The organism is uncultured Hymenobacter sp. (genome assembly GCF_964243305.1).
GTDB lineage: Bacteria > Bacteroidota > Bacteroidia > Cytophagales > Hymenobacteraceae > Hymenobacter.
This window is the reverse complement of sequence record NZ_CAXTEF010000002.1, coordinates 1-115343: the sequence shown is the minus strand read 5'-3', so window position 1 is coordinate 115343 and position 115343 is coordinate 1. Positions and strand designations below refer to the sequence as shown.

Sequence of the window (115343 nt, the reverse complement as noted above, 5' to 3'; positions counted from 1 at the left end):
GCCGGGGGCGCCCTTGGCGCCGGCGCGGGTGTTGGGGTCGCCGCCCTGCACGACGAAGTTGGGGATGACGCGGTGAAACTTGAGCCCGTCGTAGAAGCCCTTCTGGGCCAAATCAGTGAAGTTCTTGACCGTGTTGGGGGCGTCCTGCTCGTAGAACTCAACTCTCATCAGGCCCCGGTTGGTGTGGATTTCGGCAGTTTTCATTGGTTGTTAATTGGTTGTTAGAAAAGAAGGAGAAATAACAAAAAATAAAGAATCAGCGCCGGCCACGCGCCGCCCGCGGCGCGCGGCCGGCACGAAGGTAGCTGCCAGCTTCCCTACCCCCCCGCCGGTGGCCCAACCTGAACAAGCCGCCCCGCGCGGCAGTTGAACACCCCGGCGGGCAGCCGGTGCCCCGCCGCCGCCGCCCCTGCCGCGTCGGCGGGCGTAAGTTGCTGGTTGTTTCGCGGCGGGCGGCCTGGCGGCCGGTCCCGGCGCAGCTGGCGGAGGCCGGCGGCTGATTGGGCCAGGTCGGGACTCTGGTTTCCTACCCCCCCCGGTGGCTGACTTCGCGCCTTATCACCTTCCCTTCAAAAACTCTTTATTTTTCGTCACCTTTTTCCCTTCCGACCCTTTTTTCATGGCTCATTTCTTCCGTACCGCCGCCGCTGCCCTAGCCACTACCTTGCTGCTGAGTGCCTGCGGCGACAACAAAACCGCCGCAACCAGCGCCGCCAGCGCGCCCGGCGCCCTGAGCGTGGCCGATTCGGCCGCGCTGCCCACCGACTCGGCCCGCATGGCCAAGCCCGGCGGCGTGCTGGTCGATGGCGTGGCCATGACGGCCGACAAAACCATCGTCGAGAATGCCGCCGCCGCCCCGAGTGTGCGCACGCTGGTGCAGGCCGTGCAGGCCGCCGGCCTGGCCGAGGCGCTCAGCGGCACGGGGCCCTTCACGGTGCTGGCCCCCACCAACGCGGCCTTCGACAAGCTGCCCAAGGGCGCGCTGGCCGGCCTGCTCAAGCCCGAAAGCAAGGCCAAGCTGCAAGGCGCTCTTAAGTACCACGTTATTGCCAGCCGCCTGCTGGCGGCCGATTTCCGCGACGGCCAGCAGCTCACCACCCTCAACGGGGCCAAGCTAAACGTTTCGGTGAAGGACGGCCAGGTACAAATCAGCAACGGCACCGACGCGCCGGTCAGCGTCCAAACGCCCGACATCATCTCCAAAAACGGCGTCACCCACCTCATCGACGGTGTGCTGCTGCCCCCGGCGCCCGCCCGGTAAGCCAGGGGCGCCGCGTCTTGCGTGGCCCGCCCGGCGGGGGATAGGGGCGGGGCGGCGGCGGAATAAGCGCCCGTCAAGCCCAGCGCTACCGCCGGAGCGGCCGGCCAGGGCTATTTTGCGGCCGGCGGCGGCGGGTATGGCTCAGTAGCCCGCCGCCGCCCTGTTTCATCTCTGAGCTTCTTCATCTCTGAGCTTCGCGCCCGTGGCCGTTTCTTCCTCCTCCGCTTCCGACCTCTCCCCCACGGGTGCTGCGTCCTCGCCTGATGCGCCCGGCGGCGCGAGCCGGTCCGCGCCGGGCAGCCTGCACCTGGTCACGACCCCGGCGCACGCCCGCGAGTTTCTCGCCTTTGCCGTGCGCCTCTACCAGGGCGACGCCAACTACGTCCGCCCGCTCGACCAGGACGTGGCGGCCGTCTTCGACCCGGCCCGGAACAAGTTTTTCCAGCACGGCGCGCTGGCCCGTTGGCTGCTGGTGGATGGGCAGGGGCAGACGCTGGGGCGCATCGCCGCGTTCGTCAACGAGCGCACGGCCCGCACGTTTGCCCAGCCCACGGGGGGGGTAGGGTTTTTCGAGTGCCTTGACTCGGAGGCCGCCGCCACGCAGCTCTTCGACGCGGCCCGTCTGTGGCTGCAAGGCCGGGGGATGGCGGCGATGGACGGGCCCATCAACTTCGGCGACCGCGACCAGTGGTGGGGCTTGCTGATTGATAACTTCGGCCCCCCGCTCTACGGCCAGACCTACAACCCGCCCTACTACCAGCGCCTGTTTGAAAGCTACGGCTTCCAGCTCTACTTTCACCAATACACGTATTTCCGCGCCATGCGCGAGCCCTTCAAGCCCGCGCTGGCCGCCATCGCCGGCCGGCTGCTTACTAACCCCAGCTACCGCGTCGAGCACTTGCAGCTCGCGGAGCTGCCCCGCTACACCGAGGATTTCCGGCTGGTCTATAATCAGGCCTGGGCTCGCCACGACGGGGTGGAGGAGATGAGCCCCGAGCAGGCCCAGGCCCTGCTGCGCAAGCTGCGGGCGGTGCTCGACGCGCGCCTGATTTGGTTTGCCTACCACGAGGGGCAGCCCATCGGTTTTTTCGTGGCCCTGCCTGAGCTGAACGAGCTGTTCAAGTACGTCGATGGCCGGCTCGACTGGCTGGGCAAGCTCCGGTTCGCCTGGTACCGTTGGCGGGGGGTAGGGCGCACGGCTACTGGCATTGCCTTCGGGGTGGTGCCCGCCTTCCAGCGGCGCGGCGTGGAGGCGGCTCTGATTGTGGCCTCGGCCCGCCTGATTCAGCGGGCGGGCCGGCAGCTAACCTACGAGCAGTTCGTGCTGAACTGGATTGGCGACTTCAACCCGAAGATGATGGCCGTGGCCAGCCAGATTGGGTGCCACATCTGGCGCACCCATGCCACCTACCGCTACCTGTTTGACCGCGAGCGGCCCTTTGAGCGGGCCCCGGTTATTTAGCCTTCTGCTTAGCCTTCTGCCGCCGGCCCGGCATTAACTTCGCGGCCACAAGGCCGAGAGCCCGACCTGTCGGCTAATCGAGCGTATTACTCATTTGGATAAGTTATTCATTTGAGAAAACCTATTGTCAATGAGTCTTTTACCTCTTCCGATTGCTGCGGCGGCTGACCCGGCGCCGGCGCTCATTACCCAGACTGCGGCCTTTATTGCCGACAAGTTTGCCCACGAGGGCAGCGGCCACGACTGGGCCCACATCCGGCGGGTGTGGCAGGTAAGCCGGGCGCTGGCCGCTCAGACGCCCGGCACCGATGCGCTGGTCGTGGAACTGGGCGCGCTCCTGCACGACGTGGCCGACTGGAAGTTTCACCAGGGCGACGAGGAAGCCGGCCCGCGCGCCGCCCGGCAGTGGCTGGCCGGCCAGTCCGCGCCGGAAGACCTGATTCAGCACGTCGAGCGCATTATCCGCGAAATCAGCTTCAAAGGTCTGGGGGTTCCTACCCCCATGAGCAGCCTCGAAGGCCAGCTCGTACAGGATGCCGACCGGCTCGACGCCATCGGGGCCATTGGCGTGGCGCGGGCCTTTGCCTACGGCGGCCACAAGGGCCGCCTGCTGCATGACCCCACGGTGGCGCCCATTGCCCACGCCACGTTCGCGGCCTATAAGCAGAACACCGCCCCGACCCTGAACCACTTCTACGAGAAGCTGCTCCACCTCCGGGAGCGCCTGCACACGTCCGCCGCCCGCCGCGTGGCCGAGGAGCGCCACGCCTTTATGGAAGCATTCGTGGCCCAGTTTCTGCGCGAGTGGGAGGGCGAAGACCTGCTGCAAGCAGGAATGAAGAATTTTGAATAATGAGGAAGCTTGCCGCCTGCGGCGCTATCAGCCTTCGATGCGCGTTCTTTGTCCAGTTAATTCTTCATTCCCGGTTAATTCTCCATTCCTGACTTCTCCCTAAAGAATGCGCTCTGGTTTGCTCTTCGCCGTTTGGGCCCTGCTGCTGTTGAGCCTGCTGGCGGGCTGCTGCTCCTGCCCGCTCGAAGCCTGCCACGTGCGCAAGGTGCACTTGCACGAGGGCACCAAGTACCGCGGGCAGCCGCTGTGGAAAAAGCAGAACCCGGCCGTGGGCGAGAAAATCAAGACCCTCAACACCAAAACCAAGCGCCGCGGCAACGACCGCAGCAAGGCGCTCTAGGCGGGGGCTGGCCGGCCGCCGCGCCGCCCGGCCGGGCTTGAAACAACCTAGGGGGGTAGGGGAGGGCCGGGGGCCGAAAAGCGGCCGGCAGCTAGGTTTTACGGGCTTTTTGGCGTAACTTGCGGGCTTAACAAACCCCATTTTCCACCGGGGGCCGGGTAGGGCAAAACCTGCTTCAGCTCCCCCCGAAAACCCCTTTATGGCGGAAGGCGAAAAAATCATTTCGATTAACATCGAAGACGAGATGCGCGGTGCCTACATCGACTACTCGATGTCGGTTATTATTTCCCGCGCTTTACCCGATGTGCGCGACGGCCTCAAGCCCGTGCACCGGCGCGTGCTCTACGGCATGTCGGAGCTGGGCGTGAGCTACAACAAAAGCTACAAGAAGTCGGCCCGCATCGTGGGCGAGGTGCTGGGCAAGTACCACCCCCACGGCGACTCCTCGGTCTATGACACGATGGTGCGCATGGCCCAGGACTGGAGCCTGCGCTACCCGCTGGTGGACGGGCAGGGCAACTTCGGCTCCATCGACGGCGACTCGCCGGCCGCCATGCGCTACACCGAGGCCCGCTTAAAACGCCTTTCGGACGAGCTGCTGGGCGATTTGGACAAGGATACGGTGGATTTCCAGCCCAACTTTGACGACTCGCTCGAAGAGCCGAGCGTGATGCCGGCCCGGTTTCCCAATCTGCTGGTCAACGGCACGACGGGCATCGCCGTGGGCATGGCCACCAACATGGCCCCGCACAACCTCACGGAGGTCATCAACGGCATCGCCGCCTACCTCGACAACGACCAGATTACCATCGCCGAGCTGATGGAGCACATCACCGGCCCGGACTTCCCCACCGGGGGCATCATCTACGGCTACGAGGGCGTGCGGCAGGCGTTCGAGACGGGTCGGGGCCGGGTTATCATGCGGGCCAAAGCCCACTTTGAGACCAGCAAAACCGGTAAGGAGCAGATTGTGGTGACCGAGATTCCCTTCATGGTGAACAAGGCCAACATGATTGAGCGCACGGCGGCCCTGATCAACGACAAGGTCATTGAGGGCATCTCCGACATGCGCGACGAGTCGGACCGCGACGGGATGCGCGTAGTGTACGATTTGAAGAAGGACGCGCTTAACACCGTGGTTCTTAATAACCTCTACAAGCGCACCCAGCTGCAAAGCTCGTTCGGCGTCAACAACGTCTGCCTGGTCAAGGGCCGGCCGATGACGCTCAATCTCAAGCAGCTGATTGAGTATTTCGTCGAGCACCGCGCCGATGTGATTGTGCGCCGCACGCGCTACGAGCTGGCCGAGGCCCAGAAGCGGGCCCACATCCTGGAAGGTCTGCTCATCGCGCTCGACCACCTCGATGAGGTGATTGCCCTGATTCGGGGCTCGCGCGACGGCGAAGTGGCCCGCGCCCAGCTGATTGAGCGCTACGCCCTGAGCGAGGTGCAGGCCCGCGCCATCCTGGACATGCGCCTGCAGCGCCTCACGGGCCTGGAGCGCGACAAAATCGTGCAGGAGTACGACGAGTTGATGCGGCTCATCGACCACCTGAACGCGGTGCTGGCCTCGCCGGCCCTGCAAAAGCAGATTATCCGCGACGAGCTGCAGGAAATCAAGGAGCGTTACGGCGACGCCCGGCGCACGGAAATCAACCACGCCGGCGGCGACTTTGATGATGAGGACATGATTGCCGATGAGGCGATGGTCATCACGATTTCGCGCGAGGGCTACATCAAGCGCACCGGCCTCGATGAGTACCGCACCCAGGGCCGGGGGGGGGTAGGGGCCCGCGGGGCGGTTTCCAAGCTCGACGATTTCACCGAGCACCTGTTCGTGGCCACGACCCACGAGTACCTGCTCATCTTCACCGAGCAGGGCCGCTTGTTCTGGCTCAAGGTGCACAAGATACCCGAGAGCGGCAAGGCTACCAAGGGCACGCCGCTGCAAAACCTGATTGACAAGCCCCGCGAAGACGCGGTGCGGGCCGTGCTCAACGTGCGCGGGCTGCGCAACCCGGACTACTTGCAGAACACGTACCTGATGTTCTGCACCGAGCAGGGCACGGTGAAGAAAACCCCGCTCGAAGCCTACTCGCGGCCCCGCGCGGCGGGCATCAACGCCATCAGCATCAACGAGGGCGACCGGCTGCTCGACGTGCAGCTCATGGCCGGCGGCGCCGAGGTCGTGCTGGCCTCGCGGGCGGGCCGCGCCGTGCGCTTCAACGAGGCGAAAGTGCGCTCGATGGGCCGCAACGCCGCTGGCGTCCGGGGCATCAGCCTGGCCGGGCCCGACGACCGGGTGGTGGGCATGGTGTGCGTGGCGGACCCGACGCAGGAGTTGCTGGTGGTGTCGGAAAACGGCTTCGGCAAGCGCAGTGAGCTAGAGGAGTACCGCGTCACGAACCGCGGGGGCAAGGGCGTGCGGGCCATGAAGCTGACCGACAAAACCGGGCAGCTCGTGAGCATCAAGGATGTCAACGACGCCGATGAGCTGATGATTATCAACAAGTCGGGCATCACCATCCGCCTGCGCATGAGCGACTTGCGCACGTTGGGCCGGGCTACGCAGGGCGTGCGGCTGCTGAAAATCAGCGAGAAAGACGAAATCTCGTCGGTGGCCAAAGTGGCGGCCGAGGAGAAAATAGCCGACGGCGCGGCCCTCGATGGTCTCGACGGCACCGGGGGGGTAGGGGTTGCTGGCCTGAGTGCGTCGGCGCTGCTCAGCGCCGATGGCGAGGGCCTGCGCAACCCGGCCACGGCGCCTGCCCCGCTGACTTTGGCCGACGACGAGGAAACCTATCCGGATGAGGCCGACCCGGCCGGCGACGATGATGATGCCGACGATGACGAAGCGGCCGATGAGCAGGAGTAATCCGGCGGCGGCGCCCGCTTTTCTAAGTTACTGAGCAGGAGCGGGACGGTTGCTTAACCGTCCCGCTTTTGTTTTCGCCCGGCGCTCTCCGGCATTGCCCGGCCTGGTTTGCCGGGCGGGGGGGGGGGGGTAGGGCAGCCCGGCTTAGGGTAGGGCAGCCCGGCTTAGGGAACCTGGACTACTGCTTTGCGTTTAGTTGGCCACGGTGCAGTTTCTTTGCCGTTCGTTTCATCATTCACCCCTGTTTTCTGACTCCCATGAAAAAGACTCTGCTACTGGTTGCCGCCGTTGCGGCCCTGGCATTGCCCGCCGCCGCGCAGCAGTCGGCCGTGACCAACGCCATTCTGAACCAGCGCAACGGCCTGCTTGATAAGGCCCGCACTGATATTGACAAGGCCATTGTCAACGAAAAAACCAGCGGCAAGGCCAAAACCTGGTTTACCCGCGGCGATATCTACGACCAGCTGGTGGCCAGCCCGATTTATGGCAAGGCCCTGCAGCCCGGCGAGGGCACCCGCACTGCGTTCGAAAGCTACCAGAAGGCCATTGCCCTCGAGGGCAAGGATGGCGAGTATGGCAAGCAGGCGGCGGCCAAGCTCGATAACCTGTATGGTCAGGCTTTTAACGCCGGCGTGGAAGGCTACAACGCCAAGGACTACGATAAAGCCCTGGCTAACTACAAGATGGCTGCGCAAATCCGGCCCGCCGACACGACGGCCGTGCTGTACTCGGCTTACGCGCAGGAAGCCAAGCAAGACTTCGCCGGGGCCAAGGCCAGCTACAACCAGCTGCTGGGCATGAACTACAAGTCGGTGAACCTGTACGCGCGGCTGCTCCAGCTGGCCCGGCAGCAGAACGATGAGGCTGAAGCCGCCAAAGTGCTCCAGCAGGCGCTGGCCGCTTATCCCAACAATAAGAGCTTTATGCTCGAGGACCTGAACGTGTCGCTTGCTTCGGGCAAGGGCGAGGATGCGCTGGCGAAAATCAACAAAACCATCGCCGCGGACCCGAGCAACTCCAATCTGTATGCCGTGCGCGGCTCAATGTACGACAGGCAGAAGAAGACGGACCTGGCGCTGGCCGACTACCGCAAGGCTACTGAGTTGGACCCTAATAACTTCGATGCGCAGTTCAACCTCGGCGTTTATAACTACAACCGCGCCGCGGATGCCTACACCAAGGCCAGCAAGATGGACCTGAAAACGTATCAGAAGTCGGGCAAGGTGCTGGAGGCGCAGGGCAAGAAGTACTTTCAGGACTCGGTGCCTTACTTTGAGAAGGCCCTGCAATTGCAGCCCGACGACCGCAATACGCTCACGTCGCTGCAAAAAGTATACTTTCGCCTTGGCCGCACAGTTGATTCCGAACGTTTGAACGCTAAGCTGCAAACCTTAAAGAAATAAGGCCGAGGCCGAAAGGCTTAGGAAGTGAAAAAGGCCCCGTTGCGAATGCAACGGGGCCTTTTTCGTGCAAATTAGAGTTTAGTAGAATTTAACTTAACATAATATAAATTATAAGACAACACAGAAAACGAAAAATAAGGAGACCGCAAGGGCTGAATGCCTCAGGTGTCTCAACCTCAAATAGTCACTAGTCACTATTGAATTAAGGCACTGAATTACTGAATTAAGGTGCTCCCAGTTTAACCTCGCTACGCGAACTGGGCAGCCACTCCTTTGTAACTGTAACAGGTCGGTGTGAGCTTCGTGTTCGGCAACGGCCCGTAGAATCGGTGGCAATGCTGCCAAGCGAAACCCTTTTGATGCCGATGATAAGCGCGTCATGAGCGCGTTATAAAGTACAAATGAAGGGGTGGTACAAGCTGATAACTGTAAAGCATAAAATAGTTAAAAAATTACTGCTTTTATCAAATTTTTAACTATTTTATGCTTAAAAAATAATCTGGCACCAAGTGGTTCTCCTCTTTATACTTTTTAATTTATACTTGCACTTCCAACCGTTCCAAACGGCGCCATCCCCTACTTTGTACTATCTAAATTTTTATGCCTAAGCTGATTGATTACCCCCGCACCAGCTATGCCGGCGCCTGGGAAGTAGCCGACGTAGTGGATGACACGGGCGGTAAGTGCGCCCTGGATACCTGCGCCCGTAAACTAAATCGTAAGGTGAGTGGATCTTTCAAGGCCATTGTGGGCTCCGCTGTAAAGTTTGGCCTACTCACCAGTAAGCGGGAGCTGCTGACCACAACGACCCTTTTCCGGCGTATCAAGCACGCCTATGACAAGCAGGAGGAATTACTGTTTCATCGCGAAGCATTCCTGACACCACCGCTTTTTACGCAGCTGTGCCGCAAGTTTCGCTCACGTGAGTTGCCGGTGCAGATGCTGGACATTATGCTCATCCGGGAGTTCGACGTCGAAGAAATCAATGCGCAGAGCGTCGCTAAGGCTTTTATCGACGGCGCCCGCATGGTTGGCGTGCTTGATGAGCGCAATATGATTGCTGACATCGACCAACTAGCAGCCCAGCAGCCCCCCCGGCGCGAACTAGCCAGCCCCGAACTCGGCGCCAACTCCTTTCGGGCCGAGCTGGCCCGGACCAACAGTACAAGTACAAATACTAACAGCAGTGCTGGTAGCGATGGCGCTCCCAAGCCAACCCCAGTGGCGGTGGCAGAGCCGCTGTTTAGCCCGTCTTCAGCTTCACCAGCACCCGTCGCCGATAAGAGCAGTTCTCCACTTCCCTTCGCTGAGGACAACCCAGAGCCCGTTTCCGCAATCCAGCCTGGCCCGTTGCGTGGTGCGGACGCCGTGTCCAGCTTATTTGGCCTAACCGGCGCTACCCCCGCAACGGCTGCCGTCCCGCCGGCAGACGCTACCCGCACCCCAGGCGCCCAGCGGCCAGGCTTACTTCATGCGGCGGCACAGAGAACTTTCGAATCGAGCCCTACCCCTACTACTCGAACCCGCACCTCACAGCAGGAAGCTGCCGCGCCACCACCACCTACTACCCCCCGAACCGTCGCGATTAGTGAGACCAACCGAAACAAGCCAGAGGACTCGCCAGCCAGTTCCCCTGCTCCTACCGTCGCTAAGACAGCAACTACCACTGGCTTCCGAATCGAGCTTAGTGGTCCCGGGCTTAATACAGTGCTGGACGTGCAGGATGAGGACGACCTGGCACTGGCGCGCGTGCTGCTCGAAAAAATTGGTCGCCAACTTCGAAAAACGGATAGCTAAGATAGCGAGCCTGAAAAACTCACTATTAGAGTATCTTGGGTCCATCCAGGGTGATTTGTGCTTGTATATTAATTATGTTAATCTGATATTTATAAAAACTGCTGCCCGCCACTGACTTTAAAGGAGGTCAATAGCGGGCAGCAGGCATTTTGTGGGGAAGCTATTCCGAATCAGGTCGGCGGGTGCCAGCGGCAATGGTTTGGTGGCGGGCTTGCAGCACACCGAGCACCTGCGCCAGCGAGGAGCCCGACGCGCATAGCAGGACCAGCAGATGAAACAGGAGGTCAGCCGCTTCGCCGGGTAGGCCGGCCTGGTTGCCAGCCACCGCGTCGATAATTGTCTCGACGGCCTCCTCCCCTACTTTCTGGGCAATCTTGGGCCGGCCCTGGGCAAATAAGCGGGCGGTGTAGGAGTTGGGCTCCTCGGCCGGAAACTGCTGGCGCCGCTGAATGAGCTGCTCCAACTCGGCCAGGAAGCCAACCGGCGCGGTGGGCGCCACCGTCTGGTCGGCCTGCTCAAAGCAGCTGACGGTGCCGCGGTGGCAGGTCGGGCCCAGGGGCCGGGCCCGGATGAGCACAGCATCCTGGTCGCAGTCGGGGTGCAGGCTCACGACTTCCAGGTAGTGGCCGCTGGTTTCGCCCTTGGTCCAGAGACGATTTTTGGAGCGGGAGAAAAACGTGACCCGGCCTTCCTGCTGGGTCTTTACCCAGGCTTCCTCGGTGAGGTAGCCGAGCATGAGCACCCGCCCGGTGGCCGCATCCTGGACGATGGCCGGCACCTGGCCGTCGGGCATTTTTTGAAAGTCGAGTTGCATAAGCACAAAAGTTAATACCAGCAACAGTCGCCTGGCTCCTGACTGCCGTACTGTTTAGTTGTTTGTTAAGTATTAAGTGAAGAGCAGCGGCCAGGTATTTAATTTATACCAAACAAACCGCACTAGTTGCGACCAGACCTAAAGGCGAGAGGTCAGCCGTTGAGCAGCCAGCGGGCCACAGGCCCTTGGTGAGCCAGGCAGAATCCCTACCCCCTACCCTATCTCACAAGCGACGTATGACTAAGAGTACGAATAGAGCAGGGGGAAGCAGGGGTGCCGCAGCCAGATAGGTTACGGGTATAGTTGGCTACAAGCGAACCAGAATACCATCCTGCCGCAAGTGCTCCTTCAGCTCGCGGATGCCGATTTCGCCAAAGTGGAAGATGCTGGCCGCCAGCGCCGCGTCGGCGTCGGCCTGAAGGAAGACATCCGTAAAATCCTGCCGGGTGCCCGCCCCACCCGAGGCCACGACCGGCACGGGCACGGCCCGGCTCACGGCCCCGGTCAGCGCGAGCGCGAAGCCGCCCTTGGTGCCATCGTTACTCATCGAAGTGAGCAGGATTTCGCCGGCGCCGCGCCCGGCGGCTTCGCGGCACCAGGCCACGGCGGCGCGGCCCGTGTTGTGGGTGCCGGCGCGGGTGTATATCTGCCAGCCGGCGCCCGGCTCCTCCCCTACCCCCCCCTCCGGCGGCGGCGGCTCGTGGTAGCGGGCATCGGCAGCCACCACCACGCACTGCGAGCCGAAGCGCCGGGCCAGCTCATCGATTACCTCGGGGCGGGCCAGGGCGGCGGAGTTGATGCTCACCTTGTCGGCGCCGTTGAGCAGAAGCAGCTCCACATCAGCCACCGTGTTGATGCCGCCGCCCACGGTGAAGGGGATGTTGACCTGCCGGGCCACCTCGCGCACGAGCGGCAAGAGCGTGGCGCGCTTCTCGTTGGTGGCCGTGATGTCGAGGAAGACCAGCTCGTCGGCCCCCTCCTCGGCGTAGCGGGCGGCCAGGGCCACCGGGTCGCCGGCATCGCGCAGGCCCTCGAAGCGCACGCCCTTCACGGTGCGGCCATTCTTGATGTCAAGGCAGGGAATCAGGCGTTTGGTGAGCATGGCGAGTAAATCAAAAAGTGAAAGCGCGAAAAAGCAAAAGCCGCCCGCTAACCCCGGCCCTGGATTTTCGCCAGCACCTGAGCCAGCGGCTCCAAACCCGTGATTTCGGCCACGTGAGTTCCCCGCGCCGGCCCGCCCGCGGCCGCGAAGCGGTTGAGCCACACCGGGCGAATCCCCGCCGCCAGGGCGCCGACTACGTCGTTCTCCCAGCTGTCGCCCACCATGACGGCCTGCTCGGGGCGGCACCCCAGGCGCTCAAGCGCTACGTGGTAGATGCGCGGGTCGGGCTTGGCGACCCCGGCCGCTTCGGACGTTACTAACTCCTCGACCCAGCGGTCCAGGTCCAGGGCGGCGAGCGTGTCCTGCTGCACCGCCGTGCGGTTGTTGGTGACAATGCCCACGCGGCAGCCGCTAGAGTTCAGGGCCGCCAGCAAAGCCGGCGCGCCCGCCACCGGCCGGCGCAGGCGCTGGTAGTGGCCGTACTGCGCGAGCGCGAACCCGGCCACGGCCTCGTCGGACCAGCCCGCCGCCCCGTGCGGTGCCAGCAGCCGCCGGAAGCGCAGCTGGCGGGCGGCGTCGGGAGTATAGCGGCCGGCCAGCACCTGCGGGTGCAGCTCTTCGAGCAAAGCACTATGGCGCCGGTAGAGGGTCTCGAAATCCCCCGTTTCCAATTCGGGCCGCTCGGCCAGGGCCGCGGCCAGCGCCGCCCGCGCCGTGGCCCAGTGATCAAACAAGGTGTCGTCTAAGTCGAAGAGGATGGTGGTTGGGGCAGTGGGGGCGGACATAACCAATCAGGCAAGGGTAAAAAGGGAACTAACCAACAAAGCAAAACCTCCACGCCGGCCTAACGCCGCAACTCGGCCGCTAACTCTTCGTCGGTGATGGTGCCTTCGTAGAGGGCTTTGCCGATGATGGCCCCGGCCATGCCTACCCCCCGCAGCGCGGCCAGGTCGGCCAGGGTGGTGACGCCGCCGCTGGCAATGAGGCGGGCGGCGGGCAGCGCGGCCCGCAGCTGCTGGTAGGCGGCCAGCGAGGGGCCTTGCAGCAGGCCATCCTTGCGCACATCGGTGCAGACGAAGGTGGTGGCGCCGGCGGCCAGGTAGTCGGCGATGAACGCCTGCACCGGCCGGGCCGACTGCTCGGTCCAGGCGCCGACGGCCACGTAGCCGTCCTTGAAGTCCGCCCCGATGATAATTTTGTCGGCCCCAAACCGCGCCAGCCACTCCCCCACCAGCGCCGGCTCGCGCACGGCAATGCTGCCGGCAGTGAGTTGCGCGGCCCCGGCGCCAAACACCTGCTCGGCCGCCGCCGTGCTCTGCACGCCGCCGCCAAAGTCAATGTGCAGGCTGGTGTGGCGGGCCAGGCGCTCGAGCACGGCCAACTGCCGCGGCTCGCGGGCGCGGGCGCCGTCCAAATCAACGAGGTGCAGGCGCCGGGCGCCGAGCTGCTCGAAGCGCTGGGCCACGGCCAGCGGGTCGGCGGCGTAGGTGGTTTGCCGGGCAAAGTCGCCCGCGCTGAGCCGCACGCACTGGCCGGCAACTAAATCAATGGCGGGAATGAGGAACAAGGGGGGGGTAGGGAATTATAAGCTCTAACTGGTCAATGCCGCCTCAGAAAGTGGGGGAAAGTGGGGCCTACTCACAACGTAGCACTTACCCGCAGCACCTACCCGCAGCGCAACAAGAAGTTGGCCAGAATCTGCTCGCCCAACTGCCCGCTTTTTTCGGTGTGAAACTGCACGCCGTAGAAGTTACCGGCTTGGACGGCGGCACTGAAGGGCGCCTGCTCCGGGTAGCGGGCTTCGGCCAGCGTGTAGGGCCCGACCGGGGCGCGGTAGCTGTGCACGAAGTAGACGTAGGCTTCTTCGGGCAGGCCCGCCAGCAGCGGCGAGCGCCGCGCGTGCAGCGTGTTCCAGCCCATGTGGGGCACCTTGGGCGTGCTGGCGGCCGGAAACCGGGTCACGTCGAAGGACAGGATACCCAGCAGCGGCGTATCATTTTCCTCGGAGTAGCGGCCCAGCAGCTGCATCCCGAGGCAAATGCCCAGAAACGGCTGCGTCAGGGTCGGCAATAGTTTATCCAAACCCTGGGCGCGCAGCTCCTGCATGGCCGAGCTGGCCTCGCCCTCGCCCGGAAACAACACCCGGTCGGCGCGCCGGATGTGCTCGGCGTCGGCCGTGAGCGTGGCCCGCACGCCCAGCCGCTCCAGGGCAAAAAGCAGCGACTGCACGTTACCGCCCTTGTAATCAATCACGACGACCTCCATGTTATGAGTTATGACTTGTTATGAGTTATCGTGGCTGATTCTGTCCTGCCAATTCATAACTCATAACTTATAATTATTAAAGAATGCCTTTGGTGCTGGGGATTTCCATGCGGCCGGCGTCGCGGGCCAGGGCCATTTTCATTGCCTTAGCCACGGCTTTGAAGATGGCCTCAATTTTATGGTGCTCGTTCTGGCCTTCGGCTTTGATATTGAGGTTGCAGCGGGCGGCGTCGCAGAAGCTTTTGAAAAAGTGAAAGAACATCTCCGTGGGCATGTCGCCGATTTTCTCGCGCTTAAACTCGGCCTCCCAGACCAGCCAGGGGCGGCCCGAAAAGTCCAGCGCCGCCTGGGCCAGCGCCTCGTCCATCGGCAGCAGGAAGCCGTAGCGGGCCAGCCCGCGCTTGTCGCCCAGGGCTTGATTAAAAGCCTCGCCCAGCGCCAGGGCCGTGTCCTCGATGGTGTGGTGCTCGTCGATGTGCAAGTCGCCCTGCACTGTGATTTCCATATCGACGCCGGAGTGCTTGCTGAGCTGGTCGAGCATGTGGTCGAAGAAGCCCAGCCCGGTGTGCATCTGCGGGCGGCCCTGCCCGTCGAGGTTGAGGACGACGCGGATTTTGGTTTCGTTGGTGTCGCGCTGAACCATAGCTGTGCGGGGGGGTAGGCGCAGGCGCTGAAAAATGTCGGTCCAGCTTGTGGTGATGAGGGCCGCCCGCGGGTCGGCCTCGGCTGCGGGGCGCAGCAAAATGGCTTGGCAGCCCAGGTTTTGCGCCAGCTCCACGTCGGTGAGCCGGTCGCCGATGACGTAGGAGTTGGGCAGGTCGTAGCCGCTCTCCGGGCCCAGGTACTGCTGGAGCATTCCCAGGCCGGGCTTGCGGGTGGGTAGGTTTTCGTGCGGGAAGCTGCGGTCGATGTGCTCGCGGGCAAACCCTACCCCCTCGGCGGCCAGCACATCCAGCATGAGCTGATGCGCGGGCCAGAACGTGTCCTCGGGAAAAGAGGCCGTGCCCAGCCCGTCCTGGTTGCTGACCAGCACCAGCTCGTAGTCCAGCTCGCGGGCGATGCGCGCCAGCCCCGTGATGGCGCCGGGCACAAACTGAAACTTGGCCGGGCTCAACGAATCGACCTGGAAATCCACGGGCGGCTCTACCAGGATGGTGCCGTCGCGGTCGATAAATAAGACTTTTTTCATCTGATTACGCCGGCCTTGCGGCGGGCGAGGGGGGGTAGGAAATTAAACACAGCGCCGGCCCGGCCCGCTACGCAAACTCGCGCAACGCCCGCAGCAGCAACTCGTTCTCGGCCGGCGAGCCCACCGTCAGGCGCAGGCAGCCGGCGCAGCCGGGCTGGGTGGTGCGGTTGCGCACCACGATGCCCCGGCCGAGCAGGTAGTCGTAGATGGCCGTCGCGTCGGGGCGGAAGCGCACGAGCAGAAAGTTGGCATCGGAGGGGAAAACGTGCTCGACAATGGGCAGGGCCGGCAACTCCGCGGCCAGCCCGGCGCGACCGGCCAGCAGCGCCGCCCGCAACTGCCCGAAGTGAGGGGCCGCACCCAGGGCGCTGAGCGCGTGCTGCTGGGTGGCCTCGGAGATGTTATAGGGCGGCTTGATTTTGTTGAGGTACTGGATGATGTCCTCCGAAGCGAAAGCCATACCCAGGCGCAGGCCGGCCAGGCCCCAGGCCTTGGAGAAGGTCTGGAGCACGACCAGATTCGGAAATTCATCCAGGCGCGTGGTCCAGCTCGGCGCGGCGGCAAAGTCGGCGTAGGCCTCATCCACGACGACCAGGCCACCAAAACCGCGCAGCACGGCCTCGATGGCTTCGGGCGCGAGCAGGTTGCCGGTGGGGTTGTTGGGCGAGCAGAGGAACACCAGCCGGGCATCGGAAGCCACGATGGCCGCCCCGGTTTCGGCAGCCAGCTGAAAGTCAGCCGTGAGCGGCAGCCGCTCGATAGCCACGTCGTTGAGGTTGGCGGCCACCTCGTACATGCCGTAGGTCGGGGGCAGCAGCAGGATGCTGTCCTGACCCGGCCGGCAGGTCAGGCGCACGAGCAAATCGATGGCCTCATCCGAGCCGTTGCCGAGAAAAATCTGGCCGGGGCGAACCCCCTTGAGCCCCGCCAGCCGCTGCTTGACGGCCCGCTGCTGCGGGTCGGGGTAGCGGTTGAACTGCGCCGGGCCGGCACTGCCCAGGCTGTTCTCGTTGGCGTCAAGCATGACCTGCGCCGCGCCCGAAAACTCGTCGCGGGCCGACGAATACGCCTTCATCGCCCGGATGTTGGGCCGCACCAGCTCGTCAATATTCATCGGTTTCACTTGCTCAGTCTTCATTTCCCGGTCATTGCCTGATTATTCGCGGCCCTTTCTCTACTCCTTCCCTACCCCCCTGCTCCCGGCCAAAGCCGGCTCGTCACTGCCCCCGGCCAGCGAGAGCCGCCGCAGGGCCACGGCCTGGGCGTGGGCGCGCAGGCCTTCGGCTTCGGCCATCAGCTCCACGGTGGCGGCCAGGCCTTGCACGCCTTGCTCGCTCAGGCGCTGGAAGGTGATTTTCTTCACGAACGAGTCCAGCGACACGCCGCTGTAGGCCCTGGCGTGGCCACCCGTCGGCAGCGTGTGGTTGGTGCCGGAGGCGTAGTCGCCCACGGCTTCGGGCGTAAGATGACCCAGGAACACCGAGCCCGCGTTGGTGACCCCGGCGGCCAGCGCATCCGGGTCGGCCACGGCCAGAATCAAATGCTCGGGAGCGTACTGGTTTGAGAAGCGCAGCATCGCCGCCGCGTCGGGCAGCAGCACGGCCCGGCTCGCGGCCAGCGCCCGCCGGGCCACGTCCTGGCGCGGCAAATCGGCGAGCTGCCGCTCGACTTCGGCCAGCACCGCCGGCAGCAGCTCCGGCGCATCAGTTAACAGAATAACCTGCGAGTCCGGGCCGTGCTCGGCCTGCGAGAGCAGGTCGGCGGCCACGAACGCCGGGTTGGCCGTGTGGTCGGCGATGACAAGCACCTCGGAAGGACCGGCGGGCATGTCGATGGCCACCCCACGCTGGGCCGCGAGCTGCTTGGCGGCCGTCACGTAGCGGTTGCCGGGACCGAAAATCTTGTCCACCGCCGGCACGCTCGCCGTGCCATAGGTGAGGGCGGCCACGGCCTGCGCGCCGCCGGCCTTCACGATTTTGGTCAGGCCCAACTCCTGGGCCACAAACAAAATGGCTGGGTGAATCAGGCCCGTGCCGCGGCCGGGCGGCGTGCAGAGCACAATCTCGGGGCAGCCGGCCAGCCGGGCCGGCACGCCCAGCATGAGCAGGGTGCTAAAGAGCGGGGCCGTGCCGCCCGGCACGTACAATCCCACCCGCGGCACCGGCACGGCGCGGCGCCAGCAGCGCACGCCGGGCATGGTTTCCACGGGCAGCTCCCTACCCCCCTGCGCGTGGTGAAAGGCCTCGATATTGCGCCGCGCCTGGCCGATGGCGGCGCGCAAGTCGGCCGGCACCTGCGCCGCGCCGGCGGCCAGCTCAGTTTCACTGACCAGCAGCTCCGTCAGGCCGGGCGCGCCGTCCAGCTCGGCGGCGTAGCGGCGCAGGGCGTCGTCGCCGTGCTGGCGCACCTGCGTAAAAATGCCCTGCACGCGGGCTTCCACGTCGGGGGCGGCGGCCTGCTCCGGGCGCTGCTGCAAGGCCGCCCAGTCGCGGGGGTCGGGGTAGGAAAAAGTCTGCAAAATTCAGTGAACAGTTAGCAGTGAACAGTGAACAGTTAGCAAGCGCAGATGACAGTAGGAAAGCAGCCGGGAAAACGCTCCTTGGCAACTGCTCACTGCTCACTGTTCACTGCTCACTGTTCACTGAATTTTACTCTATCATTTTCTCGATTGGCAGCACCAGGATGCCCTCGGCGCCGACGGCGCGGAGCTGGTCGGTGATGTGCCAGAAGGCGTCTTCCTGCACCACCGACTGCACCGACACCCAGCCCGCGTCGGCCAGCGGCGTGACGGTGGGCGCCTTGATGCCCGGCAGCAGCGCCCGCACCGCGTCGAGCGAGGCGGCCGGCGCGTTGAGCACGATGTACTTGTGGCGGCGGGCCCGGCGCACGGCCTGCATCCGAAACCGGAGCTGCTCGAGTAGGACCTGCTTTTCGGGGGGTAGGGCCGCGTAGGCAATGAGCACGGCCTCGGAGCGAAACACGGTTTCGACTTCGCGCAGGCCGTTGCCAAGCAAAGTCGAGCCCGACGAAACGATATCGCATACGGCGTCTGCCAGCCCGATGCTGGGCGCGATTTCTACTGAGCCGCTAATCACGTGCAGCTCGGCCTGCACGCCGTGGCCGGCCAGGTAGCGGCCCAGCAGCTGGGGGTAGGACGTGGCAATGCTGCGCCCGCGCAGGTCCTGCACCGACTCATACGCCTCGCCCCGCGGCACGGCCAGCGCCAGGCGGCACTTGCTGAAGCCCAGCGCCTCCACTTGCAACCCGGTGCAGCCGGCTTCTTCGAGCACGTTCTGGCCCACGATGCCCAGGTCCGCCACGCCGTCGCGCACGTAGCCCGGAATGTCGTCGTCGCGCAGAAACAGGATTTCCAGCGGGAAATTCGTGGCCTCGGTCTTGAGCTTGTAGGTGCTGGACTGGAAGCTGATGCCGCACTCGCGGATAAGAGTCAGCGAATCCTCGCTCAGGCGGCCGGACTTCTGAATGGCTAATCGAAGCATTTAAGTAGAATGGGCAATGAACAAGCGGCAAGCAGCGGGGAGCCATTCCGGCTACTTGCTTTGGGGAAGGCCAGGCGCGGTCGGCCCTCACGTGGCGCCGGCTCAGCTTCCCTTTTTAGAAATGAAAAAGCCCGGCGGGCCGCTGCAAGGGCGGCCGACGGGCACGGCGGTGGAGGCGCGGGCGGCCGGGGTTGCGCTCAGCACCCCCCGGCACACAGCCCGGCCCCCGGCAGATGGTGGTGCTGGCGCGCGGCCCGGTATGGCGCGACGAGCCCGCTGAGCGGGGCGGGGGCAAACCAGCACAAGGACGTCAGGGGGCGCAGCATCGGGGCAAAGGTAAGGGCAGAATGCGCAAGCGGCCAAACCGGCGCCGTTTCGCAGTTGTCCTTTCCTACCCCCAAGCCGGCCAAAGGTTTGCGGCGGAACTGAAAATTATTTCGCCCCCTACCCCGTACTTGCCACCCAACCCGCCCCTGATGACCAGCTTTATCGACTTTCTAAGCCGCCTGCAACCGCTAAGCCCGGCCCTGCAATCGGCGCTGCTGCTGGCCCCACGGCGCGAGGCGCTGCCCGCCCGCCACGTGCTGCTGACGCCCGGGCAGGTGGCGCGGCGGGTGTATTTCCTCGAAACGGGCCTCGTGCGGGGCTACACCCTGCTGCACGGCCGCGAAATCTCGTCCTGGTTTATGCGCGAGGGCGACTTCGTGATTTCCATCCTCAGCTTCTTCACCCAGCTGCCCGGCGACGAGACCGTGGAGCTGCTCGAGCCGGCCGTGGTCTCCTCCATCAGCTACGCGCAGCTGCAGGGCCTCTACCGCGACTTTCCCGAGTTTAATCTTATCGGCCGCCGGCTGGTCGAGCACTACTACGTGCTGAGTGAGCGGCGCGCCCGCCACCTGCGCGCCCGCTCGGCCGCCGAGCGCCTGGCCCTGCTGCTGGCCGACTTCCCCGACGTGTTTCAGCGCGTGGCCGTGCAGCACATTGCCTCCCACCTGGGCCTGGCCCCCGAAACGCTGAGCCGCCTGCGCGGCCGGCCGGGCCAAGGCGGTTGAGGCGCGGCAAGGGGGATAGGGAAAATGACAAATGTCAGGAAAACGGGGCACTGGCACCGGGACCTTTGGGGCGTTCATTCACTCTTAAATCTTTTGCCTTATGCTCCCCCTCATTTTCGCCGTGTTCGCCGGCTGCTTTCTGCTCGAACGCTTATTTCCCGGCTGGAAGCTGCCGGCCGTGCCCACCTGGACCAGCCGGGTGCTGGTCGTCAATTTCCTGCAACTGGCCGTCGTACTGCTGGCCGGCCTGAGCTGGGAAAAGTGGCTCTCCGCTTATTCGCTCTTTCACCTCTCCCGGCACGTGCCGGCCTGGGCGGGCGGGCTGCTGGCTTACTTCGCCGCCACGTTTGTCTTCTACTGGTGGCACCGCTGGCGGCACCGCGTCGATTTTTTGTGGCGTCATTTTCACCAGATTCACCACAGCCCCCAGCGCCTCGAAGTCAGCACGTCCTTCTACAAGCACCCGCTGGAAATGACGGTCAACTCCCTTATCGGCGGGCTGCTGATTTATACGCTGCTGGGCCTGAGCGCCGAGGCCGGCGCCATCTACACACTCTGCACGGCGCTGGGCGAGTTTTTCTACCACACCAACGTGCGCACCCCGCGCTGGGTCGGCTACGTTTTTCAGCGGCCCGAGATGCACCGCCTGCACCACGAATATGAAAAGCACGCCAACAACTACGGCGACATCGTGTGGTGGGACATGCTCTTCGGCACCTATCACAACCCCGAAAAATTCACGGCCACCTGCGGCTTCGACACGCCCAAGGAGCTGCGCCTGCTCGATATGCTGCGCTTCAAGGACGTGCACAAAGAAAGTTGATTATATTTAAATTCATTAAACCCTAGCTGTGGATACCAAATGAAAATTTTCAGATACGCTCTAATTTGGTGCTTGCTCTTAAGCAGCCGGGGGATGGCACAGACCCAGAGCAGCCCCCAAACCTATTCCCACGTTGTTGAGCAATATTACTTAAAGCCAGACACCAGCGTAGTCACCCTTCTCGTCAGGCATTTAAATGAGGCCAGCAGCGATACGTTGCGCCGAGCAGTTATTCTTCATCATGCACCAAGTTATCAGGGGTTCTATTGTGCTCTAGCTACCAAAGAACCAACGGTGAAAAGTCAGCTGACTGCGCGCCTAACTCAAATTTCTGATTTGCAACTCAGACGCCTCATAGCCCGGAGCTATCGGGCGGCGCTGGATTCGCTCTTCCAGAAAACGCCGGTTTCACCTGGCTTCAACGATATGAGTTGGGGCGCCTACTTTGCTACGGGCAACGCGCACTACCTGGACTTATTGATTCGCAACTGCCGCTACGCCAATGAGCGAAAAAATCAAAACCTGTTCTTTACCGGAACCAGCGCCTGGTGGTCGCTAGCCTCAGTAGCTCAGCAGGACGAAGTTGTTCGCGCTTACCTTATTTCTCAACGAGGTCACCAAAAAGGGATTGACTTAATCTTAAATACCGACCCCGCCACCTTACGCCAACAGATTACTGCTACCTATGTAGAATATCAGCGGAAAGGACGTTGGAAATAAAGTGGCTGGCAACTCGCCACCGGCCGGCGACTGGGCTTACCCAGGTGCGACGCTCAGAACCGGGCGATGACGCGCAGATTCACCAGGCGCTGGCTCAGGTAGTTGGGCACCGAGTAGGTGCGGCCGTTGACGTCTTGCAAGTAGCTGTAGCCGGCCACGTTGTTGGCGCCGAGCACGTTGAGGATTTCCAGGCCCAGCCACAGGCTCTCGGGCGAATACAGGTGGGGCTTGGCGCCGCTGGCGTGCAGGCTGATGATTTTGTTGAAGCCCAAATCGACGCGGAAGTAGTTGCGCGCCAGCTGGCTCGTGCCGCGGTAGTCGCTCAGGCCGGGCGGCGAGAAGGGCAGGCCGGTGCCGAAGACGGCGTTGACGTAGCCGCGCACCGACGGATTGTCGGGCAAATGGTCCTGGAAGAAGACGCCCAGGCTCAGGCGCTGGTCCTGCGGGCGGCGCAGGTAGCCTTTGGGCCGGCGGCTGATTGGGCGGCCAGCCTCATCAAACGTGCTGATGGAGTCGCCCGCTAAATCCTCTTTCGTGGAAAGCAAACCCAGGCTGAACCACGACTCGGCGCCGCGCACGAACTCGCCGCTCAGGCGGGCGTCGAAGCCGGCGGCGTAGGCGCGGGCGTTGTTTTTGGCCAGGTAGCGCAGGCGCACGTTGTCCACGTCGTAGGGCACTACGTCGGTCAGGTGCTTGTAATAGGCCTCCATCGAGAAGCGGAATGGCCGCCCGAACTGGCTGAAGTTGATGTCCTCGCCCACGATGAAGTGGACCGACTTCTGGGCCCGCAGCTCCGGGTTGAGAGCGGCGGTTTGCTGGCCGGGAGCCAGCAGGCGCTGGTCGCGCAACTCGCGGTAAAACGGCGGCTGGTAGTAAATCCCTACCCCCCCCTTGAACGAGCGACCCGGATGGCGGCGCCCGCGCTGCGAAAACTGCACCCGCGGGCTGACGACGAGCTGCCGGTTCACGTCCCAGTAGTGGGCCCGCACGCCGTAGGTGAGTGTGCGCAACGAGTCCAGCGCCCACGAGTCCTGCACGTAGCCCTGGTGGCGCTGGCTGGTGAGGCTTAAATCGGTGCGCAGGCGGGTGCGCCGGGCCTCGGGCACGTAGTCGGCCGAATCGGCGAAGCCGTACTCATCCAGGGTGTCGTCGAGGTGCTCGCGGCCGGTTTTCAGGCCCCAGCGCAGGACGTGGCGGGCGGTTTCGGGACTAGCGCCGGGCAGGTAGCGCCCGCGCAATTCGAGGGTGAAAATTCGGGCCGTGAGCTGGTTGCGGGCGTGGCGAAACTCCGAGCCGATGTCGCGAATCTGGGTGGGCTTGTTAAAATTGGGTGACTGGGGGTCGCGGTTCACTTCACCCAGGCGGTAGTTGGCCTCCACGTCGCGAAACTCAAACTCGCGGCTCACCACGGCCGAGGCCAGCAGCTCGGCCTGGAGGTTGTCGCGGAAGTTGTGGCGCAGATTCAGCCCGCCCTGGTAGGTGTCGTACTGCATCCGCTCCCGCCCGTCGTAGGCAATGAAGAGGCGCGTAAACTGGGCCGTGGCCGTCGAGAACGTGGCCACGCCGCTCTCGGGCGTGAAGCGGTAGTCGTTGTGGCTCAGTGCCCCCAGCAGTCCCAGGCTGGTGCGCTGCATATTGTCCTGGGGCCCCAGCCCGACCGTCACGTAGGCCTGCGCGTCGTAGAAAGTGGGATTGTAGCCGCCCTGCGCCTGCTTGAGCGAGCGCAGCACGTACTGCGCGTTCTTGTAGCGCACGCCGGCCAGGTAGCTCACGCGCCCGCCCGGTGAGCGCGCCTCGGCGTGGGCCGCGCCGCCCACCAGGCTGGCTGTGAGCGAGGCGGCAAACTTCTCGGGCTGCTTGTAGTCAATACTAAGCACCGAGCTGAGCTTGTCGCCAAACTTAGGCTGCCAGCCGCCGGCGCTGAACTCGACGCGGCTCACCAAATCCGGGTTGATAAAGCTCAGCCCTTCCTGCTGGGCCTGCGACACCAGAAAGGGCCGGTAAATCTCGAAGCCATTGACGTACACCAGGTTCTCGTCGTAGTTGCCGCCGCGCACGTTATAGGTGCTGCTCAGCTCGCTGTTGCTCGTCACCCCCGGCAGCGTCTTGAGAATGGCGTTAAAGTCGCCGAAGGCCGAGGGAATCTCCTTGGCCGCCCGCGGGTCGATGCGGCTGACGCTGATTTGCTCGCGCAAATCGGCCTCGTCCGAGCGCCCGCGCACCGTCACGCCGCCCAGCGCGCGCTGGTCCAGGCGCAGGGTCAGGCGCAGGGGCTGGGCGGCGTCTTCGGGCAGGCGCAGCGGTTGGCGCAGCGGCAGGTAGCCCAGGCGGCGCACCACCAGCACGACGCTCGCCGCCGGCAGCTCCTTCCCTACCCCCCCCGCCGCCGGCAAGGCCAGCCGGAACGTGCCCTCGGCCGTGGTCGTGGCCCCGCCCGGCCGGCCCTCCAGCCCGACCACCACCAGCTCCAGCGGCTGGCCCTGCGCGTCGCGCACCGTGCCGGTGAGCACGGGCGCGGCCGGCAGCACTGGCGCGGCCGTCGGCGCCTCAATCTGGGCCCGGCCGGCCAGGGGCAGCAGGCCCAGGCTCAGCCGCAGCGGCCAGCGCCGCACCCCACGCAGCAAGTAGTTAGCACTCAAGCGGACAATTGGTAAGGCTGTTCTTATTGGTCTTATTACAGTAACCCGGCTTAGAGTGGCCCGGCTGACGAGCGGCGCGTGCGCCCGTCCCTACTCCCCTGCTCCACTTCCAGGCCCGCCAGGTGCTCGCGCAGCGCGGCCAGCGTCGCCACCGGCCCTTCGGGTGCGCTAAACACGAAGTTGCCCGCTACCAGCACGTCGGCGCCGGCCGCCACGAGCGGGCCGGCGTTGGCCAGGCTCACGCCGCCGTCAATCTCAATCAGGGCCCCGGAGCCCGTATCGAGCAGCAGCTCTTTGAGGGCCGCCACTTTGCGCAGGGTGTTGGGAATGAACTGCTGCCCACCGAAGCCGGGATTGACGGACATAATCAAGACCACGTCCAGGTCGGCGGCCAGGTCTTCGAGCACGCTCACTGGCGTGTGGGGGTTGAGGGCCACGCCGGCGCGGCAGCCCAGGCTCTTGATTTGCTCGACCACGCGGTGCAGGTGCACGCAGGCCTCGTAGTGCACCGTCAGGTTGGCGGCGCCCGCGTCGTGGAAGGCGGCCAGGTAGGGTTGCGGGTCCGCCAGCATCAGGTGCACGTCGATGGGCTGCCGGGCGTGGCGGCGCAGGGCGGCCAGAATGGGCAGCCCGAACGAGATATTGGGCACGAAGCGGCCGTCCATCACGTCGAAGTGCAGCCAGTCGGCGGCGCTGCCGGCCAGGCGCTCGGCTTCGCCTTGCAGGTTGGCTAAATCGGCGGCCAGCAGCGAGGGCGCCAGCAGCGGGCGGCGCGGGCGGGAGTTGCTCATGTGGGCAAAGGTAAGCTACGCCGTAGCGCTTTGCTTGCCGAAAAATAAGATGCCGATAAGCGCCGTCCGAGCCCCGCAAAACCCGGCGTTTTAACCCGGCGAAACCCGGCGTGAGATGGCCACCGCGCCGCCAACAAGTCAGCCAGGCCACAAAAAAGCCCGCCGAGCGCAAGCTCAGCGGGCCTTAATCTGAAAGCTAACCACTAATACTTATTTCTCGCCCTTGGCATCGGTGCGGTCGGGCGAGAAGGCTTTCCAGTCCAGCTCGCCGCCCTCGCGGCGGCGCAGGAAATAGGTCTGGTCGTCATCCTCGCGCTTGCCGAAGGTGATGTCGGCGCGGCAGTCGCGGCACTTGATGCTGGTGTACTTGAACTTGCCCTGGGCCACGCGCGAGGCCAAATCCAGGTTGTCGGAGCCGCAGATGCCGCAGGCCGCCACGTCGGCAAAGCTCAGGCGGTCGTACTCGGCCACGGTTTCGTGCAGGTTATTTCCCGACACGGTGAAGTGAAACTGGCGGCGCCCGATGCGCTTGGTAACCATTAACTGTAACATGCGTCCAACAAGTAAAAAAGGGTGATTTTGACGCCCGAAAGATACAGGATTTGCTTTAAATTACCTACTACTTTAGCCAAAAACAGCCCGTTTTACTACTTGAATTAGTCAGGCAGCTACTCAGGGCTGCACGAAGCGCAGGCTGCGCGCGGGCTGATTTCCTACCCCCTCCACCCGGCAGATATAGCTGCCACCGGCCAGCGCGCCCACGGCCAGCACCCGTACATCATCGGGGCGGGCCCGCCCGTCATCCGTCGGGGCGGGCAGCGCCAAGTCTCGTACCAGCGCCCCGCGGGCATCGGTAATGCGCACGCGCAGGGCCAACCCCGCGTAGGCCGGCGGCAGGCGCAGGCGCAGCGTACCGCTGCCGTCAGTGGGGGGGTTAGGGTACAGCTCCAGCTCCTGGGCGGGAAGCGCGGCGGGCGGCACCAAAGCCTGGGCCGCGCTGAAGTTGGGAATGCCGTAGCCGAGCAGGTTGTCGGGCGCGGCGGCCTGCGAGGCCGAACGGAGGAGGTAGCCGCGCACCTGCTGGGCCGTGAGCTGCGGGTGGGCCTGCCAGAAGCCCGCCGCCAGCCCGGCCAGCGTGGGGGCGGCAAACGAGGTGCCGTTGCCGCGCACGGCCGCCCCGGCGGGCGTGAGCACGGCCGTCTGCACGCCCTGCGCCACCAGCTCGGGCTTGAGGCGGCCATCGGCGGTGGGCCCGACCGACGAGAACGCCGCCCGCCGCCCCAGCGAATCGACCGCGCCGACGCTGATAATCGAGTCGGCATCGGCCGGCGCCGTGACGTAGCGCCAGGCCTTGTTGCCCTCGTTGCCGGCGCTGCTGACCACCAGCATCCCGACGCGGGCGGCTTCCAGGGCGGCGCGCGAGCTGAGGGCGGTGCGGCCGTTGAGGTCGGCGTAGGTGTAGGAGCGGGCCGGCGCGTCGAACAAGGTGTAGCCCAGCGAGGAGCTGATAACGTCCACGCCGGCCGAGTCGGCGTACTCGGCGGCGGCCAGCCAGTTGGCTTCCTCCACCGGGCGCTCCGAGCCGGCGTCTTCGGTGATGCACAAATAGTAGGTGGCCTGCGGGGCACTGCCCACGAAAAAGCCGGGCTGATTGGCGGCCAGCGTGCTCAGGCAGCTGGTGCCGTGGCTGTCGCGCAGAAAGACGCCCGTGCCGCCATCCACGAAGTTGCGGGTGCCGGCCAGGCGGCCCTCGCGCTGCAAGGGCTGGAAGGGCCCTACGGTGTTGACGCCCGGAAAGCCCGCGTCGAAGACCGCAATCTGCATTCCCTCGCCCCGGAAGCCGGCCTCGTGCAGGGCCACGGCCCCGAGTAGCTCGTTCTGGGGGAAGGCCGGGCCGTAGGTGGCGCGGCGGCCTTGCAAGCCGGCCGCCAGGACCGGCTGGTTCCCTACCCCCCCTTTCGCAGCGCTTGCCGCCGCAACCCGGCCCTGCCCTACCCCCCCCGTCCGGCGCGGACCCACGCTCAGCGTCTGGGTGCCGCTCACTTCGGGCAGCGCCCGCACCCGGCCCAGCGTGGCCGAGTCGCAGGCCACCACGGCGGCATTAAGCCAGCGCGAGCTATAGCGCAGCTGCGGCGCGCCGGCCACGGCCCGCACCCGGGCCAGATAAGTTGGGTTGACCGGCAAATCGCGGGGCCGCACGGCGATGCGCTGCCGGGCGCGGCGGGCCAGGCTGCGGGCCGACAGAAACGCCTCGGGCCGGGCCAGGCTGAAGGGCGAGCCGGCCTTGTCGCGGAAAAATACCAGGTGGCGGCGCACGGTGCCCGGCGCGGGCACGGGCGCCTGGGCCGCGGCGGCACCGGGCGCTAACAGCCCTACCCCCCCCAGCAGCAGCAAGGCCCACAGTTTATAGCTCATCCGGGAAGCGGTTACTCAGTGAAAAATAAAGGCGCGTAGGTGGAGGCCAGAAGTTTAGCCGCGCCGGCCGGTGTGATTATTTCTTATTAATTACGCATTATCCCTGGCTAAAGCCGGCCCATTTCCAGCAGCACCTCGCGGTGGGTGCTGCCTTCGATGAAGTAGTTGGGGTTGGGAATCTGGCGGCCGTCGGGCTCCAGGGTGAAGGTGCTCAGGTTGCGGCGGCGGCGCTGCACGGGGCCCACGCCGGGCGCGTAAATCTGCTCGTAGCCGCGCTGAAAAAACAAGTCGCCCTGGTCGGCGTCGGTGGTGCGCACGGTGCGCTCGTAGGTTTGGGGCGGGCCGGCGGGCAGGGCCAAGGTCACGGCTTCGCCCAGGCGGCGGTACTCACGGCTGAGCGAGTCCGGCGCATCAAAGGCCAGGCGGTTCCAAACCCGGCCGGCGCGCACCGGAAACAGCAGCTCCAGCGTGCGGCGGTTGCCCTGGCTCAGGAGCAAAGCCTGCGGCAAGGGCGTGAGCACCAGCACGCTGTCCTCGACCCAGGCCTGGGCGGCCGTGGCGCGCCGGGCGCGCACCACCCGGTAGCTCAGGCTGGGCTGCCCCAGGCTGTTGGCCGGGCCGGGAAACGAGTCGGCCACCACTTCGCGCTGCTCGTAGGCGCGGATGGTGGGCCGGTTTTCGCGCCACACGGTATCGACCACCGCGAAAATGCGGTAGGTGCCCACGCGCAACGGGTATAGCTCGGTGCTGCCAAAGGTGGGCTCGGCTGCCGTGTCGGGGCCGCAGCTGGCCAGCTGAAGGCTTAGCGCCGCCAGCAAAGTCAGGCCAGCGAACAGCGGCCGGCGCGTAAAAAGAGTAGCTATCGGCATAGTATAACAGAGATAGGGAGGTGATAAAGCAAGCCAATCAATGCACCGCGGCCTAAGCCTAGCCGGTGCGAAGACAAAGAAACGGCATTCCGGGGAAGTCCCGGAATGCCGTTTCTTTTAGTTATCCATTTCGAATTATAAGTTATAATCCGGCAAGTAGCTCGTTTGAGAAGTCACTACCCGTTGAGCGCCGCCGCCTGGCGCAGCACTGGAATTTCGCCGATGACGTGGCGCTCAATCCAGCCGCCGCCCAGCACATCGTCGCCGTCATAAAAGACGGCCGCCTGGCCAGGCGTGACGGCGTGCACCGGCTCCTCAAAATAGATGCGGACTTTGCCGTCCACTTCTTCCAAAAACGCCGCCGCGCCGCCCGCGTGGTTGTAGCGCACTTTTACCACGGCCGGCACCAGCCCTTTTCCGGCTAGCGTGGCCGCTTTGCCCATGTTGAGCTTGCCGACCACCGTGGCCGAGCTGGCCAGCTCGTCGTAGTTGCCGAGCACGACTTCGTTCGTATCGGGCCGGATTTCGAGCACGAAGGCCGGATAGCCCAGCACCACGCCCAGGCCCTTGCGCTGCCCGATAGTGTAGAACGGGTAGCCCGCGTGCTGCCCCAGCACCCGGCCCGTGCGGGTGACGAAGTTGCCGCCGGCCACGCGCGCTTCCAGGCCCGGCACCCGCCGCCGCAGAAAGCCGCGGTAGTCGTTATCCGGGATAAAGCAGATTTCGTAGCTCTCGGGCTTGTTGACCAGCTCGGTGAAGCCGCGGCGGCGCGCCTGCTCGTAAATCTCGGTTTTGCGCATGTTGCCCAGCGGGAACAGCGTGCGGCTCAAGCTCTGCTGCGTCACACCCCAGAGCGCGTAGCTCTGGTCTTTGTGCTCATCGAGGCCCTTGCTGACCACGTAGCGGCCGGTTTCGGCATCCTGGCGCACGTTGGCGTAGTGGCCGGTGGCGATAAACTGGCAGCCGAGCTGGTCGGCGCGGCGCAAGAGCGCGTCCCACTTGATGTGGGTGTTGCAGAGCACGCAGGGGTTGGGCGTGCGCCCGGCCAGGTACTCATCGGTGAAGTTGTCAATCACAAAATCGCCGAACTCGTCCCGGATGTCGATGATGTAGTGCGGGAAGCCCAGCTGCACGGCAATGTCGCGGGCGTCGTTAATCGAGTCCAGCGAGCAGCAGCCGGTTTCCTTCTTCGAGCCGCCGGCCGAGGCGTAGTCCCAGGTTTTCATGGTCATGCCCACCACCTCGTAGCCTTGCTCGTGGAGCAGCACGGCCGCCACGCTGCTGTCAATGCCGCCGCTCATGGCCACGAGCACCCGGCCTTTGCCGGTCATTGTCGTATCTACTGTCATAAAAAAGCAAGGCACCCAGGGAAGTGAAAGTTCCGGCTGCCGGCTGCCGCAAAGGTACGACGTCAGTGAACAGTGAACAGTTAGCAATGAACAGTTGCCGACCTTTGCCCTGCTGGCGTAAGTCTGCCGGGCCGCTCACTGTTCACTGCTAACTGTTCACTTAAATTGTCACTCTTGCTTCCCGTGCTCGTGCGCGGCATCAACAACCTCTCCGACGCCCGCTACTGCGCCGGCATGGGCGCCGACGGCCTCATCTTCACCCTCGACCCAAGCTTGCCGGGGGCCGTCACGCCGGAGCTGATTCGGGAGCTGGCCGGCTGGGTGTCGGGCGTGGAATTGATTGGCGAGTTTACGCCGGCTACTCCCTACCCCGCCATCAACGAGCTGGTGCAAACCTGCGGGCTCAGCCGCGTGCTGCTGCTTTATGATGAGCCTTACGCTGTCGAGTTTTTCAAGCCGGCTCTGCTTGCGGTGCCTGTGATAGTTGAGGTGTCGCCTGAAATCATCTTCGACGCCTACGAACGCGACGCTATGACTAGCGGCCTGGCAAGCCATTTTCCCGCTGGATTTGGGCTAGCGATTGAGGCCGATAGTTTTCTACCCAACCAAGGTTCGTATCAGGAGGCGGCACGGCCGACCTCTCGCCCTTCCTTGTGGCTGAGCGGTCAGCTTACTCCTAACACCGCTTTGCAATCAATCGGCCTTGGTCTGGCCGGCCTCATCCTGCCAGGCGGCGACGAAATCAAGCCCGGCCTGCGCGACTTCACGGAGCTGGAAGCCATTTTTGAGGCGCTGGAAGCCGATTGAGCGGGCGCCCCAGCAGGGCTCGCTGATTTCCTACCCCCTCCTATTCAACCAACCGGCCAACGCGCCATTCCCTACCCCCCTGCCGGCCGGCAACGCTCACGAGAGCCGGAACCGCAGATAGGTAATCGGCACGCCTAGCGCCCGGTACTTGCCCTCGAAGTGCGTCTGGATGGCCTGCGCGGCTTCGAAATCGGCGCTGGTTTCGGCGTATAAATCCTGGGTGGCGGCCAGCACTTCGGCGCCGGACCGGCCGGCCAGGGTTTCGAGGGTGTAGGCGTGCAGGGCGGCGCTGTCGGTTTTGAGGTGCACCAGGCCGCCGGGCGCCAGCAGCTGCGCATACAAGTTCAGGAAGCGCGGCGACGTCAGGCGGCGTTTGATATCCCGGTCGCGGGGCCGCGGGTCGGGGAAGGTTAGCCAGATTTCGCTCAGCTCCCGCCCGGCAAAGTGCAGGTCCAACGCGTGGGCCATCATCCGCACGAAGCCCACGTTGCCCAGGCCCAGGGCCTCGGCGCGGGTGCTGCCCCGCCAGATACGCTCGCCCTTGATGTCGAGGCCCAGGAAGTTCTGCGCCGGGTGCCGCTGGGCCAGGCCCACGGTGTACTCGCCCTTGCCGCAGCCCACTTCGAGCACCAGCGGGTGGTCGTTATGAAAAAAATCAGCCCGCCAGCGGCCGGCCAGCTGCTGGTAGGTGGGCTTGCCCGGCTCCACGATGTCGGGGCGGGCGGCGTTGAGGGCGAAGCGCTGGAGCTTGATGCGGGGCAAGGCAGTAAGGCGGGGGGTAGGGAATGATTGGGGAGGGAGGAACAGCGGCGGCAAAGGTCGCGCTCGCCCGCTGCCCCGGCCGCACCGCGTTGGGCCGGCCGCCGCCAACAACCGCGTAATGAGTTACCGCCCGGTCCCTACCCCCCTCTCGCTGGCCGAAGCCCCTACCCTGCTCAGTAGAGCTACTCGTAGAGCGCCGCCACCTCGGCTACCACAAAGGTGCTGCCGCCAATAAAAATTACGTCCTCGGCCGTCGCGGCGGCCCGCGCTGCCGCCACGGCTGCCGCCACGGCCCCGTAGCTGCGCCCGCGCAGGCCCTGGGCCGCCGCCTGCGCGGCCAGCTCATCGGCGGGCAGCGCGCGCGGAATGCTGGCCTGGCAGAAATAATACGTCGCCGCCGGGGGCAGCAGGACCAGCACCCGGCTCACGTCCTTGTCGTTGACGGTGCCTAGCACCAGGTGCAGGCGCTCGTAGCGCAGGCGCGCGAGCTGGGCCAGCACCAGTTGCAGCCCGGCCTCGTTGTGGGCCGTGTCGCAGACGACCAGCGGGCGCTGGCCGATGACGCTCCAGCGCCCGCGCAAGCCGGTGAGCTGCTGCACCTCGCGCAGGCCGCGGCGCACGGCTGCTTCGGGCAGCGCAAAGCCCTGGGCGCGCAGCTCGTCGAGCACGGCCAGCACACCGGGCAGGTTCAGGCGCTGGTAGTCGCCCACCAGGCCCAGCTCAACATCTTCTAAGTATAATTGGCCGCCGCGCTGGACCTGCACCACCTGGCGGGTTGCGGCCGGGTCGGGGGGTAGGGAATTCGTGCTGGTGTAGCGCGCGTCGGCCCAGGTGAGCGGCGCGTTTTCGGCCTGCGCTTTGGCCTCAAAAACCGCCGCTACTTCCGCCTGCCGCTGGCTGACGATGACGGGCACACCGGGCTTGATGATGCCGGCCTTTTCGCCCGCGATTTCGGGCAGCGTGTCGCCGAGCAGCGCCTGGTGGTCGTAGCTGATGTTGGTGATGAGCGCGACGAGCGGCGTGATGATATTGGTCGAGTCCAGCCGCCCGCCCAGGCCCACTTCTACCACGGCGATGTCTACTTGCTCGTGCGCAAAATAGTCGTAAGCCAAAGCCACGCACATTTCAAAAAAGGAGGGCTTGACTTCCTCAAACAACTGGCGCCAGCGCCCTACCCAGGCCACAAGGTAGTCGGGCACCAGCTCCTGCCCATTGAGGCGGATGCGCTCGGTAAACTCGCGCAGGTGCGGCGAGGTGTAGAGGCCGACCTTATAGCCCGCCGCTTGCAGCACCGCCGCCAGCAGGTGCGAGGAGCTGCCCTTGCCGTTGGTGCCGGCCACGTGCACGCTGCGAAACCGCCGCTCCGGCCGCCCCATCGCCGCCGACAGCGCCCAGGCATTGTCGAGTCCTTTCTTAAACCCCGCCGCCCCCACCCGCTGATACATCGGCAGCTGCGCGTAGAGGTAAGCCAGGGTTTGCTCGTAGGTCATCTTTTTAAAGAAGCTGTTTAGGAAATCGTCCAAAACTCCATTGAAACGTCATGCTGAGCTTGCCGAAGCATCTCTACCGCATAGTAATCAACGGCTAGCAACGATTGAATTAGTCGGCGGTAGAGATGCTTCGACAAGCTCAGCATGACGTTTCGACGACTTTCTAAGCAGCTCCACTGGCTGGTCAGTCACTTATCCTCAACTTTTAACTTCTAACTCTTACCCGCTAGCGCACCGTGAAGCGGAACGTGTAGAAGCCCGTGGCGCCGCCGGCCCCGGAGTTGGTGCGCCGGAAGCTGGCGTTGGTCAGCGCGTCGCGGCAGAGCTTTTCCTGCGCCGCCGACACGTTGCCCGACACCTTCGTAACGGCTTCCACTTCGCCTTCCTCGGTGATTTTTATTTTAAAGCGAACCACGCCCGAGTTATCATCGACGGCCTCCACTTTGGGGGTCGAGTCGATGGCCCAGCCGCTCATTTCCAGCCCGCCGCCGCTGCCGCCCCGGCCGGGGCCCCCAGTGCCGGGGTTGCCGTAGAGGGCGTCGCCGTTGAGGGTGCCGCGCGCATCGCCCTGGTCGCCGACCGTGCCGGGCCGGTCGCCGTTGTTGTTGCCGGTCGGGGCGTTGCTCGTGCCGCTCTGGCCGTTGCCGCCGCCGTCGGCCTGGCCCTTGGGCGTGAAGGTGACGGCCACTTTGCGCGGCGGCCGGGGCGTTTCTTTCACTTCCTCTTTGGGCGGGGCGGGCGCCTCCACGGGCGGGGCCGACACCGGGCTTTCCTCGGCGTCGGAGGTGATGACCCGCTCCTCGGCGGGGGGGGTAGGGACCGGCGCGGCGGCCACGGGCTGGGGCTGCGGGGCGGGGTTCTGGGCCGGCGGCCGGGAGTCCTCGCGGTTGGGCGAGTCGTTGGCCGGGGCAGTGCTCTGAACGTCGCCGGAGCCGGCCTCGTCCAGGCCATAGTTCAGCTCCACGCCCGTGCCGCCGAGGTCGGTCAGGGGCGGGTCGGGGCCGCGGAAGACCACGAAAAAGAAAAGCAGCGCCAGCAGCGCATGAATGCCAACCGTAATGGCCAGGGCCTCGCGCTGGTGTTCTTCCGGATAGTCGAGGGCCATGATAGCAGGCAGGGGTAATGCGATGTAGTAAAGTTAAAGAAGGCGGTCATGCAGAGCGCAGCGAAGCATCTCGCTCGGGGAAGTAACTCAATCGTTGTTAGCCGCTGATTACTTCCCCCAGCGAGATGCTTCGCAGGCTCAGCATGACCGCCTATTTTGCTCTTCTTTCCTTCATTCTTCTACTTCCCTGCCGCTACCTGCGCCTGCGTGGCCATGACCATCTTAATCTTGAGGCGGTTGCCGATTTCGAGGATGTCGACCAGCTTCTGCACGTTCTGCGAGGCATCGACGCGCAAAACCACGGTGGGCAAATCCAGCTGCTGGCCCGAAATCAGGGCCCGCAGCTCGGTTTCGAGGGTAGCGGGCACGACGGGTTTTTTATTGACGAAATACGCCCCGGCCGCATCCACCGACACGGTGATGGGCTGCTTCATCACCTGCTTGCTGCTCTTGGCGTTGGGCAGCAAAAGCTTGATGACGTTGGGGTTAACCATCGTCGAGACAATCAGAAAGAACAGCATCAGGAAAAACATGATGTCGTTCATCGAGCTGCTCTCGACGTGGGACGAAAGGCGGTGGCGGCGGGAGAGGTTCATTTTTACAACGTCGGTCATGCTGACGAAGGAAGCATCTTATCACGTTTCAACGACGCAGTAACTCATGATTAGTGCGCGTTCTGACCTGATAAGATGCTTCCTTCGTCAGCATGACAGCTATAGGTTAGTTGTCTTGTAGGATATCCATGAACTCGATGGCCGAGTTTTCCATGCGGAACACCATGCGCTCGACCAGGATGCTGAGCCAGTGGTAGCCAGCGTGGGCAATGATGCCGACGATGAGGCCGGCGGCGGAGGTGACCATTTTGGTGTAGAGGCCGCCCGAAATCTGGGCGATGCCGAAGTCGCCGGTGGTGCTGATGGCGTAGAAAATCTTGATGACCCCGATAATGGTGCCCACGAAGCCCAGCATGGGCGCGATGCCGGCGATGATGCCCAGGATGCTGATGTTCTTTTCGAGGCGGGCAATCTCGATTTTGCCCACGTTCTCGACGCTGGTTTCGATTTCCTTAAGGGGCAGGCCGATGCGGCGCAACCCCTTCTCGACCATGCGGGCCAGTGGCGAGGCGGCATTTTGGGCGCAAAGGGCCTTGGCGCCGTTGAGGTCGCCCTTTACCATCAGGGCCCGGATGCCGGCCATGAAGCCCTCGGGGTTGCCGCCGGCTTGGCGGATGGTGAGGTAGCGCTGGGCGATGATGTAGATGGAAACAAAGAGGAGCAGAAACAGCGGAACCATAATCACGCCGCCCTGCAGGACCAAGTCAATCAGGGAGAGGCCGGGGGCGGGGGCGTTGGCGGCGGCATTGGCCGTGGCGGCGGCCGTGTCAGCCGCGGCCGTCAGGGCCGGACCAGTTTGCAGCAAAAAACCGGGCATAGAAAACAGTTAGGGAAGCTGGGCAGAAAATGAGGTGGGTGGGCGTAAGTAAACTAGTAGGAATACACGTCGAAGAAGGTCTTGCGCTGAAAGCGCAGCCGAGCGGCGGCGCGGCGGGCGCTGGGCAGGTCGGCGTAGTCGGCGACGGTAGCCCGAAAGCGCCGGGTCGTGCGATTGGGCGTCAGCACTTTAGCCCCCGCGAAGCCCGCGCGTACGAGGTTACGGCGGCAGGCCTCGGCCCCGGCCTGCGAGTCGAAGGCACCCGCCACAACATAAGAACGGCCCGAAGGACGCTTGACGGTCGTAGCGGCAGCCACAGCCGGGGCAGCGGCCGGGACCGTGGGCGCCGTGGCGGCCGGCGTCAGGAGAGCTTTGCGAATCACAGGGGGGGTAGGGCGCCTGACTAGCAGCGCCTTGGCCCTACGGCCGGCCGCACTCCATCTCGCGCTGGCGGCGGGCTTGGCCACCCTCACGGCGCCCGAACTAGGCTTGGCGGAAAGTGCCGGGGCCTTGTCCGCCACGGCCGCGGCCGGCACCTCCGGGCGGGTCAGGGCGGCCACCTTGGCGGGGTCAAAGTCGGCGGCATCGGGCTCGGTGGCGGCTTCAGCCGGCGCGGGGGGGGTAGGGATGGCAGCGGCGGTGCTGCTCCAGCCGTTATGCGCGAGCGTGGCCTGCTGCGGCTCCGGCGCCGACGCGGCAACGGCGGCTACGGTCAGGCGCTCAGCTGGTTGAGGCGATGCAGTTGAACCAGGAAAATAGCTGATGCCGGCCAGCACCAGCAGGCCCGTGGCAACCCCGGCGCCGACGCCGGTCAGCAGCCGGGCGAGCCGGCCGCGCCGGGCGGCGGGGCGGCGCGTGGCCGCTTGCAGCAGCAGGGCCGGCCGCTTTTCGCGGGCCAGGCGGGCGTCGGTGGCCAGCACGGGGTGCACGCTCAGGGCCGGCAGGCCGAAGGCGGCGGGCAGCAGGTTGGCGGTGCCGGTGTAGTCGAAGCGCAGGCCGCGGCCCGGCGCCTGCCGGAACACGCCGATGCCGGGCAGCTCGGTGCGCTGGCCCTCGCGCAGCTCCTGGTGCATATCCTCGACGGCGTGGCGCAAGACTTCGCGGGCCTGGGTGGCCGGAATGCGCAGGTACTGGCTCAGCGCATCGACGAGCAGGCCGTCGTTGCGGGTCAGGGCCTGATTAAACGCCACCTGCTTGGCCGGCGGCCCTAAGTGCAGGCGGGCGGCCGAAAGCCGGGCCGGCACGGGCTCGGCCACCAGGCCGCCAAAATCCGGAATAATCACGCAGTCGTGGTCCTGGAGCAGGGGGCGGATGTGGTCGGCGAGGTGCATGGCGGGAGGGTGGGTTGGTAGCTGAGCCAGGGGGCTGCGTGCTGGTAAAGTAGTGGCAGAGGATGTGCTGAGGGCGAAGCAGTTCGGGCTACTAATCAGCTTCCCCCTTAATCATCTCAGCAACCCATTCAACATCAGCTTATTAAAACGTGTAAGTGGCGCCGGCAATGACTTGCAGGCCCTTGACGGGGTAGTTCAGATACCGCTCGTAGCGGCGGCCAAGCAGGTTGTTTGCCTGAGCAAAGATGCTGAAATTTGAAATAAGGCGGTAGTCGCCCCGCAGGTTGAGGTCGGCGATGGCATCGGCCTTGCGCGGAATCTCGGCCAGGCCATTGGTGACCAGCCGGTAGCCGGCGCCGTAGGTGGCGGAGGCGAAGTAGAACTCACTGCCCAGCAGCAGCTTCTCGGTGGCATTATAGGTACCAAAGAGCGAGCCCTGCACCGCCGGCCGGCCGTAGGCCTCGCGCAGGGAGTTGACTTCGTACTTGTTGAAGTCGGCCTTCAGCCCCAGCCGGAACTGGTCGGTCTGGTTGTAGAGCAGCTCGGCGTGCAGGTTGAGCAGGTTGGTCGGCGCCGTGTCGTAGACGAGGTCGAAGCGCGTGGTATCGGTGGCTGCTCCCCCAGTGGGAAAAGCACGGGGCGAACTGTTGCGGAAAAAATACAGGTTCTTGTCGCGGCTGTAGGTCACGCGGGCCGTCACTTGCAGCGCCCGCACGGGCGTGGCGGCGAATCCGGCGTAGATAGTCGGCCCGCGGTGGGCATCGGCCACAAACTGCCCCTGGCCCAGCCAGGGATTTTCGGTACTCAGGTCGTAGCGCGTCACGCGCTGAATGCCACCGCCGAGGCCGGCATAGACTTGCAGCTTCTCGGGCGTTACGGTGTAGCCGGCGCGCACGGCCGGGTTGAGGCTGAGGCGGCTCACGCCGTTCAGCTCATCGCCGGAGTAGCCCACGGTGGCGCCCAGCGTGAGGGCCACGCGCTTACCGTTGATTTCGTAGGCTGGCGTGGCCTGCCCGAAGGTGCGGCTGCGTTTTACCACAGTCAAGCTACTAAGATTCTGAGGTAAGTCCTGGTCGCTGATAAACGACGTTTCCAGGCGCAAGGTCAGGCGGCCCGCGTCGCCGAGGGCGTAGCCGGCTTTGCCGTCGAAGAGCAGGTTACTTTCGCGGGCCGCGTAGTCGTCGCGAAAGTAGCGAAACCCTACCCCCGCCTCGTACTGCAACACGGCCTCGGGGTCGCGGTTGCGGGCCGAGAGGCGGGTAGCAATGCGCGTGAAGCGCTGCTTGTCGGGCTCGAACTCCGGGTTGGCGCGGGCCGGGTCGTAGCCGTAGAAGCGGTAGCGCTCCTGCCCCACGTCGAGGCTGGCTCCGAAAGCCGCCCGGCCCTGGTACAGCTCGCCGTTGAGGCCGATGCCGGTCTGGCGGGTGCCAGAGTTTTTGCCCTCCACGGGGCCAGTGCGTGAGCTTTCGTGGCGCACGTCGAGGCCGTAGCTGTAGCGGTCGTTGCGGGTTTCGTGGGCGTGCACCCGGCCCAGCAGCGTGCCGTAGTTGCCCAGGCCCAGCTTGAGGTAGTTGCCGGTGAGCGGCGCCGGCTCCTCGGTCCGGATGCTGAGCACCTGCACCGAAGGGTTGAGCCGGTCGGCGGCGCGCTGAAACTCGGGAAAAGTGTAGGTCGTCCGGCCTTCGGCTTTGGGCGGCGGGGCCAGCTTAATCTTGTCGAAGTTGCGCGTGGCCTCGGGCAGCTCATTCACCCGCTCCTTCACGATTTCGATTTCGGCATCCTGGATTTTGCCCCGCGTGGGCGCCCCGGTGGAGCCTGGGCGGCCGGTTTGGGCGGCGGCGGGCGCGGCGGTCAGCAGGCCCGTCAGCAGCAGGCCGGTCATAATCCCTACCCCCCCCTTCCACGGCTGCCGGCTTAAAGCCCTGCTAGCGTGATGCCGGTTTAGTTTCCTCATGTTCAGTAATTTCATCTAATTAAAATCAGCCCTCTCCCACCCCTACTGGCGCGGCGCGGGCTTTACTACCGGCGGGGTGCGCGGCCGAGGGGGGGTAGGCGCCTGGTTGTCGCTGACCGGCGCGACGGTTGAATCACTCGGCGCCGCCACGGGCGTTGCGGGAGCCAGCTCACTGCCCGGCGCGGGCGTAGGGGCAGCGGGACTCGCGGTGCCGGCCGGAGCCAGCCTGGCCGCGCCGGCGGCCGGGGTTTTCGCTGGCGCCTTAGCTGGGTTTTTGGCCGGGGCTTTGGCTGGCGTTTTAGCCGGTGCGGGGCGGGTGGGCGCCGCCGGCGCCCGTCGGTCGCTCACGGGGTTGGCGGTGTCGGCCTCATCGGCGGGCAGCGTTTGCAGGCGCTGGCGGGCGGCCTCCACGATTTCGGCGACCGGAAACTTGTTGTCGATGATGGAGTTGAGCGTGCCGCGGGCCTGAAAAATCTCGCCCTGCGCGGCGTAAATCTCGGCCACGAGCAGAAACGCCCGGCCCTGCCACAGCTCGTAATTGGAATAGTTGCTGTTCACCTTCAGCGCCTCGGCCAGGGCTTCGGGGTATTTCTTCTGCTCGAACAAGGCCTGGCCCAGCAGGTACTGCGCCTCGGCGCCGTTGAGGTCGGCCGGGGCGGCGGCCACGGCGGCGCTCAGCTCCGTGATGGCCTGGTCAAGGTTGTTCTGGCGCAGGCTGGCTTTGCCCAGGTAGAGCAGAGCGGCGTTCGTGGCGTTGGCCGTGGCGCCAGCCTGCCCGCGCAGCTCCTCGGCCACTTGGCGCGTGGCGGCGTAGTCGCCGCTTTCGTAGGTGGCGCGCAGCAGGCCGAGCGTAGCCGTGGCCACCTCGCGGCGGTTGGGGCTGCTGGTTTTCAGGCGCTGGTAGTACTTGATGGCTTCGGGGTAGTTCTTGGCCTCGAACTCTAAATCAGCCACCCGGCCGGCGGCGCGGTTCACGAACTCGCTCCTGCCTTCCTCGACCACGGCGCGCAGCCGCGGCAGCGCCTCCTGCTTGTTGCCGGTTTTCAGGTACGAATCGGCCAGGAAAAAGCGGGCATCCGGCCCTAATGCGCTGGCCGGATACTGCGTCAGGAAATTTTGCAGGCGGGTTTGGGCGAGCGGATATTTCTCGGCCAGGTACAGGCTTTTGGCCGCCTCAAACTCGACGCTCTCCGTGGCCTTGCTGGTCGGGTTTTGCTGCTTGAAGCTGCCCAGCGCCTGGTCAAACTCCTCGGTGCGGCCCAGCGCGGCCAGGCTTTCCTGCAAGGAGTAGATGGCCTGCGCCGCGGCTTCGGAGCGGGGGTAGGCGGTCAGGATTTTCTGAAAATCGGCCACGGCCTTCTCGTGCTGCTGCAAGTTGGCGTAGGCCACGCCGCGCTTTTGCAGCGCCGCCGGCACCAGCGGACTGTTGGGCCGGTTGTCGAGCAGCCGGGTGAAGCCCGTAGCGGCCGGCGCGTAGTCGCCGGCCTCAAAGTCGAGCTGCGCCTGCTGAAACACCGCCTGCTCGGCGTAGCGCGAGTTGGGCGCGGTTTTGAGCAGCGAAGCCAGGGTCTGGCCGGCCTCAGCGCGCCGGCCGAGCGCGCCGAGCGTCACGCCCTTCTGGTAGTAGGCGTAGTCCTTGTCGGCGGCATTGGCCTGAATGACCTTGTCGTACAGCTCGAGCGCGGCGGGGTAGCTTTTGGCCACGTAGTAGGTGTCGGCCAGGCGCAGCGTGGCGTCGTAGTAGTTGGGGTCGCCGGGCTTGGCGTCGGTGTCACTCAGAAAGGCCTGAAACTGCGGGCGGGCGCGCTCATACTGCTTGGTGTTGTAGTAGGCGTAGCCCAGGCCGTAGCGCGCTTTCTGCTCAAAATCCGCTTCTTCCGGGCTCACGCCGCCGCGCCGGGCGTCGCGGGCCGCCGCCACGTAGGCCGCAATAGCCTCCGGGTAGCGCTGGCCCACGGAGTAGATTTCGCCGCGCAAGACCTGCGCCGCCGCCCGCAGCGCATCATCCTGCGGGTACTTCAGGCTCTTGTCCAGCAAGGGCAAGGCCTCGCCGTATCGCCCGTTATTATACAGGGTTGCGGCCTGGGAGTAGGCCACGCGCTGGTAGGTCGCGTTGAGCCTGGCGCTGCGCTCATCCAGGCCGTCGAGGTAAGTCAACGCCTGCTGATAATCCGAAGAAGACAAGAAGCTTTGGCTGAGCAGGTCATCGACGAGCGGCTGGCTTTTCGAGCGCGGAAACTTCTTCTGAAAGTCGCGGAGCGCGGCAATGACTTCGGGCTGATTGCCCAGCTCGTAGTTCACCTGTCCCAGCTTGAGCGTGGCCTGCTCGGCGATGTTACGGTCGTAGGTGCCCTGCCGGGCGGCCTCGAAGGCGGCCAGCGCGAAGGGCTTCTGATTGGTTTGCAAGTAGCTCAGCCCCAGGTGATACGCCGCGTTCTGGCCCAGCGAGTCGCGGCGGGCGGCCACGGGCTTGAAGCTGGCAATGGCGCCGGGGTAGTCGCCGGTTTTGTAGTTGGCAAACCCGATTTTGTACTGCAAGGCCGGCTCAATCTTTTTCCTACCCCCCGCGTAGCGGTCGAAGTAGCCGGCGGCCTGCTGGTAGTCCTTTTTCTGATAATAGGCATCGCCCACGAGCAGCTGAATCTCGTCGGCGTTCTGGGGCGGCGGGGTATTCTGGAGGGCCTGGCTGGCATAGGCAATCAGGCCGTCGTAGTTGCCCTCCTTGTAGTAAATCTGGGCCATCACGGCCGGCACCACGGGCCGGTAGGCGTCGTTCTGCTCGGCCACGCTCAGGTCCTGGCGGGCGGCGGCGTAGTCGCCGGCGCGGTAGGCGAGGTAGCCGGCGTAATACGAGCTGGCGTAGCGGTACTGGCCCGGCGCCTGCTTGCTGCGGTCGAACAGCAGGCGGGCCTGGTCGTAGTCTTTCTGCTCGAAGTAGCTGTAGGCCAGTTTGAAATCCGACTCGGCCCGCTGGGCGGCGCTCAGGTTATCGGGCGCCACTTTCTGGAAGTAGGCAACCGCCTGCGGGTAGTCCTTGCGGTCGAAGTAGAACCTGGCCAGCTCGAAATACGCCACGGCCGCGCGCGGGTGCACCGGGTTGCGCTGGGCAAAGTCCAGAATCAGGCCCTCGGCGTCGGGGTGCTGCAAGTAGAGGCCCGCCACGGCGTAGTAGTACTCGGCATCGGCCGAGCGCGGGCGGTCGTCGTCGCCGGCCGCGGGCGGGGTGCTGGTGCGGCGCCCGGCTTGCTCCATATAGCGCCGGAAGCTTTGCTGGGCGGCGCCGTACTGCCCGCGGTCAAACAGGTCGAGCCCTTCCTGAAAAAACCGCTCGTCGTTTTGAAAGGCCTGGGTTTGCTGGGCCTGGGCCGGCGGCGGGGCCGCCGCAGTCAGGGCCGCCGTGATGGTCGTTGCCAGGGCCAGCCGGGGAAATAGCTTCATCGAAAGCAGTTAGGTCAGGGAAAGCAGCTCGGCGCTAGGCGCGGCTGGTTGCGGCCAAAAGTAGCGAAAAACGGGTTGGCCGGGATTAGCAAGCCAGACCAGGACCGTGCTAACGCGGGTTTTGGCTTGGCTGGTATAGGGGGGGTAGGGTTCAGCCGGGCTACCTTGCTCCATGCAAAACCGCAGGCTCACCCACGACGGCCGCCGCTACGAGATTTTCCGGACCAGCCAGTTTGCCGAGCACATTGCCTGCTATGCAAACATTACTGCTGCACAGTTTACTGCTGCACTGCTTGTTGAATTGCTAACACCCCGACTATACCGGTTGGCAGGTCAATTTCAACGCCAAGATTCCTCTCGATGATTCTCGTTGATTGTTTACTCTGGCGCTCAATTAAATCAGTCACATACGGCGGAGGCGAATCCAAAATGTACTTCGTGCCTACTTCAAGAATATCCTGCGCACGTTCAGCAATTGAACCGTTGGTGATGAACGGCGAACACACCAAACCTGCCAGCGGAATCGAGTAATTCAAGGTGTCCTTCAAACTACACCTATTAGCTTTCTTCATTGCAGTAGGCTTCCGAAAGCGTTGTACAGCAACAGCCGTCACAGTGGAACAGCCAAAATTATGTGAGTCAAAGTGCGACACCCAGATAGGAAGCAGTTTATTATAGGTTGGGTCCAGCCAATGTGAATACAGGCAATAGATGGGCACACATGGATAAGGGCCAGTTTGAGCACTTAAAATCAAATCGTCACATTGGTAAACCCTTGGTCCGGCTTCTTTACCATGATAGCGGTGTAATTCTTTAAATTTATCCTCATGCTGGTGAATGACTTTTGCTTGGACCCTCATACCAATCCATTTGCCAGAACTCCCCTGAAACCACCATTCCCAATCCGCACCATTTTCTCTTTCCTCTTTTTTATGGAAAGCCTGGATATTGAATCCTAACACTTGGAGCCTCAGTAAGTCGCGGATTAACAGGTCGGTCAATGTTTCTTCTCCCAGCCAATAAAGGTTACGCCCCTCTTCTACGCGGTTCCATGTAGCAATGGAAACACTACTGAAAGCTGCACAAAGGGCATTTGGCATTGAAAGTCTAGCTAAAAGATGAGAAGGCAGTCGGCCAAGTTACAGAAGAAACGAACAGGGCATCTGTCGCTACGTTTAGCATAAGCCGGCTTTTCTTTCCACCTTGTACGCCATGCCTGAAGAACTTCCAATTCCAGTCTCTGCAAACGAAACGCAGTCTACCAACCTACCTGCCATAATCCCCTCGGCGGCGCTGGTGCTGTACCGGACGCAGACGACGCTGGGGCTGCTGCGAGATGTGGTGCAGGAGAGTTCAGGGAATTATTGGTATCAGCGTGGAAAAAAAGCTAGTGAAGCACAGAATTGGGAACAAGCAAAATATGCGTTTGAGCAATGTATAATACTGGATTCTACGCACTGGAGGGGAGCGCTACAACTAGCTGCTACACTTGTGCGGAAACAATCTAAGTCAGTAGTAGCAACAGCGATTCTATTAAGTTATCATAATGGCTATCTAAGTTGGATGAAATTTGTAAAAGAATTATCTGAAAGTCAATGGACAGAGTTGCATATTTTATTTATTGAGCGTATGGAGGCTGAGCAAGACACGTTCGAAATCCTACTGGCATTCGCGTTAGTATTGCGTACTCGAAATGAGAATATTCAAGCTCGTCAAATTTTGGAAAACTCGCAGAGGAAATTTGAAGAGCAAGTAAATAAGTCCGACTTGTGGCATTTATTATCGGGGGCACTATGGTTTCAACAGAAGAATTTCTCTAATACAGTTGAGGCTTACGACCACGCCATCAAATTAAATCCATTTAACAGTTATACCTATTTTAATAGAGGAATGGTGAGATTTCACTTTAATAAATACTTGGATGCGTTATCCGATTATAATAAGGCCATTAGCCTAAGCTCTGAGGTAACAGCTTTTTATTTTCACCGGTCTTTGGTTAAGAAAAAACTACAAGATTATAGCGGGGCACTAGTTGACAGTAACACATTAATATCTCTAACACATTTTTCAGCTGTGGGTCTTTACAATAGAGCCATAATCAAAGCTATTTTAGAAGATTATCTTGGGTCCATTGAAGATTTTAACTCGGTTATTGAATGGGATGTTGAATGGGACACTTTATCAAATATTAAATGTGCAGATGTATATTTTGCAAGAGGTGTAATAAAGGACGTGCTTGAAGACACCATCGGAGCTTTATCAGACTACAGTAGTGCTATCAAATTAGATTATAAAATGCGAAAATCATATGATAAGAGGGCTTTGGCGAAAGATAAACTAGGTAATATGGCAGGAGCAACTGCTGACCGACAAGCCGCGAAGAATTGTTAAAAAAGTGAAACAATAAATGCAAACAGAAGCTCACTTCACCGGCATCCGCGCCGTGCTGCTCCGCGAAATCGGTCTGGCCCAGCACTCGGTACACGTGGCCGTGGCCTGGTTCACCGACCGGACGCTGTTCGCGGCGCTGCTGGCGCGGCAGCGGGCGGGCGTGGCCGTGGCGCTGTGTTTGACGCGAGATGAGCAGAACATCAACTTCCGGCCCGGCGGCCTGCCCTTCGCGGCGCTCGAAGCGGCCGGCGGGCGTGTGGTCGTGGTCGAGGGCCGGCTCATGCACCACAAGTTTTGCATTCTCGACGGGCGCGACGTGCTCACCGGCTCCTACAACTGGACCAACCGGGCCGCACAGTCGAACGAGGAAAACCTGGTGCTGACCACCGGCGACCCGGAGCTGGCCCGGCATTTCCTGCGCGAGTTCGGGCGCCTGAGCGGGCAACTCGCGCCGGCCGCTGGCGCCGACGCGGCCGTGCAGCGCGTGCTCAAGCGCCTGGCCGTCATTCAGTCGCTGCTGAGCCTGCACGAAACCGAGGACCTCCCCAAGCACGTGGAGCGCCTCGAAGCTGAAAACCTGCCCAACCCACGCTTAGCCGCCGTGCTCGCCGCCCTGCGTGCCCGCCGCTACGCCGAAGCTACCGGCCTGCTGCAAGACTTCGTGGCCGCCTACGCCCAGGTGCAGGTCTGGGAAGACCCGCTGCTGCCCGCGCTGCAACTAGAAATTCGGTTGCTGGAAACCGAGCTGCTGGCCCTGGAAGCCGAGCGCGCCGAGGCCACCCGCCTGCTGACGGCCTTCGAGCTGTGGCACCAGCGCGAGCTGGGCGAGCTGCTGCAAACGGTACTGGGCTTGCGCCGCGACGTGGCCCGCTTCTTCCGGCAGGAGTCCACGTACTCGGAAAGAGAGTACCAGCAGGCCAAGCGGCGCTACCAGCAGCAAACCCACGACCGTGAGCAGGCCCAGGCCGTGGCCGTCCACACTTTCGACCTCGACGCGCCCGGCCGCGCCACGCTTAAAAAGCTCTACCGCGAAGCCGCCCAGCTCTGCCACCCCGACCGGGTAGCACCCGCCTACCAAAGCGCCGCCACCGACGTGTTTCAGCAGGTGCTCAACGCCTACCAGCGCCAGGACCTGGCCGAATTGCAAGCGCAGCTGCTCCAGTTGCGGCAGGGCATTTTCACGGCCGCCACTACAGCCCTGACCTCCGTGGAAATCCTGCGGGCCCGCCGCGACGCGATGGCCGCCAAGCACGCCGCGCTGCTGCGGGAGCTAACCGAACTGCGCGCCGCCGAGGCCTACTCGCTGGCGCAAGCCGAGGAAAGCGTGAAAGCGGACTACCTGACGACTAACCGCGCGGCCCTGCAAGCTGAGCGCGACCGGCTGCGGGCGCAGTTTGAGCGGTTAGGCAGGCCAATGGCTGCTTAATCGAATTAAACTTAATTGGTTAGGTTCGACTACTAATCCTTAGCGTCTTTGGCTGACGCTGGTAGCCGGCACCGAATACTAGGGCGGGGCTGCCGGCCCGGAAGTCAGTAAGTTTACTTCTTACCTGCCAGCGCGCGCCGGCCTGGAGTTGACCTGCCGGTGCGCCCCGGCACTATTCCCTACCCCCCTTCCCATGATGAAGCGCTTCGTACAGAAACTCGTTTTAGTCAGCCTCGCCGGGCTGCTCACCGGGGCCGCGCAGGCCCAGCAGCTGGGCATTTTCGCGGGCCACCAGGATGTCGGCACCGAAGGGCAGGCCGGCACGGCCACCTATGCGCCCGCGACGCGCCTCTACCGCCTCCGCGGCGCCGGGCGCAATGTGTGGGAGCGCCGCGACGAGTTTCAATATGCCTATAAGAAAATGACGGGTGATTTTATCCTCTACGCCCGCGCCGGATTTGAAAAGCCCACCGGCGCCGAGCCGCACCGCAAGCTGGGCTGGATGGTGCGCCAGAGCCTGGCCCCGGAGGCCGCCCACGTGAGCGCCCTGACCCACGGCGACGGCCTGACGGCCCTGCAATTCCGGAAAGCAGCGGGCGCCCTCACCGAGGAAGTGCAGGCCAAAGTCACGCAGGCCGACGTTATTCAGCTCGAACGCCAGGGCTCGACCTACACCATGCGCGTGGCCCGGTTCGGGCAGCCCTTCGTGACGGCGCAGGTAGCGGACATCGAGCTGGGCGCGGAGGTCTACGTAGGACTGGTGGTGTGCTCCCATACTGCCAGCGTGGCGGAAACGGCCGTCTTCCGCGACGTGCAAATCTCGGAGCCGGCGCCCGCGAGCAACGTGCCCTACCAGGGCTACCTGGGCAGCCGCGTCGAGCTGCTGGACGTGGCCAGCGGCGCGCGCGAAGTGGTCTATACCTCGCCCAAGTCCTTGCAGGCGCCCAACTGGCGCCCCAACGGCAAAAGCCTGCTCTACAACAGCGACGGCCTGATGTACGAGCTGAATCTGGCCGCCCGGCAAGCCCGGGTGCTGCCCACCGGCGAGGTCAAAAACAACAACAACGACCACGTGCTCTCTTTCGACGGCAAGCAGCTCGGGCTGAGCAGCGGCGTCGATAAGCTCGGCGGCTCCATTGTCTATACCGTGCCTTCGGGCGGCGGCACGCCCCGGCAGGTGACACCCAAGGGACCCTCCTACCTGCACGGCTGGTCGCCGGATGGGCGGTTTCTGGTCTTCACTGGGGAGCGCAATAAAGAATTCGACATCTACCGGGTGCCGGCCGGCGGCGGGCCGGAAGTGCGCCTCACCACCGCCCCCGGCCTCGACGACGGGCCCGAGTACACCCCCGACGGCCGCTATATCTACTTCAACTCCAACCGCACTGGCACCATGCAAATCTGGCGCATGAAGGCCGACGGCAGCCAGCAGCAGCCCGTCACCGAGGGCGAGTTTCACGACTGGTTTCCGCACGTCTCGCCCGATGGCAAGAGCCTGGTGTTCGTCTCCTTTCTCAAGGAGGAAGTGGCGGCCGGCGACCACCCCTTCTACAAGCACGTGTACCTGCGGATGATGCCGATTAGCGGCGGCGAGCCCAAGGTGATTGCCTACCTCTACGGCGGGCAGGGCAGCATCAACACGCCCTCGTGGTCGCCCGACGGCAAGCGGGTGGCCTTCGTGAGCAACAGTGTCACCGTCGAGCCGGCCGCGGCGCCCGCGCCACCGAGCCAGAAGCCCTAATCCCTACCCCCCTCTCCGGCCGGGAAGGGGGGTAGGGAATGGCCGCGCAACTGGGAAGCAGTTCTTACCACTGGGCGTTACCATCGGGCGGCCCCTGCTTGCTTTTTACTTGAAATACCGGGCGTACTGCGCGGGCATGGCCGCCAGGGGCTTGATCATAATGCCCTTGTAAAACACCTCGGCGGCTTCGCTCTGGAGCTGGATTTTGCCGCTCGTCAGCGGCTGGCGCTGGCCATTAACTACGTAGCTGGAGTTGTTCAGGGCCATCACGACGTGACCGTTCACAATGTGTACGCTCTGGCCGTTGACATTAATTAATTCCAGCTCATTCCACTGGCCTACGGGCCGCTCGTAGTTGGCGGCGGCCTGGCAGAAATTGCGGCCCTCGCTTCCCATCCGTACCGGCGCCGCGGCCGGGTCGTACTTAAGGGCGTCTTTCGTGGGGGTGGCCCGGATGTCGACCGCCGAGTTGGCGATGCACCAGAAGTCGCCCATCGCGTTGCCGTCCTTGTACTCCGACACCTGAAACTCCTGGCTCAGCATCCAGCTGCGCCAGTAGTCCACGCCGCACTCGCCCTGGCTGTTGTAGAGCAGGCCGCTGTCGAGGGGCTCATCGAGGCGGGGCACCCACTTCTTGGTGCCCCATTTCACTTTCAGCTTGAGGTGGTAGTTGCTGTAATCCTGCCGCGTGAAGACGCAGCCGTAGATTTCGCCGCTGATGCGCAGCACCGGCTCGCGGCCCTGCATGGTTACGGAAAAGACGTTGGCCTCATTCTTATCGTAGCCGATGGGCGCCACTGGCTGGCCCTGCGCATCGACCACTGGCTGGCCCTTGTAGCCGAGCTGGTGGCGGTAGCTCTCGTAGTTGCGCCACTGGCTCAGGTTTTTATCCAGCAGCGGCTCCCAGTCGGGGCGCCGGTTGACGGCGGCGCCGGAGCCCAGCAGCAGCGTGGTGCTGAGGGCCAGCAGGGTCATTCTTTTCATGGGGCGAGGCTGTTTGTGGGGCGATGAGTGAGCGGCTTGATTTTCAGCAAAAACTTCTGGTAAACTTAGCGTCTATCCGAGAAATGAGACCGTCATGCAGAGCGCAGCGAAGCATCTCGCGTGGGGCAGTAATCCATGTTCAAGCGTTTGGATTACCGCCCCGAGCGAGATGCTTCGCTGCGCTCTGCATGACGGTCTTATTTCTCGGATAGACGCTAAGTAAAGACAAAAACCGGGAGCAGCCCCACCGGCGCACTGCCACCCGCCCGGCCGGCCGCGCCCCAGGCTCCCCTATTCCCTACCCCACCGCCCCGGCCGGCACCGGGTGCAGAATGCGCCAGACCAGCTCGCGCAAAATCTCCTCCTCATTGAGCGAGCCGCTCGCGATGCCCTTGCTCTGCGCGTCGGCCCGGCGCAGCAGGTGGATGATTTCCAGGGTGCGCTCGGGGGGGTAGGCGCGGCGGGCGAGCTGGAAATCTTTCTGGGCGAAGGAGTTCATAATGCCCAGCTTTTTGTACTCGGCATCGGAGGGGGTAGGGCTGCCCTGGTGCAGGACCAGCAGCTTGGTGAAGAAGCCGAAGAGCAGCGTCAGGTTGGGGATGAGCGGGTTGGCCTTAGGGTTGGCGGCGAAGTAGGTGAGGATGCGGTTGGCCTTGAGCACGTCGCGCTGGGCCAGCGCCCGCTGCAATTCAAAGATGTTGTAGTCCTTACTGATGCCGACCAGCCGCTGCACCAAGTCCTCATCAATGGCCTGGCCGGGCTTGACGTTGAGCAGCAGCTTGTCAATCTCGTTCGTGAGCCGGCTCAAATCCGTGCCGATGTATTCGGCCAGCATCGCCGTGGCCTGACCGGAAATCTGCTGGCCGCGGCTGCGCACGTAGCCCGTGAGCCACTGCGGCACCTGGTTGTCGTAGAGCTTCTTGCTCGTCATCAGCACTGCTTTTTCGGCCAGCAGCTTGCCCAGCTTCTTGCGCGTGTCCAGGGTTTTGTGCTTGTAGCAAAACACCAGCACCGTACTCGGCAGCGGGTTTTTGAGGTAGGCTTCCAGGAAGGGCCAGGCGCGCTCCTGCTCCAAATCGGCCACGTTCTGCGCCTCCTTGACGATGACGACGGTGCGCTCGGCCATCATTGGAAACCGCTTGGCCTGGCTTAGAATCGTGGCCACGTCCACGTCCTTGCCGTAGAGCACGAGCTGATTAAAGGCGCGGTCGGGCTCGGGCAGCACCGATTTTTCCAGCGCGTCGGCCACGCGGTCGACGTAGTAGGGCTCGTCGCCCTGCAGGAAATACACCGGCTGAAACTGGCGCTGCTGGATTTGCTTAAGTACGGCGTCGGGGTCGAGGAGCAATTATAAGTTATGAGTTATGAATTATGAGTTGCTTTAAGGATGAGCATCCAAGCAAAGCTCCTGGTAGGGCAAAGTTATGGGCAGGCTAACTTTGCCACGGAGGCGCGCAGCTTGATTGCTCATTTGCCCAACTCATAACTCATAATTCATAACTCATAATTGACCTTACTTGACGAACTCCGCTGGCGCGGGATGCTGCACGACGTGATGCCCGGCCTGGAAGAGCACCTGACGCAGGCCGCGCCCATTAGCGGCTACATTGGCTTCGACCCCACGGCCGCCTCGCTGCACATCGGCAACCTGGCCACGATTATGCTGCTCGTGCACTTGCAGCGCGCCGGCCACCGCCCCGTGGCCCTGGTGGGCGGCGCCACCGGCATGATTGGCGACCCGAGCGGCAAATCCAGTGAGCGCAACCTGCTGGACGAGCCCACGCTGCGCGCCAACCAGGCCGGCATCCGGGCGCAGCTGGAGCGGTTCCTGGACTTTACGCCCGGCCCCACGCAGGCCGTGGTGGTCAATAACTACGACTGGTTCAAGGACTTCAGCTTTCTGGAGTTTTTGCGCGAAGTGGGCAAGCACCTGACGGTGAACTACATGATGGCCAAGGAGTCGGTGAAGCGCCGCCTGGGCCACGCCGAAGCTGCCGACGCCGAAACGGGCGGCGCGGCGCCGGCCGAGAGTCGCGCCGAAGGCCTCTCCTTCACCGAGTTCAGCTACCAGCTGCTGCAAGGCTACGACTTCCTGCACCTGTTCCGCACCCTGAACTGCACGCTGCAAATGGGTGGTTCCGACCAGTGGGGCAACATCACGACCGGCACTGAGCTGATTCGCCGCCTTAGCCCTACCCCCCCTCCCGCCGCCGAAGCCGATTCAGCTCCGCCGCCCCGCGCCTACGCCCTGACGTGCCCGCTCGTCACCAAGGCCGACGGCGCCAAGTTTGGCAAGAGCGAGAGCGGTAACGTCTGGCTCGACCCGGCGCTGACTTCGCCCTACCAGTTCTACCAGTTCTGGCTCAACGCCACCGACGCCGACGCCCCGCGCCTGCTGCGCGTCTTCACGCTGCTTTCCCAGCAGGAGATTGAGGCGCTCGAAGCCGAGCACGCGCTTAATACTGGCCTAAAAACGCTGCAAAAAGCCCTGGCTGAGGATGTAACTATTCGCGTTCATTCTGCCGCCGCCTATAAAGCAGCGGTAGCTACTTCAGAAATTCTCTTCGGTAGCGGTGACCTTGCGTCAGTAGATGAAAACACCTTAATTGGAATGTTTACCGGCATTCCGCACGTGCGGGTGCCGCACACGGAGGCTACTCTCCTCAATGTAGCTGTATTGCTTAGCGAGGCTACCGCCAGACAGATTCTTCCCTCCCGGGGCGAAGTGCGCAAGCTCATCCAATCCGGCGGCCTGCGTAGCAACGGTGAGAAACTCACTTCGCCCGAAATGCCAGTAGCCGATTTGCCTCTGCTTCACGGCAAATACCTCGTTATCAAAAAAGGCAAGAAGGACTACTACCTGATTGAGCTGACGGACTAACTGCTAAAAGGCAATTCCCTACCCCCTCTTCAACCGCAAGGAGCGGGGCAGGAAATAAATCGACTTATAGAATATAGAACAAGACCTTTACCAAAAAGGCCCCGCTGCAAGCAGCGGAGCCTTTTCAATTAACGTCGTTTCAAACGCGCTTACTTCTTCTTAGCAGCCGGAGCGGCTTTCTTAGCACCACCCGCGGCAGCACCGGCGGCTTTCTTGGCCGGAGCGGCTTTTTTGGCGGCGCCACCGGCAGCCGCGCCACCCTCGGCACCGGCCGAGTTCTTCATGTTCTGCACCTCCAGGCGAAACTCCTGGGCCATGTTCTTGAGGTCCTGCATGCCTTTGCGGACGCGGGTACCGGCGGCGGCGTTCTTCTTGTCGTAGAACTTCTCGAAGTCGTCTTCCATCGACATCACCAGGTCTTTCAGCTTGCTAAAATTATTCATGTAACAAAGGTTTGGGGGTGAAAAAGGGGGTTTGAACGGGCCTAATATACAGGGAATTTAAATGCAAGCAACTTTTCAAGTATTTTTCAAAAGGCCCTCTGCCGGCTCCCAGGCCATTATTTACGCCAAAAAGTGGGCTTAACGCATTTCTCTACTCCCGCCTATTACCCGGTATAGTGCAAAAAACAGAGCCGGCTTCTCTTGCGAAAAGCCGGCTCTTTCAGTTTGAAACGCACTCTGGCAGTTCTTTTCAGACTGTCACGGGCGCTTTGCTGTACAAGCCTTTGTCGAGCTTGGCCGCCACGGCCTCAAAGGCGCGGATGGTCTGGTCCACGTCCGAGAGCGTGTGCACGGCCGTGGGAATCAGGCGCAGCATAATCACGCCCTTGGGCACGACCGGATAGACCACAATCGAGCAGAAAACACCGTGATTCTCGCGTAAATCAAAGGTTAGGGCCGTCGCGTCGGGAATTTCACCGTTCAGAAACACCGGCGTGACGGGCGACTCGGTGGTGCCGATGTTGAAGCCTTTCTCGCGCAGGCCGCTTTGCAGCGCGCGCACCACGGTCCACAGGTTTTCGCGCAGCTGCGGCTGGCTGCGCATGAGTTCTAACCGCTTTAGCGCGCCCACGACCAGCGGCATGGGCAGGGATTTGGCGAAAATCTGGCTGCGCATGTTGTAGCGCAAATATTCAATTGCGCTTTCGGGCCCCGCCACGAAGGCGCCGATGCTGGCCATGCTCTTGGCGAAGGTGTAAAAAATCAGGTCTACGCCCTCCGAAACGCCCAAATGCTCGGCCGTGCCGGCGCCAGTGGCGCCCATCGTGCCAAAGCCGTGGGCGTCATCCACGAAGAGCCGGAACTGGTATTTTTCCTTCAACGCCACGATTTCGCGCAGCCGGCCCAGGTTGCCCGACATGCCGAACATGCCCTCGGTAATCACCAGAATGCCGCCGCCGGTTTCGTCCGTGAGGCGCTTGGCGCGCTGGAGCTGCTTTTCCAGGTTCTCGATGTCGTTATGGGGAAACACAAAGCGCTTGCCCTGATGCAGCCGCACGCCATCGATGATGCAGGCGTGCGACTCGGCGTCGTACACGATGGCGTCGTGGCGCGAAACGAGCGCATCGATGATGCTCACCACGCCCTGATAGCCGAAGTTCAGGAGCAGCGCGGCGGGCTTCTGCACGAAGTCGGCCAGCTCTTCTTCCAGGCGCTCGTGCAGGTTGGAGTTGCCGCTCATGATGCGCGCACCCATCGGGTAGGCCATGCCGAAGTCGGTGGCGCCGTCGATGTCGGCCTGCCGCACTTCGGGGTGGTTGGCCAGACCCAGGTAGTTGTTCAGACTCCAGGTCAGCACCTCCTTGCCCCGAAACGTCATGCGCGGCTTGATTTCGCCTTCGAGCTTGGGAAACGTGAAATAGCCGTGGGCGTAGTGCGAGTGCGAGCCCAGGGGGCCGCGGTTGGCCGAAATCCGGTCGAAAATATCCACTGAAAACGGGTAATAAGGTGAGAGAAAGAGGCGGGAGGCGGGAGCTTGACTAATCTGACTGGCTTGTAAGCTACGAAAAAAGCCGCAACGGGCCGAATAACAAAGGTAGCCTGGCCTCGCCGAAGTGCATAATTTGGGCATAATAACCGCAGTAGGCCCGCCGGGTTTAAGGCCAGGCTGTGGTTTCGGGCTTTCTTTGCGGGCCCTATACTTAATATCGATAAGATGAGAATGGCGGTCATGCAGAACGTAGCGCAGCGGAGTGAAGCATCTCGCCAGGGGAAGTAATCCAATCGTTCAAGCACTTAGATTACTACCCGCCCGAGATGCTGCGCTGCGCTCAGCATGACGTTCTGATAAAAGTGTATCCCTACCCCCATGAAAAAAATCACCAAGCTGCTGGTCGCCAACCGCGGCGAAATTGCGCTGCGCGTGCTACGCTCGGCCAAGGAAATGGGCCTGCAAACCGTGGCCATCTACTCCGAAGCCGACCGCCACGCCCTGCACGTGCGCTACGCCGACCAGGCCGTGTGCGTGGGTCCGCCGCCGAGCAGCCAGAGCTACCTGCGCGGCGACCGTATCATCGAAATCTGCCGGGAGCTGGGCGTCGATGCCATTCATCCCGGCTACGGCTTCCTGAGTGAAAATGCCGGTTTCGCCCGCGCCGTGCGCGAAGCGGGGCTGATTTTCGTCGGCCCCAGCCCCGAGGCGATGGAAATCATGGGCGACAAACTCTCGGCCAAGCAGGCCGTCAAAGCTTATAGCATTCCGCTCGTGCCGGGCACCGATGAAGCCATTTCCGACGTGCCGGCCGCCCAGCGCATTGCCGAGGGGGTAGGCTTTCCGATTCTGATTAAAGCCTCGGCCGGCGGCGGCGGCAAGGGAATGCGCCTCGTCAACCACGCCGCCGAGTTTGAGGAGCAGATGCAGCTGGCCGTGTCAGAAGCCACGTCGGCGTTTGGCGACGGCGCGGTATTCATCGAGAAGTTCGTGAGCGGCCCGCGCCACATCGAGATTCAGGTGCTCGGCGACGAGCACGGCCACCTCGTGCACCTGTTTGAGCGCGAATGCAGCATCCAGCGCCGCCATCAGAAAGTGATTGAGGAGGCCCCATCGTCGGTCCTCACGCCCGAATTGCGCGCCCAAATGGGCCAGTGCGCCGTGGATGTGGCCCGCGCCTGCGCCTACACCGGCGCCGGCACGGTCGAGTTTCTGCTCGATGACCAGCACAATTTTTACTTCCTGGAGATGAACACCCGCCTCCAGGTCGAGCACCCCGTCACGGAGTATATCACCGGCCTGGACCTGGTAAAGGAGCAAATCCGCGTCGCCCAGGGCCTACCCCTCCCCTTCGCCCAAACCGACCTGCGCATCAGCGGCCACGCCCTGGAGCTGCGCGTGTACGCCGAGGACCCGCAGAACAACTTCCTGCCCGACATCGGCCGCCTCACCACCTACGTGCGCCCCCAGGGGCCCGGCGTGCGCGTCGATGATGGCTTCGAGCAGGGCATGGACATCCCGATTTACTACGACCCCATGATTGCCAAGCTCGTGGTTCACGGCGCCACCCGCGCCGAGGCCATCGCCCGGATGCTGCGCGCCATCGAAGAGTATCAAATAACGGGCATCGAAACCACGCTCGGCTTCGGCGCCTACGTGCTGCGCCACCCCGCCTTCGTGAGCGGCAACTTCGACACCAACTTCATCCGCGACCATTTCCCGGCCGGCGCGCTGGCTCCCTACCCCCCCGATGAGGCCACGGCCAAAGTAGCCGCCGCCCTCGGCGCGATGCTGCTCAGCGAGAAACAGCCCAAAACGCCCGTCGCGGCACCGGAAACGGCCGGCGCGGCGGCTTCGGGCTGGCGGCGGAACCGGCTGGGGGTGCGGTAGGGTGGTAATTTTATCTATACTTATGAATGGCTTGCATTTAGGGGAAGCTTACAAATGGAATGGCTAGAAACTACCTTGCCTAAGCGCATGGCAGTAAAGCTCAATGGAGGCTCAGGTACGTTGGCAAGTGTAATTCACAGCAGCTATACTATTCCTTACCCAGACCCAAAATCTACTTCAGTTCCTAAAGAAAAAATTCCTACCGAGGGCGAAGGCGAGCTGCCGTTAGATTTTATTTATATGGACGACGCTAAAAACGTAGTTTGGCCACGTCAAAAACAAATGTATGAAGGCTCAGGCGGCGATTATTTGTCAAATGAGATTTTTTACAGGGTGGCCCGTATTCGACAAGAAAACCGTCCTACACTTCCTACTGGTCACTTTCATACCCCCGTTATCCTATCGGATAAGCAAGACCTAGACCTCAATAAAGACGTGGAGACTGGCAGCAAGTATGATTTTGAAATGATGAGGCGGGTTATTGCTAATACGCGTATTATTTTGACCCAAGGAGTAACGCCTTAATTGTCCCTTACATCGCTATGCGCTTCCCATTGCTTTCACTCGCTATAAGCAGCTGCCTGTTCGCCGTTATGCCTGCCACCCATGTAGCTCGGCTAGCGCGCCATTATCATGACTGCCCGGTGCAGGGCATTAGGTTTAACCCTTACGAAGTGCCTTCTTTCTTTGCAGTGCGGTTTCTTGTGAGCGACAGTGTGTTTGTGCCAACTGGCCCCCTTGCCGAATATACCAAGTACGACTATGCCTTACGCAAGCAACTCCGGTTTGGAGGCATTTATTTAGCGGAAGGAAACCATAATGAAGGCCGAGTCCGCTACCCCCACCCCATTAGCTGCAAGCGCCGGGAGGATACAATGGTGGTTTACGTACGGCCGCATAGTGGCGGGAGCAATACCCTCTATGATTCCATTCCATTTCGCCCAGGCTACTACGAACTACAGGAGAAGTCACTAGAAGACAACGCAACTCCTCTACTGCTAGCCCCGTCTCGCCCGCAAGAAAAATCGTTTGCCACTGACTACTTCCGCCTAGAAGGTGAGTTACAGCGTAACAATCCCCTTGCAGGCTGCCAGTTTGCTAGCTATACGCCCAGTCCGGGCCGCGACCAAACAGCTTATGTGCCCACAACACCCGCCGATATATTCCGGCTTTTACTGGTACATAAGCGTTACGTCAGCATCACGCACTGGAAGCTACGGCCCCTGACCAGCGCAGAGCGACGTGCGCTTGATAAAGCTAGCTGGGCCCACTGATTGGATTATCGCCCTCACTTCCCAGGACCAGGCCGATTGTAAGCTTCCCCTAAATGCAAGCCATTCATAAGTAGAGGACTCAAGCAATAAATATCTTGGCCGCTGAAGTGCGACCATTTTTATCTGCTACACCAACTCCCCTACCCCCTTAACGCCCACCGGCCGGTGCACGGTGAAACCCTCGCCAAACTCGGCTCCAATTAGGTGACCCATGTCGCGCCCGCGGGCTTCCAGAAACTGGCATTTCCCTACCCCCCTTGCGTCAGTTGATACCGCAGTGACTTGCCGTGCTGCCCGCGCATGAAGGCAAAGAAGATTTCCAAATCATCAGCGCGGCGGCTGGCTTCCAGCGCCTCGAAATACGCCTCCTTGTCTTCCCTGAACACGATAGTGAGCGGCTGCCCATAATAGTGCTGTACGTAGTTCATCAGCAGACGCGAAGTGCGGCCGTTGCCATCATTGAAGGGGTGAATGCTGACCAGCCGCTGATGCGCTTCAAAAGCCAGGCTTAATTGGGTGGGCAGTGCGTCGGCCAGCGGCATTCGCTGGCGCAGGTCGGCGGCTAGCCGCGCGACGAGGGCCGGAATTTTCTGCGCGCTGGGAAAGGAGCTGGCCCCGATGATGAAAACCCGGTCGCGGCGAAAGCCACCCTGGGCCGGATTTACTTCGCCGAGAATCGTATTGGTTGAGACTGCCGTCGAGGCCATTACGGCCGCCGCCAGTTGCTGAATGAGCGCCGGGGTAGGCAGCTGCCGCTCATCGGCCAGCTGCGAGGCCAGGCGCAGGGCGCAGGCATGGTCGCCGAGCATGTCGTAGCTGATCAGGCCCTTGCCGGGGCTGAGCTGCGGCGTGCCGCCGCCTAAAAAATTAAAAGCTTCCGCTACCGTTACCCGCGAGCCTTCAATCAGGGTAGAATGGGCCGATACCATTATCTGGCTCATTTGTGCCACGCTCTGCTGCCGGTCGGCGGGCAACTCCCGCACCAGGCGGGTGAGTTCGGCCAGCTCATCCCAGCTCATGAGCGGGCAGCCGCTTGCAGCCCGGCCGCATCCAGGGGCGTGAGCGGCAATGGCTGCGGTAAGCCGGCGCCATAGAGCAGCTCGCTGGCCCAACCGGCCAAATCGCGCCCGTAAATCATAGTCCGGCCCGTCGCGGGGTCCTCATACACAGTCTGGCCGCGCATGAAATGCGTCAAGTGAGGATGCAGGAGCGCGGGCACTTCCTCCCAGGCCCGGTCCTGGACGACGGTCAGTAGCTGATTCAGATACTCACGCAGCGCCTGATAGGCGATAGGAACTTGCGGGCTCATGGCGAATAGCGGGGAGATTTGACCAAAATTAAGACCCGCGGCGAACGGTCCGGTGCTAACAAAAGTGCTACAGCAACTCCCCTACCCCCCTCACGCCGACCGGACGGTGCACGGTGAAGCCCTCGCCAAACTCGGCTCCAATCAGGTGACCCACGTCGCGCCCTCGCGCTTCCAAAAATTGACTGAAAGCCTGAGAAGTTAAATACGTTTCTGGCTCGGTGCTTTCGGGGTTAAAGAACTGGCTTCTATAAGCTAGGATGGAGGCCCACTTGGTCGGCCAGTGAGCGGTGATGTCGACCACGAAGGCGGGCGTGACGTACTGGTCCTGAATGTAGTGGTAGAGGTTGCGCGGGCGCCAGGGCTGCTGGGGCTGGCCGTCCTCGTCCAGGGTTTCAATCATGCGCAATCCCGAGAGGAAGCAGGCGTCGCGGGCCAGCTCGGCGGCGCGGCCGTGGTCGGGGTGGCGGTCGTGGATGGCGTTGGCCAGCACCACGTTGGGCTGGTAGCGGCGGATGGCCTGAATCAGGGGTAGCTGGTGCTCGCGGTCGTTGCGGAAGAAGCCGTCGGGTAGGCCCAGGTTTTCGCGGGCGCTCAGGCCCAGCACTTCGGCGGCGACGGCAGCTTCGGCGGCGCGGATGGCGGGCGTGCCGCGGGTGCCCAGCTCGCCGCGGGTGAAATCCACGATGCCGATTTTCTGGCCCAGGGCGGCGGCGGCCAGCAGCGTGCCGGCGCAGGACATCTCCACATCATCAGGATGGGCGCCGAGGGCCAGAATATCTAATTTTATCATGCTTATAAATTGTCCGTCATGCTGAGCTTGCGAAGCATCTTACCAGGTTAGCACGAGCAGTGACCAAATAGTTAGTGCGTCGTCCAGCGGTGGGAAGATGCTTGGCAAGCTCAGCATGACCGACAACAGCTATTTAATGCGCAGCGAGCGGCCCGGCCGCAGCTTGGCAGTCCCGTCGTTGAGGCGCTTGAGCTGACTTACGCGCACGCCATACTTTTCGGCGATTTCGGAGAGCGTATCACCCGAGCGAATGCGGTGCACGACCACGCGGCGGGCGGCCGTGGGCTGACCCTTGGTGTTCCTACCCCCCTTGCCACCACTGCCGCGCCGCAACGCCTGGCTGTAGTAGCTGAAGAGCCGGGCCGTGATAGTAAAGTTGTCGCCGCGCAGCTTCTCATCCGGAAAGTCATACAGCCGGTTCGGGTCAATGGGATTGCCCTCGTAGCGCACCTCATAGTGCAGGTGCGAGCCCGAGCTGCGGCCCGTGCTCCCTCCCAGCCCAATCACCTGCCCGGCCTTGACGAACGTACCGACTGGCACCAGCGCCTTGCTCAAGTGGCCGTAGAGGGTTTCCAGGCCGTTGTAGTGGCGCACGAGCAGGTAGTTGCCGTAGCCACTACCGTCCCACTTGCTGATGCGCATCACCCCATCGAAGGCGGCCCGCACCGAGTCGCCGGTTTCCAGGTCCAGGTCTACGCCGTAGTGCCAGCGGTAGCCGCGAAAGCCAAAGCCCGACGTGACGGGCGTGACGGGCATGGGCATCTGAGCCAGGCGCTGCCGCTCCGGCTCCACCAGCTTGAGACGGATAGAGTCGCGCAGGCGGCGCCCATCCACGCGGTAAGGATTGATGCTGTGGGTGTCCCAGATAGAATAGTAGCCGGCCACGCGCACCCACGAAGAGTCAATGAGCACCTCGTCCGACATCTCCACTATCTGCCCCTCGCCTTCGTCCAGCGACGTGGTGTCCTCGCTAACAATGGAGAGCCTCTTGGCCGGATTGAAGTAAATCGACTTGGCCGCATCCGAATTGTCGTCGGGCAGCTCCTGGGTTTCGATAATGGTAGTCGTGTCGGGCCGCACATAATGAATCGTGGGCGTCTTAGCGCGGAAAAAGTCCTTGCCTGGTCCGCGTCCTACCCCCCCCTCGCGGCGCGAACCCGCCGCCTTGCGCCGCTGCGCCTGGGCCGGCTGAAGGCCGCCCGCCAGCAAGAGCCCCAGCACCACCAAGCAGGTAGGCAGCCGATGAAAAACAGTTGTTAAGTAATGCAAAAGACAGTGCTTTCAATCCGGCCCTTCGGAGTGGGCCCGGCGAGCGAAAAGGCAAAATAACGGCTTTTGGGCTAAAGCATCCTACCCCACCGGCCACAAAGAACCCCGGAACCCGGCGCCGGTTGCCTGAACCAGATGGTCAGGCAGCCAGCCGCCGATTTTCGGGGTCTCTTACAACGGTTATGGTGGCCCGCAACCCGGCTACGCAGCTTGCGCGGCCGTCACCGTCTCTTCGGCGTGCGCCGGCAGCTCCAGGGCGGCCAGGTAACGCTCGGCGTCGAGGGCAGCCATGCACCCGGTGCCAGCCGCCGTCACGGCCTGCCGGTAGGTGTAGTCCTGCACATCGCCGCAGGCAAACACACCATCGACGTTGGTTTTGGTGGTGCCGGGCAGAGTTTTGAGGTAGCCCTGCTCGTCGTGGTGCAGGTATTCCTTGAAGATGTCGGAGTTGGGGTGGTGGCCGATGGCGACGAAAAAGCCCGTCACCGGAATCTCGCGGGTCTCGTGCGTAACCAAATTCTTCAGCCGCACGCCCTCCACGGTGTGCTCACCCAGAATCTCATCCGTCACCGAGTTCCAGACAACCTCAATCTTGGGGTTATCTAGCACGCGCTGCTGCATGATTCTCGAGGCGCGCATCTCGCCCTTGCGCACTATCATGTACACCTTCGAGCACAGGTTAGCTAGGTAGGTAGCTTCTTCGGCCGCCGTGTCGCCGGCGCCGACGATAGCCACCTCCTGCCCCCGGTAGAAGAAGCCGTCGCACACAGCGCAGGCCGATACGCCCGCCCCGTTCAGGCGCTTCTCCGAGTCCAGGCCTAGCCATTTGGCCGAAGCACCAGTGGCAATAATGACCGCGTCGGCCGTTAGCTCGGTCTGCTCGTCAATCGTGACGCGGTGCGGGTGACCCGAAAAGTCCACCGCCGTAGCCATGCCGTAGCGCACGTCCGTGCCAAAGCGCACGGCCTGCTTTTTCAGGTCTTCCATCATTTCCGGGCCCATCACCCCGTCAGGGTAGCCAGGAAAATTCTCCACATCATTGGTGATGGTGAGCTGCCCGCCCGGCTGCAAGCCCTGATACATGATGGGCGTGAGGCCGGCGCGCGCCGCGTAGATAGCGGCCGTATAACCGGCCGGGCCGGAGCCAATAATAAGCAAATGAGCGTGTTCCATATGTTTCTTAATAATGCTCGACGTCATCAAGCAAGTGAATTTTAAGTTAGGCAAGGCGCCCGAAGGCCCCGTAGTAGCGGTCCATCAACGGGTCCGGCACTGGCTTACCCCAAGCGTGAGCTTCGGTCAAGTGCCCGTCGTACTGACTTAAACGCGTTAGCATTATGCCCCGCCGAAAAACGAGCGCAATGCCATGCTCTTCCTCCCAATCACACTCCCCTTCAATCTGCACGTAGTCATCCTTATCCTCGCCTTCATACTTTGAGGTTAGAACAAGTGACGTAGGGTAAATGTGCCGCCAGATGTCGCTTACCTCAGCAAGCTCCAGGGGTTCTTCCAAATATTCTAGCGCCTGCTGATAGTTAGCGAAAGCAGCTTCCGTATCAGCCAGTCGGTCGGTTGAAGTGAGGAGCAGAAAATTGGCTAATACCTTATCAGCTCGCTCGAGCATACTTGGGTCGTTAGGGTCAAGTTCAGCAAAAGTTACTGCCAGGGTAACTCCATCAAAATATGGTATTACCAAAGGCTTAACGGACACCCAAGAATCAGGCAGATTCTTACCTTGAATCAGTTGACCGGCTACCTTACTTTCCAAAACTACAGTCATAGAGAAAAAACCAAAACTTAATTGCCGCCAAGGTATGGCAGTATAGTAAAAAACCCCGACCTGCCGGCCGGGGTTCTCCTAAATCAAACCTAAATTCCCTACCCCAGGTATGGCTTCAAAGCCTTAGAGCGCGAAGTGTGCCGCAGGCGCCGAATAGCTTTCTCTTTAATCTGCCGCACCCGCTCGCGGGTCAAGTTGAATTTCTCGCCAATTTCTTCCAAAGTCAGCGCCGCCTCGCCGTTGAGCCCGAAGTAGAGCGTAATTACGTCGGCCTCGCGCTTGGTGAGCGTGCTCAGGGCGCGCTGCACTTCCTTGCGCAAGGAGTCGTTCATCAAGCCCATATCGGGCGACTCCTCGTCCTCGTTTTCGAGCACGTCGAGCAGGCGGTTTTCCTCGCCCTGCACGAACGGCGCGTCCACCGACACGTGGCGGCCCGAAATCTTGAGCGTGTCCACGACTTCGGAAGTCGTCAATTCCAGCACTTCGGCAATTTCCTCGGGCGAGGGCTCGCGCTCGAATTTCTGCTCCAGCTCGGAGAAAGACTTGCTGATTTTGTTCAGCGAGCCGACCCGGTTCAGGGGTAGGCGCACGATGCGGCTCTGCTCAGCCAAGGCTTGCAGGATGGACTGCCGAATCCACCACACGGCGTAGGAGATGAACTTAAAGCCGCGAGTTTCGTCGAAACGCTTGGCGGCTTTAATCAGACCCAGGTTACCCTCATTGATGAGGTCACCGAGGCTAAGGCCCTGGTTCTGATACTGTTTTGCTACCGAAACCACGAAGCGCAGGTTGGCCTTGGTGAGCTTCTCTAGCGCCTGCTGGTCACCGTCGCGGATGCGCTGGGCGAGCGTTACTTCTTCGTCGGGGGTGAGCAAATCCACTTTGCCAATCTCCTGGAGGTATTTGTCCAGCGACTGGCTTTCGCGGTTGGTAATCTGCTTGCTAATTTTTAACTGTCTCATTGCGGATGCTCGGAAAGGATAAGCGAAACCTGGGGATAATACGGCAAGTGGCCGACACGGGATAAATTTTTACTACAAATCCATAGCAAATAACTCAGCCGTGTCGGCATAAGTTCGGACGGGCCCTTAGGCCGCGCCGTTAGTTGCCGGACTGCCTTCCGGCTTGGGCAGCAGCACCTTGCGCGAAAGCCGGTATTTACCGGTTTTCTTGTCGATATCAACCAGTTTTACGTCAATTTCCTGGCCAACTTCCAGCACGCCTTCCAGCGCGTTCAGGCGCTCGTGACTTACTTCCGAGATGTGCAGCAGCCCATCCTTGCCGGGCATAATCTCCACGAACGCGCCGTAGGGCTGAATGCTGCGCACCTTGCCCTTGTAGGTTTCGCCCACTTCCGGCTGCGCCGCGATGGCCCGAATCCGGTCGATGGCCCCCTGCATGTCCTCCTGGTTGGCGGCGTAGATGCTCACGTGGCCCTTCTCGTCCTTCTCTTCGATGATGACCGTAGCGTTGGTGTCCTTCTGAATCTGCTGGATAACCTTGCCGCCGGGTCCAATGATAGCGCCGATAAACTCCTTATCAATCAGCATCTTGTGTGAGCGGGGCGTATGCGGCTTCAATTCCGGCGCGGGGGCGTTGATGGTCTTGGCCATCTCCCGCAGAATGTGCAGCCGGCCCTCGCGGGCCTGGTGCAGCGCCGCGGTCAGAATCTCATTGCTCAGACCCTGAATCTTGATGTCCATCTGGCAGGCACAAATACCCTTCTCGGTGCCCGTGACCTTGAAGTCCATGTCGCCCAGGTGGTCCTCATCGCCGAGAATGTCGCTGAGCACGGCGTATTCGCCGGTGTCCTTGTCCTGCACGAGGCCCATTGCGATGCCGGCTACGGCCGCGCGCACCTTCACGCCGGCGTCCATCAAAGCCAGCGAGCCGGCGCAGACCGTGGCCATCGAGCTGGAGCCGTTCGACTCCAGAATGTCGCTCACGATGCGGATGGTGTAGGGATTGTCCTCTTCGGGGGGTAGGACTTTCTTCAGCGAGCGCAACGCCAGGTTGCCGTGGCCGATTTCGCGGCGGCCGGCGCCGCGGTTAGGCTTCACCTCGCCGGTCGAAAAGCCGGGGAAGTTGTAGTGCAGCATGAAGTTCGAGTAGCCCTTGGTCAGCGGCTGATCGATAATCTGCTCGTCTAGCTTGGTGCCAAGCGTGGCCGTGGTCAGGCTCTGCGTTTCGCCGCGGGTGAAGATGGCCGAGCCGTGGGCACCGGGCAAGTAGTTGATTTCCGACCAGATAGGCCGGATTTCGGTGAGCTGCCGGCCATCGAGGCGGGTGCGCTCTTTCACCATCATGTCGCGGATGGCCTTTTTTTCGGCCGACCCATAATAGCGGTAGAACATCTTCTTGTCCAGCTCCGGATTTTCCTCGGTGAGTTGCTCCAGAATGGTTTTTTTGATAGCGCCGAAGCCTTCCTTGCGGCCGGCCTTACTCGTGTTGCCGCTCTTGGCCACATCGTAGGCCCCCTGATACACCGCGTCCAGGATGCGCTGCTTCAACTCCGGGCTTTCCTCATACTTCGGGTACTCGCGGGTCGGCGAGTCGGCGGTGCGGCCCACGGCGGCGGCCAAATCCAGTTGAAGCTGGCACTGCGCCTTGATGGCTTCGTGCGCCACGGCGATGGCGGCGACCATTTCCTCTTCGCTCACCTCGCTCATCTCGCCCTCGACCATCGCCACCGAGTCCATCGTGGCGCCCACCATCAGGTCCATATCGGCGCGGGCGAGGTCAGCGGTCTTGGGATTAATCTGGAACTGCCCGTCGATGCGTGCCACGCGCACTTCCGAAATCGGGCCCGCGAAGGGAATATCGGAAATCGAGAGCGCGGCCGAGGCGGCCAGCGCGGCGAGCTGGTCGGGCTGCACGGTTTTGTCGGCCGAAATCAGCGTAATCATTACCTGCACCTCGTAGTGATAATCCTTGGGGAACATCGGGCGCAGAATGCGGTCCACGATGCGGCACACCAGGATTTCGTAGTCGCTCAGGCGGCCTTCGCGGCGCTGGAACGAGCCGGGAATCTTGCCGGCTGAGCCGAATTTCTCCTGGTAGTCCACCGAGAGGGGCAGGAAATCCACGCCCTCGCGCTGACTCGGCTGCGAAACCACCGTGGCCAGCAGCATCGTGTCGCCGAGGCGCACGACCACAGCGCCGTCGGCAAACTTGGCCAGCCGGCCGGTCTCGATGGAAATCTGGCGGCCGTCGGGCAGCGCCAGCGTTTTGGTAATAGCGGTAGGAACAGGCATTTTTTAGCTAGAATAGACAGAAGACGTTAGACACGAGACATGAGAAATCAGTACGGGCACCCCGCTCCGACACTGCTTCAGAAAAGGCAAATGCTTTCTAAAGTCCCGTGTCTAATGTCTCAGGTCTAAGCAGAAAAAAAGAGTAGGGAGCCCCCGGCAAAGGAGGCTCCCTACTCTGATAAGGCGGGTTACTTGCGGATACCCAGCTCTTTAATAATGGCGCGGTAGCGGTTGATGTCGCGGTGCTGCAAGTAGTTCAGCATCGAGCGGCGCTTGCCCACCAGCTTGAGCAGGCCCAGACGGGTGCTGTGGTCCTTCTTGTTCACCTTCAGGTGCTCGGTCAGGGCGTTGATGCGGTGGGTGAAGAGACCAATCTGCGATTCGGCGGAGCCGGTGTCGGCGCTGGTCTTTTGAAGGCTGTTTTTCTCGAAAATAGCCTGTTTTACTTCAGTGGTAAGTTTCATCGGTTGATAGGCGTAAACCGGCCCGTCGCGGATTTATAAACAAGAAAAGAAAGAAAAGGAACGCGCCACCGCACACCGCGAGGCGGCCGCAAAGGTACTATTTATTGCCGGCTTTGCCAAGCCTGATTTTTTATTCTGCGCGTTCCCTACCCCCCTGCTTTAGGGCAAAGCCACCGCACCGGGCCGCCGGCTCAGTGCGGTGAGCCGGGCGCGCAACTGCGCCCACCAGCCCGGCCGCGGCGCAAACCGGCGCCAGAAGTCGCCCTCAAACAACCCGGAGTCGTGATACGCCTGGTAGAGGAAGAATAAGCCCACCGGCAGCAATACCCCGTCGGAAAGCAACATGCCGGCACCAGCCGGCAGCACAAACTCCTTGGCATACTTCAGGCCCAGGATGCTGAGGACGTAGTAAACAATAAAAAACAGGATAGCCACCAGAATAGGCACGCCGAGGCCACCTTTTTTGATGATAGCCCCCAGCGGCGCCCCAATCAGAAACATAACCAGCACGGCCGCCGACTCGGCGTACTTGCGGTAGATTTCCATGCGGTACTGCACGGAGTGGCGGGCCAGATCGGTGAGCTGCTCGGACGAGGAGCGGGCGAAGGTTTGCAGGTTGCGGGCGCGGTTGGCGGCTTGCTGCACCACGCTCACGCTGGCCGGGACCAGCCGGGCGGGCGGCACCTGCCAGGCCGCCACCCGGCGGTTGGCGCCCCGGCCCAGCGTATCAAAGCGCAGGTAAGTGTAGTAGGCATCCATCTGGCGCGGCAGCTGGGTGCGCTGCCCGCGCAGGCGCTTCTGCACCGAGTCGGTGGCCGTGCGCAGCTGCCCGATATTGAGCATCATCCGGTTTTCCTTGAACAGGTCTTGGTCGGTCCGGACCATGCCGAACGAGGCCATCGAAAACGTGACCAGGTTGCGGCTGAACGCCTGGCGCACGAACGTGGCGCCGGCCCGGTCACGGGCGTCGGGCTGCTCGACGTAGCTGTGGCCCTGAAACAGCTCGAAGCCCAGATAAGCCCCGCCGAAGCGGGTGAACATGCGGCCCGAGTCGGCCAGCATCACCGTGGCATTGCCCGATTTCTGGGTGTGGTCATAAATCATGACCCCGCGCAGCCGGTCGCCATTCTCGCCCAGCTTCTGGTTCACCTTGATGGTGTAGCCGGGAATGCCACTGTAAAACACGCCCTCCCGAATATCAAGGGCCAGCTTCTGCTGCCGCACGTCCCAGAGCAGGCTGAAGGCTTTCAGATTGGCCCAGGGCACCACGTACTGATTAAACCAGAACGCGCCCACCGCCAGCGCCGCCGTGAGCAGAAACACGGGCCGCAGAATGCGCGTCAGGGCAATGCCCGAGGCCTTGATGGCCGTCAACTCGTGGTGCTCGCCGAGGTTGCCGTAGGTCATGAGCGAGGAGAGCAGCACGGCCAGCGGCAAAGACGTGGCCACCAGCAGCACGCTGAAATAAAACAGCAGCTGCGCCAGCACGCCCACGCCCAGGTCCTTGCCCACCAAGTCGTCCAGGTACTTGAGCAGCGTCTGGGTGAGCAGAATAAACTGCACCACGGCGAAGGTGAGCAGAAACGGCCCGGCGAAGGCCCGCAGAATCAGCTTATCCAGTTTTTTCATAGCCCCAATTTCAATTAACAGCAAGCAGTGAACAAGGAGCAGGGTAGTTTAATTGCCCATTGTTCATTGCTCACTGTTAATTGCTAACTGATTTCCCTACCCCCCCACCTGGTCACGAAGCCTGCCCACGAGGCCGTCCCACATTTCCCGTAGCTCGTCCTCGTCCATGCTGTCGGAATAATCCGTGACGCGCAGAAATACTTCGTCGGTAATCTCGGAGGCTTCCAGGCTGAAATCCAGAAAGCTGGCATCGGCGACGAGCTGCTTGCGCTCGTCCAGAAACACGAAGCGCACCGAGCGGTTGAGGCGCTGGCTGACCTGCTCGGCGTAGTGGTTCTGCTGGTCCCAGATAAAGTTGAGGCGGCGGTCGGGCTCGTAGCGCACATCATCGCAAAACCACTGGGACAAGCCCTGGGCCGAGGCCAGGTAGGGATAAAGAATTTTGGGGGAGGCATTCATCGGGTACTCAACCACGAAGCGCCGCTTGGCCCCGGTAACGGGCAGGGAAATAGACATAGGCAAGAAAAGACCGGCTGCCGCAACAGGCTAAGCCGCCGCGCGCACCGCATAAAACAGACCAAAAAACGGAGCCACCGCGTAGAAACTTTGCCCCCGGCTTGCGCCCAGGCCAGTTAGCGGCGTACCTTTGCCCCGGCAAAACCAGATATACCAAGCCCGGCGGGGTAGCTCAGCTGGTTAGAGCACAGGATTCATAACCCTGAGGTCGGCGGTTCGAGCCCGCCTCCCGCTACGTTCACGTAAACGCCTTCATCACCTGATGAAGGCGTTTTTTGTTTCCTACCCCCCTCAGGCTGGGCTAACTCTCCACCTCAACCGGACCCGCCCAAAACACGAAAACGCTTGACCTCAAAGGCAAGCGTTTTCGTGTTAAGCAGCATAGGCGGGGCGCTTATTTCGCTTTCTCGACAATGCCCTGGAAAGCGGCGGGATGATTCAAGGCCAGGTCGGCGAGCACCTTGCGGTTTAGCTCGATGCCGGCTTTCTTGAGGCCCCCCATCAACTGCGAGTAGCTCAGGCCGTGCGCGCGGGCGCCGGCATTAATGCGCTGAATCCAGAGCGCGCGAAACTCGCGCTTCTTGACCTTGCGGTCGCGGTAGGCATAGAGCAGACCTTTTTCAACGGCGTTTTTCGCCACGGTCCACACATTCTTGCGCCGGCCGTAGTAGCCTTTGGCCAGGCGCATCACTTTCTTGCGGCGGTGGCGCGAGGCCACGTGGTTTACACTTCTGGGCATAGTAACCTGTTTGTTTTTGGCAGCCGGCGCTCAGCTACTGCTGAAGCTTAGAGTTGCGGCCGGAAGCCGGGGTTTAAGGAAATTATGAGTTGTGAGTTACGAATTATAAGTTGGAAAAAGCTGGCTTAACTAGCCAACTCATAACTCATAATTTCTAACTCATAACTAAATATTAAGCATTTGCTGCACGCGGTTCATGTCGGCGCTGCTCACGAGGCCGGCGTGGGTGAGGCCGCGCTTGCGCTTGGTGCTCTTCTTGGTGAGAATATGCGATTTGAAGGCGTGCTTCCGCTTCACCTTGCCCGTTCCGGTGAGCGTAAAACGCTTCTTGGCACCGGATTTCGTCTTGACTTTCGGCATTGTGTTGGAGTGAAATAATGATACTGGCAAACTAACTCTGGCGGCGAATCAGACGCGAAGCCTACCCCTCTGATTCGGGCATAATCACGGGTGACTCCTTGACGGGCTGCCGCTCCGTGACTTCGCGCTCCCCGCCCTCTTTCTTGGGCTTGGGGGCTTTGGCATCGGCGGGGGGGGTAGGCGGCTTGACGGTGGCCTTGGCCACCACGGCGGCTTTAGGCGCGAGGTAGAGAAACATGCGCTTGCCCTCGAGCTTGGGCAGCTGCTCGACCTTGGCCACTTCCTCCAGGGCCTGCGCGAACTTGAGCAGCAGGATTTCGCCGCGCTCCTTGAACACGATGGAGCGGCCCACGAAGTGCACGTAGCTCTTGATTTTGGCGCCTTCCAGGAGGAATTCGCGGGCGTGCTTGAGCTTGAACTCGAAATCGTGGTCGTCGGTGTTGGGGCCGAAGCGGATTTCCTTGATGACGACCTTGGTCTGCTTGGCCTTCAGCTCGCGGGTTTTCTTTTTCTGCTCGTACTTGAATTTCGAGTAGTCGATAACCCGGCACACAGGCGGCGTGGCGGTGGGCGAAATTTCGACCAAATCCAGGTTCTGGGCCTGCGCCATGCGGCGGGCCTCATCGGTCGAATAAACGCCCTGCTCGATGTTGTCGCCGACGAGGCGCACCTCACGGGCGGTGATTTTCTGGTTGATTTTGAACGGCTCTTCCACCTGCTGGCGGGGCACGTACCGACGATTCGGAGTAGCTATGGCGGGGTCCTCCTAAGAGAAAAAAGGTCGAAGAATAGATTTTCGGGCGGCGGCCAGGTGGTTGAGGTCTGGCAATCAGGGGGCAAATATCCGGTTTTATTTTTAGAAAGGCAAATTAGCACCGGAACTTGCACCCCGGAGCTTGCTTGGCGCGGGGCTGCGCCCCGCGCCAGCACCGCCTATTCTACCGTAACTGGCTTTGCACGCTTTTTACGAATGCCTCCAGCGGCATCGAGCCCAGGTCGCCCTCGCCGTGCTTGCGCACCGAGATGATGTTGTCCTGCGCTTCCTTCTCCCCGACCACCAGCAGATAAGGCGTCTTGGCCAGCTCCGCGTCGCGGATTTTGCGGCCGATGCGCTCGTCGCGGGCATCGACGGTGCCGCGCAGGTCGGCCGTTTCGAGGCGCTCTTTTACCTGCTGAGCATAGTCGATAAACTTGTCGGAGATGGGCAGCACCGTGAACTGCTCGGGCGTGAGCCAGAGCGGAAAATTGCCGGCGCAGTGCTCGATGAGCACGGCCACGAAACGCTCCAAGGAGCCAAACGGGGCACGGTGAATCATTACCGGCGTGGCCTTGGAGTTGTCGGACGCCGTGTATTCGAGCCCAAAGCGAATGGGTAGGTTGTAGTCGACCTGCACCGTGCCGAGCTGCCAGCGGCGGCCCAGCGCATCGCGCACCATAAAGTCGAGCTTGGGACCGTAGAAGGCGGCTTCGCCCAGCTCGGTGGTGGTGGTCAGGCCCTTTTCGGCCGCCGCCTCCTGAATGGCGGCTTCGGCGCGGGCCCAGTTCTCGTCGGAGCCGATGTACTTGGTTTTGTTCTCGGGGTCGCGCAAGCTGATTTGGGCGGTGAAGTCCTTGAAATCCAGCGCGTCGAGCACGTAGAGCACGATGTCAATGACTTTCTTGAACTCGTCCTTCACTTGGTCGGGGCGGCAGAAGATGTGGGCGTCGTCCTGGGTGAAGCCGCGCACGCGGGTCAGGCCGTGCAGCTCGCCCGACTGCTCGTAGCGGTACACAGTGCCGAACTCGGCCAGGCGCACGGGCAGGTCGCGGTAGCTGCGGGGCTCGGTTTTGTAGATTTCGCAGTGGTGCGGGCAGTTCATCGGCTTGAGGAAAAACTCCTCGTTCGGATGCGGCGTCTTGATGGGCTGGAACGAGTCGGCACCGTACTTCTCGTAGTGGCCGGAAGTCACGTACAGCTCCTTGGCCCCGATGTGGGGCGTGACGACGGGCTGGTAGCCGGCCCGCACCTGGGCCTTGCGCAGAAACTGCTCCAGCCGCTCGCGCAGGGCCGTACCCTTGGGCAGCCAGAGGGGCAGGCCGGCGCCGACTTTCTCCGAGAACGCAAACAGCTTCAGCTCCTTGCCCAGCTTGCGGTGGTCGCGGCGCTTGGCTTCTTCGAGGCGTTCGAGGTACTCGGCGAGGTCCTTGGCCTTGGGGAAGGTGATGCCGTAGAGGCGGGTGAGCTGCTTGTTGTTGGCGTCGCCCTTCCAGAAGGCGCCGGCCACGTTCATGAGCTTGGCCGCCTTGATGAAGCCCGTGTCGGGAATGTGCGGGCCGCGGCAGAGGTCGGTGAAGTTGCCCTGCGTGTAGAAGGTGATGGTGCCGTCTTCGAGGCGCTCCAGCAAATCGAGCTTGTAGGGGTCGGGCTTGACGTCGGTAAAGTACGCCACGGCCTCGGCCTTGGGCACGGCGCGGCGCTCGTAGCGGCTTTTGGTTTTAGCCAGCTCCAGCATTTTTTTCTCAATGGCCGGGAAATCGTCCGAGGAAATCGTGCGGCCCTCCCCCAAATCTACGTCGTAATAGAAGCCGTTTTCCAAGGCCGGGCCGATGCCGAGCTTGACGCCGGGATACAAGGCTTCCAGCGCTTCGGCCATAAGGTGGGCCGAGGAGTGCCAGAACGTGTTTTTGCCGGCCTCATCGTTCCAGGTCAGGATTTCGAGGCGGGCGTCTTCTTCGAGCGGGCGGTGCAGGTCGCGGATTTCGCCGCTGACGCGCACGGCCAGCGCATTGCGAGCCAGACCCTCGGAGATGCTGGCAGCGACATCGTAGCCGGTGGTGCCAGCTTCGACGGGACGGACAGAGCCGTCGGGGAGCGTGATTTGGAGCATGAGCAGAGTTATTCTTCTTAAGCGAAGAAGACGCAAGTTAGGGGCTGAGGCCGGTGGGTTATTAAACTACAACCTGAATTGAGCCGGCGACTTTGGCCCGCAGAGGATTAATTTCCGCCTTCCTTGGGGCGCGCAACACGCGCAGAAGCCAACGGCGCGGCGCGACTAGAAGCGGGGCTGGGTGGCCTGTAGCGGCGCGATGGGGGTAGGGCGGCGCACCGGGCTGGCCGGCCGGCGGTAGTAGTAAGTGGGCGCCGGGCGCAGGCTGTCGGGCAGCAGCAGCCGGACCTTCTCCCCTACTTTCCAGGCCTTGAAGGTCCAGCGCTGATTACCGGGGTTTTCGGCCACGGCCAGCCGGTATTGCGCTAGGGCTTCGGGCAGGCGGCCCTGGTTTTCCAACGCTTCGGCCAGCAGGCCGTGGGCCTGGGGCAGGCGCGGGTTGCGGCGCAGGGCGCGCCGCAAATGCCCAATCAGAGCGGCCGGGCGCTGGCCCCGGTCGGCCAGCAGCAGGGCCAGGCGGTAATCGGCGCGGTACAGGGTGGTGTCCAGGGCCAGGGCGCGCTCGTAGTGGCGGCGGGCGCTGTCGAGCTGGCCGCGCAGCTCCCACTGCCGGCCGTAGTCGTAGTGCAGCGGACCCGAGGTGGGCGCCAGGCGCAGGCCGCGGCGGGCATAGCTCCCGGCCTCGTCGGGGTAGCCGTAGGCGTTGGCCAGAAAAGCCAGCTGGTGCAGAATCTCGGGCTGGCGCGGGTCGCGGGCCAGGGCGGCGCGCAGATAATCGAAGGCTTGCAGGGTGTCGGCGCTGGCGGCGTAAGCCAAGCCTTTGTAGAAAAGGGCGGCGGGCTGGTCAGGGTCAAGGCGCAGGGCGCGGTCGAGGTACGTCAGGGCCTGGGCATAGTGGTGGGCAGCGAGGTGGGTTTCGCCTTCGAGCAGCGGCAGCTCCGGGCCGCCGAAGCCGTGTTCGGCAGCTTGGCGGGCGGCGGCCAGGGCCCCATCGAGCCGGCTGAGGGCGCGCAGGCTGCGGGCTTTCAGAAAGTATAAGTCGCCATCGGTGTCGTCGAGGGCCAACGCCCGGTTCACATCCTCCAAAGCGGCGGTGGGCTGCCCGGCGTCGAGGCGCAGGCTGGCGCGCCGGGCCAGCAAAGCGCTGTTCTGGGGCTGGCGGCCGATGGCGCCGTTCAGCTCATCGGCCTGCACGCGCGGGCCGCTCTGCACCGTGGCCAGGTCCACGAGCGTGTCGGGCGGCCCGGCCGGGCCGCCCGGCTGGCAGGCGCCGAGGGCAAGCAGCAGCAAGAGGGCAAGGCGCGGGCGCATGATGGAGGCAGGTCCCGGTCTGCGCCTGGTGGCCGGACGGGGGGTAGGCAAAGGTAAAGGAAGCAGGCAGGGTAATACGGGAAATGGCGCCCTCGTTGCGGCGGCCGGGCCTGCGCTCAGGGTGCGGGCGCCGGCCGGCGCCGCTGACGCCGGGCCAGCTGCCGCTCCAGGGGCTCCAGCAGCTGCTGGCAGCGGCGCAGCGTGGTTAGGTCGTCGCTCGTGGCGGGCGGCAGCTTCACGGCGTAGCGCAGCAGGCGCGCGGCCCGGCCGGGGCGGCCCTGGTAGCGGTAGGCGCGGGCCAGGTCGTAGCAGAACTGCAAGCGCGTGGAGTCGAGCTGGTGGGCCTTTTCCAGGCTGGCCAGGGCCCTGCGAATGCCGGCGCCGGCCGGCACCCCGCCCAGGGCCAGGCGGCTGAAGAGGCGCTCGGGCAGCGAGTAGTGCGCCACGCGGTACTGCCAGCGCCCCAGCAGGCTCCAGGCATCGGCCCAGTCCGGGCGGCGCTCGGCGGCCAGCACCACGTGCGAGCGCAGGTCGCGGAAGGCCCGGAGCCGGCCGCGGGCCGTGCGCAGCGTGGCCTGGTTGAACAGGGCCAAAGCCACGGCGTAGTTGCTCTCGGCGCTTTCGGGCTGCAAAACCAGCGCCCGGTCAGCGTAGGCGCGGCCGGCCTCGAAGTAGGCCGCCTTGCGGGTTTCGTCGGAGTAGCGCTGCCCGATGCGCACGCTCAGCACCGCCGCCTGCCAGAGCGAGAAGTAGTGGCGCGGGTCGTCCTTCAGCACTTCCTGAAACTTGGCCAGCGCCTCCGACTCCTTGGAGCCGGCGGCCAGTGCCACCGCTTCGGCCACGCGCTGGCGCACGGCCGGCGAGTCTTCGGCGGCCGGGAGGGGGGTAGAGAGGGCGGCAGCCGGCACCTTTTTGCCCAGGCGCAGCAGCCGGCCGGCTTTTGCTCTCGGCGCCGGCGCTTGCGCCAGCACCGCGCCGGCCAGCAAGCAGCTTAGCAGGCTGAAAAGCAACAGGGCGCGAAAAACAGCAGCAGACATGCAGGGGCAACGAAAAGCTCGGCCAAATTCGCGCCGAACTCGCGGAAAGCCGCCCACTACCCCCCCGCCCCCGCCGGGCCCGGCCGCCAGCATCACCTAAAACAGCTTGAGCTGCGACTTGGGCCGCCGCAGCAAAGCCTGCGCCTGCGCCACTTCCTCGGCCGTGACCTCCACATCAACCGCCACGGCCGAGGAAGTGGCCTCGGCCGTTTCGGCGACCGAGGCGCCATCGGAGCCGGCGAGGGGGGTAGGGAGGGCGGCCGGCGCCCGCTTCCGGGCGGCGGCTTCGCGGCGCTCGGGCGCGGGGCCTTCGTCGGTGAGCAAAGTCAGAGCGTGGATTTTATAGTAGCTCAGCTTGTTGCCCATCGCCTTCCAGCCCTTCACATCGATAAACGTGTGCAGGTGCAGCAGCTCGGTTTCCTTCTCCGCTTTTTTGTCGCGCTGCGCTTTCACCTCTACCTGCGGCTCGGGATGGGCCGTGACGGCCAGCAGCTTCGAGCCTTTGGTTTCGGCGATAAAGGTGAAGCGCTTGTCGAGGGTGCTGGTTTCAATCTTGAAGCGCTTGATGTAGTGCGTCTTCGTGTCGCCCTCCACGTACACGGCGCTGAGCACCAGTTCGGGCTCCAGCTTGCGCAGCAGCACGAGGTTGGGCACGTCGAAGTGCAAGCTCAAATCGGGCGCTTTCAACTCATAGGAGCCGTCCTTGAACACCATGAGCAAGGTGTCCTCGGTGTCGAACTGGCCCAGGTAGCGGCCGTGGCCGGCGTGGTTGAGGCGGCCCACCACGGCGTCGAAAAACACCTCGCGCCCGCCCAGGGTCGAGTCGCCCACGGCTTCGCGCTTGATTCTCTTGATGGGCTGCTTGGTCACGGTGTTGCCCATCGAGCCCTTGCCCTTGATGCCCAGCTCGGCGAAGTCAAACTCGAACTGCTTGACCCGCGCCGGCGCCTTGTCCGAAAGCTGAATGCTGACCAGCTCGCTTTCCGAATTGGGGTTGGCGGTCAGGTAAAGCACTTTGGTGCCCTTGGTGCCTTTGGTCAGGTCGTAGGTTTTGTCCTTGGTGATGCCCGACACCAGGAAGCGCTTGGCGAAGCTGATGCCGGAGGCGCCGTCCAGATACACCATGTTGTAGACCAGCCGGTCGTCGTTCTTATTGTAAACGCCGACGTGCAGAATGTCTTTGCCCACGAACGTCTTCTCGGCAATGCGCGTGACCATGAACGTGCCGTCGCGCTTGATGGCGATGATGTCGTCGAGGTCCGAGCAGTCGCAGACGAACTCGTCCTTCTTGAGCCCGAAGCCCACGAAGCCATCCGGACGGTTCACGTAAAGCTTCTGGTTAGCCACGGCAACCTTCTGAGCGGTAACCACATCGAAGGTGCGCAGCTGGGTTTTGCGCTCCCGGCCTACCCCATACTTTTTCAGCAAGCCCTCGAAGTAGTGAATAGCGTAGCGGGTGAGGTTGGCGAGGTGGTCGGCCACTTCGCGCAGCTCTTCTTCGAGGCGCTGAATGTACTCGTCGGCCTTGAAGCCGTCGAACTTCGAGATGCGCTTGATGCGAATTTCGGTCAGGCGCGTCAGGTCGTCTTCTGTGATGGCGCGGCTGAGTACCACGCGCGTGTCGCCCGCTTTTTCCCTACCCCCCTCTACTCTGGTGAAGCGCTTCAGGCCCGCGTCAATCGTGCTGAGAATGTCGGCCCAGGTTTCGCACTCTTCAATTTTGCGGTAGATGCGGTTTTCGATGAAAATCTTCTCCAGCGAGGCCGAATGCCACTTTTCGCGCAGCTCGTCCTGGCGGATTTCCAGCTCGCGCTCCAGCAGGCGCACAGTTTTGCCGGTGCTCAGGCGCAACATGTCCTCCACGCCCACGAAGCGCGGCTTGTCGTCAATGATAACGCAGGTGTTAGGCGAGATGCCGACTTCGCAATCCGTAAAGGCGTAGAGCGCGTCGATGGTCAGGTCGGGCGAGATGCCGGGCGGCAGCTGCACCTGGATTTCGACCGCGGCGGCGGTATTATCCACCACCTTTTTAATCTTGATTTTATTGGCCTCACTCGCCTTCACGATGCTCTCCATCACGGCCGTGGTCGTGGTGCCGTAGGGAATATCGCGGATGACGAGCAGGGTTTTGTCGACCTTCTCAATCGTGGCCCGCAGCCGGATTTTGGCCCCGCGCTGCCCGTTGTTATAGTTGGATACGTCGCACAATCCGCCGGTCGGAAAGTCCGGAAACAACTCCACGGGCCGGTTCTTGAGCACGTTCACGCTCGCCTGGCACAGCTCGCGGAAGTTGTGGGGCATAATCTTGGTGCTCAACCCCACGGCGATGCCCTCGACGCCCTGCGCCAGCAAGAGCGGAAACTTGACCGGCAGCGTGGTCGGCTCGCGCTTGCGGCCATCATAGCTCAGCTGCCACTCCGTGATGTCGGGGTTGAACACCACGTCGAGGGCAAACTTGCTCAGCCGGGCCTCGATGTAGCGCGGTGCGGCGGCCGAGTCGCCGGTGCGGATGTCGCCCCAGTTGCCCTGCGTCTCAATCAGCAAGTCTTTCTGGCCCAGGTTCACCATCGCGTCGCCGATGCTCGCGTCGCCGTGCGGGTGGTACTGCATGGTTTGCCCGATGACGTTGGCCACCTTGTTGAAGCGGCCGTCGTCCATCTCGCGCATGGCGTGCAGGATGCGCCGCTGCACGGGCTTGAGGCCGTCCTCGATGGCGGGCACGGCCCGCTCCAGAATCACGTAGGAGGCGTAGTCGAGAAACCAGTTCTGGTACATGCCCCGCACCGTGGCCACGTCGTGAATGGTTTCGCCGGGGGCAAAGGCTTCTTCGGTTTCGGCCAGGGGCGCGTCGGCCGGCAGCTCGGCGGGTATCAGGTCGGCATCGGTCTCCGCGAAGGCTTCGGCGGCGCCTACCCCCCCGTCGGGGGCCAGGCCGGCAGCGGGGTCGGCATTGCCGGCTTCCAGTGATAGGTCGAGCGAGTCGCCGGGGCCAAACAGGCCATTGGCGGCGGTAGATTCAGGGTCCAGGTGGTCCACGGACGGGGGCAGCTAAGAAGGTGAAGCGCGGCTCCGGTAGAATGCGCGGGGCCGAACTTAGGTTAAAGCCGCCGCACGGCCGCAAAGTTCCCTTAAAATAAAGGCTCGCGGCGCGGCTTTGACGCGGCTTAAGGTTGAGCTTATCTCCAGCATCCTCGGGCTTAGAAAAGTCCTTGATTTTGCCAGCGCTTTCATTCACCCCTGAATAAGTAGCCATTCGCCGAAAATGCCGCCGCAGCGGCAGCGGGAGCAATAGTTTTGACCATTAAAACTTCTAATTATTAGAATTAATATGAGTCGTAAACCTTATACACTAATAAGAATCCCTACCCCCCTAGTTCTGCTCATTCGCTATGCCTGGGCGCTGCCCTTGCTGGCCGTGCTGGCCTGGGCCAACTGGGAAACCCCGCAGATGCATCATTTCGTGCGCCCCGCCGCGACGGCCATCTGGCAGCTGGCGCCGCTCGACAGCCCGGCCCAGGCCGAGGCGCTCCGCCTGCGGCTGGCCGCCGAGCCCGGCGTGGCGGCCTGCGCCGTGAGTCTGCGCACGGGCTGCGTGGCGCTGGTTTATCACCCCGATGAGGTGGCGCCCGCCGCCCTCTACCAGGCCGTGGTTCGCTTCGGCGCCCACGTGGTGAGCGAGCCGCCGGCTAACGTCGGCGCGCCGGTTCTGCGCGAGTGTCCGGTGCCGCCCGGCTATTTTTTGCTGATTGACCGCGTGCGGTTTGCGCTCAACCTACGACGCTTTTTCGTGACAGTATAATATATAAAATTTTATAAAAGCTTTTTCTCAGCTTTCAGCCAGGGGCTTGCTGCGGCCTGGCATTTTTTCAACTCATTTCTTTTTTCTTTTCTCCAATGTTTACTTCTAAAATGCAACGTTCATTCACCGGCGTCGGATTGCTGGCCCTCACACTGTTCATGGCCGCCTGCGGCTCGGACGACCCGAAGCCCAAAACCAATTCGCTCTATGTGCGCATGGGCGCCAAAGCCGGCATCGAAGGCGTGGCCGACCAGATGGTGGCCAACGTCGGGGCCGAAATCGGTACTGGTAGTAGCTCAGTAATGAAACGCTCACACCAGGCGTTAGTTGATGCCATGACCAGCGTAAACGGTGCTCCTGCCCCTGACCCAATGCGGGAAACGAGACTGCGCAACAACGTGGTGGACCAGTTCACCGACATCACCGGCGGCCCCATCACGTACCAGGGCAAAAGTATGCTCGTGGCCCACACCAACATGCAGGTAACCGAGGCCGAGTACGCCGCCTGGCGCGGGCTGCTCGACGACGCGCTGGCCAAGAAGAACATCGGCGCCAAGGAAAAAGCTGAGTTCACCACCCTCATCGACGCCATGAAGGCAGAAGTAGTGAACCACTAATCCCTACCCCCTATCTTTTGCTATGAAGCCCTCCCACCCTGCCAGTAAACGGCAGCGGCGGAAGGGCTTTTCAGTGTTAGAATAGTAAGAGGCCAGCAGAGGACGCTACGCCGCTTCCAGCTCAGCCTCCGTCAAGGGCAGCACGTCGGATGTTATCAGGTCTTTCTCCAGGCGCAGGTTGTCGATAATGAATTCCTGGCGGGCGGGCGTGTTCTTGCCCATGTAGTAGGTCAAAACCTGCTGGATGCTGCGGTCCGATTGCAAAATGACGGGCTCCAGCTTGATATTCTCGCCGATAAACTTGCCAAACTCGTCGGGCGAAATCTCGCCCAGGCCCTTGAAGCGGGTGATTTCGGGGCTCTTGCCGAGCTTGCGCATGGCGGCCTGCTTCTCGGCTTCGGTGTAGCAGTAGATGGTTTCCTTTTTGTTGCGCACCCGAAACAGAGGCGTTTCGAGGATGAAAACGTGGCCGTTGCGCACGAGGTCGGGGAAGAACTGAAGGAAGAACGTGAGCAGCAGCAGGCGGATGTGCATCCCGTCCACGTCGGCGTCGGTAGCTACCACCACGCGGTTATAGCGCAGGTGCTCAATGCCTTCCTCGATGTTGAGGGCGTGCTGAAGCAGGTTCAGCTCCTCGTTCTCATACACGATTTTCTTTTTCAGCCCGAAGCAGTTCAGCGGCTTGCCCCGGAGGCTGAACACGGCTTCCAGCTCCACGTTGCGGCTTTTGGTGATACTGCCCGAAGCCGAGTCGCCTTCGGTGATGAAGAGCGTGGTCAAAAGCTCTTTTTCGGCGCCGTCTTTCGCGTTCTCGCCCAAGTGGAAGCGGCAGTCGCGCAGCTTGCGGTTGTGGAGGTTGGCTTTTTTGGCGCGCTGGTTGGCCAGCTTTTTCACGCCGGCCATGTCCTTGCGCTCGCGCTCATTTTGCAGAATGCGCTTTTCCAGGGCGTCGGCCGCGTCTTTGTGCACCCGCAAATAATTGTCGAGGTGCTCCTTGACGAAATCGAGCACGAAGCCGCGCACCGTCGGGCCGTCCTCGCCCATGTTGAGCGAGCCGAGCTTGGTCTTGGTCTGGCTCTCGAACACGGGCTCCTGCACCCGCACCGACACCGCCGCCACGATGGAGCCGCGGATGTCGGCCGCGTCATAATCCTTCTTGTAAAACTCGCGCACCGTCTTCACCACCGCCTCGCGGAAGGCCGCCAGGTGCGTGCCGCCCTGCGTGGTGTACTGCCCATTCACGAAGGAATAATACTCCTCGCCGTAGTCGTTGCCGTGGGTCAGGGCCAGTTCAATATCCGGGCCTTTGAGGTGAATGATGGGGTAGCGCAGGTGCTCGACGTCGGCCTTGCGGGCCAATAAGTCCAGCAGGCCGTTCTCGGAATAGTACTTCTGGCCGTTGAAATTGATGGTCAGCCCGGCGTTGAGGTAGACGTAGTTCCAGACCTGGTTTTCCAGGTACTCCGGGATGAAGCGGTAGTTCTTGAAAATCGTCTCGTCGGGCTGAAAGCTCACCAGCGTGCCGTTGCGCTGACTGGTTTTAATCGGCTTGGGGCTGCTCTTGAGAATGCCGGCCTCAAACTCGGCAGATTTAAGCTGGCCCTCGCGCACGCTCTGCACCAGGAAGTACTGGCTCAGCGCGTTCACGGCCTTGGTTCCTACCCCGTTCAAACCGACCGACTTCTGAAACACCTTGGAGTCGTACTTGCCGCCGGTGTTGATTTTGCTCACCACGTCCACCACCTTGCCCAGCGGGATGCCGCGGCCGTAGTCGCGCACCTGCACCTTGGTGTCGGTGATTTTGATGTCAATCGTGCGGCCGTGGCCCATCACGTGCTCATCAATGCAGTTGTCGATGGTTTCCTTGACCAGTACATAAATACCGTCGTCATAGGCCGAGCCATCGCCGAGCTTGCCGATGTACATGCCCGGCCGCAGGCGGATGTGCTCGCGCCAGTCGAGCGAGCGGATGGAATCTTCGTTGTAGCCGTGCTCGGCCACGGTCACTTGCACGTCGGGGGTAGTCAGGTCGTCCATTAAATAAGATAAGAGAAGCCCCGTTGGGGCCGGGGTAAAATAACGCAGAAAAGCGGCAGAAACCGTAGCTGCACCGTAGAAGGCAACACCCGGCAAGGCGGCGCGGTTCGCCCGGTTTTAAATGTTAGAAGAATGTTAAAAAAGGGTCATAAGAGGCGGTCCTGCTGAGTCCCGCGAAGCGTCTCGCTTGCGGCAGTAATTCAATCGTTGTTCTATTATTTGGATCACTGCCGCGAGCGAGATGCTTCGCGGGGCTCAGCAGGACGGGCTGTTTTGCTTCTTGCCATTTTCGTATTTCTGCCGCTCCCTACCCCCCATGTTTCCGCCCAACGCGAACAACAACATTAACACCCCGCGCCACCCGGCCCCGGCCCCCGAAGTAAAGCAGGCGGGGTACATCAAGTATTTCTTCCTGCTGGCCGGCCTCACCCTGCTCGTGTACGTGCTGCACAAGCTCGATGATATTCTGCTGCCGATTGTCTTTTCGGCACTGCTGGCCATGCTGCTGCTGCCGCTGGCCCGGCGCCTGGAGGACTTTATGCCGCGGGCGCTGGCCATCCTGCTCACCCTGCTGCTGCTGATTGCCGCCCTGAGCGGCATCTTCTACGTGTTCGGCTCGCAGCTCGTGGACCTGCGCGACGAGTGGCCCTTGCTGCGCCAGAAAGTGGTGGTGTACTTCGACCAGGTGCAGCAGCTGCTCAGCCGGCAGTTCGGCTTCAAGCCCATGAGCAAGCAGGAGCTGATTGACTCCTCCCTGGACTCGGTGAAGGGCTCGGCCGGCGGCGTGCTCGGCACCACGCTCAACACCACGCTCGGCGTCATCAGCACCCTGACGCTGGTGCCCATCTACATCTTCTGCTTTCTGTATTACCGCGACCACATGCGGCAGTTCATGTTCCGCTTCGTCGACCCCGACAAGCGCACCACCGTGCTCCACACGATGGACAGCGTGCAGACCGTGGTGCAGGCCTACATTCAGGGGCTGCTCACGGTGATTGCCATCGTGGCCGTGCTTAACGCCATTGGGCTACTGGTGCTGGGCGTGAAGTTCGCCATCTTCTTCGCCATTTTCGCGTCTGTGCTGGCCGTTATTCCCTACATCGGCATCCTGATTGGCGCCACGCTGCCCGCCCTGATTACGCTGGTCGAGACCGGCTCTTTGCCCAAGGCCCTGGGCGTGGTGGGCGTGTTCGTGTTCGTGCAGTTTCTGGAAGGCAACTTCATCACGCCCATGATTACGGGCTCTAAGGTCAGCATCAACCCGATGGCGGCCATCGTGGCCCTGATTCTGGGCGCCGAGCTGTGGGGCACGCCGGGCATGATTCTGAGCATCCCGGTCACGGCCGTGCTTAAGGTGGTGCTGGACGCCAACAAGGCCACCGAACCCTGGGGCTTTTTGCTGGGCGACGTCTCGGACGGCAGCGACACGAAAGCCGACAGATCGGACGATGTGGGCTTTTTCAAAAAGCTGCGCCGCCTGATTTCGGCCTGAATCTGCTGGCAGTTCTGCTGAAAGCTCGGCCGGGCGCCCGCGTAACCCGCCGCGGCGGATGCGAGTATATACGGCCGAGGTAGTTGACCTCATCTCTCACTCCAAATCACTTTTTTCATGGATACCAACATAAGCTCGTCCCGCGCCATCGCCGATTTGCTCGCCATCAACCACACGTCCGTGAAGGGCTACGAGGAAGCTGCCGAAGGCGTGAAGAGCCCGGAGTTGAAGTCGGAGCTAAGCAAGTTCTCGCAGCAGCGCGCCCAGTTTGCTTCCGAGCTGCAAAGCCTGGGGGGCGCGCAGGCCGACGACTCGACCATTGAAGGCGTCGTGACCGAAGCCGTGGCCGCCGTGCACCGCGGCTGGCTCAACCTGAAGTCGGCCATCACCGGCCAGAGCGACGCCGCCATCCTCGACGAGTGCGAGCGCGGCGACTCGACGGCCCTGAATGCTTATGAAGCCGCCCTGGCCAACACTACGCTGCCCGCCCAAGCCAAAACGGTAGTGCAGCGCCAGCACGGCGAGATTCTCAACGCCCGCAACTGGATTACCCAGCACAAAGGCCAGGCGAGCTAGTTTTAGATTAGGTTTCTTAAAAAAGCCCCGGCGCGTGAGTACCGGGGCTTTTTGCTGCTGCATCGGGCTGGTTCTGGGGTTGCTTTGTTGAGGCATTACTTCCCCGTTTGGCGCTGAATTCGTTCGGCAAGCTGCCGCCGAGGTGCGCCGAGGCCGGTGCCAAGGAACGCAGAGCGCGAATGACTGCTTTGTAGAGAGTGAAGCGGTTGGAAGCTCGTTAAGAAATATGCTGTCTCCTGTCCAAACTAATCGTTACCGCCGCCACGTGCAGCTGCCCGAGATTGGGGCGGGCGGCCAGGCGCGGCTGCTGGCGGCGCGGGTGCTGGTAGTGGGCGCGGGCGGGCTGGGCTGCCCGGTGCTGCAATACCTGGCCGCCGCTGGCGTCGGCACGCTCGGCATCGTCGACTCCGACCGCGTGGAGCTGAGCAACTTGCAGCGCCAGATTCTGTTTGGCGATGCCGACGTGGGCCAGCGCAAGGCCGAAGCCGCCGCCCGCGCCCTGCGGCGCCAGAACCCGGAAATCCGCTGCGAAGTCCACTCCACGCGCCTCAACCAGGCCAACGTGCGCGCGCTGGTGAGCCAGTACGAGCTAATCGTGGATGGCTCCGACAACTTTGCCACCCGCTACCTGCTCAATGATGCCTGCGTGAGTCTGGGCCGGCCGCTGGTGTCGGGCGCCATCTATAAGTTCGAGGGGCAGGTGTCGGTGTTCAACTATCAGGGCGGCCCTACCTACCGCTGCCTGTTTCCGCAGCCGCCGGCCTCGGCCACCGAGGCGCCCAACTGCGAGGCCACCGGCGTGCTGGGCGTGCTGCCCGGCCTCATCGGCTGCGCCCAGGCCACCGAGGCGCTGAAAGTGCTGCTCGGCCTGGGCCAGGTACTCAGCGGCCGGCTCTGGGTGTTCGATGCCCTCACGTTCGAGACGCGCACGCTGCGCTTCCCGCGCCACCCCGAGCGCGCCCTTATCAACCTCGATACGGCCAACCCTGCCGACTACGGCGACCTCTGCCAGACCTCCCTACCCCCCCTCACGCCCGCCGAGCTGCGTGCCCTGCTCACGCGCTCAGCCCCTACCCCCCCCCTGCTCATCGATGTGCGCGAGCCGGTCGAATATGCCGCCGGCCACCTGCCGGGCGCCATGCTGCTGCCGCTGAGCCAGCTGGCCGCCCGCGCCGCCGAGCTGCCCCCGGACCAGGATATCGTGCTCTACTGCCAGCGCGGCGGGCGCAGCGCCACGGCCGCGACCCTGCTGCGCGCCGAGCCTGGTTTTGCCGGCCGGGTGCGCGAGTTGGCCGGCGGCTACGATGCGGTGCTTAATGAAGAATAAGGAATGAAGAATTACCCAATTGATAATTCCTCATTCTTCCTTCCTAATTGCTCATTAAGCCACCGGCGTCCTACCCCCCAATCGTACTCATCGACTCGAAGCTGAGCTGGTGCAGGGGCCGGGCAGCTTCGGCCTCGAAGCCGTTGGCGGCGCGGTTGCGAAAGGCGTGAATAAGGGCGGTTTCGATTTCGCCATCGGGGGCGCCCCCGCGCAGCATAGCCCGCAAATCCAGCACGCCCTGGTCGTAGAGGCAGGTTTTGAGGCCGCCCTCGGCGGTGAGGCGCAGGCGGTTGCAGGTGCCGCAGAAGGTGCGCGAATACGCGGCAATAATGCCCACGCGGCCTACATGGCCGGCGACGCGGTAATCCGCAGCCGTAGCGCCAAGGGGGGTAGGGAGCGGTAGCAATTCTCCCAGATTCGCTTCCAAATGGGCGCGGATGCGGCGGTGGTGCCAGGGCAGCGTGTCGGGCGTGGCCAGATGCGAGCCGCCGTTGAAAGGCATTTCCTCGATGAAGCGCACGTCCACGGGCAGCTCGCGGGTCAGTTCGGCCAGCGGCACGAGGTCTTCGATGTTCTGCCCGTCCATTACGACGGCGTTTATTTTGACCGGAATGCCGGCCGCCAGCAGCGCCTCAAAGGTCTGCATCACCGCCGGCAGCTCGTCGCGGCGGGTGATGCGGGCGAAGCGGGCGCGGTCGAGCGTGTCGAGGCTCAGATTCACGGCCTTGATGCCCAGGCGCTTCAGCTCCGGCACATGCGGGGCGGTGAGCACGCCGTTGGTCGTCAGGCTGATATCGTCAATACCTGCAATCTCCCGTAGCCGGGCCATGAACGGCACGAGGTCGCGCCGCACGAACGGCTCACCGCCGGTTAGGCGCACCTTGCGCACGCCCAGCCCGGCCATGATGCCGACCAGCCGCAGCATTTCTTCGTAGCTGAGCAGCTCGTGCTTGGGCACGTACTGGATACCTTCGGCCGGCATACAGTAGAAGCAGCGCAGGTTGCAGCGGTCGGTGACGGCCAGGCGCAGGTATTCCAGCGGGCGGCCGTGATTATCAAATAAAACCGGCGTAGATAGCGGCATAAGTTGGATACTAGGCAAACAAACGAGACGCAAGGGCAGCGCTGGGTAAAGAAACAAATTTCCGCTGCGGTCCTTCAACGGAAACTTTTGGCTTGGCGCCATCGATAAAACTATTTCAACTTAACACCAAATGAAGCTAAAAGTCACCCTTTTTGGCATAACCCGCGAAATTGTGGGTCAGCCTACCCTCGAAGTGGCCGCCCCGGCCGAGCAGTCGGTGGCCGGCCTCCTGGACCAACTCCGGGCCCACTACCCGGTGCTTGGCGAGCTGACCAGCTTCGCTGTGGCCGTCAACAACGAGTACGCCGGCCCCGATTATCAATTGCACGAGCACGACGAGATTGCGCTTATTCCGCCCGTCAGCGGGGGGTAGGGGAAATTGAGTTATGAGTTGAGAGTTATGAATTAAAGAAGCAGGGTTGACCTGAAGCTTACTTTTAACTTATAATTCATAACTCATAATTATCTTCTCATGCACCTGGAAATTACCGACCAGCCGATTGCTATTGCCGCCGTGCTCGCCCGCGTCGAGGACGCCGGCGCGGGCGCCGTGAACGCCTTCGTGGGCACGGTGCGCAACCAGAGCACCGGCCGCCGCGTGGTGCGCCTGCACTACGAGTCCTACGACACGATGGCGCTGCGCCAACTAGAGCACGTGGTTAAGCAGGCTCAGGAAAAATGGCCCATGCTGCGCCAGGTAGCCGTAGTGCATCGCAAAGGCACCCTCGAAATCGGCGACGTGGCCGTAGTTGTAGCCGTTTCGACGCCGCACCGGGCTGAGTCGTTCGACGCCTGCGAGTTTATCATCGATACGCTCAAGCAGGTTGTCACGATTTGGAAGAAAGAGGAATATGAGGACGGCAGCGTCTGGGTGGCGGCGCACCCGTGAGGTGAAATGGCGCGTTCACTTCGTTCACTCAGTCATCCAGCAAAAAGTCTGTCTTGCCGCCCGTCTTTTCTACCAGCCGCGTATCAGCAATGACGATGGTTTGCGAGAGCGCCTTGCACATGTCGTAGATGGTGAGGGCGGCCACGGAGGCGCCGGTGAGGGCTTCCATCTCAACGCCGGTTTTGCCGGTCACCGTGGCCGTGCACTCGATGAGCACGGCGTCGGGCGGGGCCACGTCGATGCGAATCTGGCAGTCATCGAGGCCCAGTGGGTGGCAAAGCGGGATGAGGTCGGCGGTGCGCTTGGCGGCCATAATGCCGGCCAGAATGGCGGTCTGAAACACGGGGCCTTTGCGGGTGGGCAAATCGCCGGCCTGCACGAGGCTGAGAATATCGGGGCCGAGGATGACGCGGCTGCGGGCGCGGGCCAGGCGGCGGGTAGCGGTTTTGGCGCCCACATCGACCATCGCGGGCTGGCCGGCGGCATTGAGGTGGGTGAGCTGGGCGGGAGTGAAATCGGGCATGAGAGGGGGTAGGGAATAGTCTAGCGCTATAAAAGAACGTCATGCTGAGCGCAACGAAGTGGAGCGAAGCATCTCGCCAGGGGTAGTAATTCAATTAGTAGAACGTTATAGTCGAGCGTGCGAGACATCTCGCCAGGGGTAGTAATCCACTCATTGTTCTTTGATGTAGATTACTTTCCCTGGCGAGATGCTTCCCTTCGCTGCGTCTCTGCTCTATGCGCAGAATGTTCAACATGACGTTCTTTTTATCTAGGTTACGCGTCCCGGCCTTTTCCAGTAAGATTGCCCCCTGAAGACCGCCATGAAAAACCTGCTGCCCGCCGATGCTGCCGCTACCTACCGCCTCGCGGGCCGCGTGTGGCTCGAAGGCCCCACGGAGCGGTTTCTGGGCATCGGCCGGCTGGAATTGCTAACTCATATTGGAGCCACTGGCTCTATTTCGAAAGCGGCAACGGCGATGGGTATGTCCTACAAGCGCGCCTGGGATTTGGTGCAGTCGATGAACGCGCAGGCCCGCGAGCCGCTGGTCGTCACGCAGACCGGCGGCAGCCGCGGCGGCGGCGCCAGTCTGAGCGAAGCCGGCGCGGCGGCTGTGGCGGCGTTTGCCGCGGTGCAGGCGCGGTTTGAGGCGTTTTTGCTGGCCGAGACGCGGCGGCTGCTGGGGTAGCGACTAGTCAGGCTTGGGAAGTTAAACAACCCATAGCGCGGGGCGTTCTTCTCGTTATATTTGCAGGAATATAACGAATCAGGCGCTGCTTATGCTTTTGCTTTTCGATGGGCGCGGCCAGGGGCAGAAAACCTGGGGCGGGCCGCTGCTGGGCGGCTTTTGGCTGGCGGTGCTGGCAGTCGCGCCGGCCCTGGCGCAACGCCCTACTCCCCCAGCCGCACCCGACACCGCCCGGCGCGACGTAGCGCTGCGGGAAGTGGTCGTGAGTGCCTCGCGGGTCGAGGAAAGCTTCTTGCAGTCGCCGGTGACGGTCGAAAAGCTCAATGCCCGCGCCCTGCGGCTCACGCCGGCGCCCTCATTTTTCGATGCCATCGAGCACCTTAAGGGCGTGCAGGTGCTCACGCCCAGCCTGGGCTTTAAGGTGATTAATGCCCGCGGCTTCGCCAATACAACCAACGTGCGCTTTGCCCAACTCGTGGACGGCGTAGACCAGCAGGCGCCGCACATCGGCGGCCCGATTGGCAATGCGCTGGGGCCGAGCGATTTGGATGTTTTAGCAGTTGAGATTGTGCCCGGCACGGCCGCCGCGCTCTACGGCCTGAACGCCATCAACGGGCTGGCCAACTTCACGACCAAAAGCCCGTTTGCGCACCAGGGCTTGAGCGGACAGCAGAAAACCGGCGTTAATCATCTCGGCGAGGCCGGCAGCGCGGCGCGGCTGTACTCCGAAACCAGTTTGCGCTTTGCGAAAGCCCCTACCCCCCGCCTGGCCTTCAAGCTCAACGCGACGTACTTGCGCGGCCAGGACTGGCAGGCTCGCGACCAGACTGAGCTGAACGCCAGCGGCAACGCCAGCACCAAGCTCTTCGGGGCGGATAATCCGGCCCGCGACCCGGTGAACAGCTACGGCAACGAGTCGTCGGACCGCAGCACCCTGCTGCTGGGCGGCAAGAGCTACAGCGTGGCCCGGACCGGCTACCAGGAGCAGGATGTAGCGAGCTATAATCTGCAGACCATCAAAGGTGATGGGGCGGTACACTTCAAGCTGACTAGCAAGTCAGAAATCAGCTACGTTTATCGCGGCGCGCGGCTCGATAACGTCTATCAGCGCGCCAACCGCTTCCGGCTGCAAGACTACGTTTTGCAGCAGCACGCGCTGCAGCTCAGTGGCCCGGTGCTGCAAGCGCGGGCGTATCTGACGAGTGAAAACACTGGCCGGAGCTACAACCTGCGCTCGGCCGCCGAGAACGTGGACCGCAGCTTCAAGCCCGATGTCGCCTGGAACCGCGACTACACCGCCGCCTGGAACGCGGCCTCCCAAGCCGGCCAAACTGTAGCCCAGTCCCACGCCACGGCCCGCGCCGCCGCCGACCAGGGCCGCCCGCAGCCCGGCACGCCCGCCTTCCGGCAGCGCCTCGACTCGCTGGCCGAAATCAATAACTGGGACCAGGGCGCGGCCCTGCGCGTGCAAGCCCGCCTGCTGCACGCCGAAGGCCAGCTCGACGTAGCCGCCATCCTGCGGCGCGGCGCCGGCCACATCGAGTTGCCGCCGAGCGTGGACGTGCGCATCGGCGTCAACCACCATACCTACTTCGTCGCACCCGATGGCAACTATTTCATCAACCCTGGACCAGGGCGCGACCCGTTCAGCACGCTGCGCTACGGCAAAACCGGCGGCTTCGCCCAGGCCGGCCTGCGGCTGCTGAAGGAGCGCCTGCGGCTCACGGCCACGCTGCGGGCCGATAAAAACGATTATTTTGATTTGAAGCTCAATCCGCGCCTGACGGCCGTTTTCTCGCCCACGCCGCGCCACAACTTCCGGCTCAGCGGCCAGAGCGGCTACCGCTTTCCAGGCTTGTTCGAGGGGTTTTCGAACGTGAACAGCGGGCAGGTCAAGCGCATCGGCGGGCTGCGCGTGATGTCGGCCGGCGTGTTCGAGAATTCTTACCTGCGCTCCAGCATCGACCAGTTTAACGCCGCCGTCACGGCCAGCATCAATGCCAATACGTCGGCGGCCAGCGCGGCCGACAAGCGCCAGCAGGCGGTCGGGGCCAATCAAAACCTGCTGGTCAAAAACCCCTATACCTACCTGCGGCCTGAGCGCATTCGCTCGCTGGAAATGGGCTACAAGGCCGCGCTAGGGCCGGGCGGACGCCTGCTGCTCGATGCCGATTTCTACTACAATGCCTACCGCGACTTCATCGCCCAGGTCGAGGCCTACGTTCCGCTGGCGGCCGGGCCGCCGGCTGCGCCCCTACCCCCCTCTGCGGAGCTGAGCGCCGTTGCCACCGCCCTGAGTGCCCGCGCCACGCAGGCTCGCTACCGCCTCTGGACCAACTCCCAAACCCAGGTGTTCAACTTCGGCGGCGCGCTAGGCCTGCGCTGCGAGTTGCCCCGCGGCTATCTGGCCGGCGCCAACGCCACCTACGCCCGCCTGGCCCGCACCGAAAACGGCGACGGCCTCGAAGACGGCTTCAACACGCCGCGCTGGGCCTGCAACCTGAGCCTGGGCAACGAGCGGGCGTATAAAAACATCGGCTTCGGCCTCAATTACCGCTGGCAGCAGGGCTACTATTCCCAGACCTTCCTGGTGAGCGGCAACGTGCCCGCCTATGCCACGCTCGACGCCCAGCTCACCTACGCCCTGCCCGCGCCGGACCTGCGCTTCAAGCTTGGCGCCAGCAACGTGCTGAATCAGTACTACGTCTCGTACTTGGGCGGGCCGAGCGTCGGCGGGCTCTATTATCTGAGCATCACGTATCAATTGCCGGGGCAGTAGTAGCAGTGCCATTGCTTCGAGAGGCGGTCATGCAGAGCGCAGCGAAGCATCTCGCGTGGGGCAGTAATCAGCTTCCTCTCACGATTGGATTAGTGCTGCACGCGAGATGCTTCGCTGCGCTCTGCATGACGTTCTTTTTCGCCTCCCACTTCCCTACCCCCCTGCTTGAATCTTAACCACCTCAAATTCGACCGCAACGAGCTGGCTGGCGCGTTCGGCGACCTCGGCACTGATTTGCCGCTGCTCATCGGCGTCATTGCCGCCTCGGGGATGGACAGCGCCGGGGTGCTGATTCTCTTCGGGTTAATGCAGGTGTTTTCCGGCCTCTGGTACGGGCTGCCGATGCCGGTGCAGCCGCTCAAAGCGTTTGCCGCGCTGGTCATCGCCCAGCACATTCCGGGGCGAATTATCTTCGGCGGCGGGCTGGCTATTGGGCTGATTATGCTGGTTTTATCCCTTACCGGCCTCATCGCCGGCTTGGCGCGGCTCGTGCCCAAAGCCGTGGTGCGCGGCATCCAGCTCGGGCTAGCCTTACAGCTTAGTACGCTGGCGCTCACCAAATACGTACCCGCCGACGGCCTGCCCGGCTACGCGCTGGCGGCGGCGGCCTTCGGGCTAACGCTGGTGCTGCTCGGCAACCGCCGCTGGCCGGCCGCGCTGCTGGTCGTGGGGCTGGGCGTAGCGTATGCGCTGACCTTCAAGCTCAACCTGGCCACGGCGCAGGCCGCCTTTGGCTTACGCCTACCCCCCTTCCACGCGCCGAACCTGCCCGACATCCTCACTGGCGCGCTGCTGCTGGCCCTGCCCCAGATTCCGCTTTCGCTCGGCAACTCCATCCTCGCCACCGAGCAGATTGCGCGCGACTACTTCCCCGAGCGCGGCCTTACAGTAGGGAAAATCAGCCTCACCTATGCCCTGATGAACCTGGTGAGCCCGTTTCTGGGCGGCTTCCCGGTGTGCCACGGCTCCGGCGGCATGGCTGGGCACTACGCCTTCGGCGCGCGCACGGGCGGCTCGGTGCTGCTGTACGGCGGGCTGTTTCTGACGCTGGGCCTGTTTTTCAGCGCGGGCTTTGCCCAAATCGTGCAGCTTTTTCCGCTGCCGGTGCTGGGCGTACTGCTCTTGTTTGAGGCCGTCACGCTGGCCGGCCTGCTGCGCGATATTGCCTCTGAGCGGGCCGATTTGCTCTTGGCCGCGCTGGTCGGGCTCTTGTGCGCGGGGCTGCCGTATGGCTATCTGGTGGGGCTGCTGGTGGGCACGAGCGCCTATTATGCGCGGCGGCGCGGCTGGGTCGGGCTGGGGAAAGACAGTTAAAAGTTAAGAGTTAAAAGAACGTCATACTGAACGCAGTGAAGTATCTCGCTCGGCTAAGTAATCAATGCTAAACAACGACTGAGCTACTACACCGAGCGAGATACTTCACTGCGTTCAGTATGACGTTCTTTTAACTCTTAACTCTCAACTTTTAACTTCCCGAAGGGCCGCAACTCCCGCCCGGCTACTTTTGTTAGCCACTACTCTACCTACTCCCGCGCCGCCTTTGTACGCTATTATTGACCTGGAAACCACCGGCGGGCAGCCCACCCAGGACCGGATTACGGAAATCGCCATCTTCGTGCACGACGGCGAAAAAGTGGTCGACCACTACGCCACGCTGCTCAATCCGGGCCGCCAGATTCCGCCCTTCATCACCCAGCTCACCGGCATCACCAACGACATGGTGAGCGACGCGCCTAAGTTTCACGAGGTGGCTCGCAAGGTGGTGGAGATGACCGAAGGCTGCGTGTTCGTCGCTCATAACGTGCGCTTTGACTACTCCTTCCTCAAGAAGGAGTTTGCCGACCTGGGCTACAACTATTCGCGCAAAACGCTTTGCACCGTCCGCCTGAGCCGCTCGCTGATTCCGGGCCAGCCGAGCTACAGTCTGGGTAAGTTGTGCGCCAATATCGGCATCCCGCTCGAAGGCCGGCACCGCGCCGCCGGCGATGCCCGCGCCACGGCCGAGCTGTTCGGCCGCCTGCTCGACATCACCCGGCAGGACGAGCAGCTGGCCGAAGCTGCCTCGGCCAATCCGGCCGGCACCTTGGCCGCCGTCGATGCCAACGCCCCGGCCAGCCGCCGGCCCGTGTCGGGCGCCAACGGTACGGCCAAAGCGCCCTCGCCGCGGCGCGTGGCGGCCGTGCAGGAAGCCATTCGCACGGCGCTGCTGCCGCCGCTTATTTCGCCCGAAAAAGTGGCCTCCCTACCCCACGCCACGGGCGTGTACTACTTCCACAACGAGGCGGGCGAAGTGATTTACGTAGGCAAATCCATCAACATCTACAAGCGCATTCAGCAGCACTTCGCCGTCGATGTGAAGCAACGCAAAAGCCTGGAATTCAAAAATTCCATTGCCGACATTACCTGGGAGCTGACCGGCTCCGAGCTAGTGGCGCTGCTGTATGAGTCGCACTTGATTAAGCAACTCAAGCCGGCCTACAACCGGGCCCAGCGGCGCTCGGTGTTTCCGGCCGGCATCTACCTGCGCACCGATACCCGGGGCTATAAGGTGCTGGCCTACGGCCGCGCCGACGCCCGAAACGCCGAAATTCCCGTCATCGCGCTGGCCAACCAGTACAAGGCCCAGGGCTTTCTCTACCACAAAGTCGCCAAGTACAACCTCTGCCAGAAGCTTTGCGGCCTCTACAAAACCCAGGGCGCCTGCTTCGACTACCAGGTGCACCGCTGCCAGGGCGCCTGCGTGGGCGAGGAAGCCCCCGAGACCTATAACCTGCGCGTGGACGAGGCTATCGAGAGCATCACCTACGAGCACCAGAGCTTCGTTGTAATTGGCGAAGGGCGGAGCGAGGACGAGAAGTCCATTGTCGTCGTCGAGCACGGCCGCTACCTGGGCTTTGCCTTTGTCGATGAGACGTTTACGGCGCGGCGGCTGGCCGATTTTCGCGACGTTATTCAGCCCTACGCCGATAACAAGGATATCCAGCAGATTATCCGCCAACACCTGCGCACCAAGCACCGGGGCGAAAAGGTGAAGGTGTTTAAGTAGGACCCGGAAGGCACTGGCCGGGAGCAAAGAGAAGGTCGGGCTACACCGTTCGGCAAGCTCGACGCTAACAACCTTTGACCTGTCCCGTAGTACAGGCAGGGAGCGCGGCGAGTCGCCCGCGCTCTGCCCGAAACCCCTACCCCCCTCCTCACCTTTAAAGCCAACTTTTTATGCTAGCAATGGATTACCGTGGGCCCCGCCGGGTCCGGGCCGTGCAAAAGCCCATGCCCGAAATCAAGCATCCCGAGGACGCCATCGTGCGCGTCACGCGGGCCTGCATCTGCGGCTCCGACCTGCACCTCTACAAGGGCAACGTGCCCGACACCCGCGTGGGCTCGACCTTCGGCCACGAGTTTATCGGCGTGATTGAGGAAGTGGGCGCCGATGTGACCAAGGTGAAGGTGGGCGACCAGGTGCTCGTGCCCTTCAACGTGGCCTGTGGGCGCTGCTACTTCTGCAACCAGGGTCTCTACGGCTGCTGCCAGGAGTCCAACACGGAGGCCTCGGCTGTGGGCAGCATCTTCGGCTACTCGCACACCGCCGGCGGCTTCGACGGCGGGCAGGCCGAGTACGTGCGCGTGCCCTACGCCAACTTCGGGCCGACCGTGATTCCCGAAGGCATGGACCCCGACGACGCCGTGCTACTCACCGACGTAGTGCCCACGGGCTACCAAGGCGCTGAAATGGCGGGCATCCAGAAGGGCGACACGGTAGTGGTGTTCGGGGCCGGGCCGGTTGGTATTATGGCGGCCAAGTGCGCCTGGCTGTTCGGCGCGGGCCGCGTCATCATCCTCGACTGCATCGAGTACCGGCTGGAGTTCGCGCGCAACTACGCGCAGTGCGAGGCTTACAACTTTGAGGAGATGGACGACCCGGTGGTGTTCATCAAGAAAGAAACGGACTTTCTCGGGGCTGACTGCGTGATTGACTGCGTGGGCGCCGAGGCTTCCGGCAATCTGCTGCAAACCATCACCGGCAAGCGCACGCTGCTGCAAGCCGGCTCGGCCACGGCTCTGCACTGGGCCATCAACTCCGTGAAAAAAGGCGGCATCGTGTCCGTGGTCGGCGTGTATGGGCCGACCGACAACCTCGTGCCCATCGGCAACGTCATCAACAAAGGCCTGACTATCCGCGCCAGCCAAACGGCCGTGAAACGCCTGCTGCCCCGGCTCATCGAGCACGTGCAAAACGGCGTACTCAATCCCAAGGGCCTGATTACGCACCGCATTCCGCTCGAAGAAGTGGCCGACGGCTACCGTCTTTTCTACGGCAAGCTCGATAACTGCATCAAGCCCGTTCTCATTCCTTCCACGGCCGGCATGTAAGGCTGCTTAATAAGCCATTGACCTATGACTCCTACAACGCAGAAGACCGCCCAGGATTTCGCCCACATCAAGGGCTGGGGCATCGACGCCGACCCCCACAACAACCCGGTGTACCCCATGAACGAGCGCGCCGAGGGCTCTACGCCGGGGCGCAACTACGAGCGCCCGCCCCAGCAGCCTGTGGATGTGGAACTGCTGCAAACCATTGAGCGCGCTAGCCCCTCCGCCGTGTTCGGCACCACGGTGCCGCCATCCGGGCTCAGCGGCCTGATTCGGCGCTTCGCGTTCAAGTACAGCGAAAACCGCTACCGCCACTGGCTGCCGCTGCTGGTGGCCGACCGGGTACAGGTAGTGGAAGGCGTGCTCGATGACCTCGTGCATGGCCACGTGCCCAACATCTGGGCCGAGAAGGGCTACAACGCCGAGTGGAAGCACAAACCCCAGCAGTTGGTCGTGAAGCTGACTGTCACGGCCCTGGCCACGGCCGGCCTCATTGCCTGGCTCTCGTCGGGCAGCAAAAGCAAAAAGAGCACCTACGGGTCGCGGCCGGTGAATCTGCGGATTCGCAGCGCGGCACGGGGGTAGGCTTGCTGATTCCTAATGGACAAAAAAGCGGCCGGGCATGGTGCCCGGCCGCTTTTTATATTTATATCAGCTACTATCCAACTTATTTGCACATCAAGCTAAGGCTTGAAGTAGTCGCTGAGCCGCTGCAATATCCGGCGGTAGCGCTCAGCCGAGATAGCGCCCATCTCGCCCACAATTTTAAGTTCGGGCACGACGCCCAGGTAGCCAACCCGGATGAGGGACGCCAGCCGCAGTCCGCTGCCGGCAAAGTCAGCGTCATCGGGACTGATGATATCATCAAAGCCAGCGACGGCTTGGCGCAACTGACTGCTGACTCTGCACAGCAGCAGGTCGCCGAATGGTCGTAGCTGCCGCAGCACCAGCGCGGGGCGGGTCTTCAACTCGTCATCAGCCTGGGGCAGCCGGGCCAGCACGAGCTTACCGACCATCGTACAAGGGATTAGGAGTTTTGATGTCGGCTTCCGTGTATTCCGGCTCGTCGTCGCCATAAGCGGCGGCCAGGCCCTGGGCTGCCAGCCGAAACCAGTCGGCCCGCTCCTCGTCCAGCGACCCCGACGAGACGACGGTTACGATGAGCTTGGTATTGGGCGCCAGCTCAAAGGGCTCATCCAGCCGAATTTGCTCCCCGTCAAAATGGGCACTCAGGAATATAGCTTGCATGAGAATGACGTTTTATTTTCTTTAGAATGATCAGGCGCACTGAACTGGTTTTTACGCGCCGGACTACTAAGTTAGATGAAGTCAAACTGTTATGGCATTTTCAAAATGCAACCCAATTAGCTTTTCCGCTTTTGCCTGGCGTTTAATTTTCTCGCTCACATAGATACCTGATGTAATTTGCCAAAATGGCTCTGGAGCACAAAACACACTCAGATTAGCAACCTTCGCTTGGTCGAAAGCTGGCCGAACAATTAAATCGGTAGCACCAGCAAAAATAGTTTGCTCTCGATTGAGAACATCAACTGGCTGCTTAAACCGAAGAATATGATACTGCCGCGCCTCCACTTCGCCCCGCCGAATCATAACTGATATCCAATCAATACCTTCCTCGCCGGTTGCATTACGGTCAATCAATTCCCGCATTCGCTCCGACAGCACTGGCCAAGCCAAACTGTTCGGCTGATAATCAAGCCACAGGTACTTCAAGCTATCTAAATCGTCGAACTTTCTAATCGCACCTCTACTAAAAACCAGTCGTTTTAAAATCAATTCGAACGGCAAGTTATTTATTCCTTGCATGGGCTCTATTAACGTGTGTGAAGCAGGAATATCTTCTGGAGCACAAGCGACAGCCATACTACGGCTGTCAATCGGCGAAAAATAGTAATGGCTCATTGTATTATTCCCTACCCCCTTGCCTACTTGCGACCGGCCACAATCTGCTCCACCACGGCCGGGTCCAGGAGCGTGGTCACGTCGCCGAGGTTGCTGGTTTCGCCTTCGGCCACTTTGCGCAGGATGCGGCGCATGATTTTGCCCGAGCGCGTCTTGGGTAGGCCGGCCACGATTTGAATCTTGTCGGGCTTGGCGATTTTGCCGATTTCGGCCACCACGGTTTCGATGATGCTGGCCTCGATGATTTGCTTTTCGGCGTCGCGCTCCGGCATTTCCTCCGAAAGAATCACGTAGGCGTAGATGCCCTGCCCTTTCACGTCGTGCGGATAGCCGACGACGGCCGATTCCACGACGTGAATGTTCTGGTTGATGGCGTTCTCGATTTCGGCGGTGCCGAAGCGGTGGCCCGATACATTAATCACGTCATCGACGCGGCCGATGATGCGGTATAAGCCATTTTCGTCGCGGCGGGCGCCGTCGCCGGTGAAGTAGTAGCCGGGGTAGGGCCCGAAGTAGGTCTGGCGGGCGCGCTCGTGGTCGCCCCAGGTGGTGCGGATGATGCCCGGCCAGCTCGCCTTAATGGCCAAATAGCCTTCCTGACCGTTGCCCTCGATTTCCTGGCCTTCCTGGTTGAGCAGCACCGGCTGCACGCCCGGCAGCGGCAGGCCGGCGCGGGCCGGCACCGAGGGCGTGATGCCGGCCAGGGCCGAAATCATGACCCCGCCGGTTTCGGTCTGCCACCACGTGTCCACGATGGGGCAGCGCTCCTTGCCCACGTGCTGGTGGTACCAGTGCCAGGCCTCTTCATTTATCGGCTCGCCCACCGAGCCCAGCACGCGCAGGCTGCTCAGCGAGTAGCTTAGCACATTGTCCAGCGGCGTGGCCATCAGGGAGCGGATGGCCGTGGGCGCAGTGTAGAAAATCGTGACGTGGTGCTTGTCAATTACTTCCCAAAAGCGGCCCGCGCTCGGGAAGGTCGGCACGCCCTCGAATTGCAGCGACGTGGCGCCCGCCAGCAACGGCCCGTAGAGCAGATACGTGTGGCCCGTGACCCAGCCGATGTCGGCGGTGCACCAGTACACATCGTTTTCCTCGACCTGAAACACGTTGCGAAAGGTGTAGTCGGCCCAGACCATGTAGCCGGCCGTGCTGTGGACCACGCCCTTGGGCTTGCCAGTGCTGCCCGACGTGTAGAGAATGAAAAGCGGGTCTTCGGCCGCCATCTCCTCGGCGGGGCAGGTTTTGGCCACGTCCACGACTTCCTCGTGAAACCAGACGTCGCGGCCCTCCTGCATGTGCACGGGCCAGCCCAGGTGCTCGGTCACGATGACGCGGCGCACCGACGGGCAATTCAGCAGCGCCTCATCGACCACACTCTTGACCGGAATCTGGCGGGAGCCGCGGTTGAGGCCGTCGGCCGTGAGCACGAAGCCGGCGTCGGCGTCATTGACGCGGTCGGCAATGGCATTGGCCGAAAAGCCGGCAAACACCACGGAGTGCACCGCGCCGATGCGGGCGCAGGCCAGCACCGAGATGGCCAGCTGCGGAATCATGGGCAGGTAGATAATCACCCGGTCGCCCTTCTCGACGCCGTTGTTGAGCAGCACGTTAGCCATCTGGCAGACCTGCTGGTACAGCTCGCGGTAGGTCAGGCGCAGGTGGCGGACCTTGGGGTCGTTGGGCTCGAAGATGAGGGCCAGCTTGTTGCCGCGGGTAGCCAGGTGCCGGTCGAGGCAGTTCTCGGTGATGTTGAGCGTGGCGCCCTCAAACCAGCGGTTGTGGCCGCCGACCAGGTCGGATTGCATCACCGTGTCCCACTTGCGGCGCCAGGTGAAGGGCTCGGCGCGGGCCGCCCAGAACCCGGCCGGGTCCCGGACGGAGTGGTCGTAGGCTTGGTGGTATTCTTCGAGCGTGCGGATGCGGTTGGGCATGGGGAGGGGGGGGTAGGGATTGAAGTAAAAGGGTTGGTTACTAACGATTGGCGCGGGGTTTTGCCCCGTGCCGCCTGGTTGCCGGTCGCCGGCCGGCACGCGCGCCTAGGGTCGCGCATAGGTTGTGGTGAGGTAGCTGTGGCCACCGGCCGGCGGCCGGCGACCAAGTGACACGGGGCAGAGCCCCGCGCCAAACCGACTTTCCTACCCCCCCTCAAACGCCCGCCCGACGCCGCGCCGGGTTAGCCCGGCCCGAATCTCGTCCAGAATCAGGGGGTCATCAATGGTGGAGGGGGTAGGAAAATCTTCGCCGTCGGCCAGCTGCCGCAGGGTTTTACGCAGGATTTTGCCGGAGCGGGTTTTGGGCAGGCGCGCCACCACCAGCACCTGCCGGAAGCAGGCCAGCGCCCCGATGCGCTGCCGGACGCGGGCCACCAGCCCCTGCTCCAGCGTGGCCTCGCTTAGCGTCTGCCCGTCTTTGAGCACGACGAGGCCGGCCGGCACCTGCCCGCGCAGCTCGTCGGCGATGCCCAGCACGGCGCACTCGGCCACGGCGGGGTGGGCGGCCAGAATTTCTTCCATCTCGCCGGTGCTCAGGCGGTGGCCGGCCACGTTTATCACGTCATCGACGCGGCCCATGATGTAGCAGTAGCCTTCCGCGTCGCGGTAGCCGCCGTCGCCGCTGAGGTAGTAGCCGGGGTAGGCGGCCAGGTAGGCCTCGTGAAAGCGGGCGTCGTCGTTCCACAGGGTCGGGAAGCAGCCGGGGGGTAGGGGCAGCCTGACGGCCACCAGGCCGGTGGTGCCGGCCGGCACGGGCTGCCCGGCCTCGTCGAGTATCTGCACGTCGTAGCCGGGCACGGGGAAGCCGGCCGAGCCGGCGCGGGGCGGCGGCATGGCTTCCAGCCCCACCAGCGTGGCCAGCATCGGCCAGCCCGACTCGGTTTGCCACCAGTGGTCAATCACGGGCACGCCCAACACCTGGCCGGCCCACTCATACGTGGCCGGGTCGCAGCGCTCGCCGGCCAGAAACAGGTAGCGCAAGCTGCTCAGGTCGTATTTTTTCGCCAAAAGTCCTGCCGGGTCTTCTTTCTTGATGGCCCGGATGGCGGTGGGCGCCGTGAACATGACGCTCACTTTATGGTCCTCGACCAGGCGCCAGAACGTGCCCGCGTCGGGGGTGCGCACGGGCTTGCCCTCGAACAAAACCGTAGTGCAGCCCCGCAAAAGCGGCCCGTACACGATGTAGGAGCTGCCCACGGCCCAGCCGATGTCGGAGCCGGTGAAGATGACCTCGCCGGGCTGCAAGTCATAAATAACCTCCAGGCTGTAGCGCAGGGCCACGGCGTGGCCGCCGTGGTCGCGCACTACGCCCTTGGGCCGGCCGGTGGTGCCGCTGGTGTAGAGGATGTAGAGCGGATGCGTGCCGGCCACGGCCACCGCCGCCACCGGCGCGGCTTGCAGCAGCACCTGATACTCAATGTCGCGGCCGGGCTGCATCCGAGCCCGCACGAAATCGCGCTGAAGCACGACCACGTGGGCGGGCGGGTGGCGGGCTTGCTCAATCGCCTCGTCCACCAGCGGCTTGTAGGGAATCACGCGGTCAAACTCCATTCCGCCCGCCGCGCACGCAATCACGCGGGGCCGGGCATCATCGATGCGCACGGCCAGCTCAGGCGGGGCGAAGCCGCCGAACACCACCGAGTGCACCGCCCCGAGCCGGGCGCAGGCCAGCATGGCCACCACGGCTTCGGGTAGGTTGGGCAGGTAGATAATCACCCGGTCGCCTTTTTCCACGCCCAGCCCGCGCAGCCCGCCGGCAAAGCGGGCCGTGAGGTCGAGCAGCTCGGCGTAGGTATAAGTGCGCAGCGTATTCGTGACGGGCGAGTCGTAAATCAAAGCAGTTTGCTGGCCGCGGCCGGCGGCCACTTGCGCGTCGAGGCAGAGGTAGGCCGTGTTTAATTCCCCATCCGCAAACCAGCGGTAGCGGCCGTTGGCCTCCTGGCTCAGCGGCCGGATGGGCGCGGTCTTCCAGTCCAGCGCGCGGGCCTGCACGGCCCAGAAGGCGGCCGGGTCGGCCAGGCTGGCGGCGTGGGCCGCGGCGTAGGAGCAGGCACGTTTCATGGCGGGGTGGGAGGAGGGGGGTAGGGTGCGGGGTAGGGAGTAGCGCGGAGTAGGGAGTAGGGCGGACTTTGTAGTCCGCGAGTGGAACGGCCAGCGGGCGCGGACGCGGACTACAAAGTCCGCCCTACGCCACGACGCCCAGCAGCTCGCGCACTTTTTCCATGAGCTGGCGGGTGCTGAAGGGCTTGGGAATATACAAGTCGGCGCCCGCTTCGTAGCCCTGCCGAATGTCGGCTTCCTTGCTTTTGGCCGAGAGAAAAATAACTTTGGCCTGCGCCTGGGCCGGGTTTTGGCGCAGGGTCTGGCACACCTGGTAGCCGTCCACGTCGGGCATCATCACGTCGAGCAGCACCAGGTCGAAGGGCGTGTGGGCAATGGCAGCCAGGGCCTCGGTGCCGTTGCGGGCAATGCCGACCTGGCAGCCGTTTTTGCGCATCAAAAATTCGAGCGACATGACAATATTGGGCTCGTCATCGACAATGAGGATGTGGGGCGTTTTCATAGGATACTGGATGAAGAGAACATCATGCAGAGCGCAGCGAAGCATCTTGCTGGGGGAAGTAATCCAATCGTTGTTTACCGCTAATTAGTCAGCGGGCGAGATGCTTCGCTGCGCTCTGCATGACGTTCTCCCTGCTTTCAGCCGCCGGCAGCTCCACACAGAAGCACGCGCCCTGGCCCACTTCGCTCTCGACCCAGATGCGCCCGCCGTGGCTTTCCACGATTTTGCGGCTGATGGCCAGCCCCAGCCCCGAGCCTTCGGGCTTGCGCATGGTCTGATTGCGAGCCTGAAAAAACTTGTCGAAAATCAGCTCGTGAAACTCCCCGGCGATGCCCTTGCCATTGTCGGCGATGCTGATGCGCACGTTGGCCGCCGAGGGGGGGGTAGGGACTCCGGCGGCGCGGCCGGGCGCGGCGGCGGGCGGGGCCAGGTTCCCTACCCCCCCCTCGGCGGCCCAGGCCGCCGGCGCCACCGCGACGCGGATGCGGCCCGTGCCGTCGGCGCGGCAGGCTTTCACCGCATTCGAGAGCAGGTTGACCAGCACCTGCATTAGCCGGTCGGGGTCGGCGCGCAGCGCGGGCAGGCCGGCGGGCACGGCCAGCTCCAGCTGAATGTGGCGCTCGCGGGCGAGCTGGGCCACGGCCTCCAGGGCTTCGGGCAGCAGCTGTGCGGCCGAGACGGGCTCGGTTTCGAGCGTGGCCTGACCGGACTCGAACTTTTCTAAATCCAGCACCAGCGTGATGAGACGGCTCAGGCGCTCGGCTTCCTTGCTGATGGTGGCCTGGAAGTGGGCGCGCTCGTCGGCGTCAAGGTCGGGGTTGTCGGCCAGAATCTCGGACAGCGCGCGGATGCTGGTCAGGGGGGTGCGCAGCTCGTGGGTGACGGTGTAGAGAAACTCGTCCTTCTGCTGGTCCAGGGCCTGGAGTTGGTCGTAGGCTTCGCGCAGCTCGCCCGTGAGGCGCTGCAACTGGCGCGACTGCTTCTGGAGCTGGCGGTTGGCTTCGAGCAGCTGTTGGCTTTCCTTGAGAATGCCCACCACGTTGTCGTAGCTGATTTCCTCGGCCGCCCCGACCCCCGTGGCCAGCAGCAGCCGCGCCGAGGCCGGCCCGATGGAGCCGGCCAGCAGCCGCTCGGCGTAAGCCAATAAATGAGGCGTGTGCGCGGGCGAGACCTCGGCGGCGGCGCCTTCCGGTAGCTCAGCGGCAGGCAGCGCGGCGGGAAAACGGTCGGCGAAGGCGCGCAGGGCCTGGTTTGCGCGCTTTTTGCCCAGAAAGCCGGTGAGCAGGGCCCGCACGTCGGGCAGCGTGGCCGGGCCGCGCCAGCCGGCCGGGCCGGCGTCGGGGCGCGGGTTGAACGCGGCCACGAACACCTCGGCCTGCCGCTCTTCCAGGGCCGTGAGCTGCCCGGCCAGCGAGACGCCCACGTACAGGCCCACGTTCAGCAGCCAGCTCCAGAACAGCCCGTGCGAGAGCGAATCGAGCCCGCTGAGCCCCAGCAAGGCAAACGGCCGCAAGGCACTTAAGCCAAACAGCCCCTCGCTGAGCAGGCTCGCGGGCAAGCGGCCGGGCCCCACCATCGTGGGCACGACCAACGTGAAAAACCAGACCCCGAAGCCCGCCAGCAGCCCCGCCGTGGCGCCCTGCCGGGTGCCGCCGCGCCAGTACAAGCCCCCCAGCACGGCCGGCACGAACTGCGCCACGGCCGCAAACGAGACCAGGCCAATGTTGACGAGCGGCAAGTCGTGGCCCACGACGGCGTAGTAGCCGTAGGCCAGGGCCAGCACCAGCACCACGGCCAGGCGGCGGGTTTGCAGGGCGGCCTGGCCCAGGTAAGCAAACCAGCGCGAGGCCGGCCGGCCGCCCCCGGCCCCTACCCCCCCCCCGCCCACCGAGCCCTGCCGCAGCAGCACCGGCAGGAGCAGGTGGTTGCTCACCATCACGCTCAGGGCAATGGTTTCGACGATAATCATGCTGCTGGCCGCCGAGAGGCCCCCCAGGTAGATGAGCAAAGCCAGCCAGCTGTGGCCCGCGCGCAGGGGCAGGGCCAGCACGAAGGTGTCGGCGTCGAGGCCCCGGCCGGCGTAGAGCAGCTGCCCGCCCAGGGCCACGGGCAGCACGAACAGATTGATAATGATGAGGTAGAGCGGAAACAGCCACATGGCCTTGCGCAGGTGGTCTTCGTTGACGTTTTCGACCACCGACACCTGAAACTGCCGCGGCAAGAGCAGGATGGCCGAGGCGCTGAGCAAAAGCAAGGTCAGCCACTGCGGCCCGCTCGTGCCGGCCCCACTCAGGGTGAAGAGCTGGGCCAGCGCCGGCTCGGCGGCGGCCTTGTCAAACACGTCGGCGAAGCCATCAAACAGGCCAAAGGTGACGAACACGCCCGCCGCCAGAAAGGCCACGAGCTTGACCAGGCTTTCCAGGGCTACGGCCAGCACCATGCCCTCGTGCCGCTCGGTAGCCTCCACCGAGCGGATGCCGAAGATGATGGTGAAAAAAGCCAGCGCCCCGGTCGTGTACAGGGCCGAGTTGGCCGCCGCGCCGCCCGGCCCCAGGGCCGCCAGCGCGCCCACGGGCTGCGTCAGAATATCGAACGAGGCGGCAATGGCCTTGATTTGCAAGGAGATGTAGGGCACGATGCCCAGCACGCACACGGCCGTGACCAGCGCGCCGAGCGCGCCGCTCTTGCCGTAGCGCGCCGAGATAAAGTCGGCGATGCTGGTCAGGCGCTGCTGCCGGCAGATGCGGATGATTTTGCGCAAGACCAGCCACCAGGCCGGCGCCAAAAGTGTGGGTCCCAGGTAGATGCCCACGAACTCCAGCCCGAACGAGGCGGCCCGCCCCACCGAGCCGTAGAACGTCCAGGCGGTGCAGTACACGGCCATGCTCAGGGCGTAGACGTAGGGGTTGCTCACCAGGCTGCGCCGCGCCGCCGAGCGCCGCTCCGCCGCGTAGGCCACGCCGAAGAGCAGAGCCAGGTAGCCGAACGAAAAGCCGATGACGAGCAGCGGGGACATGTTTTGGGAGTTATGAATTCTGAATTATGAGTTATGAATTGACTAATGCCCCTGGAATTGGGAGTTGGCTGCCGACAACTCCTAACTTATAACTCATAACTTATTTTCTTACCAGCCAGCCGGTGAGGGCCACGAGCCCGGCCCAGGTGAGCAGCACGTAGAGGTAGAGCACGGGCACGCCGAAGGCGCGGCCATCGTGGTCGAAGAGGCTGAGCAAGGGGTAGTTGAAGAGCAGAAAAAACAGCACCGTCACGAAAAGCAGCCGCTGGCCGCGGCGCTGCTCGGCGCGTTCGGGAGGGGGCAGGGGCAGCATGGGGGGTAGGGAAACCGGCTGCCGCAAACGTGACAAACCGCGGCGGAATCGAGGGTAGGAACCGGGGGCAGTAAAAAGCAGGAGGTCTTCAATTTAACCAAAAAAGCCGCCGGCCCAACGGACCGGCGGCTTTTAGCGGCCTGATGGCGCCAGGGGGGTAGGGACGCTAAGCGGCGGCCGAGGGCTGCTCGTCCATGAGCCTGACGTTGCGCACGTCCTTCATTAAGGCTGAGCCGATGAAGAAGCAGAGCAGGGCAATGACGACCGGATAAATCAGGCCCATGTAGATGCTGTGCTCCTTGGCAAAGGTGCCCGCCGGCTGGGTGGCGGCCCACACCGTGAGCGAGGTGGCGATGTAGGGCACGAAGCCGCCGAACACGCCATTGCCGATGTGGTAGGGCAGCGAGAGCGAGGTGTAGCGCACCTTGGTCGGAAACAGCTCGACCAGGTAGGCAGCGATGGGACCGTAGGCCATGGTCACGAACAGCACCAGGCAGAAGGTGAGCGCAATCATGGGCAGCAGGCTCGGCGAGGCCGATTGCATCACGGCCGGCACGGCGGCCACGGCGGCGCCGGCGGCATCGACGGTGGCGGGCACGGCGGCGGTTTTCTCGGTGAGCGGGCCGGCAAAGGCTTTCAGGCCGTAGAAAATCGGGATGGTGAACAAGGCGCCGCAAACAAGGCCGGTCATGATGATGCGCTTGCGGCCGATGCGGTCGGATAGGCTGCCGAAATAAACAAAAAACGGCGTGGCCAGCAACAGGGCAACGCAGAGCACGGTGCCGCCGTCCACAATGCTCATCTTCAGGGTGGAGAGCATGAAGGAGTAAGCGTAGAACTGGCCGGTGTACCAGACCACGCCCTGGCCCATAGTGGCGCCAAACAAGGCGATGAGCACCAGGCGGCGGTTTACCGGATTGACAAAGGACTCGCGCAGCGGGTTGGTGGAGGTTTTGCCTTCGGCCTTGGCCTTGGCAAACAGCGGCGACTCGTGCAGCTTGCGGCGGATATAGTAGGAGGCAATAATGAGCAGGCCCGAAAGCAGGAACGGCACGCGCCAGCCCCACTCCTTGAAGGCGTCCTCGCCCAGGATTTTGCGGGTGGCCAGAATCACGAGCACGGCCAGAAACAGGCCGGCCGTGGCCGTAATCTGAATAAAGGAGGTGTAGTAGCCGCGCTTCTGGTCGGGGGCGTATTCGGCCACGTAGGTGGTGGCGCCGCCGTACTCGCCGCCCAGGGCCAGGCCTTGCAGCAGGCGCAGCACCACCACGATGGCGGGCGCGGCCAGCCCGATGCTGTCGTAGCCCGGCACCAGGCCGGTGATGAACGTGGCCCCGCCCATCAGCAGCAAGGTCACCAGGAACGTGTATTTGCGGCCTATCATGTCGCCGATGCGGCCGAAGAACACGGCCCCGAAGGGCCGCACCAGGAAGCCCGCGCCGAACACGGCCAGCGCGCCGAGCAGGGTATCCTCAATCTTGCCCTTCGAGCCGAAAAGCACGGGGCCGATGATGGTAGCCAGCAGGCCGAAAATGTAGAAGTCGTACCACTCAATCACCGTCCCGACCGAGGAGGCCGTTATCACCTGCCAGATTTTACTGGTCGGCGTCGAGTTGTTGTCGTGGGCCACTTCGGGGTTGACGCCCGCGGTGGCCGCGCCCGCGTAGGCCGGATTTATGCTGGGTTGCATAGGTTGGGTTGGATTAAGTGAAGAGGTGGGTAGGAAGTGCGCTTGGCTTACAGAAAAACCTGGGTTTGCAGCGTGATTTCGGGGCGGTAGTTCACGCCGTTCACGCGCGCGCCGCCGCCGTCGGTTGTGGCGGTTTGGTTCGTGAAGTCGGGCCGGGCGCGGTAGTTGAGCGTGAACTTGGCATTATGGCCGTCGATGTAGAAGTTGGCGCCGGCGTCGAAGATGCGCACGAGCTGCTTGTCGCCATCAGCCTTGCGCAGGCCATCGTAGCCGGCCAGCAGCTGGTCGACGTAGGGCTGCACCCGCAGCTTGGGGCCGAACAGGTTTTTAGGCAGCAGAAAGCCGGCCTGCGCGTAGCCCACGTGGCCGGAGCCGGAGTGCGGCACGGCGTTGCCGCGCAGGATAGCCGTGCCGTAGCCGGGGTTCGAGGCCCCGATGTAGCGCACGTGGTTGGGGCCCATGTCGAAGTTGTAGTACACCCCGTAGAAGGTGAAGGCTGTGCCCGTTTCCTTGTTGAGCGGCGTGTCAAAAAAGGCGTCGAGCGACCAGAGGCCGATGTCGTGGGTCTGCACCTGATTGGCCGCGTTGTTGAACGAGGCGAAGCCCGCCGCCGTGGCCGCCGTCGTGGCGGCGGCCGTCAGCACGCTGCCGGCGGGGCGCGAGACCATGCCGTCGGCATTATAGAAAAAGCCGCCGCCGAGATTGAACACGCGCTTGGTGCCCAGGTAGGTGCCCACGGCGAAGGGCAGTAGGTTGGATTCGAGGTCCAGAAACTCCCAGCTCAGGTAGCCCTGGTAGATGTGGTTGGTGCCCTGGGGGTTGTATTCGGCCACGTTGCGGCCCGTGTTGATGCCGGTGGCGGCGCTCGTGGCGCCCAGCCCCACCGCCGTGCTGAAGGCGCCGGTCTGGTTGGTCAGGAACGACTCGTTGATGCTCAGCGCGTAGTCGAGCCGGCTCACGCGGCCCTTGGCATAGACGCCGATGCCGCGCACAAACTGGTCGATGGCTTCGATGGTAGGCCAGTTGGTGAGCGGCGCGTCCATCGTGAGGAAGTTGACCGTGCTGGCGCGGGTTAGGCGCGAGAGGCCGTTCTGATAGTGCATCCCGGCGCCCAGGCTCACGTAGTTGTTGAGCTTGTACTCCACTACCGCCTCGTGCACGAAGAGCTGGGGCTTTTTGGCGTCCACGGCCGGGTTCACGCCCCCACTCACGGCCGTTTGGTTGTTGATGCCAATGTGGGTGTACACCAGGAAGCGCGGGTTGAGCTGAGCCAGCACGATAAAGCGAGTGCGGCGCAGGGCGAAGTCAATCTGGTCGCTTTGCGGCTTGGCGGGCGCGCGTAGCGTACCGGTGTTGTTTTCGGTGTAGCGGGTCCAGATTTGGCTCCAGGTCAGAAAGCGCAGGTACTTGGAGCCGTCGGGCGAGAGGTTTACCTTCATGCCCGCCCCGTAGGGCACCGACTCGGTGGGCGTGGGCGTGGCGGCGCTGCCGGCCGGCGGGCTCACCGGCGCCGAGGGGGTAGGCTGCGCCGAGGGCAGCGGGTTGGTGCTGGAAGGCGCTGGCGCCGAGGGGTCCGTGGGCGGCGGTGGCGGCGGGGTAGTCGGCACTTGCCCGAAGGCCGTGCTGGCCAGCAGCAAGCCGCCCAAAGACAGCGCGTAGCGGGAATTTCGCATAAGGTGGGGAATTGGGTGAGAAAGAAGCGAAGCTGGCCGTCCGCCGCGCCGGCCGGCGCGGCATTGGTCCCGCCAAGTAGCAACTTTCCCGGCGGCCTTGGGCCCGCCCCGCTATCGTTTTGCTAACCGGCTATAGCCGCGCACCCCCCTTTCCTACCCCCTACCCCCTACCCCTGCCGAAACCGCTCCCAGCGTATCATCATGAACTTATCGCCCAGCTCGGTCACGACCAGGCCGGTGCTCTTGAGGTTTTCGGGCTTCTGAAAAAACTCGGCTAACTCCTTTTGATTGAGAATTTTATAGGTCGGATGATAGTCGGTTTGGCGCGGCGCCTTCATACCATATTTCTTAACCCAGTTCATCACGCTCACGTGGCTCACGCCCAGCAGGCGCTCAATCTCGCGGTAGCTCACGCCCTCGATGTAGAGCTGCAAGGCCTTGATAACGTAGTAGCTATCAACTTCGCGCCCGGCCTTCGCCACCGAGAAATGGTAGCCGCAGTTGCGGCACTTGTAGCGCTGCCGCCCGGCGATGATGCCGCTTTTCGTAGCGTCGATGGCGTCGCATTTGGGGCAGGCAAGGGCGGGCATAAGCGAGAGTATAAGCAGGCGCCGCGGAAGCTATGGCTGTTTAGCAAATATATGGCAGATTAGCAAATATGCTGGTTTCTGAACTCTTGGCCTTTAGCTTTGAGAATGAGGGAAAAACGAGTTCGCGGCTTACGGCGGCACTGGCGCGACCATCAGCGGCAGGCAGCTATCCCGGAAATGCTAAGCCGCTCCATGATTGAGCAGCATCAGTATGACCGGGAGAAATTAGGTCTGAGTCCTTGGAATGTATATGACAAGCCCCCGCTGGCCTTCCGAAAGCTCTGGGTTAGCCGGCTGCTAGCTGATTTTCAGCAGTGGCACAAAGAGTTAGCTTCTTTTCATTCTGAATTTTATTTGGCAGTCTGGCTATTCGAGCCCCGTTTTGGTCAGTCGCAACTGGTAGCAGGCATTAGCGAAAGAAAAACGCGGTACGAAGGTATTTTTAGCGAAGCGGAAAATACTCCGCTACCGGTTGAATATCAAGAACTACCAGGAGTAGCAGCGTTGCGTTGGGTCCGCCACGCCGAGGTAGAAGCATTCTGGGCCGATGAGTTTGCGGAGCGCGGTACTTGGGCGTCAAGCAAACCGCACTGGGAATTCAAGACTCTGGATGGGGAGACGTGCATCGCCGTTCAGGTAGGGTGGGTATGGGTAGGCCAAGCCCCTGAATAAGCTGGTGAGGTAGTTTTATAGCGTCAATTCTCCCACCCCATGCCTACCCCCCCGCCCGCCTTCCACTCCCTCACCCCCGCCGACCTTAAGCCGCAGGAGTGGCACCCGTTTATGGTGGGCGCCGTGGCCCCGCGCCCCATCGCCTTCGCCAGCACGATTAATAGGACGGGCTGCGTGAACCTGAGTCCGTACAGCTTCTTCAACGCCTTCAGCTCCAACCCGCCCATCCTCGTGTTTTCGCCCGCCAACCGCGTGCGCGACAATTCCCAAAAGCACACGCTGGAAAACGTGCGCCAGGTGCCCGAAGTCGTCATCAACATCTGCGACTTCGCCCTGGTCGAGCAGATGTCGCTGGCCAGCGTTGAGTATGCGCGCGGCGTGAACGAGTTCACCAAAGCCGGCCTCACCGAGCTGGCCTCGGACGTGGTGCGCCCGCCGCGCGTGGCCGAGGCGCCGGCCGCTTTCGAATGCGTGGTGGAGCAGGTGATAGAGCTGGGCCAGGAGAATGGGGCCGGCAACCTCGTGGTGTGCCGCGTGGTGCGGGCCCACTTCCGGCAGGATATTTTGCTGCCCACTGGCGCCGGCATCGACCCGTTCAAGCTCGATGCCGTGGCCCGGCTCGGCGGCGACTGGTACGCCCGCATCACGCCCGAAAGCTTATTTGAGGTGCCCAAGCCCAACCGCAAGATGGGCATCGGCATCGACGAAATTCCCGAGCATATTCGCCACTCCGAGCACCTGAGCGGCAACCACCTGGGCCGCCTGGGCAATATTGAGCGCGAATCCCTACCCCCCGCTGAGGCCGTCGAAGCGGCCAGGGCCGAGCCGCTGGTAGCCTACGTGCTCAACAAATACCGCGACGATGCGCCGGAGCGGCAGAAGCAGCTGACGCTGCTGGGCCGGCAGCTACTAGACGAAGGCAAGCTGCTGGACGCGTGGAAGGTGCTGCTGCTGAGCGGAAGGTAAGCGCCTAGTCGCCCACCGCGTGGCAACCCCACGCCCTGGCACCTTCTCCCGCCGGATTCTGCGCATCAAGCAGAGAGGAGCCGGGGCGTGGGGTCCTGACGTCAGGATAACTCCTTAATCCGGGGGTCAAACGCGAAGTCCTCACGCCCCGCAATGCGCACTTGCGCGAAATCCGGGTGCCGGGTATTGAACACGTAGTTCACCTCGTGGGCGATGATGGACGAGGGCACCCGCAGTACCGCCGCCCGGGTTCCCTCGTACCAGGCAGCGCCCAGCGGCTGGCAGCGGGCGTAGTTTTCGGGCCGCTGCCAGTCGGCCGGCAGCTCGGCCAAGGTCAATTCTTCGATGGCTAAGTCGTCGGGAAAAGTGATGCGCAGCACCTTAAAATGGTCCGCCAGGCCCTCACCGCTGCGGTGCACCACGTTTTCGAGGCAGGCCAGCGCCCGGCTGCCAGCCGTATAAATCACGAGTTGTCCGCGCCGGTTCCAGCGCGCCGGGTAACCCGACGCCACAAGGGCGCCAGCGTATTTGGCCAGGCAGATGCGGTACACTTCCATGCGGGCGGGTCAACTCAGCCGCCGCGCTAAGCTAGGTCGCCGTAGGCGATGCGGCCCACTTCCTCGGCCACTAAATCAATGCCGCCGCTGGTTTGCAGCAGGGCCAGCGGCGGCTGCCCGCCCAGCCCGTAGGCCGGCTTGCTGAGCCAGCGCCGGAACGCGGCCGAGTCGCCAAACACCTCTTCGCCGCGCCGGGCCAGGGCCAGCAGCTTGAGCACTTGCTCGCTGGCCGTGGGGTTGAGGCGCTTTTTGCCCTGGCGGTAGGTGCGCAGGGTTTTGGTGGTGGTGTTGAGCAGGTCGGCCAGCTCGTCGGCGTGCAGCTGCAAGACGCCCGCCACGTCGAAGGCTGTTTTGGCGAGCACGCCGGTGCGGGCCTCCATCACGAGGGCAAAACTGTCGGTCACCACGCGCTCCAAGCTCAGCAGCGCGGGCGAGTAGATGGCAGTTGGGGCGGTGATGGCGGCAGGCATGGGGGTAGGAAATTGCAAAGCTTTCCCAAAGATGGGAATACTTTCCGTAGAAACGGGAAAATTTACTTTTCGTTCCGATAGGCTGGCAGCCTCCAAGTCATGGGACGAGTTGAACAGCAACTGATAAGCAGTAATCGTTCTGACGCCAAAGACACAAAATATTGTGTCTCTACTTTCGCTCACTGACCTTAACCATTGCCAATTCCCTACCCCCTTGACCGGCGCCAACGCGGGCAGACGCGAAGTATCGCGTCTCTACCTCGTTCCTACCTGAGTTTTACAACCTCACCCCGACCTCTCCCAATGGAAATCCGCACCGCCACTGACTACCAAGTCGCCCTGTTAGAGTTAAAGCAGCTCATCACCGAAACCCCAGAGGTAACCGGCCCAATTGCCACACTGGCCGAAGCACTGGATGATTATGAAATAAAGGCCGGCCACGGCCCGGTGCGCCCCAACACGCTCATCGGCCGCCTGGAAATCGAGATGTTCAACCGGCAGCTCAACCGCAAGCAGATGGCCGAACTGCTCGGCATCCCGGCCAGCCGGTTCAGCGACCTGCTCAACGGTAAAACCGGCGTGAGCATGAGCTAAACTCGCGGCAGTTAGGGCTCTAGTTTCAAGAAGAGCTACATGAATTTTCGCCGTTTAAAAGCTCTTACATCAGCGGATGTCAAATTAAACCATTCACCATTTAGCCTTCTATCTGCAAAACGTTTATGCCAATACCTTTCAATTCCAACAGCATCATCCGTTGCTATTCTGTGCACAAGTTCTGCCTCTAATGGTAATTGAAGCTTAATTTCTCTTTCTCGTCTTTCAAGATTATTAGTCCTACCAATTTTGTAATGTTTACCCGATTTATACAAGTACACATTTCCATTTTGCTCAGAAGGGTTACTGTCATTTGACAGCTCTATCACTTCACTGGATTCTGCACCACAATATTGTAGTAAAATAGTAGCATTATTCTCAGCACAATATTTTTTAAAGGCTGCTATCAGCGCGGATTTGCTACCATAACGATTGAAGCTATTATGACTTGGAAAGCTTTTATCATTCGTAGCCTTAATTCGTAAGTCTCCTGACGAAGGAAATCGGCTCAACTCTGCAACTAGCTCGGCAAGTTTTTTTAAGATGAAGTCTGAATCAAATGCAGGATTTAATACATTAGGTTCAAACCCAGCGGCTCCTACGGCGTCACCCCATCTAGCCCAATATTTGCCATACCAATCGGATTCTTTCAAACCAGTTTCTTGATAAAACCGTTGTTTACCCAACGGTTTCCCGCCATTGGTCTCAGCAGTTCTAATAATTTCTGAAATAATAAATTCTTTTGTCATACTTCACTTTTTATGGACTTGTAATAGCCCTCTAGTCGAGTATGTACTTGGATGATGAAAATTGCAATTTCCACTAAAATATTCACAATACACTTTAATTCCTAACTGCAATCAGCAGCCCCAGTTCCTTGTAACGCAGGTTAAACCGCTTGGCGATGGCTGCGTTCGTGAGCGAGCCGCGGTAGATGTACACGCCGCTGCGGAAATTCTCGTTCGTGAACAAGACCTCGTTGATGCCGCCCTGCTGGCTGATTTCCTGGAGGATGGGGGTGAAGATGTTGCTCAAGGCGTTGGTGGCGGTGCGGGGCACGCGCGAGGCGATGTTGGGCACGCAGTAGTGCACCACGTCGTATTTGCGAAACACGGGGTTGCTGTGGCTGGTCATCTCGCTGGTCTCGAAGCAGCCACCCTGGTCGATGCTCACGTCGATAATAACCGAGCCGGGCGCCATGCTGGCAACCATTTCCTCGGGCACCATGAACGGCACGCGGCCGTCCTCGGCGTGCAGCGCGCCGATGACGACATCGGCGCGGCGGATTTGCTGGCTCAGGGCAAACGTATCTAAGGTGCTGGTGTAGAGCTGCATCCCCAGGTTGTGCTTGAGGCGGCGCAGCTTGTAGAGGTGGTTGTCAAACACCTTCACCTCGGCGCCGAGTCCGGTGGCGGCGCGGGCGGCGTACTCGGCCACGGTGCCGGCGCCCAGAATGACGACCTGCGACGGCGGCACGCCCGTGATACCACCCAGGATGATGCCCTTGCCCTCGTTGGAGCGCGCCAGGTATTCGGCGGCGATAAGCATGACCGTTGAGCCCGCGATTTCGCTCATGGCGCGCACCACGGGGCGGGCGCCGCTCGGGTCCTTCATCAGCTCGAAGCCGATGGCGTTGATTTTCTTGCGCGTCAGCGCCGCGATGTACTCGGGCGTGAGCGAGCCAAATTGCAGGGCCGAAATTAAGGTTTGGCCAGCCTTGAAGTGCTCGATTTCATCGAGCGTGGGCGGGGCCACTTTCAGCACCACGTCGGCCTTGTACACTTCCTCGGCCGAGTAGGCGATGGTGGCGCCAGCCTCGGAGTAGGCGTGGTCGGCGAACTTGCTGGGCGCGCCGGCGCCGGCTTCGAGCACCACTTCGTGGCCCTCGCTGACGAGGTGCTGCACGGCTTCGGGCGTCAGGCCGAGTCGGTTTTCCTGGAGCGAAGTTTCGCGGGGCAGGCCGATGAAGAGCTTACGCTTGCGCGTTTCCACGGCCAGCATGGATTCCTGGGTGAAATAGGCGCGGCTCGTGGCCAGCGACTCGAATCCAGAGGGTACTTGTTCCGCCATCTAAATTTCAGTTATCAATTAACAGTTATCAGTGAACAGTAACAGCTTACGAGCTACTAAACTCAGTCACTCTCTATTCGGTATAATTTGCTAAATGATAGTTTTTAATGAGTAAGTGATACGTGTAGCTGCCGCGATTCCGGGCCCGTCACGCTGAGTTGCACGAGCAGCCGGGGTGAGGGGAGCAGCAACTCAATTCGCCCCGGCCACTCTATCAGACAAAGATAACCAGAATCGAAGTACTCCGCGGCGCCCATGCGCAGAGCTTCGTCGGGCGTCTCAATCCGGTAGAAGTCAAAGTGATAGATGGGCTGATTGGCGCCGTCGCGGTACTCGTTCACGAGCGCAAATGTGGGGCTGCTCACCTCATCCCCTACCCCCATCGCCGCGCACAAGGCCCGGATGAGCGTGGTTTTGCCAGCGCCCATCTCGCCCTTGAAGGCCACGATAGCGCAGTTGGCGGCGTCAATCTGCCCTTTGAGCCACGCAGCGGCGGCGGGCAAGTCGGCAAGGCTGCTAATATTAAATGTGTTTTCCATAGCGCAAAAAAAGCCGCTTTGATAAAGCGGCTTTTTTATGAATAGCAAATTTAGCACTACGCTCCTTTCGGCGTGAGCGTGATGTAGGGAATAATTACTTCTTCTAGCGAGATACCGCCGTGCTGGAACGTATCCTTGTAGTAGTTCACGTAGTAGTTGTAGTTATTGGGATAGGCGAAGAAATAGTCGCCGAGCGTGAAGACGTAGGCGGTGCTTACGTTTTCGCGGGGTAGGAAAATGCTCTCCGGCTTGCGCACCACGTACACGTCGCGCGAGTCGTCGAAGCCCAGGTTTTTGCCGTGCTTGTAGCGCAGGTTGGTGTTCGTATTGCGGTCACCCACAATCTTATACGGGCGCTTGACGCGAATCGTACCGTGGTCGGTGGTGATGATGAGCTTGCCTTTCTTCTCGGCAATCTGCTGCATCATTTCGTATAAGGGCGAGTGCAGAAACCAGGAGCGCGTGATGCTGCGGTAGGCCGATTCGTCGGCCGCCAGCTCCCGAATCATGGCCATATCGGTGCGGGCGTGCGAGAGCATATCCACGAAATTATAGACGATGACGTTGCACTTGAAATTGTTGTGCAGATTCGTCATCTTGCCCAGCAAATCCTTGCCCGCCTGCAGGTTCGTGACCTTGTGATAGGAATGTTTGTGCTTCTGATTATTGCGCTGGAAATTAATTTCCATAAACTCCGACTCGTTCAGATTCTTGCCTTCTTCATCTTCGTCCCACACCCAGAGATTGGGGTATTTCTTCTGAATATCGCCGGGCATCATGCCGGCGAAAATGGCGTTACGGGCGTAGGCCGTGGTGGTGGGCAGGATGCTGTAGTACATCTCCTCGCTGTCCACCGTAAATAGCTCAGTGAGAATAGGCTCCAGAATTTTCCACTGGTCGTAGCGCAGATTGTCGATGAGGATGAAATAGACGGGCTGGTCGCCGGTTTCCTTGAGCAGTGGAAACACGCGCTTCTGAAATAGCTCATGTGACATGAGCGGCGCGTCTTTATCCCGCTTATTGACCCAGTCTTCGTAATTCTCAGTGATAAAGCGGCCAAAATACGTGTTGGCTTCGTCCTTCTGCATATTAAAAACCTCGGCCATGCTTTTGCCTTCGGTTTCGTTGATTTCCAGCTCCCAGTACACCAGCTTTTTGTATACTTCGGCCCACTCGGCGGGACTGAGGCGGTCGGATAATTGCATTCCGAGCTGACGGAAGTCGCGCTGATAGCCGGAATTGGTTTTTTCGCTCACCAAACGCTTATTATCCAGCACTTTTTTAGCCGATAAAAGCAATTGGCTGGGATTAACAGGCTTAATTAAATAATCGGCGATTTTCGAGCCGATGGCCTCTTCCATAATGTGCTCTTCCTCACTCTTGGTAATCATCACGACGGGCACCGTGGGGCGCGCCGACTTGATTTCGGCCAGGGTTTCGAGGCCGGTGAGGCCGGGCATATTTTCGTCGAGAAAAACCAGGTCGTAGGTCTGTTCCTGAATTTGTTCGATGGCGTCGGCGCCGGAATTAACGGGCGTTACGTCGTAGCCTTTTTCCTTTAAAAACAGAATGTGTGGCTTAAGAAGGTCAATTTCGTCGTCGGCCCACAGGATGGAGTAGCGTTGCATAGGCGGGAGCGCCGGCTTTCGGCGGGCGAAGGGGGGTAGGGAAAGGAATGAAACGGCTTAACGGCGCGGGCTGGATAGTTAGTGCCCCGCCGCCAGGATGCGGCCGTAGCTTTACCGCAGGAAGCGGGCCGGGGTTGCTGGGACTGAGGTTAGATTTGGAGGCGCTGATAGCGTTACTTTAATAAAATATTGTAGAGGCACAATATTTTGTGTCTTCTTGCGTGGCGAGGGGCGCAGTAATCCAAC

The 115343-nt window shown here is 62.4% G+C and carries 98 protein-coding genes, 1 tRNA gene and 2 pseudogenes (1 of these 101 running past the window's edge); 34 read left to right on the top strand and 67 right to left on the bottom strand.

Going from position 1 to position 115343, the window contains the following annotated elements; all coding sequences use genetic code 11:
• Positions 1–204, bottom strand: the start of a protein-coding gene (locus ACFE70_RS02020) for a peptidylprolyl isomerase (RefSeq protein WP_375416033.1). 255 nt of this gene lie to the left of the window's left edge; only the first 204 of its 459 coding nucleotides appear in the window; the start codon lies at positions 202–204; its stop codon lies off the left edge, out of view.
• A gap of 415 nt (positions 205–619) precedes the next feature.
• Here ACFE70_RS02020 and ACFE70_RS02015 point away from each other — a divergent pair, with 415 nt between their 5' ends.
• The 7 genes from ACFE70_RS02015 to ACFE70_RS01985 all read left to right on the top strand — a co-directional run bounded on the left by ACFE70_RS02015 (position 620) and on the right by ACFE70_RS01985 (position 9991).
• On the top strand, positions 620–1261 hold the full coding sequence (locus ACFE70_RS02015; protein ID WP_375416032.1) for a fasciclin domain-containing protein: 642 nt from the start codon (positions 620–622) through the stop codon (positions 1259–1261).
• Between the two features lie 202 nt (positions 1262–1463).
• A complete protein-coding gene (locus ACFE70_RS02010; protein ID WP_375416031.1) occupies positions 1464–2723 on the top strand; it encodes a hypothetical protein in 1260 nt (419 codons plus the stop codon).
• Positions 2724–2853: 130 nt separating this feature from the next.
• The gene (locus tag ACFE70_RS02005; RefSeq protein WP_375416030.1) at positions 2854–3576 is read left to right on the top strand and encodes an HD domain-containing protein; all 723 of its coding nucleotides are present in this window, start codon (positions 2854–2856) and stop codon (positions 3574–3576) included.
• A gap of 106 nt (positions 3577–3682) precedes the next feature.
• Positions 3683–3916: a hypothetical protein gene (locus tag ACFE70_RS02000; RefSeq protein WP_375416029.1), complete on the top strand. Its 234-nt coding sequence runs from the start codon at positions 3683–3685 to the stop codon at positions 3914–3916.
• 199 nt (positions 3917–4115) lie between these two features.
• Entirely contained in the window at positions 4116–6791 is a 2676-nt protein-coding gene (gyrA, locus tag ACFE70_RS01995; RefSeq protein ID WP_375416028.1) for a DNA gyrase subunit A, read from the top strand.
• Between the two features lie 257 nt (positions 6792–7048).
• Complete coding sequence (locus ACFE70_RS01990; RefSeq protein WP_375416027.1) at positions 7049–8194, top strand: tetratricopeptide repeat protein; 1146 nt, start codon at positions 7049–7051, stop codon at positions 8192–8194.
• A 600-nt stretch (positions 8195–8794) separates the two neighbouring features.
• Positions 8795–9991, top strand: a complete 1197-nt coding sequence (locus ACFE70_RS01985) for a hypothetical protein (protein ID WP_375416026.1) — start codon at positions 8795–8797, stop codon at positions 9989–9991.
• Positions 9992–10151: 160 nt separating this feature from the next.
• On the opposite strand, the gene hisIE is transcribed toward ACFE70_RS01985, so the two are convergent.
• From hisIE to hisG, 9 genes are all read right to left on the bottom strand, one after another.
• Positions 10152–10805 carry a bifunctional phosphoribosyl-AMP cyclohydrolase/phosphoribosyl-ATP diphosphatase HisIE gene (gene hisIE / locus ACFE70_RS01980; RefSeq protein ID WP_375416025.1) on the bottom strand — a complete coding sequence of 218 codons (654 nt, stop codon included), beginning with the start codon at positions 10803–10805 and terminating at the stop codon, positions 10152–10154.
• A 307-nt stretch (positions 10806–11112) separates the two neighbouring features.
• Complete coding sequence (gene hisF / locus ACFE70_RS01975; protein ID WP_375416024.1) at positions 11113–11907, bottom strand: imidazole glycerol phosphate synthase subunit HisF; 795 nt, start codon at positions 11905–11907, stop codon at positions 11113–11115.
• A 47-nt stretch (positions 11908–11954) separates the two neighbouring features.
• Positions 11955–12692 carry an HAD family hydrolase gene (locus tag ACFE70_RS01970; protein ID WP_375416023.1) on the bottom strand — a complete coding sequence of 246 codons (738 nt, stop codon included), beginning with the start codon at positions 12690–12692 and terminating at the stop codon, positions 11955–11957.
• 59 nt (positions 12693–12751) lie between these two features.
• Positions 12752–13474, bottom strand: a complete 723-nt coding sequence (locus tag ACFE70_RS01965; protein WP_375416022.1) for a HisA/HisF-related TIM barrel protein — start codon at positions 13472–13474, stop codon at positions 12752–12754.
• Between the two features lie 98 nt (positions 13475–13572).
• On the bottom strand, positions 13573–14172 hold the full coding sequence (hisH, locus tag ACFE70_RS01960) for an imidazole glycerol phosphate synthase subunit HisH (RefSeq protein WP_375416021.1): 600 nt from the start codon (positions 14170–14172) through the stop codon (positions 13573–13575).
• A 76-nt stretch (positions 14173–14248) separates the two neighbouring features.
• Positions 14249–15361, bottom strand: coding sequence for a bifunctional histidinol-phosphatase/imidazoleglycerol-phosphate dehydratase HisB (hisB, locus tag ACFE70_RS01955; protein ID WP_375416020.1), 1113 nt, complete (start codon positions 15359–15361; stop codon positions 14249–14251).
• Positions 15362–15428: 67 nt separating this feature from the next.
• Positions 15429–16475 (bottom strand): histidinol-phosphate transaminase, encoded by a 1047-nt coding sequence (gene hisC, locus ACFE70_RS01950; RefSeq protein WP_375416200.1) that lies wholly within the window; start codon positions 16473–16475, stop codon positions 15429–15431.
• Between the two features lie 60 nt (positions 16476–16535).
• On the bottom strand, positions 16536–17879 hold the full coding sequence (hisD, locus tag ACFE70_RS01945; RefSeq protein WP_375416019.1) for a histidinol dehydrogenase: 1344 nt from the start codon (positions 17877–17879) through the stop codon (positions 16536–16538).
• Positions 17880–18009: 130 nt separating this feature from the next.
• Positions 18010–18861, bottom strand: coding sequence for an ATP phosphoribosyltransferase (gene hisG, locus ACFE70_RS01940; RefSeq protein WP_375416018.1), 852 nt, complete (start codon positions 18859–18861; stop codon positions 18010–18012).
• Positions 18862–19337: 476 nt separating this feature from the next.
• On the opposite strand from hisG, the gene ACFE70_RS01935 reads away from it, so the two are divergent.
• The 3 genes from ACFE70_RS01935 (at position 19338) to ACFE70_RS01925 (ending at position 21456) form a co-directional block, all read left to right on the top strand.
• On the top strand, positions 19338–19913 hold the full coding sequence (locus ACFE70_RS01935; RefSeq protein WP_375416017.1) for a Crp/Fnr family transcriptional regulator: 576 nt from the start codon (positions 19338–19340) through the stop codon (positions 19911–19913).
• A gap of 100 nt (positions 19914–20013) precedes the next feature.
• Positions 20014–20736 carry a sterol desaturase family protein gene (locus ACFE70_RS01930; RefSeq protein ID WP_375416016.1) on the top strand — a complete coding sequence of 241 codons (723 nt, stop codon included), beginning with the start codon at positions 20014–20016 and terminating at the stop codon, positions 20734–20736.
• Positions 20737–20829: 93 nt separating this feature from the next.
• On the top strand, positions 20830–21456 hold the full coding sequence (locus ACFE70_RS01925; protein WP_375416015.1) for a hypothetical protein: 627 nt from the start codon (positions 20830–20832) through the stop codon (positions 21454–21456).
• 53 nt (positions 21457–21509) lie between these two features.
• Here ACFE70_RS01925 and ACFE70_RS01920 read toward each other — a convergent pair whose 3' ends face one another.
• From ACFE70_RS01920 to mnmA, 6 genes are all read right to left on the bottom strand, one after another.
• On the bottom strand, positions 21510–24095 hold the full coding sequence (locus ACFE70_RS01920) for a TonB-dependent receptor plug domain-containing protein (RefSeq protein ID WP_375416014.1): 2586 nt from the start codon (positions 24093–24095) through the stop codon (positions 21510–21512).
• 50 nt (positions 24096–24145) lie between these two features.
• Positions 24146–24886 (bottom strand): ribulose-phosphate 3-epimerase, encoded by a 741-nt coding sequence (gene rpe, locus ACFE70_RS01915; protein ID WP_375416013.1) that lies wholly within the window; start codon positions 24884–24886, stop codon positions 24146–24148.
• Between the two features lie 210 nt (positions 24887–25096).
• Positions 25097–25438: a hypothetical protein gene (locus ACFE70_RS01910; RefSeq protein WP_375416012.1), complete on the bottom strand. Its 342-nt coding sequence runs from the start codon at positions 25436–25438 to the stop codon at positions 25097–25099.
• 120 nt (positions 25439–25558) lie between these two features.
• Positions 25559–27301: a S8 family serine peptidase gene (locus ACFE70_RS01905; protein ID WP_375416011.1), complete on the bottom strand. Its 1743-nt coding sequence runs from the start codon at positions 27299–27301 to the stop codon at positions 25559–25561.
• A 107-nt stretch (positions 27302–27408) separates the two neighbouring features.
• Positions 27409–28170 (bottom strand): hypothetical protein, encoded by a 762-nt coding sequence (locus tag ACFE70_RS01900; protein WP_375416010.1) that lies wholly within the window; start codon positions 28168–28170, stop codon positions 27409–27411.
• A 176-nt stretch (positions 28171–28346) separates the two neighbouring features.
• Positions 28347–29501 (bottom strand): tRNA 2-thiouridine(34) synthase MnmA, encoded by a 1155-nt coding sequence (gene mnmA, locus ACFE70_RS01895; protein WP_375416199.1) that lies wholly within the window; start codon positions 29499–29501, stop codon positions 28347–28349.
• Positions 29502–29684: 183 nt separating this feature from the next.
• Here mnmA and ACFE70_RS01890 point away from each other — a divergent pair, with 183 nt between their 5' ends.
• Entirely contained in the window at positions 29685–30326 is a 642-nt protein-coding gene (locus ACFE70_RS01890) for a hypothetical protein (RefSeq protein WP_375416009.1), read from the top strand.
• Positions 30327–30422: 96 nt separating this feature from the next.
• Here ACFE70_RS01890 and trmB read toward each other — a convergent pair whose 3' ends face one another.
• The 9 genes from trmB to ACFE70_RS01845 all read right to left on the bottom strand — a co-directional run bounded on the left by trmB (position 30423) and on the right by ACFE70_RS01845 (position 42937).
• The gene (gene trmB / locus ACFE70_RS01885) at positions 30423–31088 is read right to left on the bottom strand and encodes a tRNA (guanosine(46)-N7)-methyltransferase TrmB (protein ID WP_375416008.1); all 666 of its coding nucleotides are present in this window, start codon (positions 31086–31088) and stop codon (positions 30423–30425) included.
• 182 nt (positions 31089–31270) lie between these two features.
• The gene (locus ACFE70_RS01880; RefSeq protein ID WP_375416007.1) at positions 31271–32578 is read right to left on the bottom strand and encodes a bifunctional folylpolyglutamate synthase/dihydrofolate synthase; all 1308 of its coding nucleotides are present in this window, start codon (positions 32576–32578) and stop codon (positions 31271–31273) included.
• Between the two features lie 226 nt (positions 32579–32804).
• Positions 32805–33683: a hypothetical protein gene (locus ACFE70_RS01875; RefSeq protein WP_375416006.1), complete on the bottom strand. Its 879-nt coding sequence runs from the start codon at positions 33681–33683 to the stop codon at positions 32805–32807.
• Positions 33684–33862: 179 nt separating this feature from the next.
• Positions 33863–34297 carry an ExbD/TolR family protein gene (locus tag ACFE70_RS01870; RefSeq protein WP_375416005.1) on the bottom strand — a complete coding sequence of 145 codons (435 nt, stop codon included), beginning with the start codon at positions 34295–34297 and terminating at the stop codon, positions 33863–33865.
• Positions 34298–34403: 106 nt separating this feature from the next.
• Positions 34404–35114, bottom strand: coding sequence for a MotA/TolQ/ExbB proton channel family protein (locus ACFE70_RS01865; protein ID WP_375416004.1), 711 nt, complete (start codon positions 35112–35114; stop codon positions 34404–34406).
• Between the two features lie 53 nt (positions 35115–35167).
• Positions 35168–36445 carry an SPOR domain-containing protein gene (locus ACFE70_RS01860; protein WP_375416003.1) on the bottom strand — a complete coding sequence of 426 codons (1278 nt, stop codon included), beginning with the start codon at positions 36443–36445 and terminating at the stop codon, positions 35168–35170.
• Between the two features lie 142 nt (positions 36446–36587).
• A complete protein-coding gene (locus ACFE70_RS01855; RefSeq protein WP_375416002.1) occupies positions 36588–38399 on the bottom strand; it encodes a hypothetical protein in 1812 nt (603 codons plus the stop codon).
• A 42-nt stretch (positions 38400–38441) separates the two neighbouring features.
• Entirely contained in the window at positions 38442–41837 is a 3396-nt protein-coding gene (locus ACFE70_RS01850; RefSeq protein ID WP_375416001.1) for a tetratricopeptide repeat protein, read from the bottom strand.
• Between the two features lie 278 nt (positions 41838–42115).
• The gene (locus ACFE70_RS01845; RefSeq protein ID WP_375416000.1) at positions 42116–42937 is read right to left on the bottom strand and encodes a DUF6615 family protein; all 822 of its coding nucleotides are present in this window, start codon (positions 42935–42937) and stop codon (positions 42116–42118) included.
• Positions 42938–43049: 112 nt separating this feature from the next.
• Here ACFE70_RS01845 and ACFE70_RS01840 point away from each other — a divergent pair, with 112 nt between their 5' ends.
• The 3 genes from ACFE70_RS01840 (at position 43050) to ACFE70_RS01830 (ending at position 47395) form a co-directional block, all read left to right on the top strand.
• Positions 43050–44228, top strand: coding sequence for a tetratricopeptide repeat protein (locus ACFE70_RS01840; RefSeq protein WP_375415999.1), 1179 nt, complete (start codon positions 43050–43052; stop codon positions 44226–44228).
• 16 nt (positions 44229–44244) lie between these two features.
• Complete coding sequence (locus tag ACFE70_RS01835; protein WP_375415998.1) at positions 44245–45654, top strand: phospholipase D-like domain-containing protein; 1410 nt, start codon at positions 44245–44247, stop codon at positions 45652–45654.
• Positions 45655–45847: 193 nt separating this feature from the next.
• Positions 45848–47395 carry a TolB family protein gene (locus ACFE70_RS01830; RefSeq protein WP_375415997.1) on the top strand — a complete coding sequence of 516 codons (1548 nt, stop codon included), beginning with the start codon at positions 45848–45850 and terminating at the stop codon, positions 47393–47395.
• A gap of 105 nt (positions 47396–47500) precedes the next feature.
• Here ACFE70_RS01830 and ACFE70_RS01825 read toward each other — a convergent pair whose 3' ends face one another.
• Both ACFE70_RS01825 and holA read right to left on the bottom strand, forming a co-directional pair.
• Positions 47501–48379, bottom strand: coding sequence for a DUF1080 domain-containing protein (locus tag ACFE70_RS01825; protein WP_375415996.1), 879 nt, complete (start codon positions 48377–48379; stop codon positions 47501–47503).
• A gap of 298 nt (positions 48380–48677) precedes the next feature.
• Complete coding sequence (gene holA, locus ACFE70_RS01820) at positions 48678–49727, bottom strand: DNA polymerase III subunit delta (protein ID WP_375415995.1); 1050 nt, start codon at positions 49725–49727, stop codon at positions 48678–48680.
• A gap of 159 nt (positions 49728–49886) precedes the next feature.
• On the opposite strand from holA, the gene tyrS reads away from it, so the two are divergent.
• Positions 49887–51260 carry a tyrosine--tRNA ligase gene (gene tyrS, locus ACFE70_RS01815; RefSeq protein WP_375415994.1) on the top strand — a complete coding sequence of 458 codons (1374 nt, stop codon included), beginning with the start codon at positions 49887–49889 and terminating at the stop codon, positions 51258–51260.
• Positions 51261–51532: 272 nt separating this feature from the next.
• Here the strand turns inward: tyrS and ACFE70_RS01810 are convergent.
• A pseudogene (locus tag ACFE70_RS01810) lies at positions 51533–51703 on the bottom strand (histone H1); the annotation flags it as partial.
• A 250-nt stretch (positions 51704–51953) separates the two neighbouring features.
• On the bottom strand, positions 51954–53192 hold the full coding sequence (locus ACFE70_RS01805) for an aminotransferase class I/II-fold pyridoxal phosphate-dependent enzyme (RefSeq protein WP_375415993.1): 1239 nt from the start codon (positions 53190–53192) through the stop codon (positions 51954–51956).
• Positions 53193–53570: 378 nt separating this feature from the next.
• On the opposite strand from ACFE70_RS01805, the gene ACFE70_RS01800 reads away from it, so the two are divergent.
• On the top strand, positions 53571–55082 hold the full coding sequence (locus ACFE70_RS01800) for an acetyl/propionyl/methylcrotonyl-CoA carboxylase subunit alpha (RefSeq protein WP_375415992.1): 1512 nt from the start codon (positions 53571–53573) through the stop codon (positions 55080–55082).
• An 87-nt stretch (positions 55083–55169) separates the two neighbouring features.
• Positions 55170–55607 carry a hypothetical protein gene (locus tag ACFE70_RS01795; protein ID WP_375415991.1) on the top strand — a complete coding sequence of 146 codons (438 nt, stop codon included), beginning with the start codon at positions 55170–55172 and terminating at the stop codon, positions 55605–55607.
• Between the two features lie 997 nt (positions 55608–56604).
• Here the strand turns inward: ACFE70_RS01795 and ACFE70_RS01790 are convergent.
• The 11 genes from ACFE70_RS01790 to ACFE70_RS01740 all read right to left on the bottom strand — a co-directional run bounded on the left by ACFE70_RS01790 (position 56605) and on the right by ACFE70_RS01740 (position 67367).
• On the bottom strand, positions 56605–57375 hold the full coding sequence (locus ACFE70_RS01790; protein WP_375415990.1) for a Fic family protein: 771 nt from the start codon (positions 57373–57375) through the stop codon (positions 56605–56607).
• Positions 57372–57665, bottom strand: coding sequence for a hypothetical protein (locus ACFE70_RS01785; RefSeq protein ID WP_375415989.1), 294 nt, complete (start codon positions 57663–57665; stop codon positions 57372–57374). The genes ACFE70_RS01790 and ACFE70_RS01785 overlap by 4 nt, the downstream gene beginning before the upstream one ends.
• Positions 57666–57732: 67 nt before the next feature.
• Positions 57733–58452 (bottom strand): bacillithiol biosynthesis deacetylase BshB1, encoded by a 720-nt coding sequence (gene bshB1, locus ACFE70_RS01780; protein WP_375416198.1) that lies wholly within the window; start codon positions 58450–58452, stop codon positions 57733–57735.
• Between the two features lie 132 nt (positions 58453–58584).
• Positions 58585–59676 (bottom strand): peptidoglycan DD-metalloendopeptidase family protein, encoded by a 1092-nt coding sequence (locus ACFE70_RS01775; RefSeq protein ID WP_375415988.1) that lies wholly within the window; start codon positions 59674–59676, stop codon positions 58585–58587.
• Between the two features lie 249 nt (positions 59677–59925).
• Entirely contained in the window at positions 59926–60897 is a 972-nt protein-coding gene (gene trxB, locus ACFE70_RS01770; protein ID WP_375415987.1) for a thioredoxin-disulfide reductase, read from the bottom strand.
• Between the two features lie 46 nt (positions 60898–60943).
• Entirely contained in the window at positions 60944–61504 is a 561-nt protein-coding gene (locus ACFE70_RS01765; protein ID WP_375415986.1) for a DUF6985 domain-containing protein, read from the bottom strand.
• Between the two features lie 98 nt (positions 61505–61602).
• Positions 61603–62466 carry an RNA polymerase sigma factor RpoD/SigA gene (locus ACFE70_RS01760; RefSeq protein WP_305005010.1) on the bottom strand — a complete coding sequence of 288 codons (864 nt, stop codon included), beginning with the start codon at positions 62464–62466 and terminating at the stop codon, positions 61603–61605.
• Between the two features lie 126 nt (positions 62467–62592).
• Positions 62593–64758, bottom strand: coding sequence for a polyribonucleotide nucleotidyltransferase (pnp, locus tag ACFE70_RS01755; protein WP_375415985.1), 2166 nt, complete (start codon positions 64756–64758; stop codon positions 62593–62595).
• A 188-nt stretch (positions 64759–64946) separates the two neighbouring features.
• Positions 64947–65222: a 30S ribosomal protein S15 gene (gene rpsO, locus ACFE70_RS01750; RefSeq protein ID WP_375415984.1), complete on the bottom strand. Its 276-nt coding sequence runs from the start codon at positions 65220–65222 to the stop codon at positions 64947–64949.
• Between the two features lie 159 nt (positions 65223–65381).
• Positions 65382–66851 (bottom strand): LptF/LptG family permease, encoded by a 1470-nt coding sequence (locus tag ACFE70_RS01745; protein WP_375415983.1) that lies wholly within the window; start codon positions 66849–66851, stop codon positions 65382–65384.
• Positions 66852–66947: 96 nt separating this feature from the next.
• Positions 66948–67367, bottom strand: a complete 420-nt coding sequence (locus tag ACFE70_RS01740) for an START-like domain-containing protein (RefSeq protein ID WP_375415982.1) — start codon at positions 67365–67367, stop codon at positions 66948–66950.
• 161 nt (positions 67368–67528) lie between these two features.
• Here ACFE70_RS01740 and ACFE70_RS01735 point away from each other — a divergent pair.
• Positions 67529–67602: transfer RNA gene (locus tag ACFE70_RS01735), tRNA-Met, on the top strand.
• A 159-nt stretch (positions 67603–67761) separates the two neighbouring features.
• Here ACFE70_RS01735 and rplT read toward each other — a convergent pair.
• From rplT to ACFE70_RS01700, 7 genes and pseudogenes are all read right to left on the bottom strand, one after another.
• Positions 67762–68106 carry a 50S ribosomal protein L20 gene (rplT, locus tag ACFE70_RS01730; RefSeq protein WP_375415981.1) on the bottom strand — a complete coding sequence of 115 codons (345 nt, stop codon included), beginning with the start codon at positions 68104–68106 and terminating at the stop codon, positions 67762–67764.
• A 165-nt stretch (positions 68107–68271) separates the two neighbouring features.
• Complete coding sequence (rpmI, locus tag ACFE70_RS01725) at positions 68272–68466, bottom strand: 50S ribosomal protein L35 (protein WP_375415980.1); 195 nt, start codon at positions 68464–68466, stop codon at positions 68272–68274.
• 196 nt (positions 68467–68662) lie between these two features.
• Positions 68663–69220: pseudogene (gene infC / locus ACFE70_RS01720) on the bottom strand (translation initiation factor IF-3); the annotation flags it as partial.
• 184 nt (positions 69221–69404) lie between these two features.
• On the bottom strand, positions 69405–71333 hold the full coding sequence (thrS, locus tag ACFE70_RS01715) for a threonine--tRNA ligase (protein WP_375415979.1): 1929 nt from the start codon (positions 71331–71333) through the stop codon (positions 69405–69407).
• A gap of 165 nt (positions 71334–71498) precedes the next feature.
• Positions 71499–72644: a tetratricopeptide repeat protein gene (locus ACFE70_RS01710; RefSeq protein ID WP_375415978.1), complete on the bottom strand. Its 1146-nt coding sequence runs from the start codon at positions 72642–72644 to the stop codon at positions 71499–71501.
• A gap of 116 nt (positions 72645–72760) precedes the next feature.
• Positions 72761–73681: a hypothetical protein gene (locus tag ACFE70_RS01705; RefSeq protein ID WP_375415977.1), complete on the bottom strand. Its 921-nt coding sequence runs from the start codon at positions 73679–73681 to the stop codon at positions 72761–72763.
• Between the two features lie 96 nt (positions 73682–73777).
• Positions 73778–76540: a DNA gyrase/topoisomerase IV subunit A gene (locus ACFE70_RS01700; protein WP_375416197.1), complete on the bottom strand. Its 2763-nt coding sequence runs from the start codon at positions 76538–76540 to the stop codon at positions 73778–73780.
• A gap of 469 nt (positions 76541–77009) precedes the next feature.
• Here ACFE70_RS01700 and ACFE70_RS01695 point away from each other — a divergent pair, with 469 nt between their 5' ends.
• Both ACFE70_RS01695 and ACFE70_RS01690 read left to right on the top strand, forming a co-directional pair.
• Positions 77010–77480, top strand: a complete 471-nt coding sequence (locus ACFE70_RS01695; RefSeq protein WP_375415976.1) for a hypothetical protein — start codon at positions 77010–77012, stop codon at positions 77478–77480.
• 95 nt (positions 77481–77575) lie between these two features.
• Positions 77576–78097, top strand: coding sequence for a hypothetical protein (locus tag ACFE70_RS01690; protein ID WP_375415975.1), 522 nt, complete (start codon positions 77576–77578; stop codon positions 78095–78097).
• Positions 78098–78202: 105 nt separating this feature from the next.
• Here ACFE70_RS01690 and ACFE70_RS01685 read toward each other — a convergent pair whose 3' ends face one another.
• On the bottom strand, positions 78203–80134 hold the full coding sequence (locus ACFE70_RS01685; RefSeq protein WP_375415974.1) for a DNA topoisomerase IV subunit B: 1932 nt from the start codon (positions 80132–80134) through the stop codon (positions 78203–78205).
• A gap of 316 nt (positions 80135–80450) precedes the next feature.
• On the opposite strand from ACFE70_RS01685, the gene ACFE70_RS01680 reads away from it, so the two are divergent.
• The 3 genes from ACFE70_RS01680 (at position 80451) to moeB (ending at position 83529) form a co-directional block, all read left to right on the top strand.
• Positions 80451–81626 (top strand): AI-2E family transporter, encoded by a 1176-nt coding sequence (locus ACFE70_RS01680; RefSeq protein ID WP_375415973.1) that lies wholly within the window; start codon positions 80451–80453, stop codon positions 81624–81626.
• A 117-nt stretch (positions 81627–81743) separates the two neighbouring features.
• Positions 81744–82202, top strand: coding sequence for a PA2169 family four-helix-bundle protein (locus tag ACFE70_RS01675; protein ID WP_375415972.1), 459 nt, complete (start codon positions 81744–81746; stop codon positions 82200–82202).
• Between the two features lie 226 nt (positions 82203–82428).
• Positions 82429–83529 (top strand): molybdopterin-synthase adenylyltransferase MoeB, encoded by a 1101-nt coding sequence (moeB, locus tag ACFE70_RS01670; RefSeq protein WP_375415971.1) that lies wholly within the window; start codon positions 82429–82431, stop codon positions 83527–83529.
• Positions 83530–83599: 70 nt separating this feature from the next.
• Here moeB and moaA read toward each other — a convergent pair whose 3' ends face one another.
• Entirely contained in the window at positions 83600–84613 is a 1014-nt protein-coding gene (gene moaA / locus ACFE70_RS01665) for a GTP 3',8-cyclase MoaA (RefSeq protein ID WP_375415970.1), read from the bottom strand.
• Positions 84614–84743: 130 nt separating this feature from the next.
• Between moaA and ACFE70_RS01660 the strand changes: the two genes are divergently transcribed.
• Both ACFE70_RS01660 and ACFE70_RS01655 read left to right on the top strand, forming a co-directional pair.
• Positions 84744–84986 (top strand): MoaD/ThiS family protein, encoded by a 243-nt coding sequence (locus ACFE70_RS01660; protein ID WP_375415969.1) that lies wholly within the window; start codon positions 84744–84746, stop codon positions 84984–84986.
• Between the two features lie 99 nt (positions 84987–85085).
• Positions 85086–85502 carry a molybdenum cofactor biosynthesis protein MoaE gene (locus tag ACFE70_RS01655; RefSeq protein ID WP_375415968.1) on the top strand — a complete coding sequence of 139 codons (417 nt, stop codon included), beginning with the start codon at positions 85086–85088 and terminating at the stop codon, positions 85500–85502.
• A gap of 28 nt (positions 85503–85530) precedes the next feature.
• On the opposite strand, the gene moaC is transcribed toward ACFE70_RS01655, so the two are convergent.
• A complete protein-coding gene (moaC, locus tag ACFE70_RS01650; RefSeq protein WP_375415967.1) occupies positions 85531–86025 on the bottom strand; it encodes a cyclic pyranopterin monophosphate synthase MoaC in 495 nt (164 codons plus the stop codon).
• A 301-nt stretch (positions 86026–86326) separates the two neighbouring features.
• Between moaC and ACFE70_RS01645 the strand changes: the two genes are divergently transcribed.
• From ACFE70_RS01645 to ACFE70_RS01620, 6 genes are all read left to right on the top strand, one after another.
• On the top strand, positions 86327–86692 hold the full coding sequence (locus ACFE70_RS01645) for a winged helix-turn-helix domain-containing protein (RefSeq protein WP_375415966.1): 366 nt from the start codon (positions 86327–86329) through the stop codon (positions 86690–86692).
• A 91-nt stretch (positions 86693–86783) separates the two neighbouring features.
• On the top strand, positions 86784–89471 hold the full coding sequence (locus ACFE70_RS01640; protein ID WP_375415965.1) for a TonB-dependent receptor domain-containing protein: 2688 nt from the start codon (positions 86784–86786) through the stop codon (positions 89469–89471).
• 165 nt (positions 89472–89636) lie between these two features.
• Positions 89637–90785, top strand: coding sequence for a putative sulfate/molybdate transporter (locus ACFE70_RS01635; RefSeq protein ID WP_375415964.1), 1149 nt, complete (start codon positions 89637–89639; stop codon positions 90783–90785).
• A 226-nt stretch (positions 90786–91011) separates the two neighbouring features.
• The gene (locus ACFE70_RS01630; RefSeq protein WP_375415963.1) at positions 91012–92517 is read left to right on the top strand and encodes an exonuclease domain-containing protein; all 1506 of its coding nucleotides are present in this window, start codon (positions 91012–91014) and stop codon (positions 92515–92517) included.
• Positions 92518–92687: 170 nt separating this feature from the next.
• Entirely contained in the window at positions 92688–93842 is a 1155-nt protein-coding gene (locus ACFE70_RS01625; RefSeq protein WP_375415962.1) for a zinc-dependent alcohol dehydrogenase, read from the top strand.
• 24 nt (positions 93843–93866) lie between these two features.
• Positions 93867–94427: a hypothetical protein gene (locus ACFE70_RS01620; RefSeq protein ID WP_375415961.1), complete on the top strand. Its 561-nt coding sequence runs from the start codon at positions 93867–93869 to the stop codon at positions 94425–94427.
• 98 nt (positions 94428–94525) lie between these two features.
• On the opposite strand, the gene ACFE70_RS01615 is transcribed toward ACFE70_RS01620, so the two are convergent.
• From ACFE70_RS01615 to ACFE70_RS01565, 11 genes are all read right to left on the bottom strand, one after another.
• A complete protein-coding gene (locus ACFE70_RS01615) occupies positions 94526–94858 on the bottom strand; it encodes a type II toxin-antitoxin system PemK/MazF family toxin (protein WP_375415960.1) in 333 nt (110 codons plus the stop codon).
• Entirely contained in the window at positions 94848–95090 is a 243-nt protein-coding gene (locus tag ACFE70_RS01610) for a hypothetical protein (protein WP_375415959.1), read from the bottom strand. Before ACFE70_RS01610 ends, ACFE70_RS01615 begins: the two co-directional genes overlap by 11 nt.
• Positions 95091–95171: 81 nt before the next feature.
• Positions 95172–95765 carry an imm11 family protein gene (locus tag ACFE70_RS01605; protein ID WP_375415958.1) on the bottom strand — a complete coding sequence of 198 codons (594 nt, stop codon included), beginning with the start codon at positions 95763–95765 and terminating at the stop codon, positions 95172–95174.
• A 23-nt stretch (positions 95766–95788) separates the two neighbouring features.
• Positions 95789–97696, bottom strand: coding sequence for an acetate--CoA ligase (gene acs / locus ACFE70_RS01600; RefSeq protein ID WP_375415957.1), 1908 nt, complete (start codon positions 97694–97696; stop codon positions 95789–95791).
• 204 nt (positions 97697–97900) lie between these two features.
• Positions 97901–99817: an AMP-binding protein gene (locus ACFE70_RS01595; protein ID WP_375415956.1), complete on the bottom strand. Its 1917-nt coding sequence runs from the start codon at positions 99815–99817 to the stop codon at positions 97901–97903.
• Positions 99818–99941: 124 nt separating this feature from the next.
• Positions 99942–100319 carry a response regulator transcription factor gene (locus ACFE70_RS01590; protein ID WP_375415955.1) on the bottom strand — a complete coding sequence of 126 codons (378 nt, stop codon included), beginning with the start codon at positions 100317–100319 and terminating at the stop codon, positions 99942–99944.
• Between the two features lie 88 nt (positions 100320–100407).
• Positions 100408–103335, bottom strand: a complete 2928-nt coding sequence (locus ACFE70_RS01585) for an ATP-binding protein (protein ID WP_375415954.1) — start codon at positions 103333–103335, stop codon at positions 100408–100410.
• A gap of 100 nt (positions 103336–103435) precedes the next feature.
• On the bottom strand, positions 103436–103648 hold the full coding sequence (locus tag ACFE70_RS01580; RefSeq protein WP_375415953.1) for a hypothetical protein: 213 nt from the start codon (positions 103646–103648) through the stop codon (positions 103436–103438).
• Between the two features lie 166 nt (positions 103649–103814).
• Positions 103815–105338, bottom strand: coding sequence for an MFS transporter (locus ACFE70_RS01575; RefSeq protein WP_375415952.1), 1524 nt, complete (start codon positions 105336–105338; stop codon positions 103815–103817).
• A 47-nt stretch (positions 105339–105385) separates the two neighbouring features.
• Entirely contained in the window at positions 105386–107011 is a 1626-nt protein-coding gene (locus tag ACFE70_RS01570; RefSeq protein WP_375415951.1) for a hypothetical protein, read from the bottom strand.
• Between the two features lie 167 nt (positions 107012–107178).
• A complete protein-coding gene (locus ACFE70_RS01565) occupies positions 107179–107601 on the bottom strand; it encodes a hypothetical protein (protein ID WP_375415950.1) in 423 nt (140 codons plus the stop codon).
• Positions 107602–107706: 105 nt separating this feature from the next.
• Here ACFE70_RS01565 and ACFE70_RS01560 point away from each other — a divergent pair, with 105 nt between their 5' ends.
• Positions 107707–108273, top strand: coding sequence for a hypothetical protein (locus ACFE70_RS01560; protein WP_375415949.1), 567 nt, complete (start codon positions 107707–107709; stop codon positions 108271–108273).
• A gap of 39 nt (positions 108274–108312) precedes the next feature.
• Positions 108313–109239: a flavin reductase family protein gene (locus ACFE70_RS01555; protein WP_375415948.1), complete on the top strand. Its 927-nt coding sequence runs from the start codon at positions 108313–108315 to the stop codon at positions 109237–109239.
• 101 nt (positions 109240–109340) lie between these two features.
• Here ACFE70_RS01555 and ACFE70_RS01550 read toward each other — a convergent pair whose 3' ends face one another.
• Both ACFE70_RS01550 and ACFE70_RS01545 read right to left on the bottom strand, forming a co-directional pair.
• Positions 109341–109796 (bottom strand): RES family NAD+ phosphorylase, encoded by a 456-nt coding sequence (locus ACFE70_RS01550; RefSeq protein WP_375415947.1) that lies wholly within the window; start codon positions 109794–109796, stop codon positions 109341–109343.
• 26 nt (positions 109797–109822) lie between these two features.
• Positions 109823–110266: an antitoxin Xre/MbcA/ParS toxin-binding domain-containing protein gene (locus ACFE70_RS01545; protein WP_375415946.1), complete on the bottom strand. Its 444-nt coding sequence runs from the start codon at positions 110264–110266 to the stop codon at positions 109823–109825.
• A gap of 303 nt (positions 110267–110569) precedes the next feature.
• On the opposite strand from ACFE70_RS01545, the gene ACFE70_RS01540 reads away from it, so the two are divergent.
• Entirely contained in the window at positions 110570–110860 is a 291-nt protein-coding gene (locus ACFE70_RS01540; protein ID WP_375415945.1) for a hypothetical protein, read from the top strand.
• Between the two features lie 35 nt (positions 110861–110895).
• Here the strand turns inward: ACFE70_RS01540 and ACFE70_RS01535 are convergent, their stop codons facing one another.
• The 4 genes from ACFE70_RS01535 to ACFE70_RS01520 all read right to left on the bottom strand — a co-directional run bounded on the left by ACFE70_RS01535 (position 110896) and on the right by ACFE70_RS01520 (position 115097).
• Entirely contained in the window at positions 110896–111609 is a 714-nt protein-coding gene (locus ACFE70_RS01535; protein ID WP_375415944.1) for a GIY-YIG nuclease family protein, read from the bottom strand.
• Positions 111610–111703: 94 nt separating this feature from the next.
• Entirely contained in the window at positions 111704–112930 is a 1227-nt protein-coding gene (locus tag ACFE70_RS01530) for an alanine dehydrogenase (protein ID WP_375415943.1), read from the bottom strand.
• A 104-nt stretch (positions 112931–113034) separates the two neighbouring features.
• Positions 113035–113469, bottom strand: a complete 435-nt coding sequence (gene tsaE, locus ACFE70_RS01525) for a tRNA (adenosine(37)-N6)-threonylcarbamoyltransferase complex ATPase subunit type 1 TsaE (protein ID WP_375415942.1) — start codon at positions 113467–113469, stop codon at positions 113035–113037.
• A 56-nt stretch (positions 113470–113525) separates the two neighbouring features.
• Entirely contained in the window at positions 113526–115097 is a 1572-nt protein-coding gene (locus tag ACFE70_RS01520; protein ID WP_375415941.1) for a PglZ domain-containing protein, read from the bottom strand.
• Positions 115098–115343: the final 246 nt, after the last annotated feature.

Coding starts and splice junctions, on each gene's coding strand:
- ACFE70_RS02015 (WP_375416032.1), top strand. CDS start 620: ATGGCTCATTTCTTCCGTACCGCCGCCGCTGCCCTAGCCACTACCTTG.
- ACFE70_RS02005 (WP_375416030.1), top strand. CDS start 2,854: ATGAGTCTTTTACCTCTTCCGATTGCTGCGGCGGCTGACCCGGCGCCG.
- ACFE70_RS02000 (WP_375416029.1), top strand. CDS start 3,683: ATGCGCTCTGGTTTGCTCTTCGCCGTTTGGGCCCTGCTGCTGTTGAGC.
- gyrA (WP_375416028.1), top strand. CDS start 4,116: ATGGCGGAAGGCGAAAAAATCATTTCGATTAACATCGAAGACGAGATG.
- ACFE70_RS01990 (WP_375416027.1), top strand. CDS start 7,049: ATGAAAAAGACTCTGCTACTGGTTGCCGCCGTTGCGGCCCTGGCATTG.
- ACFE70_RS01985 (WP_375416026.1), top strand. CDS start 8,795: ATGCCTAAGCTGATTGATTACCCCCGCACCAGCTATGCCGGCGCCTGG.
- hisIE (WP_375416025.1), bottom strand. CDS start 10,805: ATGCAACTCGACTTTCAAAAAATGCCCGACGGCCAGGTGCCGGCCATC.
- hisF (WP_375416024.1), bottom strand. CDS start 11,907: ATGCTCACCAAACGCCTGATTCCCTGCCTTGACATCAAGAATGGCCGC.
- ACFE70_RS01970 (WP_375416023.1), bottom strand. CDS start 12,692: ATGTCCGCCCCCACTGCCCCAACCACCATCCTCTTCGACTTAGACGAC.
- hisH (WP_375416021.1), bottom strand. CDS start 14,172: ATGGAGGTCGTCGTGATTGATTACAAGGGCGGTAACGTGCAGTCGCTG.
- hisB (WP_375416020.1), bottom strand. CDS start 15,361: ATGAAAAAAGTCTTATTTATCGACCGCGACGGCACCATCCTGGTAGAG.
- hisC (WP_375416200.1), bottom strand. CDS start 16,475: ATGAATATTGACGAGCTGGTGCGGCCCAACATCCGGGCGATGAAGGCG.
- hisG (WP_375416018.1), bottom strand. CDS start 18,861: ATGCTTCGATTAGCCATTCAGAAGTCCGGCCGCCTGAGCGAGGATTCG.
- ACFE70_RS01935 (WP_375416017.1), top strand. CDS start 19,338: ATGACCAGCTTTATCGACTTTCTAAGCCGCCTGCAACCGCTAAGCCCG.
- ACFE70_RS01930 (WP_375416016.1), top strand. CDS start 20,014: ATGCTCCCCCTCATTTTCGCCGTGTTCGCCGGCTGCTTTCTGCTCGAA.
- ACFE70_RS01925 (WP_375416015.1), top strand. CDS start 20,830: ATGGCACAGACCCAGAGCAGCCCCCAAACCTATTCCCACGTTGTTGAG.
- rpe (WP_375416013.1), bottom strand. CDS start 24,886: ATGAGCAACTCCCGCCCGCGCCGCCCGCTGCTGGCGCCCTCGCTGCTG.
- ACFE70_RS01910 (WP_375416012.1), bottom strand. CDS start 25,438: ATGTTACAGTTAATGGTTACCAAGCGCATCGGGCGCCGCCAGTTTCAC.
- ACFE70_RS01905 (WP_375416011.1), bottom strand. CDS start 27,301: ATGAGCTATAAACTGTGGGCCTTGCTGCTGCTGGGGGGGGTAGGGCTG.
- ACFE70_RS01900 (WP_375416010.1), bottom strand. CDS start 28,170: ATGCCGATAGCTACTCTTTTTACGCGCCGGCCGCTGTTCGCTGGCCTG.
- mnmA (WP_375416199.1), bottom strand. CDS start 29,501: ATGACCGGCAAAGGCCGGGTGCTCGTGGCCATGAGCGGCGGCATTGAC.
- ACFE70_RS01880 (WP_375416007.1), bottom strand. CDS start 32,578: ATGACCTACGAGCAAACCCTGGCTTACCTCTACGCGCAGCTGCCGATG.
- ACFE70_RS01875 (WP_375416006.1), bottom strand. CDS start 33,683: ATGGCCCTCGACTATCCGGAAGAACACCAGCGCGAGGCCCTGGCCATT.
- ACFE70_RS01870 (WP_375416005.1), bottom strand. CDS start 34,297: ATGACCGACGTTGTAAAAATGAACCTCTCCCGCCGCCACCGCCTTTCG.
- ACFE70_RS01865 (WP_375416004.1), bottom strand. CDS start 35,114: ATGCCCGGTTTTTTGCTGCAAACTGGTCCGGCCCTGACGGCCGCGGCT.
- ACFE70_RS01860 (WP_375416003.1), bottom strand. CDS start 36,445: ATGCACCTCGCCGACCACATCCGCCCCCTGCTCCAGGACCACGACTGC.
- ACFE70_RS01855 (WP_375416002.1), bottom strand. CDS start 38,399: ATGAGGAAACTAAACCGGCATCACGCTAGCAGGGCTTTAAGCCGGCAG.
- ACFE70_RS01850 (WP_375416001.1), bottom strand. CDS start 41,837: ATGAAGCTATTTCCCCGGCTGGCCCTGGCAACGACCATCACGGCGGCC.
- ACFE70_RS01845 (WP_375416000.1), bottom strand. CDS start 42,937: ATGCCAAATGCCCTTTGTGCAGCTTTCAGTAGTGTTTCCATTGCTACA.
- ACFE70_RS01840 (WP_375415999.1), top strand. CDS start 43,050: ATGCCTGAAGAACTTCCAATTCCAGTCTCTGCAAACGAAACGCAGTCT.
- ACFE70_RS01835 (WP_375415998.1), top strand. CDS start 44,245: ATGCAAACAGAAGCTCACTTCACCGGCATCCGCGCCGTGCTGCTCCGC.
- ACFE70_RS01830 (WP_375415997.1), top strand. CDS start 45,848: ATGATGAAGCGCTTCGTACAGAAACTCGTTTTAGTCAGCCTCGCCGGG.
- ACFE70_RS01825 (WP_375415996.1), bottom strand. CDS start 48,379: ATGAAAAGAATGACCCTGCTGGCCCTCAGCACCACGCTGCTGCTGGGC.
- ACFE70_RS01800 (WP_375415992.1), top strand. CDS start 53,571: ATGAAAAAAATCACCAAGCTGCTGGTCGCCAACCGCGGCGAAATTGCG.
- ACFE70_RS01795 (WP_375415991.1), top strand. CDS start 55,170: ATGGCAGTAAAGCTCAATGGAGGCTCAGGTACGTTGGCAAGTGTAATT.
- ACFE70_RS01790 (WP_375415990.1), bottom strand. CDS start 57,375: ATGAGCTGGGATGAGCTGGCCGAACTCACCCGCCTGGTGCGGGAGTTG.
- ACFE70_RS01785 (WP_375415989.1), bottom strand. CDS start 57,665: ATGAGCCCGCAAGTTCCTATCGCCTATCAGGCGCTGCGTGAGTATCTG.
- trxB (WP_375415987.1), bottom strand. CDS start 60,897: ATGGAACACGCTCATTTGCTTATTATTGGCTCCGGCCCGGCCGGTTAT.
- ACFE70_RS01765 (WP_375415986.1), bottom strand. CDS start 61,504: ATGACTGTAGTTTTGGAAAGTAAGGTAGCCGGTCAACTGATTCAAGGT.
- ACFE70_RS01760 (WP_305005010.1), bottom strand. CDS start 62,466: ATGAGACAGTTAAAAATTAGCAAGCAGATTACCAACCGCGAAAGCCAG.
- pnp (WP_375415985.1), bottom strand. CDS start 64,758: ATGCCTGTTCCTACCGCTATTACCAAAACGCTGGCGCTGCCCGACGGC.
- rpsO (WP_375415984.1), bottom strand. CDS start 65,222: ATGAAACTTACCACTGAAGTAAAACAGGCTATTTTCGAGAAAAACAGC.
- ACFE70_RS01745 (WP_375415983.1), bottom strand. CDS start 66,851: ATGAAAAAACTGGATAAGCTGATTCTGCGGGCCTTCGCCGGGCCGTTT.
- ACFE70_RS01740 (WP_375415982.1), bottom strand. CDS start 67,367: ATGTCTATTTCCCTGCCCGTTACCGGGGCCAAGCGGCGCTTCGTGGTT.
- rplT (WP_375415981.1), bottom strand. CDS start 68,106: ATGCCCAGAAGTGTAAACCACGTGGCCTCGCGCCACCGCCGCAAGAAA.
- rpmI (WP_375415980.1), bottom strand. CDS start 68,466: ATGCCGAAAGTCAAGACGAAATCCGGTGCCAAGAAGCGTTTTACGCTC.
- thrS (WP_375415979.1), bottom strand. CDS start 71,333: ATGCTCCAAATCACGCTCCCCGACGGCTCTGTCCGTCCCGTCGAAGCT.
- ACFE70_RS01710 (WP_375415978.1), bottom strand. CDS start 72,644: ATGCGCCCGCGCCTTGCCCTCTTGCTGCTGCTTGCCCTCGGCGCCTGC.
- ACFE70_RS01705 (WP_375415977.1), bottom strand. CDS start 73,681: ATGTCTGCTGCTGTTTTTCGCGCCCTGTTGCTTTTCAGCCTGCTAAGC.
- ACFE70_RS01695 (WP_375415976.1), top strand. CDS start 77,010: ATGAGTCGTAAACCTTATACACTAATAAGAATCCCTACCCCCCTAGTT.
- ACFE70_RS01690 (WP_375415975.1), top strand. CDS start 77,576: ATGTTTACTTCTAAAATGCAACGTTCATTCACCGGCGTCGGATTGCTG.
- ACFE70_RS01685 (WP_375415974.1), bottom strand. CDS start 80,134: ATGGACGACCTGACTACCCCCGACGTGCAAGTGACCGTGGCCGAGCAC.
- ACFE70_RS01680 (WP_375415973.1), top strand. CDS start 80,451: ATGTTTCCGCCCAACGCGAACAACAACATTAACACCCCGCGCCACCCG.
- ACFE70_RS01675 (WP_375415972.1), top strand. CDS start 81,744: ATGGATACCAACATAAGCTCGTCCCGCGCCATCGCCGATTTGCTCGCC.
- moeB (WP_375415971.1), top strand. CDS start 82,429: ATGCTGTCTCCTGTCCAAACTAATCGTTACCGCCGCCACGTGCAGCTG.
- moaA (WP_375415970.1), bottom strand. CDS start 84,613: ATGCCGCTATCTACGCCGGTTTTATTTGATAATCACGGCCGCCCGCTG.
- ACFE70_RS01660 (WP_375415969.1), top strand. CDS start 84,744: ATGAAGCTAAAAGTCACCCTTTTTGGCATAACCCGCGAAATTGTGGGT.
- ACFE70_RS01655 (WP_375415968.1), top strand. CDS start 85,086: ATGCACCTGGAAATTACCGACCAGCCGATTGCTATTGCCGCCGTGCTC.
- moaC (WP_375415967.1), bottom strand. CDS start 86,025: ATGCCCGATTTCACTCCCGCCCAGCTCACCCACCTCAATGCCGCCGGC.
- ACFE70_RS01645 (WP_375415966.1), top strand. CDS start 86,327: ATGAAAAACCTGCTGCCCGCCGATGCTGCCGCTACCTACCGCCTCGCG.
- ACFE70_RS01640 (WP_375415965.1), top strand. CDS start 86,784: ATGCTTTTGCTTTTCGATGGGCGCGGCCAGGGGCAGAAAACCTGGGGC.
- ACFE70_RS01625 (WP_375415962.1), top strand. CDS start 92,688: ATGCTAGCAATGGATTACCGTGGGCCCCGCCGGGTCCGGGCCGTGCAA.
- ACFE70_RS01620 (WP_375415961.1), top strand. CDS start 93,867: ATGACTCCTACAACGCAGAAGACCGCCCAGGATTTCGCCCACATCAAG.
- ACFE70_RS01615 (WP_375415960.1), bottom strand. CDS start 94,858: ATGGTCGGTAAGCTCGTGCTGGCCCGGCTGCCCCAGGCTGATGACGAG.
- ACFE70_RS01610 (WP_375415959.1), bottom strand. CDS start 95,090: ATGCAAGCTATATTCCTGAGTGCCCATTTTGACGGGGAGCAAATTCGG.
- ACFE70_RS01605 (WP_375415958.1), bottom strand. CDS start 95,765: ATGAGCCATTACTATTTTTCGCCGATTGACAGCCGTAGTATGGCTGTC.
- acs (WP_375415957.1), bottom strand. CDS start 97,696: ATGCCCAACCGCATCCGCACGCTCGAAGAATACCACCAAGCCTACGAC.
- ACFE70_RS01595 (WP_375415956.1), bottom strand. CDS start 99,817: ATGAAACGTGCCTGCTCCTACGCCGCGGCCCACGCCGCCAGCCTGGCC.
- ACFE70_RS01590 (WP_375415955.1), bottom strand. CDS start 100,319: ATGAAAACGCCCCACATCCTCATTGTCGATGACGAGCCCAATATTGTC.
- ACFE70_RS01585 (WP_375415954.1), bottom strand. CDS start 103,335: ATGTCCCCGCTGCTCGTCATCGGCTTTTCGTTCGGCTACCTGGCTCTG.
- ACFE70_RS01580 (WP_375415953.1), bottom strand. CDS start 103,648: ATGCTGCCCCTGCCCCCTCCCGAACGCGCCGAGCAGCGCCGCGGCCAG.
- ACFE70_RS01575 (WP_375415952.1), bottom strand. CDS start 105,338: ATGCAACCCAGCATAAATCCGGCCTACGCGGGCGCGGCCACCGCGGGC.
- ACFE70_RS01570 (WP_375415951.1), bottom strand. CDS start 107,011: ATGCGAAATTCCCGCTACGCGCTGTCTTTGGGCGGCTTGCTGCTGGCC.
- ACFE70_RS01565 (WP_375415950.1), bottom strand. CDS start 107,601: ATGCCCGCCCTTGCCTGCCCCAAATGCGACGCCATCGACGCTACGAAA.
- ACFE70_RS01560 (WP_375415949.1), top strand. CDS start 107,707: ATGAGGGAAAAACGAGTTCGCGGCTTACGGCGGCACTGGCGCGACCAT.
- ACFE70_RS01555 (WP_375415948.1), top strand. CDS start 108,313: ATGCCTACCCCCCCGCCCGCCTTCCACTCCCTCACCCCCGCCGACCTT.
- ACFE70_RS01550 (WP_375415947.1), bottom strand. CDS start 109,796: ATGGAAGTGTACCGCATCTGCCTGGCCAAATACGCTGGCGCCCTTGTG.
- ACFE70_RS01545 (WP_375415946.1), bottom strand. CDS start 110,266: ATGCCTGCCGCCATCACCGCCCCAACTGCCATCTACTCGCCCGCGCTG.
- ACFE70_RS01540 (WP_375415945.1), top strand. CDS start 110,570: ATGGAAATCCGCACCGCCACTGACTACCAAGTCGCCCTGTTAGAGTTA.
- ACFE70_RS01535 (WP_375415944.1), bottom strand. CDS start 111,609: ATGACAAAAGAATTTATTATTTCAGAAATTATTAGAACTGCTGAGACC.
- ACFE70_RS01530 (WP_375415943.1), bottom strand. CDS start 112,930: ATGGCGGAACAAGTACCCTCTGGATTCGAGTCGCTGGCCACGAGCCGC.
- tsaE (WP_375415942.1), bottom strand. CDS start 113,469: ATGGAAAACACATTTAATATTAGCAGCCTTGCCGACTTGCCCGCCGCC.
- ACFE70_RS01520 (WP_375415941.1), bottom strand. CDS start 115,097: ATGCAACGCTACTCCATCCTGTGGGCCGACGACGAAATTGACCTTCTT.